General features: G+C 71.2%; 113 protein-coding genes and 1 pseudogene (2 of these 114 cut by a window edge). 74 read left to right on the top strand and 40 right to left on the bottom strand.

Translation table 11 applies throughout. From position 1 onward, the window contains the following. The 4 genes from dnaJ to QSK26_RS19820 all read right to left on the bottom strand — a co-directional run. Positions 1-826 carry the 5' portion of a molecular chaperone DnaJ gene (gene dnaJ / locus QSK26_RS19835; RefSeq protein WP_285776668.1) on the bottom strand. It extends 350 nt beyond the left edge of the window, so the window shows 826 of its 1,176 coding nt (coding positions 1-826); it begins with the start codon at positions 824-826; its stop codon lies off the left edge, out of view. A gap of 41 nt (positions 827-867) precedes the next feature. Next, a complete protein-coding gene (grpE, locus tag QSK26_RS19830; RefSeq protein WP_285776667.1) occupies positions 868-1,533 on the bottom strand; it encodes a nucleotide exchange factor GrpE in 666 nt (221 codons plus the stop codon). A gap of 27 nt (positions 1,534-1,560) precedes the next feature. Next, positions 1,561-3,429, bottom strand: coding sequence for a molecular chaperone DnaK (gene dnaK, locus QSK26_RS19825; protein ID WP_285776666.1), 1,869 nt, complete (start codon positions 3,427-3,429; stop codon positions 1,561-1,563). A gap of 126 nt (positions 3,430-3,555) precedes the next feature. Continuing rightward, positions 3,556-4,074 carry a hypothetical protein gene (locus QSK26_RS19820; protein WP_285776665.1) on the bottom strand — a complete coding sequence of 173 codons (519 nt, stop codon included), beginning with the start codon at positions 4,072-4,074 and terminating at the stop codon, positions 3,556-3,558. Between the two features lie 156 nt (positions 4,075-4,230). Between QSK26_RS19820 and QSK26_RS19815 the strand changes: the two genes are divergently transcribed. From QSK26_RS19815 to QSK26_RS19780, 8 genes are all read left to right on the top strand, one after another. Next, positions 4,231-5,211 (top strand): proline dehydrogenase family protein, encoded by a 981-nt coding sequence (locus QSK26_RS19815; RefSeq protein WP_285776664.1) that lies wholly within the window; start codon positions 4,231-4,233, stop codon positions 5,209-5,211. Between the two features lie 47 nt (positions 5,212-5,258). Next, positions 5,259-6,053, top strand: coding sequence for a pyrroline-5-carboxylate reductase (gene proC / locus QSK26_RS19810; RefSeq protein WP_285776663.1), 795 nt, complete (start codon positions 5,259-5,261; stop codon positions 6,051-6,053). A gap of 115 nt (positions 6,054-6,168) precedes the next feature. Further along, positions 6,169-7,332 (top strand): acetoin utilization protein AcuC, encoded by a 1,164-nt coding sequence (locus QSK26_RS19805; RefSeq protein ID WP_285776662.1) that lies wholly within the window; start codon positions 6,169-6,171, stop codon positions 7,330-7,332. A 16-nt stretch (positions 7,333-7,348) separates the two neighbouring features. After that, positions 7,349-8,182, top strand: coding sequence for a phosphatase (locus tag QSK26_RS19800; protein WP_285776845.1), 834 nt, complete (start codon positions 7,349-7,351; stop codon positions 8,180-8,182). Positions 8,183-8,505: 323 nt separating this feature from the next. Beyond that, positions 8,506-8,709 carry a helix-turn-helix domain-containing protein gene (locus QSK26_RS19795; RefSeq protein WP_012887307.1) on the top strand — a complete coding sequence of 68 codons (204 nt, stop codon included), beginning with the start codon at positions 8,506-8,508 and terminating at the stop codon, positions 8,707-8,709. A gap of 176 nt (positions 8,710-8,885) precedes the next feature. Further along, positions 8,886-8,984 carry a 30S ribosomal protein bS22 gene (locus QSK26_RS19790; RefSeq protein ID WP_018654693.1) on the top strand — a complete coding sequence of 33 codons (99 nt, stop codon included), beginning with the start codon at positions 8,886-8,888 and terminating at the stop codon, positions 8,982-8,984. 22 nt (positions 8,985-9,006) lie between these two features. Beyond that, on the top strand, positions 9,007-10,032 hold the full coding sequence (locus QSK26_RS19785) for an NAD-dependent epimerase/dehydratase family protein (protein ID WP_285776661.1): 1,026 nt from the start codon (positions 9,007-9,009) through the stop codon (positions 10,030-10,032). A gap of 86 nt (positions 10,033-10,118) precedes the next feature. Further along, a complete protein-coding gene (locus QSK26_RS19780) occupies positions 10,119-11,042 on the top strand; it encodes a lysophospholipid acyltransferase family protein (protein WP_285776660.1) in 924 nt (307 codons plus the stop codon). A 28-nt stretch (positions 11,043-11,070) separates the two neighbouring features. Here the strand turns inward: QSK26_RS19780 and QSK26_RS19775 are convergent, their stop codons facing one another. After that, positions 11,071-11,697, bottom strand: coding sequence for a LysE family translocator (locus tag QSK26_RS19775; protein WP_285776659.1), 627 nt, complete (start codon positions 11,695-11,697; stop codon positions 11,071-11,073). Positions 11,698-11,855: 158 nt separating this feature from the next. On the opposite strand from QSK26_RS19775, the gene QSK26_RS19770 reads away from it, so the two are divergent. Beyond that, a complete protein-coding gene (locus tag QSK26_RS19770) occupies positions 11,856-13,244 on the top strand; it encodes an aminotransferase-like domain-containing protein (protein ID WP_285776658.1) in 1,389 nt (462 codons plus the stop codon). A gap of 79 nt (positions 13,245-13,323) precedes the next feature. On the opposite strand, the gene QSK26_RS19765 is transcribed toward QSK26_RS19770, so the two are convergent. From QSK26_RS19765 to QSK26_RS19730, 8 genes are all read right to left on the bottom strand, one after another. Further along, positions 13,324-14,745, bottom strand: a complete 1,422-nt coding sequence (locus QSK26_RS19765) for a hypothetical protein (protein ID WP_285776657.1) — start codon at positions 14,743-14,745, stop codon at positions 13,324-13,326. Positions 14,746-14,837: 92 nt separating this feature from the next. Then, entirely contained in the window at positions 14,838-15,821 is a 984-nt protein-coding gene (locus QSK26_RS19760; protein WP_285776656.1) for a substrate-binding domain-containing protein, read from the bottom strand. After that, positions 15,821-16,792 carry an ABC transporter permease gene (locus QSK26_RS19755; RefSeq protein WP_285776655.1) on the bottom strand — a complete coding sequence of 324 codons (972 nt, stop codon included), beginning with the start codon at positions 16,790-16,792 and terminating at the stop codon, positions 15,821-15,823. Before QSK26_RS19755 ends, QSK26_RS19760 begins: the two co-directional genes overlap by 1 nt. Next, the gene (locus tag QSK26_RS19750; protein WP_285776654.1) at positions 16,789-18,243 is read right to left on the bottom strand and encodes a sugar ABC transporter ATP-binding protein; all 1,455 of its coding nucleotides are present in this window, start codon (positions 18,241-18,243) and stop codon (positions 16,789-16,791) included. Before QSK26_RS19750 ends, QSK26_RS19755 begins: the two co-directional genes overlap by 4 nt. Continuing rightward, the gene (locus tag QSK26_RS19745) at positions 18,240-19,631 is read right to left on the bottom strand and encodes an aldehyde dehydrogenase family protein (protein WP_285776653.1); all 1,392 of its coding nucleotides are present in this window, start codon (positions 19,629-19,631) and stop codon (positions 18,240-18,242) included. The genes QSK26_RS19750 and QSK26_RS19745 overlap by 4 nt, the downstream gene beginning before the upstream one ends. A 2-nt stretch (positions 19,632-19,633) precedes the next feature. Then, on the bottom strand, positions 19,634-20,389 hold the full coding sequence (locus tag QSK26_RS19740) for an IclR family transcriptional regulator (RefSeq protein WP_285776652.1): 756 nt from the start codon (positions 20,387-20,389) through the stop codon (positions 19,634-19,636). A gap of 246 nt (positions 20,390-20,635) precedes the next feature. Next, entirely contained in the window at positions 20,636-23,683 is a 3,048-nt protein-coding gene (locus tag QSK26_RS19735) for a glycosyl hydrolase family 95 catalytic domain-containing protein (RefSeq protein ID WP_285776651.1), read from the bottom strand. A 300-nt stretch (positions 23,684-23,983) separates the two neighbouring features. Continuing rightward, on the bottom strand, positions 23,984-24,727 hold the full coding sequence (locus tag QSK26_RS19730) for a tyrosine-protein phosphatase (protein WP_285776650.1): 744 nt from the start codon (positions 24,725-24,727) through the stop codon (positions 23,984-23,986). A gap of 128 nt (positions 24,728-24,855) precedes the next feature. Between QSK26_RS19730 and QSK26_RS19725 the strand changes: the two genes are divergently transcribed. Continuing rightward, positions 24,856-25,122 (top strand): HGxxPAAW family protein, encoded by a 267-nt coding sequence (locus QSK26_RS19725; RefSeq protein ID WP_285776649.1) that lies wholly within the window; start codon positions 24,856-24,858, stop codon positions 25,120-25,122. Positions 25,123-25,126: 4 nt separating this feature from the next. Here QSK26_RS19725 and QSK26_RS19720 read toward each other — a convergent pair whose 3' ends face one another. The 3 genes from QSK26_RS19720 to QSK26_RS19710 all read right to left on the bottom strand — a co-directional run bounded on the left by QSK26_RS19720 (position 25,127) and on the right by QSK26_RS19710 (position 27,555). Next, positions 25,127-26,002, bottom strand: a complete 876-nt coding sequence (locus QSK26_RS19720) for an HAD family hydrolase (RefSeq protein WP_285776648.1) — start codon at positions 26,000-26,002, stop codon at positions 25,127-25,129. A gap of 63 nt (positions 26,003-26,065) precedes the next feature. Beyond that, a complete protein-coding gene (locus QSK26_RS19715) occupies positions 26,066-26,743 on the bottom strand; it encodes a DUF5667 domain-containing protein (RefSeq protein WP_285776647.1) in 678 nt (225 codons plus the stop codon). 152 nt (positions 26,744-26,895) lie between these two features. Then, the gene (locus QSK26_RS19710; protein ID WP_285776646.1) at positions 26,896-27,555 is read right to left on the bottom strand and encodes a sigma-70 family RNA polymerase sigma factor; all 660 of its coding nucleotides are present in this window, start codon (positions 27,553-27,555) and stop codon (positions 26,896-26,898) included. A gap of 190 nt (positions 27,556-27,745) precedes the next feature. On the opposite strand from QSK26_RS19710, the gene QSK26_RS19705 reads away from it, so the two are divergent. Further along, entirely contained in the window at positions 27,746-29,539 is a 1,794-nt protein-coding gene (locus QSK26_RS19705) for a putative quinol monooxygenase (RefSeq protein WP_285776645.1), read from the top strand. Positions 29,540-29,565: 26 nt separating this feature from the next. Here QSK26_RS19705 and QSK26_RS19700 read toward each other — a convergent pair whose 3' ends face one another. Continuing rightward, positions 29,566-29,823, bottom strand: a complete 258-nt coding sequence (locus tag QSK26_RS19700; protein ID WP_285776644.1) for a glutaredoxin family protein — start codon at positions 29,821-29,823, stop codon at positions 29,566-29,568. Positions 29,824-29,971: 148 nt separating this feature from the next. On the opposite strand from QSK26_RS19700, the gene QSK26_RS19695 reads away from it, so the two are divergent. The 13 genes from QSK26_RS19695 (at position 29,972) to ccsB (ending at position 44,042) form a co-directional block, all read left to right on the top strand. Further along, on the top strand, positions 29,972-30,679 hold the full coding sequence (locus tag QSK26_RS19695; RefSeq protein ID WP_285776643.1) for a redox-sensing transcriptional repressor Rex: 708 nt from the start codon (positions 29,972-29,974) through the stop codon (positions 30,677-30,679). Next, entirely contained in the window at positions 30,676-32,028 is a 1,353-nt protein-coding gene (locus tag QSK26_RS19690; protein ID WP_285776642.1) for a glutamyl-tRNA reductase, read from the top strand. Before QSK26_RS19695 ends, QSK26_RS19690 begins: the two co-directional genes overlap by 4 nt. Beyond that, the gene (hemC, locus tag QSK26_RS19685) at positions 32,025-32,945 is read left to right on the top strand and encodes a hydroxymethylbilane synthase (RefSeq protein ID WP_285776641.1); all 921 of its coding nucleotides are present in this window, start codon (positions 32,025-32,027) and stop codon (positions 32,943-32,945) included. Before QSK26_RS19690 ends, hemC begins: the two co-directional genes overlap by 4 nt. Next, on the top strand, positions 32,942-34,534 hold the full coding sequence (locus QSK26_RS19680; RefSeq protein ID WP_285776640.1) for a bifunctional uroporphyrinogen-III C-methyltransferase/uroporphyrinogen-III synthase: 1,593 nt from the start codon (positions 32,942-32,944) through the stop codon (positions 34,532-34,534). The genes hemC and QSK26_RS19680 overlap by 4 nt, the downstream gene beginning before the upstream one ends. 33 nt (positions 34,535-34,567) lie before the next feature. Continuing rightward, positions 34,568-35,551: a porphobilinogen synthase gene (hemB, locus tag QSK26_RS19675; protein ID WP_285776639.1), complete on the top strand. Its 984-nt coding sequence runs from the start codon at positions 34,568-34,570 to the stop codon at positions 35,549-35,551. Positions 35,552-35,734: 183 nt separating this feature from the next. After that, positions 35,735-36,388, top strand: coding sequence for a bifunctional DNA primase/polymerase (locus tag QSK26_RS19670; RefSeq protein ID WP_285776638.1), 654 nt, complete (start codon positions 35,735-35,737; stop codon positions 36,386-36,388). A 48-nt stretch (positions 36,389-36,436) separates the two neighbouring features. After that, complete coding sequence (gene hemL, locus QSK26_RS19665) at positions 36,437-37,726, top strand: glutamate-1-semialdehyde 2,1-aminomutase (protein WP_285776637.1); 1,290 nt, start codon at positions 36,437-36,439, stop codon at positions 37,724-37,726. A 519-nt stretch (positions 37,727-38,245) separates the two neighbouring features. Then, positions 38,246-39,181, top strand: a complete 936-nt coding sequence (locus QSK26_RS19660) for a LysR family transcriptional regulator (RefSeq protein WP_285776636.1) — start codon at positions 38,246-38,248, stop codon at positions 39,179-39,181. Positions 39,182-39,247: 66 nt separating this feature from the next. Beyond that, positions 39,248-39,865 (top strand): histidine phosphatase family protein, encoded by a 618-nt coding sequence (locus tag QSK26_RS19655; RefSeq protein ID WP_285776635.1) that lies wholly within the window; start codon positions 39,248-39,250, stop codon positions 39,863-39,865. A gap of 97 nt (positions 39,866-39,962) precedes the next feature. Then, entirely contained in the window at positions 39,963-40,568 is a 606-nt protein-coding gene (locus QSK26_RS19650; protein ID WP_285776634.1) for a TlpA family protein disulfide reductase, read from the top strand. Positions 40,569-40,608: 40 nt separating this feature from the next. Beyond that, entirely contained in the window at positions 40,609-41,343 is a 735-nt protein-coding gene (locus QSK26_RS19645) for a cytochrome c biogenesis CcdA family protein (RefSeq protein ID WP_285776633.1), read from the top strand. A 235-nt stretch (positions 41,344-41,578) separates the two neighbouring features. Continuing rightward, positions 41,579-43,099, top strand: a complete 1,521-nt coding sequence (resB, locus tag QSK26_RS19640) for a cytochrome c biogenesis protein ResB (protein WP_285776632.1) — start codon at positions 41,579-41,581, stop codon at positions 43,097-43,099. Then, a complete protein-coding gene (ccsB, locus tag QSK26_RS19635) occupies positions 43,089-44,042 on the top strand; it encodes a c-type cytochrome biogenesis protein CcsB (protein WP_285776631.1) in 954 nt (317 codons plus the stop codon). The genes resB and ccsB overlap by 11 nt, the downstream gene beginning before the upstream one ends. Positions 44,043-44,058: 16 nt before the next feature. On the opposite strand, the gene QSK26_RS19630 is transcribed toward ccsB, so the two are convergent. Continuing rightward, positions 44,059-44,355, bottom strand: a complete 297-nt coding sequence (locus tag QSK26_RS19630; protein WP_285776630.1) for a PLDc N-terminal domain-containing protein — start codon at positions 44,353-44,355, stop codon at positions 44,059-44,061. Positions 44,356-44,484: 129 nt separating this feature from the next. On the opposite strand from QSK26_RS19630, the gene QSK26_RS19625 reads away from it, so the two are divergent. Continuing rightward, positions 44,485-45,345: a hypothetical protein gene (locus tag QSK26_RS19625; RefSeq protein WP_285776629.1), complete on the top strand. Its 861-nt coding sequence runs from the start codon at positions 44,485-44,487 to the stop codon at positions 45,343-45,345. Positions 45,346-45,355: 10 nt separating this feature from the next. Beyond that, on the top strand, positions 45,356-45,595 hold the full coding sequence (locus QSK26_RS19620) for a hypothetical protein (RefSeq protein ID WP_285776628.1): 240 nt from the start codon (positions 45,356-45,358) through the stop codon (positions 45,593-45,595). Positions 45,596-45,668: 73 nt separating this feature from the next. Here QSK26_RS19620 and QSK26_RS19615 read toward each other — a convergent pair whose 3' ends face one another. Then, a complete protein-coding gene (locus QSK26_RS19615; protein WP_185054627.1) occupies positions 45,669-45,908 on the bottom strand; it encodes a BldC family transcriptional regulator in 240 nt (79 codons plus the stop codon). A gap of 242 nt (positions 45,909-46,150) precedes the next feature. Between QSK26_RS19615 and QSK26_RS19610 the strand changes: the two genes are divergently transcribed. Beyond that, positions 46,151-46,432, top strand: a complete 282-nt coding sequence (locus tag QSK26_RS19610; RefSeq protein WP_352244357.1) for a DUF4229 domain-containing protein — start codon at positions 46,151-46,153, stop codon at positions 46,430-46,432. Here QSK26_RS19610 and QSK26_RS19605 read toward each other — a convergent pair. Then, positions 46,329-47,582 (bottom strand): delta-60 repeat domain-containing protein, encoded by a 1,254-nt coding sequence (locus QSK26_RS19605; RefSeq protein WP_285776627.1) that lies wholly within the window; start codon positions 47,580-47,582, stop codon positions 46,329-46,331. The two genes, QSK26_RS19610 and QSK26_RS19605, sit on opposite strands and share 104 nt — an antisense overlap. 100 nt (positions 47,583-47,682) lie before the next feature. Here QSK26_RS19605 and QSK26_RS19600 point away from each other — a divergent pair, with 100 nt between their 5' ends. The 17 genes from QSK26_RS19600 to QSK26_RS19520 all read left to right on the top strand — a co-directional run bounded on the left by QSK26_RS19600 (position 47,683) and on the right by QSK26_RS19520 (position 66,209). Next, positions 47,683-48,414: a demethylmenaquinone methyltransferase gene (locus QSK26_RS19600; RefSeq protein WP_285776626.1), complete on the top strand. Its 732-nt coding sequence runs from the start codon at positions 47,683-47,685 to the stop codon at positions 48,412-48,414. Between the two features lie 216 nt (positions 48,415-48,630). Then, positions 48,631-49,908 (top strand): geranylgeranyl reductase family protein, encoded by a 1,278-nt coding sequence (locus QSK26_RS19595; protein WP_285776625.1) that lies wholly within the window; start codon positions 48,631-48,633, stop codon positions 49,906-49,908. A gap of 119 nt (positions 49,909-50,027) precedes the next feature. Then, positions 50,028-50,387: an NADH-quinone oxidoreductase subunit A gene (locus QSK26_RS19590; RefSeq protein WP_285776624.1), complete on the top strand. Its 360-nt coding sequence runs from the start codon at positions 50,028-50,030 to the stop codon at positions 50,385-50,387. A 1-nt stretch (position 50,388) separates the two neighbouring features. Then, positions 50,389-50,937, top strand: coding sequence for a NuoB/complex I 20 kDa subunit family protein (locus QSK26_RS19585; RefSeq protein ID WP_285776623.1), 549 nt, complete (start codon positions 50,389-50,391; stop codon positions 50,935-50,937). Beyond that, complete coding sequence (locus tag QSK26_RS19580) at positions 50,937-51,611, top strand: NADH-quinone oxidoreductase subunit C (RefSeq protein WP_285776622.1); 675 nt, start codon at positions 50,937-50,939, stop codon at positions 51,609-51,611. Before QSK26_RS19585 ends, QSK26_RS19580 begins: the two co-directional genes overlap by 1 nt. Further along, complete coding sequence (locus tag QSK26_RS19575) at positions 51,608-52,936, top strand: NADH-quinone oxidoreductase subunit D (RefSeq protein WP_285776621.1); 1,329 nt, start codon at positions 51,608-51,610, stop codon at positions 52,934-52,936. Before QSK26_RS19580 ends, QSK26_RS19575 begins: the two co-directional genes overlap by 4 nt. Further along, positions 52,933-53,601 (top strand): NADH-quinone oxidoreductase subunit NuoE, encoded by a 669-nt coding sequence (nuoE, locus tag QSK26_RS19570; protein WP_285776620.1) that lies wholly within the window; start codon positions 52,933-52,935, stop codon positions 53,599-53,601. The genes QSK26_RS19575 and nuoE overlap by 4 nt, the downstream gene beginning before the upstream one ends. Then, positions 53,598-54,884 (top strand): NADH-quinone oxidoreductase subunit NuoF, encoded by a 1,287-nt coding sequence (nuoF, locus tag QSK26_RS19565; protein WP_285776619.1) that lies wholly within the window; start codon positions 53,598-53,600, stop codon positions 54,882-54,884. Before nuoE ends, nuoF begins: the two co-directional genes overlap by 4 nt. After that, a complete protein-coding gene (locus QSK26_RS19560; protein ID WP_285776618.1) occupies positions 54,881-57,289 on the top strand; it encodes an NADH-quinone oxidoreductase subunit G in 2,409 nt (802 codons plus the stop codon). Before nuoF ends, QSK26_RS19560 begins: the two co-directional genes overlap by 4 nt. Further along, on the top strand, positions 57,286-58,644 hold the full coding sequence (nuoH, locus tag QSK26_RS19555; RefSeq protein WP_285776617.1) for an NADH-quinone oxidoreductase subunit NuoH: 1,359 nt from the start codon (positions 57,286-57,288) through the stop codon (positions 58,642-58,644). Before QSK26_RS19560 ends, nuoH begins: the two co-directional genes overlap by 4 nt. Continuing rightward, complete coding sequence (gene nuoI, locus QSK26_RS19550) at positions 58,631-59,146, top strand: NADH-quinone oxidoreductase subunit NuoI (protein WP_285776616.1); 516 nt, start codon at positions 58,631-58,633, stop codon at positions 59,144-59,146. The genes nuoH and nuoI overlap by 14 nt, the downstream gene beginning before the upstream one ends. Then, positions 59,139-59,900: an NADH-quinone oxidoreductase subunit J gene (locus tag QSK26_RS19545; protein WP_285776615.1), complete on the top strand. Its 762-nt coding sequence runs from the start codon at positions 59,139-59,141 to the stop codon at positions 59,898-59,900. Before nuoI ends, QSK26_RS19545 begins: the two co-directional genes overlap by 8 nt. Further along, positions 59,897-60,193 (top strand): NADH-quinone oxidoreductase subunit NuoK, encoded by a 297-nt coding sequence (gene nuoK / locus QSK26_RS19540; RefSeq protein ID WP_285776614.1) that lies wholly within the window; start codon positions 59,897-59,899, stop codon positions 60,191-60,193. The genes QSK26_RS19545 and nuoK overlap by 4 nt, the downstream gene beginning before the upstream one ends. A 66-nt stretch (positions 60,194-60,259) precedes the next feature. Then, positions 60,260-62,098 (top strand): NADH-quinone oxidoreductase subunit L, encoded by a 1,839-nt coding sequence (nuoL, locus tag QSK26_RS19535; RefSeq protein ID WP_285776843.1) that lies wholly within the window; start codon positions 60,260-60,262, stop codon positions 62,096-62,098. After that, positions 62,098-63,654, top strand: a complete 1,557-nt coding sequence (locus QSK26_RS19530) for an NADH-quinone oxidoreductase subunit M (RefSeq protein WP_285776613.1) — start codon at positions 62,098-62,100, stop codon at positions 63,652-63,654. The genes nuoL and QSK26_RS19530 overlap by 1 nt, the downstream gene beginning before the upstream one ends. Continuing rightward, positions 63,651-65,204, top strand: coding sequence for an NADH-quinone oxidoreductase subunit NuoN (gene nuoN, locus QSK26_RS19525; RefSeq protein ID WP_285776612.1), 1,554 nt, complete (start codon positions 63,651-63,653; stop codon positions 65,202-65,204). The genes QSK26_RS19530 and nuoN overlap by 4 nt, the downstream gene beginning before the upstream one ends. 9 nt (positions 65,205-65,213) lie before the next feature. Next, on the top strand, positions 65,214-66,209 hold the full coding sequence (locus QSK26_RS19520) for a polyprenyl synthetase family protein (protein WP_285776611.1): 996 nt from the start codon (positions 65,214-65,216) through the stop codon (positions 66,207-66,209). Here the strand turns inward: QSK26_RS19520 and rarD are convergent. After that, on the bottom strand, positions 66,185-67,111 hold the full coding sequence (rarD, locus tag QSK26_RS19515; RefSeq protein ID WP_285776610.1) for an EamA family transporter RarD: 927 nt from the start codon (positions 67,109-67,111) through the stop codon (positions 66,185-66,187). The genes QSK26_RS19520 and rarD overlap by 25 nt on opposite strands. A 137-nt stretch (positions 67,112-67,248) precedes the next feature. Between rarD and msrA the strand changes: the two genes are divergently transcribed. From msrA to QSK26_RS19495, 4 genes are all read left to right on the top strand, one after another. Next, a complete protein-coding gene (gene msrA / locus QSK26_RS19510; RefSeq protein ID WP_285776609.1) occupies positions 67,249-67,935 on the top strand; it encodes a peptide-methionine (S)-S-oxide reductase MsrA in 687 nt (228 codons plus the stop codon). Between the two features lie 46 nt (positions 67,936-67,981). Further along, positions 67,982-68,293 (top strand): hypothetical protein, encoded by a 312-nt coding sequence (locus tag QSK26_RS19505; RefSeq protein WP_285776608.1) that lies wholly within the window; start codon positions 67,982-67,984, stop codon positions 68,291-68,293. Beyond that, positions 68,269-68,685, top strand: coding sequence for a type II toxin-antitoxin system VapC family toxin (locus QSK26_RS19500; protein ID WP_285776607.1), 417 nt, complete (start codon positions 68,269-68,271; stop codon positions 68,683-68,685). Before QSK26_RS19505 ends, QSK26_RS19500 begins: the two co-directional genes overlap by 25 nt. Positions 68,686-68,877: 192 nt before the next feature. Then, positions 68,878-69,348 carry a hypothetical protein gene (locus QSK26_RS19495; RefSeq protein ID WP_285776606.1) on the top strand — a complete coding sequence of 157 codons (471 nt, stop codon included), beginning with the start codon at positions 68,878-68,880 and terminating at the stop codon, positions 69,346-69,348. 459 nt (positions 69,349-69,807) lie between these two features. On the opposite strand, the gene lgt is transcribed toward QSK26_RS19495, so the two are convergent. The 5 genes and pseudogenes from lgt to QSK26_RS19470 all read right to left on the bottom strand — a co-directional run bounded on the left by lgt (position 69,808) and on the right by QSK26_RS19470 (position 73,648). Then, positions 69,808-70,704 carry a prolipoprotein diacylglyceryl transferase gene (gene lgt, locus QSK26_RS19490; protein WP_285776605.1) on the bottom strand — a complete coding sequence of 299 codons (897 nt, stop codon included), beginning with the start codon at positions 70,702-70,704 and terminating at the stop codon, positions 69,808-69,810. A gap of 192 nt (positions 70,705-70,896) precedes the next feature. Beyond that, positions 70,897-71,640, bottom strand: a complete 744-nt coding sequence (locus QSK26_RS19485; RefSeq protein WP_285776604.1) for an SAM-dependent methyltransferase — start codon at positions 71,638-71,640, stop codon at positions 70,897-70,899. An 86-nt stretch (positions 71,641-71,726) separates the two neighbouring features. Then, positions 71,727-71,825, bottom strand: a pseudogene (locus tag QSK26_RS19480) (DNA-binding response regulator); the annotation flags it as partial. 486 nt (positions 71,826-72,311) lie between these two features. After that, on the bottom strand, positions 72,312-72,731 hold the full coding sequence (locus QSK26_RS19475) for a YchJ family protein (protein WP_285776603.1): 420 nt from the start codon (positions 72,729-72,731) through the stop codon (positions 72,312-72,314). Between the two features lie 86 nt (positions 72,732-72,817). Then, complete coding sequence (locus QSK26_RS19470; RefSeq protein ID WP_285776602.1) at positions 72,818-73,648, bottom strand: SDR family NAD(P)-dependent oxidoreductase; 831 nt, start codon at positions 73,646-73,648, stop codon at positions 72,818-72,820. 73 nt (positions 73,649-73,721) lie between these two features. Between QSK26_RS19470 and QSK26_RS19465 the strand changes: the two genes are divergently transcribed. Further along, positions 73,722-74,210 (top strand): winged helix-turn-helix transcriptional regulator, encoded by a 489-nt coding sequence (locus QSK26_RS19465; RefSeq protein ID WP_285776601.1) that lies wholly within the window; start codon positions 73,722-73,724, stop codon positions 74,208-74,210. Here the strand turns inward: QSK26_RS19465 and QSK26_RS19460 are convergent. Next, the gene (locus QSK26_RS19460; RefSeq protein WP_285776600.1) at positions 74,138-75,181 is read right to left on the bottom strand and encodes an ion channel; all 1,044 of its coding nucleotides are present in this window, start codon (positions 75,179-75,181) and stop codon (positions 74,138-74,140) included. The two genes, QSK26_RS19465 and QSK26_RS19460, sit on opposite strands and share 73 nt — an antisense overlap. Positions 75,182-75,415: 234 nt before the next feature. Beyond that, positions 75,416-75,847, bottom strand: a complete 432-nt coding sequence (locus QSK26_RS19455; protein WP_285776599.1) for a VOC family protein — start codon at positions 75,845-75,847, stop codon at positions 75,416-75,418. 290 nt (positions 75,848-76,137) lie between these two features. Between QSK26_RS19455 and QSK26_RS19450 the strand changes: the two genes are divergently transcribed. Both QSK26_RS19450 and QSK26_RS19445 read left to right on the top strand, forming a co-directional pair. Further along, positions 76,138-76,881: a dienelactone hydrolase family protein gene (locus tag QSK26_RS19450; protein ID WP_285776598.1), complete on the top strand. Its 744-nt coding sequence runs from the start codon at positions 76,138-76,140 to the stop codon at positions 76,879-76,881. Between the two features lie 12 nt (positions 76,882-76,893). Then, complete coding sequence (locus QSK26_RS19445; protein WP_285776597.1) at positions 76,894-77,181, top strand: DUF6295 family protein; 288 nt, start codon at positions 76,894-76,896, stop codon at positions 77,179-77,181. Positions 77,182-77,267: 86 nt separating this feature from the next. On the opposite strand, the gene QSK26_RS19440 is transcribed toward QSK26_RS19445, so the two are convergent. Next, complete coding sequence (locus tag QSK26_RS19440; RefSeq protein ID WP_285776596.1) at positions 77,268-78,056, bottom strand: hypothetical protein; 789 nt, start codon at positions 78,054-78,056, stop codon at positions 77,268-77,270. After that, a complete protein-coding gene (locus tag QSK26_RS19435) occupies positions 78,053-78,364 on the bottom strand; it encodes a PadR family transcriptional regulator (protein ID WP_285776842.1) in 312 nt (103 codons plus the stop codon). Before QSK26_RS19435 ends, QSK26_RS19440 begins: the two co-directional genes overlap by 4 nt. 104 nt (positions 78,365-78,468) lie before the next feature. On the opposite strand from QSK26_RS19435, the gene QSK26_RS19430 reads away from it, so the two are divergent. Beyond that, a complete protein-coding gene (locus QSK26_RS19430; RefSeq protein ID WP_285776595.1) occupies positions 78,469-79,110 on the top strand; it encodes a hypothetical protein in 642 nt (213 codons plus the stop codon). A gap of 206 nt (positions 79,111-79,316) precedes the next feature. Here QSK26_RS19430 and QSK26_RS19425 read toward each other — a convergent pair whose 3' ends face one another. After that, on the bottom strand, positions 79,317-79,571 hold the full coding sequence (locus QSK26_RS19425; protein ID WP_285776594.1) for a hypothetical protein: 255 nt from the start codon (positions 79,569-79,571) through the stop codon (positions 79,317-79,319). Here QSK26_RS19425 and QSK26_RS19420 point away from each other — a divergent pair. Continuing rightward, positions 79,549-82,374, top strand: a complete 2,826-nt coding sequence (locus tag QSK26_RS19420) for a hypothetical protein (protein WP_285776593.1) — start codon at positions 79,549-79,551, stop codon at positions 82,372-82,374. The genes QSK26_RS19425 and QSK26_RS19420 overlap by 23 nt on opposite strands. A gap of 25 nt (positions 82,375-82,399) precedes the next feature. Here QSK26_RS19420 and QSK26_RS19415 read toward each other — a convergent pair whose 3' ends face one another. Both QSK26_RS19415 and QSK26_RS19410 read right to left on the bottom strand, forming a co-directional pair. After that, positions 82,400-82,759 (bottom strand): DUF742 domain-containing protein, encoded by a 360-nt coding sequence (locus QSK26_RS19415; RefSeq protein ID WP_285776592.1) that lies wholly within the window; start codon positions 82,757-82,759, stop codon positions 82,400-82,402. Continuing rightward, complete coding sequence (locus tag QSK26_RS19410; protein ID WP_285776591.1) at positions 82,756-84,876, bottom strand: sensor histidine kinase; 2,121 nt, start codon at positions 84,874-84,876, stop codon at positions 82,756-82,758. The genes QSK26_RS19415 and QSK26_RS19410 overlap by 4 nt, the downstream gene beginning before the upstream one ends. A gap of 280 nt (positions 84,877-85,156) precedes the next feature. On the opposite strand from QSK26_RS19410, the gene QSK26_RS19405 reads away from it, so the two are divergent. From QSK26_RS19405 to rfbD, 8 genes are all read left to right on the top strand, one after another. After that, the gene (locus tag QSK26_RS19405; RefSeq protein ID WP_285776590.1) at positions 85,157-85,450 is read left to right on the top strand and encodes a hypothetical protein; all 294 of its coding nucleotides are present in this window, start codon (positions 85,157-85,159) and stop codon (positions 85,448-85,450) included. Positions 85,451-85,493: 43 nt separating this feature from the next. Continuing rightward, the gene (locus tag QSK26_RS19400) at positions 85,494-86,420 is read left to right on the top strand and encodes a DMT family transporter (RefSeq protein ID WP_285776589.1); all 927 of its coding nucleotides are present in this window, start codon (positions 85,494-85,496) and stop codon (positions 86,418-86,420) included. Beyond that, the gene (locus QSK26_RS19395) at positions 86,417-87,040 is read left to right on the top strand and encodes a GntR family transcriptional regulator (protein ID WP_285776588.1); all 624 of its coding nucleotides are present in this window, start codon (positions 86,417-86,419) and stop codon (positions 87,038-87,040) included. Before QSK26_RS19400 ends, QSK26_RS19395 begins: the two co-directional genes overlap by 4 nt. Before the next feature lie 46 nt (positions 87,041-87,086). After that, positions 87,087-87,437 carry a hypothetical protein gene (locus tag QSK26_RS19390; RefSeq protein WP_285776587.1) on the top strand — a complete coding sequence of 117 codons (351 nt, stop codon included), beginning with the start codon at positions 87,087-87,089 and terminating at the stop codon, positions 87,435-87,437. 453 nt (positions 87,438-87,890) lie between these two features. Continuing rightward, positions 87,891-89,300, top strand: a complete 1,410-nt coding sequence (locus tag QSK26_RS19385) for a sugar transferase (protein ID WP_285776586.1) — start codon at positions 87,891-87,893, stop codon at positions 89,298-89,300. A gap of 2 nt (positions 89,301-89,302) precedes the next feature. Next, positions 89,303-90,370, top strand: coding sequence for a glucose-1-phosphate thymidylyltransferase (locus QSK26_RS19380; RefSeq protein ID WP_285776585.1), 1,068 nt, complete (start codon positions 89,303-89,305; stop codon positions 90,368-90,370). Next, positions 90,367-91,329, top strand: a complete 963-nt coding sequence (gene rfbB, locus QSK26_RS19375; RefSeq protein WP_285776584.1) for a dTDP-glucose 4,6-dehydratase — start codon at positions 90,367-90,369, stop codon at positions 91,327-91,329. Before QSK26_RS19380 ends, rfbB begins: the two co-directional genes overlap by 4 nt. Then, on the top strand, positions 91,326-92,183 hold the full coding sequence (rfbD, locus tag QSK26_RS19370; protein ID WP_285776583.1) for a dTDP-4-dehydrorhamnose reductase: 858 nt from the start codon (positions 91,326-91,328) through the stop codon (positions 92,181-92,183). The genes rfbB and rfbD overlap by 4 nt, the downstream gene beginning before the upstream one ends. Here rfbD and rfbC read toward each other — a convergent pair. Continuing rightward, positions 92,177-92,788 (bottom strand): dTDP-4-dehydrorhamnose 3,5-epimerase, encoded by a 612-nt coding sequence (gene rfbC / locus QSK26_RS19365; protein ID WP_285776582.1) that lies wholly within the window; start codon positions 92,786-92,788, stop codon positions 92,177-92,179. The genes rfbD and rfbC overlap by 7 nt on opposite strands. Before the next feature lie 92 nt (positions 92,789-92,880). Here rfbC and QSK26_RS19360 point away from each other — a divergent pair, with 92 nt between their 5' ends. The 10 genes from QSK26_RS19360 to QSK26_RS19315 all read left to right on the top strand — a co-directional run bounded on the left by QSK26_RS19360 (position 92,881) and on the right by QSK26_RS19315 (position 103,436). Continuing rightward, positions 92,881-94,095, top strand: a complete 1,215-nt coding sequence (locus QSK26_RS19360; RefSeq protein ID WP_285776581.1) for a class I SAM-dependent methyltransferase — start codon at positions 92,881-92,883, stop codon at positions 94,093-94,095. Further along, positions 94,092-94,877, top strand: a complete 786-nt coding sequence (locus QSK26_RS19355) for a sugar phosphate nucleotidyltransferase (protein ID WP_285776580.1) — start codon at positions 94,092-94,094, stop codon at positions 94,875-94,877. The genes QSK26_RS19360 and QSK26_RS19355 overlap by 4 nt, the downstream gene beginning before the upstream one ends. Then, the gene (locus QSK26_RS19350) at positions 94,874-95,545 is read left to right on the top strand and encodes a PIG-L deacetylase family protein (RefSeq protein ID WP_285776579.1); all 672 of its coding nucleotides are present in this window, start codon (positions 94,874-94,876) and stop codon (positions 95,543-95,545) included. Before QSK26_RS19355 ends, QSK26_RS19350 begins: the two co-directional genes overlap by 4 nt. Next, on the top strand, positions 95,530-96,567 hold the full coding sequence (locus QSK26_RS19345; protein WP_285776578.1) for an NAD-dependent epimerase/dehydratase family protein: 1,038 nt from the start codon (positions 95,530-95,532) through the stop codon (positions 96,565-96,567). The genes QSK26_RS19350 and QSK26_RS19345 overlap by 16 nt, the downstream gene beginning before the upstream one ends. Beyond that, the gene (locus QSK26_RS19340) at positions 96,564-97,841 is read left to right on the top strand and encodes a DUF4910 domain-containing protein (protein ID WP_285776577.1); all 1,278 of its coding nucleotides are present in this window, start codon (positions 96,564-96,566) and stop codon (positions 97,839-97,841) included. Before QSK26_RS19345 ends, QSK26_RS19340 begins: the two co-directional genes overlap by 4 nt. After that, positions 97,838-98,824, top strand: a complete 987-nt coding sequence (locus tag QSK26_RS19335) for a hypothetical protein (protein ID WP_285776576.1) — start codon at positions 97,838-97,840, stop codon at positions 98,822-98,824. Before QSK26_RS19340 ends, QSK26_RS19335 begins: the two co-directional genes overlap by 4 nt. Before the next feature lie 2 nt (positions 98,825-98,826). Then, on the top strand, positions 98,827-100,314 hold the full coding sequence (locus QSK26_RS19330) for a lipopolysaccharide biosynthesis protein (protein WP_285776575.1): 1,488 nt from the start codon (positions 98,827-98,829) through the stop codon (positions 100,312-100,314). Then, positions 100,314-101,222 (top strand): glycosyltransferase family 2 protein, encoded by a 909-nt coding sequence (locus QSK26_RS19325; protein ID WP_285776574.1) that lies wholly within the window; start codon positions 100,314-100,316, stop codon positions 101,220-101,222. Before QSK26_RS19330 ends, QSK26_RS19325 begins: the two co-directional genes overlap by 1 nt. Then, positions 101,219-102,448 (top strand): acyltransferase family protein, encoded by a 1,230-nt coding sequence (locus QSK26_RS19320; protein WP_285776573.1) that lies wholly within the window; start codon positions 101,219-101,221, stop codon positions 102,446-102,448. The genes QSK26_RS19325 and QSK26_RS19320 overlap by 4 nt, the downstream gene beginning before the upstream one ends. Positions 102,449-102,542: 94 nt before the next feature. Beyond that, positions 102,543-103,436, top strand: coding sequence for a hypothetical protein (locus tag QSK26_RS19315; protein ID WP_285776572.1), 894 nt, complete (start codon positions 102,543-102,545; stop codon positions 103,434-103,436). An 8-nt stretch (positions 103,437-103,444) separates the two neighbouring features. Here QSK26_RS19315 and QSK26_RS19310 read toward each other — a convergent pair whose 3' ends face one another. Further along, positions 103,445-104,314, bottom strand: a complete 870-nt coding sequence (locus QSK26_RS19310; RefSeq protein WP_285776571.1) for a DUF6492 family protein — start codon at positions 104,312-104,314, stop codon at positions 103,445-103,447. A 178-nt stretch (positions 104,315-104,492) separates the two neighbouring features. On the opposite strand from QSK26_RS19310, the gene QSK26_RS19305 reads away from it, so the two are divergent. Both QSK26_RS19305 and QSK26_RS19300 read left to right on the top strand, forming a co-directional pair. Then, complete coding sequence (locus QSK26_RS19305; RefSeq protein ID WP_285776570.1) at positions 104,493-105,230, top strand: hypothetical protein; 738 nt, start codon at positions 104,493-104,495, stop codon at positions 105,228-105,230. Then, positions 105,209-106,597, top strand: a complete 1,389-nt coding sequence (locus QSK26_RS19300) for an O-antigen ligase family protein (protein ID WP_285776569.1) — start codon at positions 105,209-105,211, stop codon at positions 106,595-106,597. Before QSK26_RS19305 ends, QSK26_RS19300 begins: the two co-directional genes overlap by 22 nt. On the opposite strand, the gene QSK26_RS19295 is transcribed toward QSK26_RS19300, so the two are convergent. Continuing rightward, positions 106,594-107,496, bottom strand: coding sequence for a hypothetical protein (locus tag QSK26_RS19295; RefSeq protein WP_285776568.1), 903 nt, complete (start codon positions 107,494-107,496; stop codon positions 106,594-106,596). The two genes, QSK26_RS19300 and QSK26_RS19295, sit on opposite strands and share 4 nt — an antisense overlap. 7 nt (positions 107,497-107,503) lie before the next feature. Then, the gene (locus QSK26_RS19290; protein WP_285776567.1) at positions 107,504-108,058 is read right to left on the bottom strand and encodes a dTDP-4-dehydrorhamnose 3,5-epimerase family protein; all 555 of its coding nucleotides are present in this window, start codon (positions 108,056-108,058) and stop codon (positions 107,504-107,506) included. A gap of 39 nt (positions 108,059-108,097) precedes the next feature. On the opposite strand from QSK26_RS19290, the gene QSK26_RS19285 reads away from it, so the two are divergent. Beyond that, a complete protein-coding gene (locus tag QSK26_RS19285) occupies positions 108,098-108,958 on the top strand; it encodes a glycosyltransferase family 2 protein (RefSeq protein WP_285776566.1) in 861 nt (286 codons plus the stop codon). 19 nt (positions 108,959-108,977) lie between these two features. Here QSK26_RS19285 and QSK26_RS19280 read toward each other — a convergent pair whose 3' ends face one another. The 3 genes in view from QSK26_RS19280 to QSK26_RS19270 are tightly spaced (each overlapping or abutting the next) and all read right to left on the bottom strand, a layout consistent with a single transcriptional unit that may run on beyond the window. Continuing rightward, the gene (locus QSK26_RS19280; RefSeq protein WP_285776565.1) at positions 108,978-109,619 is read right to left on the bottom strand and encodes a class I SAM-dependent methyltransferase; all 642 of its coding nucleotides are present in this window, start codon (positions 109,617-109,619) and stop codon (positions 108,978-108,980) included. After that, on the bottom strand, positions 109,616-110,809 hold the full coding sequence (locus QSK26_RS19275) for a glycosyltransferase family 4 protein (RefSeq protein WP_285776564.1): 1,194 nt from the start codon (positions 110,807-110,809) through the stop codon (positions 109,616-109,618). The genes QSK26_RS19280 and QSK26_RS19275 overlap by 4 nt, the downstream gene beginning before the upstream one ends. Next, positions 110,799-111,754, bottom strand: the 3' portion of a protein-coding gene (locus QSK26_RS19270) for a nucleotide sugar dehydrogenase (protein WP_285776563.1). The gene runs 364 nt beyond the window's last position; 956 of the gene's 1,320 nt are visible here — the last part of the coding sequence; its start codon lies off the right edge, out of view; its stop codon occupies positions 110,799-110,801. The genes QSK26_RS19275 and QSK26_RS19270 overlap by 11 nt, the downstream gene beginning before the upstream one ends.

Below are 111,754 nucleotides of genomic sequence, written 5' to 3'. Positions count from 1 at the left end.
GGATCTGCACGTAGAGGTCGCCCGCCGGGCCGCCGTTCTCGCCGGGCGCGCCCTTGGCCTTGAGCCGGATGCGCTGGCCGTCGCCCACGCCCGCGGGGATGCGGGCCTGGATGGTCCGGGTGCTCTTGCCCCGGCCGCTGCCGTCGCAGACGGGGCAGGGGTGGTCCACGATCAGCCCGCGCCCCTTGCAGTCCCGGCACGGCTCGGAGAAGGCGAAGTTGCCCAGGTTGCGGCTGGCCGCGCCGGTCCCCTCGCAGGTCGCGCAGACCCGCGGGGTGGTGCCGGCGGCGGCGCCGGTGCCGCTGCACGCCGAGCAGGCGGAGGAACTCGTCAGCCGGAGGGACACCGTGGTGCCCTCGGCGGCCTCGGTGAAGGACAGGGAGACCTCGGACTCGATGTCCTGGCCGCGGCGCGGACGCGTCGTGGTGGACGTGGTCCGCCCGCCGCCGCGGTTGAACAGCCCGCCGAAGATGTCGCCGATCCGCTCGCCCGCGCCGCCCGCCTGACCGCCGGCGCCCCCGAAGAGGTCGCCGAAGTCGAACGGGAAGCCGCCCCGGGCGTCACCGCCCGGGAACCCCCCGACCCCGGAGCCGAAGAGCGCGCGGGCGTCGTCGTACTCCTTGCGGCGCTTGGCGTCCGACAGCACGTCGTAAGCCTCCGAGACCTCCTTGAACTTGGCCTCGGTCGCCGTGTTGCCCTGGTTGGCATCGGGGTGGTACTGCCTGGCGAGCTTGCGGTAAGCCTTCTTGATCTCCTCGGCGGTGGCGGTCTTCGGCACACCAAGGACGGCGTAGTAGTCCTTCTCCAAGTAGTCCTTGGTGCTCATCTATGGCGTCCTTCTCAAGGCTCGATGAAGAGAGAGGTTGATCAGTTGTCGTCGCCGGACTCGTCGTCCCCCTGGACGGCGGGTGCGGACTCCGGCTCGGCCACCGCGACCCTGGCCGGGCGGATGACGCGGTCGCCGATCCGGTAACCGGGCTGCAGGATCTCGATGCAGGTCGGCTCGGTGACCTCGGACGAGTAGCTGTGCAGCAGCGCCTCGTGCACGGTCGGGTCGAACGGGTCGCCCTTGGTGCCGTAGGGGGTCAGCCCGAGCTTGGTCAGGGCCGCCTCCAGTGACTCGCTCACCTTGGCGAAGCCGCCGGTGAGCTCGCCGTGCTCGCGGGCTCTGCCGATGTCGTCGAGCACCGGCAGCAGCTCCTGGAGCGCCCCGGCGACCGCCTGCTCGCGGACCACGACCCGGTCGCGCTCCACCCGCTTGCGGTAGTTGGAGAACTCCGCCTGGAGCCGCTGCAGGTCGGCGGTGCGCTCGGCGAGCTGGCCGCCGATGTCGCCCTCGCCCGCCCGCCCGGCCGGGGCGGTGTCCTCGGTGGCACTCTCCGGAGCCTCGGCCTCGGGGGCGGCGGGCCGAGCCTGCGCCTGCGCAGGCTCGCCCGTCTTGCCGGCCCCCCGGGCCTTGCCCGTCTCCGGATCGATCTTTCGGTTGTCGCGGATCACCGGCTCCTGCTCGGACCCGTTCTCACGCGTGCTCACGGATCGCTCCCCTCGCCGAAAGGGCTGTCACTTGTCCCGCTTGGGCTGCTCGTCGTCGACGATCTCGGCCTCGACGACGTCGTCGTCGGCCTTGGCGTCGCTCTGAGCGCCCGCGTCGGCGGTCGGGCCGGCGGCGGCGTCGGAACCCTGCTGCTGAGCGTAGATCGCCGAGCCCATCTTCTGGCTCACGGTGGCGAGCTTCTCGGCGGCCGTGCGGATCACCGCGTAGTCGGTGCCCTCCAGGGCCTTCTTCAGCTCGGCGAGCGACTCGTTGACCTCGGTCTTGACGTCGGCCGGGACCTTGTCGTCGTTCTCTCTGAGGAACTTCTCGGTCTGGTAGGCCAGCGCGTCCGCGTTGTTGCGGGTCTCGGCGTCCTCGCGGCGCTTCTTGTCCTCTTCGGCGTAGGAGTCCGCCTCGCGCATCATGCGCTCGATGTCGTCCTTCGGCAGCGCGGAGCCGCCGGTGATGGTCATCGACTGCTCCTTGCCGGTGCCGAGGTCCTTGGCCGACACGTTGACGATGCCGTTGGCGTCGATGTCGAAGGTGACCTCGATCTGCGGGATGCCGCGCGGCGCCGGGGCGATGCCGGTGAGCTCGAAGGTGGCGAGCTTCTTGTTGTAGGACGCGATCTCGCGCTCGCCCTGGTAGACCTGGATCTGCACGGACGGCTGGTTGTCCTCGGCGGTGGTGAAGACCTCGGACCGCTTGGTCGGGATCGTCGTGTTCCGCTCGATGATCTTGGTGAAGATGCCGCCCTTGGTCTCGATGCCCAGGCTCAGCGGCGTCACGTCCAGCAGCAGGACGTCCTTGACCTCGCCCTTGAGCACGCCGGCCTGGAGCGCGGCGCCGATGGCCACGACCTCGTCCGGGTTGACGCCCTTGTTGGGCTCCTTGCCGCCGGTGAGCTCCTTGACCAGGTCGGCGACCGCCGGCATGCGGGTCGAGCCGCCGACGAGCACCACGTGGGCGATGTCGGAGACCTTGACCCCGGCGTCCTTGACGACCTGCTGGAACGGGCCCTTGCAGCGCTCGAGCAGGTCGGCGGTGAACCGCTGGAACTCGGCCCGGGTCAGCTTCTCCTCAAGGTGCAGCGGACCCTCGGCGGAGGCGGTGATGTAGGGCAGGTTGATCGTGGTCTCCGACTGGCTGGAGAGCTCGATCTTCGCCTTCTCGGCGGCCTCGCGCAGCCGCTGGAGGGCCATCTTGTCCTTGGACAGGTCGACGCCGTGCGCGTTCTTGAACCGGGTGACCAGCTCGTCCACGACGCGCTGGTCCCAGTCGTCGCCGCCGAGGTGGTTGTCGCCGCTGGTGGCCTTGACCTCGACGAAGCCGTGCCCGTCCTCCTGGCCGACGTCGAGCAGGGACACGTCGAAGGTGCCGCCGCCGAGGTCGAACACGAGGATGGTCTGGTCCTTCTCCTTGTCCAGGCCGTAGGCCAGGGCGGCGGAGGTGGGCTCGTTGATGATCCGGAGCACGTTGAGGCCGGCGATGGTGCCGGCCTCCTTCGTGGCCTGCCGCTGCGCGTCGTTGAAGTAGGCGGGAACGGTGATCACCGCGTCGGTGATCTTCTCGCCCAGGTAGGCTTCCGCGTCCTGCTTGAGCTTCTGCAGGACGAACGCGCTGATCTGCTGCGGGGTGAACTTCTTGCCGTCGATCTCGACGGTCCAGTTGGTGCCCATCTCGCGCTTGACCGAGCGGATCGTCCGGTCGACGTTGGTCACGGCCTGACGCTTGGCGACCTCGCCGACGAGAACCTCGCCGTTCTTGGCGAACGCGACCACGGACGGCGTGGTCCGCGAGCCCTGGGCGTTGGCGATGACGGTGGGCTCACCGCCCTCGAGAATCGAGACGACGGAGTTGGTCGTCCCCAGGTCGATACCTACCGCACGTGCCATGAGTACGTCCTTGTAGTCAAAGTTGAGTCGGTGCGACTCAATATTGGGTTGGGCCGAGCTGTTTGTCAAACAGCTTGAGTCTATGAGGCTCAACCTATGGACGCGCGGTGGGATTCCCCCTTTGTCCTACTTCTTCGCCCCGTCGATCAGGGTCCGGTCGCCGAGGGGGTGCTTCAGGGTGACGGTGGTGGTCTTCTGGATCGCGATCTCGATGCAGGCGACGTTCTGCTGGTTCTCCGGGGTGCCCTCGTAGATCGTGATCTCGACGGAGTTCTCCGTCTCGTCCACGGCCACCCGGTCCAGCGTGTGGCAGGGCTCGACGCCGGACCACCACACGATGCGCGCCCTGTCGTCCCCGGCGTCGGTGACGCTGGTCCACGGCACGGGACGGGGGTCGAGGGTGGGGCCCTTGGGGGTGACCGGCGAGGGCCGGGAGTCCGGCTGCGTACCGGTGCCGGGGCTCGCCGCCGGCGCGGTCACCGGCTGGTCGCCGCCGCCCGTCGCCGGAGGGGCCGCGGGCGTGGTCGCCGCGGCCGGCGGGTTCGCCGGTTCGGCGGTCGTGGACGGGTCGGCGCAGCTCATCGCGAGCAGCAGGCTCCCGGTCAGCAGCGCGTACTGGGTCAGTGTGGCTCGTCTCCTCCGCATATCCCTGTGACGTACGGCACGCCCCGGCGGTTCAGACCCGGCCTTGACCGGAGAGTCGTCGGCCGAGTCAGGACGTGTTCCTGCGTCGTACGGCGGGCCGGTCGTAGGCTGGTCGGACTCCCTCCGCCACGATCGAGCACGGAAGGTGGAGCAGACGTGTTGCGACAGGCGCTGCTGGCCGCTTCGCGTAACGAGCGGGCCGAGACCGTCGTCAGGGCGTCCCCGGCGGCACGGGCACTCGCGAGCCGGTACGTCGCGGGGGAGTCCCCCGGCGACGCGGTCCGGGTGGCCGCCGAGGTGGCCGCGTACGGGCTGCGGATCGCCGTGGGCCGGGTGGGCGGGGAAGCCCCAGGCCGGGTGGGCGGGGAGACCCCAGGCAGGGTGGGCGGGGAGACCCCAGGCAGGGTGGGCGGGGAAGCCACAGAACGGGTGGGCGGGGAGGCGTCGGAGTCCGCCTGCCTCGCGCTGGTCGAGGGGCTGGCGGCGGCCGGGATCGCCAAGGGCGCGGACGTCACGGTCCGGCTCTCCGCGCTCGGCCTGCGCGGCTCCGAGCGGGCCGCCCGCGACCGCGCCGCCCGGATCTGCGCCGCGGCGGACGAGGCGGGCGCCACGGTCACGCTGGCCGCGGAGGAGTACCCGCTGACCGAGCCGGCCCTGTCGGTGCTCGGCGAGTTGCGCGAGCGGCATCCGTCGGCGGGCGTCGTCGTCCCGGCCCGGCTGCGCCAGGCGGAGGAGTACTGCCGGACGCTGGCCGGCCCCGGCTCCCGGGTGGTCCTGTGCAAGGGCGGGGACGGCGCGCCCGAGGTGCTGGCCTTCACCTCGCGGACCGACGTGGACCGGTCCTTCGCGCGCTGCCTGCGGGTGCTCATGGCCGGGAGAGGCCGCCCGGCGATCGCCACGGCCGACCGGCGGCTGCTGGACGTCGCCGCCGCGCTGGCCGCCCTCAACGAGCGCGAGCCGGGCGGCTTCGAGTACCGCCTCCCGTACGGCGTGCGGCCCGGGGAGCGGCGCCGGCTGACCGGGCAGGGCGCCACCGTGCGGATCTTCGTCCCCTACGGCGTGGACTGGTATCCCTACGTCGTGCGCCGGGTGGCGGAGGACCCGGCGGGCGCGCTCCTGTCGGCACTCGGCCGCTGAGCCCGGCCTGACCGGGGGCGGGCCGGGAGGTCGGTAGGCTGCGTTATGTGATTGCGATACTCGGGACCGGCAAGATGGGCGAGGCCCTGCTGTCCGGGCTGCTGCGCGCCGGAGTCGAGCCGGGCGAGATCATGGCCACCGCCCGCCGCCCCGAGCGGGCCGACGCGATCGCCGCCAGGTACGGCGTGCGGGTCGTCTCCAACGCCGAGGCGGCCAAGACGGCCGAGACCCTCATCCTCGCCGTCAAACCGCAGGACATGGGCACGCTGCTGGAGGAGATCTCGCCGCACGTCCCGGCCGGTCGGCTGGTGATCTCGGCGGCGGCCGGCATCACGACCGCGTTCGTGGAGGCCCGGCTCGGCGACGAGGTGCCGGTGGTGCGGGTCATGTCGAACACGCCGGTGCTGGTGGACGAGGCGATGAGCGTGATCTCGGCGGGCGCGCACGCGGGCGAGGAGCAGTTGCGGCGCACCGAGGAGCTGCTGTCCCCGGTGGGCAAGGTGCTGCGGATCCCCGAGGCCCAGCAGGACGCCGCGACCGCGCTGTCCGGCAGCGGTCCCGCCTACTTCTTCTACCTGGTCGAGGCGATGGTGGACGCGGGCATCCTGCTCGGCATGCCGCGCGCCGCCGCGCTGGACATGGTCACCCAGGCGATCGTCGGCGCGGCGATCATGCTGCGCGACTCGGGCGAGCACCCGGTGATCCTGCGCGAGGCGGTCACCTCGCCGGGCGGCACGACCATCGCCGCCATCGCCGAGCTGGAGCGGCACAGCGTGCGCGCCGCCTTCCTCGCCGCGATCGAGGCGGCCCGGGACCGGGGCAGGGAGCTCGCCGGCGGCTGAGCCGTCACGGTGTCCGGCATACCGGATACCGCGATGGGAGCGACGCTCAGGGTGACCGAAGATCGGCGGAAGCCGTACTGTAACGTCGCCCGAAAGGAGCGAGCCGAGGAGGGCCATGAGCCGGTCGGTACGAGTTGTATGGGATGACAAGCTCACCTCCTACGATTTCGGGCCAGGGCATCCGCTCGCTCCCGTGCGGGTCGAGCTGACCATGGCACTCGCCCGCGAGCTGGGCGTGCTCGGCAAGGTCGAGATGATCGGATGCGTGCCGGCGAGTGACGACGAGCTGGCGCTGGTGCACTCGCGCGACTACATCGAGGCGGTGAAGCGGGTCTCCGCCGACGGCAGGCCGGACCTCTCCGCCGGTCTCGGCACCCCGGACAACCCGGCGTTCGCCGGCGTGCACGAGGCGTCTTCGCTGGTGGCCGGGGCGAGTCTGGCCGCCGCGAAGGCCGTGTGGTCCGGCGAGGTCGAGCACGCGGTGAACGTCGCGGGCGGGCTGCACCACGCGATGCCCTCGGCGGCCAGCGGCTTCTGCGTCTACAACGATCCGGGCGTGGCCATCGGCTGGATGCTCGCCCAGGGCGCCTCCCGCATCGCCTACGTGGACGTGGACGTGCACCACGGCGACGGCGTGCAGGCGATGTTCTACGACGACCCCCGGGTGCTGACCATCAGCCTGCACGAGACCGGGCGCACGCTCTTCCCCGGCACCGGGTTCCCCGAGGAGAGCGGAGCCGAGGGCACCGCGGTGAACGTCGCGCTGCCCGCGGGCTGCGGGGACGGCGGCTGGCTGCGTGCCTTCCACGCGGTGGTGCCGCCGCTGCTGCGCGAGTTCGCGCCCGAGGTGCTGGTGACCCAGCACGGCTGCGACAGCCACGCGCTGGACCCGCTGGCCCATCTCATGCTGAGCCTCGACGGCCAGCGCACCGCGTACGCCGCGCTGCACGAGCTGGCCCACGAGACGGCGGGCGGCCGGTGGGTGGTGACCGGCGGCGGAGGGTACGAGCTGGTGCAGGTGGTGCCGAGGGCGTGGACGCATCTCATCGCGGAGGCCGCGGGCCATCCGGTCGACCCGGCCACCCCGACCCCGCAGGAGTGGCGGGAGTTCGTGCAACGGCGCACCCGGGAGCTGCCGCCGTTGACGATGACCGATGGGCGTAATCCGGAATTTCGTGACTTCTCTGCTGGTTATGACCCAGGAGATCCCATCGACCGGGCCATTGTGGCGACCCGAAACGCCGTGTTCCCCTCGCACGGCCTCGACCCCCTGCTGTGAGCCTTTCGTGGACGAACTGACCGTGCCCACCACCCTGCCCACCACCACCTCCACCACCGGCCCCGTCGCCGTGCCCAGCCGGGACGAGCTCCGGGACCATCTGCTCCGCACCAGGATCGCGGGGGACGTGGCCACCAGCCGGGAGAACAACCTCGACCACTACCGGTCGCTGGCCAACCGGGATCCCTATTACCTTTTCGGTCTCACGTTGGCGGAGGGCTGGGCCTACCGCGACGTGCTCGCGCTCATGGCCAAGTCGTGCGGGGTCGTCGCCGACCCGGCGCACCGCGAGGGTCAGGACACGATCGACCCCGACCGGACGATCGACGCGCTGGAGGAGATGGGCGAGCGCATCGGCGCGGTGCTCGCCGCGCCCGGCGCGCGCCTGCTCTTCGCCACCGGCCACCCGACCGGCCTGCTGACGATCCACCTCGCTCTGGCCCGCCTCGCCGTGCAGCACGGCGCGCGGCTCCTCACGCCCGCCGAGGGCTGGAGCTACGTGGGCACCGGGTTCGGGCGCAGGCGGCGGATCAGGTATCTCGGCGACGTGGCCATGCTCGACGACCACGGCGGCTTCGTGCACACCCACGATCCGACCCCGATGGAGGCCATGATCGCCGCGCTGGAGGAGCGGCCCGACCTGGTCGTGGCCGACCACGGCTGGGCCGGCGCGGCGGGCGAGGCCGGACTGCCCACCGTCGGGTTCGCCGACAGCAACGATCCGGCGCTCTTCGTCGGCGAGGCCGAGGGCAAGATCCAGGTTACGGTCCCGCTGGATGACAATGTGTTGCCGCGTTATTACGATCCGTTGACCGCCTACCTCGTCTCAAGGGTCACGCGAGCCATGTGAGTCGCGTTCTGACCCATTACGGCCCTCCCTATACCAGTTTTTCGCGCCTGCATTCCGCCTGCCTCGGGGCCCCTTTGCCAACTTTTTCAAGATCGTGGGCGACTCTTATGGGAAGGCAGTTGGTCCGTTCCAGGCAGTACGGCGAGGGCACGACCCGGCTGCTGGCCAGCGATTTTCTTGATGTAGCTGACACAGGACTCCGAAGACTGATGAACTAGGGGGTTTGCGCGCCCGGAGTCCGGACTTACGCTGACGGCAGTACACGTGCGTGAGCGATGGCACCAGTGGGGATAACCCGGATACACGTGCGGAAGAGGCGTCCGATGGGTGCAGGCGAAAGACCTCTCAGCGAGGTGAAGTTCCTGACCGTGGCCGAGGTTGCCACGGTCATGCGGGTGTCCAAGATGACTGTGTACCGGCTCGTGCACTCGGGCGAGCTGCCGGCCATCCGGGTCGGCCGCTCATTCAGAGTGCCCGAGCAGGCGGTCCACGACTATCTGAGGGATGCCTACATCGAGGCGGGTTGAAGCGGCCAGGGCGACCGTCCACCGCTTCACTAGGGTAGTGACATGGTGACACTGTGTCACGAGTGTAGTCTCCCGGGGTCCCCCCAGGGGCGATCCACCACGGATCGCCGGTAGGCTGTTGGGCCGGTGTGCTTCTCCGCACGCCGAACCAGCATCTACCAAGACCTGGGGGTCCCGTGGGCTCTGTCATCAAGAAGCGCCGCAAGCGCATGGCGAAGAAGAAGCACCGCAAGCTTCTGAAGAAGACCCGCATCCAGCGGCGTAACAAGAAGTAGACGCGGGATCTGCGAGGCGCCGATGAGCCATACCGTGCTCGTCACCGGAGTCGCCCGCCACATCGGCGCTCGAGTGGCGAGCGTCCTCGCGGCCGACCCGGAAGTCGACCGGGTGATCGGGGTGGACACCGTGCCACCGCCTTCGCTCGGGCGAGACGGCGGCGCGCCGCTCAGCCGGATCGAGTTCGTCCGGGTCGATCTGCGCAGCCCTGACATCGCGCAGGTGATCACGGCCGCGGACGTCGACACGGTGGTGCATGTCAGCCTGGTGAGTTCCCCAGCGGGGAGCCGGGTCTACATGAAAGAGCACAATGTCATCGGCACCATGCAGTTGCTCGGTGCCTGCCAGCGCTCCGGGCTGGTGCGGCGCGTCGTCGTGCGTTCCACCGCGGCCGTCTACGGGTCCTCACCGCACGACCCGGCCGTGTTCACCGAGGACGCGGAGCCGCACGAGGTGCCGAGCCACGGCTACGCCAAGGACGCAGTGGAGGTCGAAGGTTACGTGCGGGGCTTCGCGCGCCGCCGCCCCGACGTCACCGTCACCACACTGCGCTTCGCCAACTTCATGGGCCCAGGCGTCGACTCGCCGCTGACCCGCTACTTCACCCAGCCGGTGCTGCCGACGGTGTTCGGCTACGACCCCCGGCTGCAGTTCGTCCACGAGGACGACGGGGTGGAGGTGCTCAGGCGGGTGGCCACCGAGGACCATCCGGGCACGTACAACGTGGCGGGCGAGGGCGTGCTCTACCTGTCGCAGTGTGTGCGCAGGGCGGGCAGGCTCTCGCTCCCCATCCCCTCACAGGCGTTCCGGCTCCTCGGCGACATCGCCAGGGGCACCGGCGTGGCCGACTTCTCGCCCGAGCAGCTGCGGCTGCTGTGCCACGGCCGCGTCGTGGACATCGCGAGCCTGACCGCCGAGCTGGGCTGGCAGCCGAAGTTCACCACGCAGGCCGCCTTCGACGACTTCCTGCGCACCCGCGGCCTGGCCGGGGGCGTGCCCGACACCCTGGCCGACTGGCTCTCACCGTCGTCCTGGCGGGCCGACTGAGGCACTCCCCGTCCGAGTCCGCCCCTCCGATGTGATGGACTGGAGGGTGTAAGGAGCGAGGCGGAGCGAGAAGGTGGCCGAGTGAGATGACCGATCCATCGCACGACGCCACGGTAATCCCGATCACCGCGGCCAGGAGCCGATCCGCCCGCGCGGTGCCCGACCCGGCCGTCTCCGACGAGCGGCTGTCCGAGGTCCTCGCCTTCCTGCGCCGCAGGGTCACCGGCGACTACGACGTGGACGAGTTCGGCTTCGACGCCGAGCTGACCGACAAGGTGCTGCTGGAGATCATCCGGCCGCTCTACCGGCACTGGTTCCGGGTGGACGTCAACGGGTTGGGGAACGTCCCGGCCGAGGGCGGCGCGCTCGTCGTCGCCAACCACTCGGGCACGCTCCCGCTCGACGCGCTGATGCTCCAGGTCGCCCTGCACGACGAGGCCCACCGGGCGATCCGGCTCCTCGGCGCCGACCTGGTCTACCGGCTCCCGGTGCTCAGCCAACTGTCCCGCAAGACCGGCCACACCCTGGCCTGCCCGGAGGACGCCGACCGCCTGCTGCGCAAGGGCGAGCTGGTCGGGGTGTTCCCCGAGGGGTTCAAGGGTGTCGGCAAGCCCTTCTCCGAGCGCTACAAGCTGCAACGCTTCGGCCGCGGCGGCTTCGTGGCCTCCGCGATCGAGGCCGGGGTGCCGATCGTGCCGTGCGCCATCGTGGGCGCCGAGGAGATCTATCCCAAGCTCGGCGACCTGCGCTTCCTGGCACGCACGTTCGGCCTGCCGTACCTGCCGATCACGCCGCTCTTCCCGTGGCTCGGGCCGCTCGGGCTGCTGCCGCTGCCGTCCAAGTGGGTGATCGGGTTCGGCGAGCCGATCCGCACCGACGAGTACGACCCCGCGGCGGCCGACGATCCGGTGACGGTCTTCAACCTGACCGACCACATCCGCGAGATCATCCAGCAGCAGCTCAACGAGCTCCGGCTGCGCCGCGGCCACGCCTTCCCGCCGTTCTTCTGAGCCTTCCCGCAAGCCCCCGGCGAGGGCGTCAGCGGCTCGCGGTGAGGGAGACGGCGAGGCCGGCGAGGACCGTGCCCATGGCGTAGCGCTGGGCTTTCAGCCAGGACGGGCGGCGGGACAGGAAACCGGCGACCGCTCCGGCGGTGAGGACGAAGCCGGCGTTGAAGGTGAGCGCCACGGCGATCTGGACGCAGCCGAGCAGCAGGCTCTGCGCGGCGACGTTCCCCCGGGCGGGATCGACGAACTGCGGCAGCAGCGACACATAGAGGATCGCGATCTTCGGGTTGAGCAGGTTGGTGACCAGGCCCATCGTGAACAGCCGGCGCGGGCGGTCCACCGGCAGGCCCTGGGCGGCGAACACCGACGTGCCGCCCGGCCGTACCGCCGTCCAGGCCAGCCAGAGCAGGTAGGCCGCCCCGGCGAGCCTGATGGCGTCGTAGGCGAACGGGACCAGGGTGAACACCGCGGAGACGCCGGTCGCCGCGGCCGTCATGTAGACGAGGAACCCGCAGGCGACGCCGGCCAGTGAGACGAGGCCGGCCCGCCGTCCCTGCGTGATGGACCGGGAGACGAGATAGATCATGTTCGGCCCGGGGGTGAGCACCATGGCGAGCGCCACCGTGGCCATCCCCGCCGCGGCACCGAGACTGATCACGACGGCCGCCGGCGGGTCTGGGACATGAGCACGGAGTCCTCCTGGGAGTCGGGACCGCGCCGGCCCCGAGAGCTGCTCGGCGGTCGCGGACGGGTGCAGGCTCACCGTAGGGGTGGGCTGGGCGGGGTGTCCTGGTCCACTTCGGGGATACTGGACCGATGACGGCGGCGGATGCCCGGGGCTTCACGGCGCGGCTGGGCGAGTGGCGCGGGGAGCGGCACGGCCTGGCCGGGGCGCTGGCCGAGGCGATCCGCGAGGCCGTGCTCGACGGGCGGGTGCCGGTCGGCAGCCCGCTGCCCGCCGAGCGCGCGCTCGCCGAGGCCCTGGGGGTGAGCCGGGGGACCGTGGTGGCGGGGCTGGCGCGGCTGCGCGAGGACGGCTGGGTCCGGACCCGGCACGGCGGCGGCAGCGTCGTACGGCTGCCCGCGCGGCTCACCGAGGGCACCACGCCGTGGTCCCGGGACCACGGCATCGGAGTGGACCTCACCGACGCGGTGACCGCCGCCCCGCACGACGCCTACCGGGAGGCGCTGGCCCGCGCCGCCGAGCGGCTGCCGCCGCTGCTGGTCGGGTCGGGGCTGCCCACGCCCGGCCTGCCGGTGCTGCGCGAGCTGCTCGCCGAGCGTTACACCCGTCAGGGGCTGGCCACCCGGCCCGAGCAGATCCTCATCACCTCCGGCGCGAGGGCGGCGCTCACCCTGCTGATGGACCGCTTCCACGACCGGCGCAGGGCGGTCGCCGTGGAGAACCCGACCTTCCACGGCGCGCTGGCCCTGCTGCGCGCGCGGCGGGCGAGGCACCTCACCGTGCCGGTCACCGCCCAGGGATGGGACCTCGACCGGCTGGCCGAGGTCATGGCCTCGGGCCAGGCCGCGATGGCGTACCTCGTCCCCGACTTCCACAACCCCACGGGCGCCCTCATGTCCCGCGAGGACCGCGGCAGGGTCCTCGACCTCGCCCGCCGGCACGAGGTGACCGTCGTCGCCGACGAGACCATGCGCGACCTCGACCTCCGCCCCGACGCCGAGCGCCGCGCGTGCCCGCCGCTCGGGGGAGCGGGGATCGTCGTCGTCGGGTCGGTCGGCAAGATGTTCTGGAGCGGGCTGCGGGTGGGATGGATCCGGGCGGCCACGGCCGGGCAGGTGCGGGAGTTGCAGCTCAACCCCTTGCAGACGCAGCTGTCGCCGCCGCCGCTGGAGCAGCTCGTCGCCCACGAGCTGCTCCAGGACGCCGAGCGGGTCCTCGCCGGCCGCCGCGCCCTGCTGCGGGCGCAGCGCGACCATCTGAGCGCCCTGCTCACCGGCTCGGACGAGTGGACGCACACGGTCCCCGCCGGCGGCCTCACCCTCTGGCTGCGGCTGCGCCGCCCGTCCGCCGAGCCCCTGGTACGGCAGGCCGCGCGGCTGGGCCTCACCCTCGCGCCCGGCCCGAACTTCTCGGCCGACCGCACCCACGCCCGTTACCTGCGGCTGCCCTTCACCCCGTCCGCCGACGTCCTGGACCGGGCGGTGGCCCTGCTCCGCGAGGCCGCCGCGGCCTGCCCGTAGCCCTCACCGGCCGACCGGAGAAAAGCGGACGCCGACCGGCTCCGGGGGACGGAGCCGGTCGGCGTGCGCGCGGAGGGGGTTACTTCTTCTTGGGGACGAGCAGGCGGATGTCGGTGACGCTCGCGCTGCCCTCGTACACGTTGGTGTAGAGGTCGCCGATCACGAAGTAGTCGGGGTAGGCGGAGCCGGCGGGCCACTGGTCGGGCCAGGTGGTGCTGCCGTTCTTGTCGTTCTGGACCAGGTTGTTGTTGAACCGGCCGTCGTATTCCTCCGGCTTGACGTTGTAGTGCCAGATGGGCGCGTTGTTCACGATGAACGGCCGGTGGAAGCGCAGCGTCTTCTGGCCCACCCGGGCGAAGTTGCCGCTGGCCTCCAGCGTGTAGCCGGTGTCGTCACGCTCGATGGCGAACGTGTAGAACTCGTTCGGCATCAGCTCGGGCTGGAGCTCGGCCGCCGAGGAGAGCTGCTGCTCGGCGACGCCGCCGGAGCAGCTCGTCATGAACCACTGCGAGTTGCCTGCCAGGCCGCCCTGGCCCGGCCGCCAGTTCGGCAGGCCGCTGATCCACATGTTGACGGTGTTGAAGCTGCTGTCGCGGTAGTTGTAGTAGGTGTTGGTGTTGGAGTCGCAGACCCGGCCGCCGGTGCCGGTGCCGACGCGGTCCGGGTGCTGGGAGAAGGAGTCCATCAGGACCTTGCGCCGGTAGTGCCAGAAGTGGTTGTTACGCGGCGCCGGGTTGGCGAAGTCCACGATCGACAGGAAGTGGAAGCCGTTGTACCCGTACCGGCCCTCGCGCACGTCCTGCCACTCGCAGTAGGGCGCCGACGCGTCGCCTTCCCAGCCGGGGCTGTTGGACCCCTCGCCCCACGGGTGCTGGGTCTTGCAGCCGTCGGTGCTGTAACCGTTGATCTTGCCGTCGTACTCGATGGTGCCGTTGCGCTTGCCGCCGAAGTCGATGGTCTTCAGCTTGTACTCGATGCGGTAGTTGTCGGGCAGCGCCTTGGTGGGCCGGAAGATGGCGCCACCGGTGTGGTCGGGCACCTTCAGCTCGGCCACCGGGCCACCCTTGATCACCTTCCGGTCGATGGAAGGCGGGTTCTCCAGCTTGCCGTCCTTGTTCCAGTCACGGGCGGACAGCGAAGCGGTGAGCCAGCCGTCCTTGCCGACCGTGAATTCCTTGCGATACGTGTCGAAGGACTCAAAGGCGTCGTTCCACGCCTGGCCGTAGTCGTTCTGATACCAGAGGCCGGCGTCGTCCATGATGGTGTCGAAAGGCTGCGAGTAGTCCTCGCGGACCCACTGCGCCCCCCGTTCGTTGAGCGGCTTGGCGAAATTCTCCGAATACAGGACTTTCCACTTGACCTTGTCGGGCTTGGCGGCCTGCGCCGCGGGGGCGCCGGCGGCGAACGTCGCCATCGCCACCGCGCCCGCGACAACGGCCGCCAGCGCGCCGCGCCGGGCAATCCTGCCGGTGTTTCTGGACCTTCGGGTGTTTTCGGACACGGTCGAGCCCCTTCACGACACAGGTTGAACAGGGAGATGAGGGATGGGGATGAGAAAGGTTCGAAGGGGCCCCGGTTACCGGACCAGGCCCGTCAGAAGTCGCCGTTCGGGTCGAAGTACTGCCCGGCGTTCTCCTTGGTGATGCGCGGCGAGGGGACCACGGTGTCCTTCTCGACCTGGGCGCCGCCCAGGATCTCGACCGCCCGGTCCAGGCCCTTGCTGCCGATCACGTCGGCGTCGTTGAGGCCGGTGACGACGTAGTTGGTGCCGTCCATGATCGCCTTGAGCGCCTCGTTCTGGCCGTCGACGCCGGCGACGATGATCTGCTTCTCCTTGCCCGCGTCCGCGATGGCGCGCTGGGCGCCGAGGCACATCGCGTCGTTCTCGCAGAAGACCGCGGCGAGGTCGGGGTGGCTGGCGAGCAGGCTCTCCATCACCGACAGACCGCCGTCGGAGCCCCAGTTGCCGAAGTCGGGGGCCTCGACGAGGGTGATGCCCGAGGTGGTGGACAGCACCGACTTGACGCCCTCGGTGCGGGCCAGCCCGATGCTGTTGTCGGCCGGGCCGCCCTTGATGATGGCCACCTTGCCGCCGTCGGGCAGCGCCTGGGCGAGGAACTCGCCGTTCTGCTTGCCGATCGCCTCGTTGTCCGGGCCGATCCAGCTCGTGTACTCGCCGGTCTGGAACTTCCGGTCCACCAGCACGACGGGCTTGCCCGCCTGCTTCAGGGAGTTCAGCACGGCCGGCGCGGACTCCAGCGGCCCGCCGGAGATGATGACCCCGTCCACGTTCTTGCTGAGCAGGTCCTCGACGTTGGAGGCGAGCTTGGCCGCGTCGCCGTTGGCGTCGGTGCTGATGACGGTGACGTTGCCCTTCTTCGCGGCCTGGGCGGCGATGGCCTTGTCCATGCCGCTGAAGTAGGGGCCGCTGAGGGTGAAGTTGGCCACGCCGATGGTGTAGCCGTCAGCCTTCGCCGTGTCGCCGCCGGCGCCGGTGTCCGAGCCGGAGGAGCAGGCGGCCAGGCCGACAACCAGTAAACCGGCGGTGAGGAGGCCGCGGAGCTTGGTGGCGTTCATCAGGTACTCCTAGGTGTGCGTTGGACGAGGATGACCGCGATGATGATCAATCCCTTGAGAACCTGCTGCCAGAAGCTCTGCACGCCGTACAGGTTGAGCAGGTTGTTGATCAGGACCAGGACGAGGACGCCGCCGAAGGTGGCGCGGACCGAGCCGCGGCCGCCGGCCAGGCTGGCCCCGCCGATGACGCAGGCGGCGATCGCGTCGAGTTCGAAGGCCACGCCGACGCTGGGCTGGGCGATGCCCACCCGGCTGGCCAGGATGACCCCGGCGAGCCCGGCGCACGCGCCGCTGATGGCGTAGGCGAGGATGACGTGCCTGCGCACGTTGATGCCGGCCAGCCGTACAGTCTCCGCGTTGCCGCCGATGGCGATGATCGAGCGGCCGGCCGGGGTGCGGCTGAGGAAGACCCCGCCCGCCACGAAGACGACCAGCATGATCAGCGTGCTGACCGGGATCGGGCCGAGCAGCGCCGAGCCGAGGGTGAAGAACGCCGGGTCCTCCGGGGCGATCGGCACCTCGGAGTAGACGAAGGCCAGGCCGCGGACGGTGGTCAGCGAGGCCAGCGTCACCACGAAGGGGGCGAGTGCGAAGCGGGCCACCAGGGTGCCGTTGACCAGGCCGGCGGCGAGGCCGGCGATGATCCCGACGCCCATCGCGACCGGGATCGGCAGCCCGGACACCAGCCCGGCGGTGAGGATCCCGGACAGCGCCACCACCGAGCCGACGGACAGGTCGATGCCGCCGGTGAGGATGACCACCAGCATGCCGAAGGCCAGCAGCCCCGTGGTGACCATCTGCTTGAGCACGTTGGTGATGTTGGTCTGGGTGAGGAAGGTGTCCGACGTGGTCGCCGCGACCGCCACCAGGAGCAGGATGAGCGCGGTGAAGGCCACTTCGAGCGTCAGGTCGCGGCCTCCGACCACCAGCCGGGGGAACCGGCCGGCGGCCTTGGAGAGCTGCCCGATCATGCGTGCTGTCCCATCGAGTAGGCGAGGATCTCGTCCTCGGTCGTGCGGTCCGAGCGGAGTTCCCCGGTGATCCGGCCCTCCGCCATCACGAGCACCCGGTCGGTGGCGCCCATCACCTCGGTCAGGTCGGAGGAGATGAGCAGGACGCCGATGCCGGAGCGGGCGAGGCCGTCGATCATGCGGTAGATCTCCACCCGGGTGGCCATGTCGACGCCCCGGGTCGGCTCGTCGAGCAGCAGCACCCGCGGCTCGGCCAGCAGCCACTTGGCGAGCACCGCCTTCTGCTGGTTGCCGCCGCTGAGCCGGACCACCGGCATCGAGGCGCACTGCGGCGGCTGGATGCTCAGACGGTCGACCATCCCGGCCACGTCCCTGCGCTGGCGGCCCATGTCGATCAGCGGGCCGCGCAGCGTGGTGAGCGCGATGTTGTCGCGGACCGACATGCCGAGCACCAGGCCGCTGCGTTTGCGGTCCTCGGTGACCAGCGCCAGCCCGGCGGCGATGGCCTCGGCGGGGGAGCGGTAGGCGCCGGTGCCCGAGGTCGCGGGTTCCGCGCCGAACACGCACCGGGCCATCTCGCTGCGGCCGGAGCCGACCAGCCCGAACAGCCCGACGATCTCCCCCGCGTGCAGGGTGAAGGACACGTCCTCGAACTCGCCGCGCCGGGTCAGGCCGGTCACGGTGAGCAGGGCGTCTCCGCGTTCCTGCCGCCGGTCGGGGTAGATCTGCTCCAGCTTCCTGCCCGCCATGCGGCGGATCAGATCGTCCTCGCTGGTCCTGGCCGGCTCGGTGGTCTCGATCACCTTGCCGTCCTTGATCACGACGATCGAGTCGGCGAGTTCCAGGATCTCGGCGAGGCGGTGCGAGACGTAGATGACCAGCACGCCGCGTTCCCGCAGCCGCCGGATCAGCGCGAACAGCGATTCGAGGTCGCTGCCCGCGAGCACCGCGGACGGCTCGTCCAGCACCAGCACCCGGGGTTCGGTGACCAGCGCCTTGGCGATCTCCACCATCTGCTGGCGGGCCACGGTGAGCCTGCCCGCCTTGGTGCGCGGGTCGATCGCGCCGAAGCCGATCGACTCCAGCAGCTCCCGGGCGCGGGCGTGCGCCGCGGACCAGTCGATCAGCCCGCGCTTCCTGGGGAAGTCGCCCATCAGCAGGTTCTCGGTGACCGACAGCTCCGGCACCAGGGTCAGCTCCTGGTAGACGGTTCTGACCCCCTTGTCGTGCGCGTCGTGCGGCGAGCGCAGTTCGACCCGCTCGCCGTCCATCCACATCTCGCCGGAGCTCATCGGCTGGGCGCCGGCGAGGATCTTGATGAGGGTGGACTTCCCGGCGCCGTTCGCGCCGACCACGGCGAGCACCTCGCCCTGGCGGCCCTGGAGGTCCACGCCGTGCAGCACCTCGACACCGCCGTAGTCCTTGCGGACATCGCGCAGTTCGAGGATCATCCGAACGCCTCCATGACCACGATCGTCTTCTGCCGGGTGAAGTCGAGCACGGTCTCGTGCACGCCCTCCCGGTAGCCGCCGGTGTCCTTGGTGCCGCCGAAGGGCAGGTTCTCCGCCCGCAGCGCGGTGGAGCCGTTGACGATCACGCCGCCCACGTCCAGCCGGCTCGCGATGGTGAAGGCCCGTGACACGTCCCGGGTGAAGACCGCCGCGTGCAGGCCGTACGGTGACTCGTTGGCCATCCGGACCGCCTCCATCGGGTCGGCGAACCGCGCCACCGGGGCCACCGGGCCGAAGATCTCCTCGGCGAGGGCCGGGCTGTCCGCCGGGACGTCCACCAGGACGGCGGGGTCCACGAACGCGCCGCGCCTGCCGCCTCCCGCCGCCAGCCGGGCGCCGTCCGCGACCAGGCGGCCCACCGCCGCCTCGACCCGCTCGGCCGACTCCTCGCTGATCAGCGGGCCGACGTCGGTGGACTCCAGCAACTGGTCACCCACCGAGAGCTTGCTGGTCTGGTCGAGCAGCGCGTCGACGAACGCGTCGTGCACGCCGTCCTGCACGTAGACCCGCTTGACCGCGCAGCAGATCTGCCCGTTGCCGCGGGCCAGCCGGCCGAGCACGACCGCCTGGGCGGCCTCCGCCACGTCGGCGTCGTCGCACACGATGAGCGCGTCGTTCCCGCCGAGTTCGAGGAAGACCTTCTTCAGCGTGCCGGACGCCCTGCGGGCCAGTTCCCGGCCCGCCGTGGTGCTGCCGGTGAGGCTCACCGCGGCGATCCCGGGGAGGTCGGCGAGGGCCTGGGAGACCGGCACGCCGCCGGTGACCACCTGGTGGGCCCGCTCGGGCACGCCCGCCTGGGCGACCAGCTCGGCGACCCTGAGCAGCGCCAGGGGGCAGCGCGCGGGCGGCTGGACCACCACGGCGTTCCCCGCCGCGAGCGCCGCGGCGGCCTTGTGCGCGTAGAGCTCCACCGGGTAGTTGAACGGCACCAGCGCGGCCACCACGCCGAGCGGTTCGCGGATCGTCACCGCGAGGTGGCGCTCCAGGCCGGGTACGGCGTCCAGCGGGATCTGCCGGCCGAACAGCCGGGTCGCCTCGCTGGCGTAGCCGCGGAAGATGCGGATCGCGGCCTCGACCTCGCCGCGGGTCTGCGGGAGGGGCTTGCCGTTCTCGGCCGCGAGGAGGCGGGCGAGGTCGTCGGTCTCCGCCTCGATCAGGTCGGCGATCCGGCGCAGCAGGGCCTCCCTGGCGTGCGCCGGCATCGCGGCCATCTCCCGCTGGCCGTGCTGCGCGGCGGCGACCACGGCGGCCACGCGCTCCTCGCCCGCGGACTCGACCTCGCCGAGCCGCTCGCCGGTGCCGGGGTTGCGGACGGTGATGGTGGACATCGCTATCGCTCCTTCTTCGGGGTGCCCGTGTAGCCGATCCGGCGGCCGATGTCGGCGGCCATGGTGATCGCGGTGGACGCGATCCGGTGGCAGTCCGCCACGGAGAAACGGGTGGCGGGGGCGGACACGCTGAACGCCGCCACCGGGCTGCCCTCGGTGTTCAGGATGGGCACGCCGACGCAGCGCACCCCCTCCTCGTTCTCCTCGTCGTCGATCGCGAAGCCCTGGCGCCGCACCCGGTCCAGCTCCGCGAGCAGGTCCTGCCCGGTGAGCGTGTGCGGGGTGCGGCGTTCCTGGACGGCGGCGGCCAGGATGGCCTCGGTGGTCGCCGTGTCGAGCAGGGCGAGGATGACCTTGCCCATCGACGTGCAGTGCATGGGCACCCGGCTGCCGATGTGCGAGACCAGCCGGACCGATTTGGCGCTCTCCACCTTGTCCACGTAGACGATCTGGTCGCCGACGCGGATGCCGAGGTGCACCGTCTCGCCGCTGAGTTCGACCAGCTCGGTCAGGTACGGCCGGGCCGCCGCGCGCAGTCCGTCCTCTTCGAGGTATCGGCCGGCCAGCGTGATCAGCGATACGCCCAGGTGGTAGGCGCCCGCGGCGTCACGTTCCAGGACGCCGAGTTCGAGCAGCGAGGTGATGTAGCGATGGGCGGTGCTGACGGCGACGTTGGCACGTCCCGCGAGTTCGCGAAGGGTGATTCCGTTCCTGCCCGCCGCGGAAACGGCGCCGATCAACTCGAACGCCTTATCCACGCTGGACGATTTACTGCCGCTCTTCATTCGAGTTACTCGAATCTTTTTCCGTTTCTTGGCGAGATGCCGTGATATTTACACCGGATTTCTGCCCTGTCAACACTCATTTCGGTCACGTGAACAGTGGTGAGTGAGTGCCCGCAAAACGGCTACCTGCGGAAACGGAAAAAAACTTACAGTGACTGTATGTTTCGGACCCGGGTCGCGGGCGGAGGGCAGCCGGTCACCCTCCGCCCGCGAGCGGTGTCAGAACGCGATGTCCCGCCAGGATCGGACCTCGCCGGCGGGCAGCGCCCGGGGCAGGATCGCCATCCGGTCCACCCCGCCGGTGAGCCGCTGGCCGCCGTTCTGGTCCACGGCGAAGCGCAGCGGACGCGCGGCGCAGGCGTTGATGCCGTCGGCGGCGGCGCTGCCGCCGCCCAGCCGCGTCCCGTCCACGTAGACGTCGATCGTCCCCTGCGCGGTCATGGTGACCACCAGGTCGAGGTAACGGCCGGTGGGCAGGACGGCGTTCGTCGTGACGTTGCGCCCGGCGCCGATGAAGCGCACGTTGCCCGACGGCGTCACGTCGATGATGATCCCGTCGGTGCCCGGGTTGCCGGACGGCTGGGAGTCGAACAGCCGCCGGTACCCGCTGCCGCCGATCTTGACCTCGGCCGCGAAGGTGGCCTCGCGCAGGAACCCGAGCGTCGTCGTGCCGCTGGACAGGTAGTTCGAGCCGTTCAGCACCAGGCCGCTGCCGGTGGGCGCGCCGGACTCGTAGGAGGCGCCGCCGGTGATCGTGGCCGGCCGGCCGCTGCCCGAGGCGTCCGCGACCGAGGTGCCGGAGGACGGGTCCCAGGCGACGACCGCGCGGTCGGCCGGGGGCACCGCGCACGGCGTGGTCGGACCGCCGCCCTGGCCGGTGATCGTGTAGGTCTTGCCCGCCTGGCCGGTCCAGGTGAGCGTGTCACCGCTGCGGGTCGCGCTCACCGTGGCGCCCTGCTCGTCGCGGATCTGGTAGGTACCGGAGATCAGCCCGGAGCGCACCTTGAGCTGGCCGGACTTGCCGGGCTTCACGGTGATCCGCTCCCCGGCGCGGTTGCGCCAGGCGGCGTCCACGGTCACGTCGCCCCGGGCGCGCAGCCCGGTGACCGAGCCGGTCGGCCAGGCGGCCGGCAGCGCGGGCAGCACGTGGATGGTGTCATGCTGGCTCTGCAGCAGCATCTCGGCGACCCCGGAGGTGGCGCCGAAGTTGCCGTCGATCTGGAACGGCGGGTGGGTGTCCCAGAGGTTCTCCAGGGTGGAGGACTTGAGCTGCTCGCTCAGCATCTTGTGCGCGTGGTCGCCGTCCAGCAGCCGCGCCCAGAAGTTGATCTTCCACGCCTTGCTCCAGCCGGTGCCGCCGTCGCCGCGCGCGGTCAGCGAGACCTTGGCCGCCTGGGCGGCCGGGGTGCCGGTGACGATCTGCCGTCCCGGGTGCAGGGCGTAGAGGTGGGACACGTGCCGGTGGTCGTTGCTCGGGTTGTCCCAGTCGGCCTTCCACTCCTGGAGCTGGCCCCACGAGCCGATCCGGATGCCCGGGTCCAGCCGGTTCAGGGTGTTCTGCACCTCGGACTGGAAGCCGGTGTCGACGTTCAGCCGGCGGGCCGCGTCCAGGCTGTTGGTCAGCACCTCGAAGACGATCTGCTGGGACATCGAGGCGCCGGCCGAGAAGTCGCCCTGCTCCGGCGAGTAGCTCGGCGAGACGACCAGCCTGCCGTCACGCGGGTCGGTGTGCAGGTTGTCCAGCCAGAACTCCGCGGCGCCCTTCAGCACCGGGTAGGCCACGTCGCGCAGGTAGGTCAGGTCGCCGCTGAAGCGGTAGCGGTCGTACATGTGCTGGGTCAGCCAGGCGGCCGCCTCGGGGAACCAGAAGGAGCTCGCCCAGTTGTGCACGCCGGTGAAGCCGAACGGGTTCGTCTCGTTCATCACCACCCAGCCGCGCGAGCCGAACATGTCCTGCGCGGTCTTCCGCCCGGCCGGCACCATCGACTGGACGTACCGGTCGAAGGGCACCGTCGTCTCCGCGAGGTTGGTCATCTCGGCCGGCCAGTAGTTCATCTGCAGGTTGATGTTGACGTGGTAGTCGGCCGACCACGGCGGGTTGGTGGAGTTGTTCCACACCCCCTGCAGATTGGCCGGCATGGACCCCTCCCGGGAGGAGGAGATCAGCAGATAGCGGCCGTAGGCGAAGAACATCGCCTCCAGCGCCCGGTCGTTCGCCGAGCCGCCGCCGGTGTAGGCGGCGCGCAGCCGGTCGGTGGTGATCGACGGGGTCGCCTGCCCGATGTTCAGGTTCACCCGGTCGAAGAGCCGTTTGTAGTCGGTGAGGTGGGCCTGCCGCAGCGCGTCGAAGCTCTGCCCCGCCGCCTGGTTCACCGCGTTGGTCACCTTGGACTGCGGGTCCGCGCCCCGGTAGGAGGGGTAGGTGGGCGCGTAGTCGGTGCCCGCCGACATGACGAACATCGCGCTGTTCGCGTTGCTCACCGTGATCCGGTCCCCGGCGTCCGTACGGCTGCCGCCCTGGGTGATCACCTGGATCTGGGACTCGAACCGCATGCCGTTGTCGGCCAGCGTGCCCCTGATCCGCAGCCGGCCGTTGGAGACCGTCACCTGCTTGTCGTTGCGCGGGGACGACGTGCGCAGGGTGAAGGACACCCGGCCCGTCTGGTTGGCCGAGATCCGGCCGACGATCACGTTGCCGGGGTAGCTGGCGAAGTACTCCCGGGTGTACTCGACGCCGCCGGCGGTGTAGCCGACCCGGGCGACCGCCTCGCGCAGGCTGAGATCCCTGCGGTAGTTCGTGGCGTTCGCGTGCCCGGTGTCCAGCCAGATGTCGCCGAAGGTCTGGTAGGAGCCGAAGCCGGTCTTGCCCTGGCCGAGCTTCGCCGCCACCGCCTCCGGGGTCATCCGGGTGTCGCGGTCGATCTGGGCCTGGACCTCGTTGATCGCGTTGGGCCGCGGCGAGGTCCAGTTGCCGAAGTTGTAGCCGGAGGCGCCGGGACCGCCGGTCCACAGCGACTTCTCGTTGAACTGGATCTGCTCGGTGCCGACCCCGCCGAAGACGCTCGCCCCGAGCGCCCCGTTGCCGATCGGCAGCGACTGGGTCTCCCAGTTGGTGGCCGGCTTGTCGTACCAGAGGGTGAGGTCGTCCACGGCGGGCAGGGCCGCCGCTGCCGCCTGGGCGGGGATGACCGGCTGACCGTACAGGCCGGCGGCGAGGACGAGCGCGGCGGCGGCTGAGGCTCGAAGTGTCCGGGACAGGCCGGTCACACGTAACCGGGGCCACGGTCGAGGGCGTGGTGACATGAACTTCCTTCCTGACCGGGGGGTGTCAGGCAAGGCGCGCGCCGCCGCGGCTTGCTGCTGTTACCTCCGGTACCGCGGTGAAGGCTGGAGGGCGCTGGTCCAGCCGCTTGACGATTTGTGCATGTCCTTGGAGGTGTTCCAAGCGTGTTTCAGGGAGATTGCGGGTTTTTTGCGATGTTTGCAGTGGGTTGGTGAGCTGTCAAGACTTGTTCTGGAGACGATAGGTAGGAGGACTCGGGGCTGTCATTTCAGTCACTGAACGTTTTAGAGCGTTCCATCGCGGTCTTCCAGGAGCTGTTTACGCAGCAGAGTGACCAGTTCGTCGTCAACTCCGAGCCGGTCCGCCGTGTAACCGCGCACCGAGCCGTAGGACGCGGTCAGGTCGGCCAGGAAGAGCCGCATGACCTCGCCCGGCGCCCTGCCGTACCCGGGCCACCTCGGCGCGCGGCCCTCGTTCCTGGCGCTCCAGTCGGCGACCAGCCCGGCCGTGGCCAGCTCGGTGAGCGCGAAGTCGGCGACGACGTCCTCCTCCGACACTCCGAGCAGGGACAGGATGAGCGCGGCCAGCAGGCCGGTGCGGTCCTTGCCGGACGCGCAGTGGAAGACCGCGGGGGCGTCACCTTCCGCCACGACCTCCAGCGCCCGCCGGATCTCGGCGGTCCCGTCGTGGGCCACCTCGCCGAAGCGGTCCGCGAGGTAGCGGCCGGGCTCGACGTCGGCGCCCAGCGCCTCCTGGTCGTAGGGCCGGTGCTCGATGCTCAGGTTGTGGTAGCCGAGGCCGTCGCTCTCGGGGATCCGGCCCCTGGCCGCGATCTCCCACGGGTAGCGCAGGTCGATCACCGTGCGCACGCCGAGGGCCAGGAAACGGTCCCAGTCCGCGCCCTGGAGCTTGGCCAGCGAGTCCGAACGGTACAGCCGCCCCCACCGCACCGTCAGGCCCGCATCGGCGGCGTAACCGCCGAGATCGCGGAAGTTGTGCACACGGGAGAACCGGATATGTCTCGTCACGGCCACACCCTAAGGCCGCCCCGGATCCATCGTCGGCGGGGAAACCGGCTAGCATCCCCCCGGCGCCCGGAGCGGCTCCCCGTCGCGAGACAATCGTCATCTCTCACTAGAAGGGACAGCCAGGCATCATGACCGACTCCAGGAACATCGGGAACCACGGGGGCAACCCGAAGTCATGGCTCGCCGTGATCACCATCCTGATCGGGTTCACCATCGGCGGCGTCGCCTTCACGATGGGACCGAACTGGGCCCTGATCTGGACGGGTGTCGGCCTCTGCGCCGTCGGCGGCGTGCTCGCCCTCGTCTTCGACATCTTCTCGGATGTGATCATCGAGGCACCGCGGGTGATGACCCCCCAGGCGCTCCCCGTCGCCGCCGAGAAGGTGGCCGACTAGCTTCTCAGGGGGAGCGGTAGTGCTTGCGGAGGGCGATGGCGGCGGCGATGCCGCCCGCCACCGCGCCCGCACCGGCCGCGATGGGCAGGCCGATCATCGTGGCCTTGCGGCCGGTGCGGTAGTCGTTGACATCCCAGCCGTGCAGTCTGGCGTGCTCGCGTAGCTCGTTGTCCGGGTTGATCGCGTGCGCGTGGCCGACCAGGGACAGCATGGGCAGGTCGTTGGCCGAGTCGCTGTAGGCGGAGCAGCGCATGAGGTCCAGCCCCTCGCGGCGGGCCAGGGCGCGGACCGCCTCGGCCTTGGCGGGGCCGTGCAGCAGGTCGCCGACGAGGCGCCCGGTGTAGACGCCGTTCTCTGTCTCGGCGACGGTGCCGAGCGCGCCGGTCAGGCCCAGCCGCCTGGCGATCACGCTGGCCAGCTCGATCGGCGTGGCGGTGACCAGCCAGACCCGCTGCCCGGCGTCGAGGTGGCCCTGGGCGAGCGCGCGGGTGCCGTTCCAGATGCGGTCGGCCATAACCTCGTCGTAGATCTCCTCGCCGAGCGAGATGACGTCGTTGACCTTAAGGCCGGCCACGAACGCGAGCGCGGTCTCCTTGGCCTCGGCGATGTGCGCGGGGTTCTCGTGGCCGCGCACCCGGAAATAAGCCTGCCCGACGGCGAACTTCAGCAGGTCACGGCTGGTGAACAGGCCCCGGGCGGCCAGGCCGCGGGCGAAGTGGTAGATCGAGGCGCCGCGCATCATCGTGTTGTCCACGTCGAAGAAGGCCGCCGCGACCGGGTCCGGCTCGGCCGGCGGCCGGTTCACGGCCGTGGCCGCCGCTACCGCGCCCGCCAGCTCGCCCGCCGTCACGGGCCCACGCCGTAGTAATAGCCGCCTCATAGCCACTCAGCTTAACCGCCGGAGTTAGCCGCGACCGGTATGTCGTGTTAGCGGCGCATGACGTCAATCTGGCGCGACGAAGCCGTCGATGTAGTTGAGGTAACCCTTGGCCTTGCGGCGGCTTTCCTCGTCCATCTTGGGCACCATCGGGGCCACCATGTTGTGCTGTTCCTCCGCGAATCGCCGCAGGCGTGACCTGGATTGCGGATCCTTCCGCTTCGCGCGCCGCAGCTTGGTGACGGCCGAGCGGGTGGTCTGCTCCATGTCCGCGAGGGTCTCGTCCACCAGCTCCCTGGACGGCTCGTGCGCCCGGGGACCGAGCAGCTCGGCGACCTCGACCGCCCGCTCGTGCGCCGCGGCGAGCTCCCGCCTGGCCTGGTCCTCGGCATCCGGGCTCAGCCTGACCAGGGCGGACTCCGCCCCGCGCTTGAGCGGGTAGAGCGTGTCCCCGGGCACGGAACGATAGGCGACCAGCGCGGTGACCATCATCACCAGCGCCATGGCGAACGCCAGGACCTGCGGGAAGATCCGCAGCCGGGGGTGCCGCCGGGACGCGGCCGGCCGGTCGGCGCCGGGTTGTCCGGGCTCCTCTCGCTCCTCGGCGTACACGCTGAGCAGATCGCCGCGGAGCCGGGCACGGAACTCCGGGCGCGGCCCGCCGCTCATCCGGGATCCGAGATCGCTGAGCTGCCCGGTGAGCCGGGCGTGGGCGCGACGTGCGGCGGCGTGACGCCGCAACATGGGTCGCCACCTACGCATGCCCGCTCCCTGCCGCCCCCGAGTGATGATTTTCCGGTGTTGTCACTTGCCTAACGACAGGTTGCCCCGCGAGGTTACGTGCTCCACCCGGATCGCCGGGCGGACCCGCACCGGTGGCCGGACCGGTGGCGTCGTCAATGCAGGTCCCCGCGCAGCGCGCGGGCCAGGGCGCGGGTCGCCCGGAACTGTAATGCCTTGATCGCACCGCTCTTCTTGCCCATGATGAACGCCGTCTCGGCCAGCGTCATGCCGTGCAGGAAGCGCAGCACCACGCACTCCTGCTGCTCGGGGTTGAGCTCCCGTACGGCACGCAGCACCCGGTCGTTGATCATCGCGGTGACCACGGCGTTCTCCGGGATGTGCGGGCCGTCGAGCGGGATGTCGAGCACCTGCGCGGTGGGCACCTCCAGCCGGTAGCGGCCGGACTTGAAATGGTCGGTCACGAGATTCCTGGCGATGGTCACGAGCCAGGCCCCGAAGTCACGCCCCTGCCAGGTGAAGTCCGCGATCCGGCGAAGCGCGCGGAGGAAGGTCTCGCTCGTGAGATCCTCGGCGAGCGCGTGTGAGCCCACGCGGAAGTAGACGTAGCGGTAGACCAGGTCGAGATACCGGTCATAGAGCGTTCCGAACGCGTCGGCGTCGCCGGTCTTGGCGCGCAGCACCAGCGTCCTCAGGTCGTCGTCGTCGGACGTGGCGACGTCGTGATGGACCGCGAGCTCGTTCGCCCGCGGCGACCGTGCCACTCCGGCCGACGCGGAAGGGAGAAGTCCGGCGAACGGCCAGGTATTCGGCATCCGGTGTCCCTCGGGAGGAAGGGGCTGCGTGCGAACACTCTAGAAACGATATCGAAATTTCACAATCTGCTTGGCCCACGTCATGACATGCCGTAACCGGCGGATACGGTGTGGACCGGCTTGACCGGCGGCGGGAGTCCTGACATCCGCTACCGGGTTGAGGGGAATGTCCGGCAGCATGGGAGGCACCATGGAAGTCCTCGTCGCCGTCCTCGCATTCGCCGGAGCTCTGCTCGCCGCCATCGCCACCGGTGCTCTCATCGGCCGGCTCCGCAGCGAGCCGACAGGCTGGCTGGGCGCCTGGAGCGTTTCGACCGCGGCGCTGTGCCTGTCATTGGGCGTGGCGGCCACCGGCACCCTGGTCGGGTTCGGCCCGACCACGTTCCGGCTGTACCAGCTGACCGGCGCCCTGATCGCACCCCTGTGGCTCTCGATGGGCGTGCTCCAGCTGCTGGCCAAGAAGACGCCGGTGAAATTCCTCACATGGCTGTGGGGCGGCGCTCTCACCCTGGTCGGCGCGGTCATCCTGATCGCCGACCCGGTCAACGGCCCGTTCACCACCTCCCTCCCGCTCGGGCCCGGCCACTGGGGCACCTTCCCGGGTTACCTGCTCGCCGTGACGCATATGATCACTGTGATCATCCTGGTCGCCGGGCTGGTCATCGCGGTGCTGCGGTTCCGCGAGGGTGACGAGTACGACGCCGACAACATGCACGCCGCGCTGGTGCTCGGCCCGGTCGGCCTCGCCCTGGTGGCCGCGGTCCGCTTCAGCGTGCCGGGGATCTTCGTGGTGACCCTGCTCACGGCGGGCGCCGCCGGGATCTGGTACGTCATGCTCCGCCCGCTGGCGCCGTACGAGGACGACGACGAGGAAGAGCAGGAGCAGCAGATCGACGACTACGACCGCCGCCCCTCCCGCCGCGCGGAGGCCGAGCCGCCGCGGCGCGGAGCGCGGGAGCGCGCCGGCGCCGCCGCCGACTTCGGCATGGAGCGGGGCCCCGAGCGCGGTCCGGAGCGTGGCCAGGAGCGCGGCCAGGAACGCGGGCAGGAGCGCGGTTCCGAGCGTGGTGCGCCGCCCCGGCCCGGGCAGGGGCAGCCCGGCAGGCAGGGCGGCGGGCGGCCGGGACAGCGGCGCTCCGGGCTCGGTGACCTCGTGGCCGAGTACCGCGCGGGGGAGCAGGAGGTCGACTACGCGGCGCGGATGCAGCCGCGCACCGACGACCCCTTCCCCGGCCAGCAGCAGGAGCCGCGCCGCGCGCGCGGCGAGGACCGGCGGCAGCGCGAGTCCGCCGCGTTCCGTGACGCCGACCCGTTCGGCGGCCCGGCCACCGGCTACATCATGGACGCCGACGTGGCGCAGTACGGCCTGCCCGAGGGCACCCGCGGCCGCCGCGACCCGGCCCACGACCTGTCCAGGGACCCGGCCAGGGACCTGTCCAGGGACCCGACGAGGGACCCGGGCCGTCCGGATGGCCGGCCCGACCTGGGCGGGCCGCCGCGCGGCGGCAGGCATGGCGACACCGGCGCCCACCAGCGCCCGGACGGCAGGCGCGGCAGGGCCCCCGAGCAGGAGTTCGGGATGCCCGGCGGCGGCCGGTACCCGGGCGGCGAGACGCCGGGCTACGGCGGCGGCCCGCAGGGCGGCGGCAGGCCCGCGCCCGGCATCTACGGCCTGCTGACCGTCTTCACGCTGATGGACGGCGCGGGCGACGCGTTCGACCGGCTGGCCGAGGAGACCGTCGAGGGGGTGCGCAGGGGCGAGCCGGACAGCCTGATCTACTCCTGCCATTCGGTGAAGTCGGCCCCGTTGCAGCGCATCGTCTACGAGATCTACCGGGACGAGATGGCCTACCACCACCACCAGCGGCAGCCGCATGTGGAGCGCTTCGTCGCGGAGCGGCAGCCCCTGGTGCTGGCCACCAATGTGATCGAACTCACCCTCAGCGCCGCCAAGGTGCAGCCGCTCCCGACGTACCAGATCTAGCCCGGCTCACCCGGGCCCGGCCGGGCCTAGGAGGACAGGGCGGCGCGTAGCCGGGTCTCGTCCACCCGCCAGAAATCGTGCTGCACGCCGTCGATCAGGGTGACCGGGATCATCTCCCAGTATTCCTCCTGGTCCCGCTCCGACTGGGTGATGTCCCGCTCCTCCCACGGGACGCCCAGCTCGCCGGCCACCCGGGCGATGACGGCGCGGGCGTCGTCGCAGAGGTGGCAGCCGGGCTTGCCCAGCAGCGTGATGCGGTGCGTCGGGGGCGTGGGCGTGGTCATGGCGTCACGGTATCCCAGGATGCTCTTCACTTTGTGCATGTGTTCACAAAGGGATTAACCTGGAAGGCAGAGTCCTCATCTCGATATCCGTCGCATCCGTGATCGCGGCCGTGCCGCGTCGGACGCCCGTCCCCTGGAGTTCCGGCACGTGATCCGCCGCCTACCGCAAGCCCGAGACCGCGGCATCCCCGAGGCGACCGTCGCCCGGCTGCCGCTGTATCTGCGGGCCCTCACGGGTATGACCGAGCGAGGCGTGGCCACTGTGAGCTCGGAAGACCTCGCCCTAGCGGCCGGGGTCAACTCGGCCAAGCTCCGCAAGGACCTGTCCCATCTGGGCTCCTACGGTACCCGCGGCGTCGGCTACGACGTCGAATACCTGATCTACCAGATCTCCCGGGAGCTGGGCCTCACCCAGGACTGGGCGGTCGCCATCATCGGAGTCGGTAACCTTGGCCGGGCGCTCGCCAACTACGGCGGTTTCGTCTCGCGGGGCTTCAGGATCGCCGCCCTGCTCGACGCCGACCCCGAAATCGTGGGCGACCGCATAGCCGGATTGAATGTTGAGCACATCGACGAATTGGAAGCCGTGATGGCGCGGCGGGGAGTGTCGATCGTGGTGATCGCGACGCCGGCGGCGGCGGCTCAGCAGCTGTGCGACCGGGTCACGGCGGCCGGCGTCACCAGCATCTTGAACTTTGCCCCAGTCGTGCTGACTGTGCCTGATGGCGTCGATGTCCGTAAAGTCGACCTATCCATTGAACTGCAGATCCTTGCGTTCCACGAGCAGCGCAAAGCGGATCGCGAAAGTGGGGGGCCAGTGATGGCCGAGGAGTGGCAGCAGGGGGCGAGCGCATGAGCGTCCTGGCTGTTGGAGTCAGTCACCGGACCGCGCCGGTGGCGTTGCTGGAGAAGCTGTCCGTCACGGGCGACGGCCTGGTGAAGCTGCTCCGCGACGTCCACCAGAGCTCCTGCGTGGCCGAGGCGCTGGTCGTCTCGACCTGCAACCGGGTGGAGGTCTACGCCGAGGTCGACCGTTTCCACGGAGCGGTGAACGCGGTGGCCGAGCTGCTCAGCATCCATTCCGGCGTCCCGGTCGAGCAGCTCGGGCCGCATCTCTACGTGCACTACGAGGACCGGGCGGTCCACCACCTGTTCTCCGTCGCCAGCGGCCTGGACTCGATGGTCGTCGGCGAGGGCCAGATCCTCGGCCAGATCCGCCAGGCGCTCAGGCTCGCCCAGGACCAGGGCACGGTGGGCCCGACCCTCAACGACGTCACCCAGCACGCGCTGCGCACCGGCAAGCGGGTGCACGCCGACACCGGCATCGACCGGGCGGGCGCCTCGCTGGTGGGGGTGGGCCTCACGCTCGCCGAGCGGGTACTCGGCCCGCTCGCGGGCAGGCGGGCCGTGGTCGTCGGCGCCGGTTCGATGAGCGCCCTGTCCGCGGCGACCCTCTCCCGCGCCGGGGTCACCGGCATCGTCGTCGCCAACCGCACCTTCGAGCGCGCCGTACGGCTGGCCGAGACCATCGGCGGCCGGGCCGTCGAGCTGGACGAGCTGCCGCACGAACTGGCCGAGGCCGACCTGGTGATCTCCTGCACCGGCGGCGGGCGGCTGCTGATCACCCCCGAGACGCTGGAGGCCAGGGGCGGCGCCCCGATCTTCCTGCTCGACCTCGCGCTGCCGCACGACGTCGATCCCGCGGTCCGGGCGCTGCCCGGCGTCACCCTGGTCGACCTGGAGTCGATGCAGGACGCGGGGCTCGGCGACGAGACCGGTGAGGGCGCCGGGGGCGCGGCCGGCGACGGCGGCAGGGCGGTGGCCATCGCCGAGGCCAGGCGCATCGTCGGCGAGGAGGTCACCGGCCACCTCGACGCCGCGCGGGCGGCCAGGGTCACCCCCACGGTGATCGCCCTGCGCACCAAGGCGGCCGACGTGGTGGACGCCGAGATCGGGCGGCTCATGTCCAGGGTCCCCGAGCTGGACGGCCGGACGCGCGAAGAGGTCACCCAGACCGTGCGCCGCGTGGTCGACAAGCTTCTGCACGAGCCCACCGTGCGTGTCAAGCAGCTCGCCGCCTCCTCCTCGGGCGATCATTATGCGGAGGCGCTGCGGGAGCTGTTCAATCTCGACCCGAAGGTCCCCGAGGCGGTCCGGCGCACCGAGCCGATCGACGGCCCGGCCGACAGGGAGGTGGAGCGGTGAACGACCTCCCCCCGTTGCGGCTGGGCACCCGGCGCAGCCTGATGGCGACCACGCAGTCACAGCTCGTGGCCGACCGGCTCACCGAGCTCACCGGCCGCCCCGTCGAGCTGGTCGGCGTGACCACGTTCGGCGACGTGACCAAGGCCCAGCTCACCCAGCTCGGCGGCACCGGGGTGTTCGTCAGCGCCCTGCGCGAGAAGCTGGTCACGGGCGAGATCGACTTCGCCGTGCACTCGCTCAAGGACCTGCCGACCAAACCCGACCCGCAGGTCGCGCTGGCCGCCACCCCGGCCAGGAACGACCCGAGAGACGCCCTGGTCGGCTCCGCCGCCAAGCTGCCCGACCTGCCGGGGGGCGCGCGGATCGGCACCGGTTCGCCGCGCCGCGTCGCCCAGCTGCGGATGCTCCGGCCCGACCTCGAATACGTCCCGATCCGCGGCAACGCCGACACCAGGATCGCCAAGGTGCACGCGGGCGAGTACGACGCGGTCGTGCTGGCCTGCGCGGGGATGACGCGGATCGGCAGGGAGAGCGAGGTCTCCCAGGTCTTCGAACCCGAGGAGATGCTGCCCGCCCCCGGGCAGGGTTCCCTGGCGGTGGAGTGCCACGCCGGCCGGGACGACCTGATCGAGTTGCTCGGCGTCCTCGACCACGCGGCCACCAGAGCCGCCGTGAGCGCCGAGCGCGCCGTGCTCGCCGCGCTGGAGGCCGGTTGCGCGGCCCCGGTGGGGGCATACGCGGTCACTGACGGGCACATATTGAACCTGACCGCCGCCGTCGTCTCCGTGGACGGCAGGCGTGCGGTGCGCAAGTCCACCGCCGGATCTCCTTCGGAGGCCGTGGAGCTCGGTCGCGACCTCGCGGCCGCCATGATCGACGACGGGGCCGGCACGTTGATGGGGGAGCAGACCCATTGAGCTCCGCAAGTCCAACCTCTGAGCAGCCCTTCGGGCAGCGGACCGGCTTCGTCGCCTTCGTGGGCGCCGGCCCGGGCGACGAGAACCTGCTGACGCTGCGCGGCGCCGACCTGCTGGCCAGGGCCGACGTGGTCGTCCTTGACGCGGAGGCGTTCGGGCCGATGCTGCGGCACTGCCGGGAAGGCGTCGACGTCGTCGACGTCGGCGGCGACGCCGCGGTCTCGATCAACGTCGTCCAGGAGGCCAAGAAGGGACGCCAGGTCGTACGGCTGTGCGCGGGCGACCCCATGTTCTTCTCCGCGATCACGGAGGAGGTGGCCGCCTGCGCGAAGGCGGAGGTGGACTTCGAGATAGTGCCGGGCATCCCGCCGGCGACCGCCGTGCTCACCTACGCGGGCATCCCCGCGGCGGCGTCCGTGCCGGAGTTCCGGGTGGTGGACGCCGCCCAGGTGGACGACTGGTCCGCGCACGCGGCGAGTCCGGGCACCCTGGTCGTCTACAACGGCGTCGCCGACGCCGTCGCGATCGGCAAGGCGCTGGTGGCCGGCGGGCGCGCCGACAGCACGCCGGTGGCGGTGAGCATGGCGGGCACCACCACCGAGCAGTACACCGTCGTCTCCACGCTCGGCCGGCTCGGCGCCGACCTCAAGCACGCCGGGATGGCCGAGCCCGCGCTGATCGTGGTGGGCGACGCGGTGTCCATGCGCGACCGGCTGTCGTGGTTCGAGACCAAGCCGCTGTTCGGCTGGCGGGTGCTCGTGCCGCGGACCAAGGAGCAGGCGGCCGGCCTGTCGGAGCAGCTGCGCTCCTACGGCGCCGTGCCCGAGGAGGTCCCCACGATCTCCGTCGAGCCGCCGCGCACCCCGCAGCAGATGGACCGGGCGATCAAGGGCCTGGTCACCGGCCGGTACGAGTGGGTCGCCTTCACCAGCGCCAACGCCGTCAAGGCGGTGCGGGAGAAGTTCGAGGAGTACGGCCTGGACGCCCGCGCCTTCGCCGGGCTCAAGGTCTCCGCCGTGGGCGAGGCGACCTCGCAGGCGCTGATCGACTTCGGGGTGCGGCCCGACCTGGTGCCCTCGGGGGAGCAGTCCTCCGAGGGGCTGCTCGCCGAGTGGCCGCCGTACGACTCGATGCTCGACCCGATCAACCGGGTGCTGCTGCCCAGGGCCGACATCGCCACCGACGCGCTGATCGCCGGGCTGACCGAGCTGGGCTGGGAGTGCGACGACGTCACGGCCTACCGGACGGTGCGCGCCGCGCCGCCGCCCGCGCCGACCCGGGAGGCGATCAAGGGCGGCGGGTTCGACGCCGTGCTGTTCACCTCCTCCTCCACCGTGCGCAACCTCGTCGGCATCGCCGGCAAGCCGCACAACGTCACGGTCATCGCGGTCATCGGGCCGCAGACCGCCAAGACGGCGGAGGAGTTCGGCCTGCGGGTGGACGTCATGGCGGGCAAACCGTCGGCTTCGGCCCTGGCGACCGCGCTGGCGGAGTACGGTGCGAAGCAGCGGCAGGCGGCCGTCGCGGCGGGCGAGACGCCGCGCAAGCCCTCGCAGATGCGCCGCGGGGCGCGTCGCCGGGCCAAATAGCCGCGCCGACAACCCCCTGAGGAGTGACGAGAGATGAGCGCTGAGTTCCCCGTCGCCCGGCCGCGGCGGCTCCGCCGTACGGCGTCGCTGCGGCGGATGGTGGCCGGCACCCGGCTGCACCCGGCGGAGCTGATCCTGCCGGTGTTCGTCAAGGAGGGCATCACCGAGCCGCAGCCGGTGGGCTCGATGCCCGGTGTCGTGCAGCACACCCGGGACTCGCTGCGCAAGGCGGCGCACGAGGCGGCCGAGGCGGGCGTCGGCGGGATCATCCTGTTCGGCGTGCCCGCGGTGAAGGACGCCCGCGGCTCGGGGGCCGACGATCCCGGCGGGGTGATCCAGAAGGCCCTCGGCGACGTGCTCGCCGAGGTGGGCGACGCCATGACGGTGATGACGGACACCTGCCTGGACGAGTTCACCGACCACGGCCACTGCGGCGTGCTGACCGCCGACGGCGACGTGGACAACGACGCCACCCTGGAGCGTTACGCCTCGGCGGCGGTGTCCCAGGCCAGGGCGGGCTCCCAGGTCATCGCGCCGAGCGGGATGATGGACGGCCAGGTCGGCGCCATCAGGGCCGCCCTCGACGCCGACGGCTTCGCGCACCTGCCGATCCTGGCCTACTCCGTGAAGTACGCCTCGGCGTTCTACGGGCCGTTCCGGGAGGCGGCGGAGTGCGCGCCGCAGTTCGGGAACCGCGACACCTACCAGCAGGACCCGGCGGGGCCGGTCGGCGAGGCGCTGCGCGAGGTGCGCCTGGACCTCGCCGAGGGGGCCGACGCCGTCATGGTCAAGCCCGCCCTCGCCTACCTCGACATCATCCGCCAGGTGCGCGACACGGTGGACGTGCCGGTGGCCGCCTACCAGGTCAGCGGGGAGTACGCGATGATCGAGGCGGCGGCGGCCAACGGCTGGATCGACCGGGACCGGGCGATCATGGAATCGCTGGTCGCGATCCGCCGCGCCGGAGCCGATCTGATCCTCACGTACTGGGCGACCGAGGTGGCACGAAAGCTCTAACGGGGGGTTTCCGGTCAGCGTCCGGTACGTGTGCGTTAGAGTGCGAACAGAAGGACTGGTGTGACGTGATGGCCGCTCTCTTCTTCGCGGCCTGACGACCCTCTTGAGGCGGGGCTGCCTTGAGGGCCGCAGCTTTGGTCCGACCACCAGCGGGGGCCACTCTGGCGCGGACGGAGGACACGAATGGTAGGGGTACCACTCGCTCGGCGTGCCAGGAGGCGTGGCAGGCCGGAACGCGGCGGCGTCTCCGCGCTGACCTCCGTGCTGGAGTACGCCGCCCTCGGCTGGGCAAGCTGTCCCGGCGCGCACCCGCTGCGCCACGGCGGGCGCGCGTGCTCGTGCGACCGGATCGGCTGTCCCGACCCCGGGGCCCATCCGCTCTCGCCCGCCTGGCAGATGCAGGCCACGCTGGACGCCGCGATGCTCACGCGCTGGTGGGAGCGGGAGCCCGACGCCAACGTGATCCTGCCCACCGGCCGGGTGTTCGACGTCTTCGACGCCCCGCTCGACGCAGGACTGTCCGCCCTCGCCCGGATGGACGCCTCCGGATCCGGCTCAGGCCCGGTCGCCGCCAACGGTGACCGGGTCTTGTTCTATGTGGCGACCCGCGGCAACCCCGACGACGAGGACGAGTGGTGGTCGTGCAGTCTCGACTGCGGGCCCGAGAGCCTGGAGGAGACGCCCGGCCTGCGCTGGCACTGCCGCGACAGCTACGTCCTCGCCCCGCCGTCCACCCTCGTCACCGGCCAGCCGGTCTCCTGGCTGCGCCCGCCGGACGGCCGTCCGCTGCCCGACCCGCTGCGCGTCCTCGACTGGCTCGCCGACGCCGTCGAGTAGCCCGGTTCGGTTCCGCGGCTGCGGGCGGTTCGGTCTAGCCTTGGTGGCGTGAGCCGTACTCAGAAGTCCGAGGATCTTTTCGACCGTGCCCGCCGGATCGTGCCCGGTGGCGTCAACTCGCCGGTGCGAGCCTTCGGCGCGGTCGGCGGCACCCCCCGTTTCATGGCGGCCGGCCAGGGCCCCCGCATCACGGATGTCGACGGCAACACCTACGTGGACCTGGTCTGCTCCTGGGGGCCGATGATCCTGGGCCACCGGCACCCGGCGGTCGTCGAGGCCCTCACCGAGGCCGTGGCCCACAGCACCTCCTACGGCACGGCCACGCCGGGCGAGGTTGAGCTAGCCGAGGAGATCGTCGCCAGGGTCGCGCCGGTGGAGATGGTGCGGCTGGTCAACTCGGGCACCGAGGCCACGATGTCGGCCGTACGGCTGGCGCGCGGGTTCACCGGGCGGTCCAAGGTGATCAAGTTCGCCGGGTGCTACCACGGGCACGTGGACGCGCTGCTCGCCTCGGCGGGGTCGGGCGTGGTGACGTTCGGGCTGCCCGACACGCCAGGGGTGACCGGGGCCGCGGCGGCCGACACGATCGTGCTGCCCTACAACGACGTCGAGGCCGTGCGGGAGGCGTTCCGCACGGCCGAGATCGCCTGCGTGATCACCGAGGCGTGCCCGGCCAACATGGGCGTGGTGCCGCCGCTGCCCGGCTTCAACGCGGCGCTGCGCGAGCTGTGCACCGAGCACGGCGCGCTGCTCATCCTGGACGAGGTGCTCACCGGCTTCCGGGTCACCCGCGCCGGCTGGTACGGCCACGAGCCGGTGGACGCCGACCTGATGACCTTCGGCAAGGTCATGGGCGGCGGCCTGCCCGCCGCGGCGTTCGGCGGGCGGGCGGAGATCATGGGCAGGCTCGCCCCGCAGGGGCCGGTCTACCAGGCGGGCACCCTGTCGGGTAATCCGCTGGCCTGCGCGGCCGGCCTGGCCACGCTGCGCGCCTGCGACGACGACGTCTACGCCAGGCTGGACGCGGCGGCCCTGGCGGTCGGCCGGGCCGCGTCCGAGGCGCTCTCGGCGGCGGGGGTGCCGCATCGCCTCCAGCGGGCGGGCAACCTGTTCTCGGTGTTCTTCACCGACGAGCCGGTCACCGACTTCGCGGGCGCGCAGCGGCAGGACACCGCCGCCTTCCGGGCCTTCTTCCAGGCGATGCTCGACCAGGGCGTCTACCTGCCCCCGTCGGCCTTCGAGGCGTGGTTCCTGTCCGCCGCGCACGACGACGACGCCCTCTCCCGGATCACCGACGCCCTCCCGCTCGCGGCGAAGGCCGCCGCCCAGGCGTCCTGAGCGCCCGGGCGGCGGGCCGCCGACCCGCGATCACCGCGCCGGCGGCCGGGGCCGCCCGCCGTCGCTCCCGCGTGGCCCGCGCGGGACTTCGCGTCGTCCCTGCGGGCTGTGCGGGTGGGTTCGGCGTCGTAGGCGCGGTCTGCGCGGGTGGGTTCGGCGTCGGCCGTGCGTGCCTCGCGCGGGCGGGCTCAGCGTGGCCCGCGCGGGCGGGGCCGGCGTCGCGTCTGCGTGGCCGCGCGGGCGGGCTTGGCCCTCACCGCCCGCGTGCCGGTCCTCGGCCCCTCTTCGGCTCCGCGCGATCCCCCGCGCCGGATGCCGGTCCCCGTCGGCCGGTTCAGCGCTCGGCGGGCTTGGGCTTGGCGTTGCGGATGCGGCGCTCGCGGTCCTGGCGGGCGAGCTGCTCAAGGTAGGAGACGGTCTTCCTGGGGGCTAGTTGTGTTCTCATGCATCTATTTTCGGTTCCGGGAACCGTTCAGCACAAGCGAGACTTTCTTACGTAAGCCGTTTAGACTTGCTTACATGTTGGATCTCAACCGCCTGAAGGCGCTGCACGCGGTGTCCGTCTACGGTTCGGTGGGCGCCGCCGCCGAGGCGCTGATGGTGACCCCTTCGGCGATCTCGCAACAGCTCGCCAAACTGGAGCGGGAGACCGGCACCACCCTGCTGGAGCGCAACGGGCGCGGCGTCCGGCTGACCGACGCGGCCGGGCTGCTCGCCGAGCACGCCGAGCGCATCCTCGCCCTGGTCGAGACCGCGGAGGCCGACTTCGAGGCGCTGCGCGGCGCCGTGCTGGGCCGGCTGTCCATCGCCGCCTTCCCGACCGCGGCCCGCGGCCTGCTCCCCGCCGCCCTGGCCACGCTCGGCCACCGCCACCCCGACCTCCAGCTCCAGGTCTACGAGCGCGAGCCGGACCGGCAGATCCGCGAGGTGGCCAGGGGCGAGCTCGACCTCGGCATCGCCCAGGACTGGCTCAACCGGCCGATGGCCATGCCCGAGGGCCTGTCCCGGGCGACCCTGCTCGACGACATCGCCGACGTCGCCGTGCCCGCCACCCACCGCCTCGCGGGCGAGACCGAGATCGAGCTCTCCGCGCTCTGCGGCGAGCGGTGGATCAGCTCCGCGCCCGGCACCGTCTGCCACGACTGGCTGGCGTTCACGCTGCGCTCGGCGGATGTCGAGCCGGTCTTCAGCTGCGTCGCCGACGAGTACGCCACGCAGCTCGCCCTCGTCGGCGCAGGCCAGGGCTGTGCGATCATCCCCAGGCTCGGCCTCGACCACGTGCCGTCCACCGTGCGGATCCTCCGGCTCACCGCCGGCCTGACCCGCAGGGTCTACGCCGTCTGGCGCACCGACGCGGCCCGCCGCCCGGCCATCCGCGCCGCCGTCGAGGCTCTCCGCACCGCCGCCCGCCCGAGCGGGCAGCCCGTCCCCGTCCTTGAGCCCGCACTCTCATAATCCCTGGCGAGAGACCCGGGAGGCGATCGAGCAACTCCTGGTACCAGTGAGTAGGCTGAGCCCACCATGGCTGAGACCACCGTCGTTCATCTGCTGCGCCACGGTGAGGTGCACAACCCGCAGGGCATCCTGTACGGCAGGCTGCCCGGCTACCACCTGTCCGAGACCGGGCGGCTCATGGCCGAGACGGTCGCCAAGGCCATCGCCGACCGCGATGTCACCGTCCTGGCCAGCTCCCCGCTCGAACGCGCGCGGGAGACCGCCGCCCCCCTGGCCGAGGCGCTGGGCGTGGAGGCGGCCGTCGACGAGCGCCTGCTGGAGGCGCTCAACATCTTCCAGGGCCATCCCGTGGCCCAGGGGGACGGCCTGTTCCGCCGGCCGGGAAGCTACCGGCACCTGTGGAACCCGTTCCGCCCGTCCTGGGGCGAGCCGTACACCGCCATCGTGCGGCGGATGCGGGACGCGATCGACGGGGCCCGGCGGTCGGCGCGCGGCCACGAGGCCGTGCTGGTCAGCCACCAGCTCCCCATCTGGACCATCCGGATGGCCGCGGAGGGCCGCCGGCTGTGGCACGACCCGCGCCGCCGCCAGTGCGGCCTGGCCAGCCTGACCACGTTCACCTTCGACGGTGACCGGCTGACCAGTGTGGGCTACAGCGAGCCCGCCGGAGCGCTTTACCACTAGCGGGCCCGCCACGGGTGGGTTGGTGTGCCGGGCGACCGGTCCCGCCGGTAGAGTGGCTGCTGCTCTACCGGTTGTAGTACAAGGAGATCCTCCTCCCGTGTCCGCGACGAAAACCGCCCTCGTCCTCCGCCGCACGCTCGCGTTCGCGCTGGCCGTCGCGGCGGTCCTGGGCGCCTCCGCGTGTGCCGGCGGCCAGTCCGCCCAGCCCGGCGCCGGGGACACCCGGTTCATCGCCGGCGACGGCAAGATGGTGGTGTTCGGCGCGGCGGAGCGCAGGCCCGCGCCCGTCGTCGAAGGCCAGTCCCTCGACGGCGCCGCCGTCTCGCTCGCCGCGCACAAGGGCAAGGTCGTGGTGCTGAACTTCTGGGCCTCCTGGTGCTCGCCGTGCGTCGCCGAGGCCCCCGTGCTGAAGGACGTCGCGGCCAAGACCAAGGCCAAGGGGGTCGACTTCCTCGGCGTCGCGTTCAAGGACGACAAGGCGTCCGCACTGGCCTTCGAGCGCAACCACGAGCCGGGCTACCCGAGCCTGCACGACCAGCCGGGCAGGGTGGCCCTGGCCTTCCAGGGCACCGTGCCGCCCGCCGCGATCCCCTCGACCCTGATCATCGACCGGCAGGGCCGGATCGCGGCCAGGGCGCTCGGCGCGGTCAAGTACACCGACCTGATGGACGCCGTGACCAAGGTGAGCGACGAGAAGCCGTGACCACGACGAGCACGCCCCTCCGCGAGCGGATCGCGGCCCGATGAACGCCGACCTCGCCGGCACCGTCGCCTCCGGCTCACTCGGCCTGGCCCTGCCGATCGCGGTGGCGGCCGGCGTGGTCTCCTTCCTGTCGCCGTGCGTGCTGCCGCTGGTGCCCGGCTACCTGTCGTACGTGACCGGCATGAGCGCCGACCCGCGCCGGGGGCGGCTGCTGCTCGGCACCGGGCTGTTCGTGCTGGGCTTCGCCGCCGTCTTCGTCTTCGGCGGCGCCGTCGTCGGCGGGCTCGGGGCCGCGATGCTCGGCAACGCCGAGATCATCACCCGGATCCTCGGCGGGGTCACGATCGTGCTCGGGCTGGCCTTCATCGGGCTCATCCCGGGCCTCCAGCGGGACGTGCGGATCCACCGGCTGCCCGCCGCGGGGCTCGCCGGGGCGCCGCTGCTCGGCATCGTGTTCGGCCTGGGCTGGACCCCGTGCATCGGCCCGACGCTCGCCGTGGTGCTCACCCTCGGCCTCACCGAGGGCAGCGCCGGGCGCGGCGCGCTGCTCGCCTTCGGCTACGCCCTCGGGCTCGGCCTGCCGTTCGTGGCGGCCGGGCTCGCCTACAGCAAGGCGCTGCGCGCCTTCAAGGCCCTGCGCCGGCACACGCCGCTGATCACCCGGATCGGCGGCGGCATGCTGGTGGCCGTGGGCCTGCTCCTGGTCACCGGCCTGTGGGGTGAGCTGATCGCCACCATGCAGGGCTGGATCGGCGGATTCCAGCCGGTGATCTGATGACGCCCCCCGGCACGGCCCGCACGACGACCCTGACGACAGCCCCGAGGACGGCCGAGAGGACCCGGGGCCCGATGACAGGTAACCCATGACCCGAACGCACGACCCCCGCGCCACCGCCGAGCCCGCGCCCGAAGCCGCATCCGAAGCCGGATCCGAAGCCGCATCCGAAGCCGGATCCGAAGCTGGATCCGGGCCCGGGGGCGGGCGGGACCGGCCGGCCGGGCTCGGCCCGGTGGGCTGGCTGCGCTGGTTCTGGCGCACGCTCACCTCGATGCGGACCGCGCTGATCCTGCTGTTCCTCTTCGCGCTGGCCTCGGTCCCCGGCTCGATCTACCCCCAGCGCGGCGTCGACCCCGGCGCGGTGGCGCAGTACTTCAAGGACAACCCGGGCTACGCCGAGTGGCTCGACCGGTTCTGGCTCTTCGACGTCTTCCAGGCGCCCTGGTTCGCGGCGATCTACCTGCTGCTCTTCGTCTCGCTGATCGGCTGCGTCGTCCCCCGGCTGGGCGTCTACGCCCGCGAACTGCGCCGCCGCCCGCCCGCCGCCCCGCGCAACCTCGCCCGCCTGCCGCAGCACGCCGCCTTCACCGCCGAGGGCGGCGCCACCGTCGAGGACCTCGCCGCCGCCCTGCGCCGCCGCCGGTTCCGGGTGGCCACGGGCCCCGGCTGGGTGTCGGCCGAGAAGGGCTACCTGCGCGAGTCCGGCAACCTGATCTTCCACATCGCCCTGCTCGGCATGCTGGTCGCCGTCGGCCTCGGCTCCCTGTACGGCTACCGCGGCAACGTGCTCATCGTCGAGGGCAACGGCTTCGCCAACACGGTCGCCGCCTACGACCGCTACATGCCCGGCACCCGGGTCTCCGCCGAGTCGCTGGCCCCCTTCTCCTTCCAGGTGGAGGACTTCCAGGCGAACTACGTGCTCGCCGGGCAGCAGCGCGGCCAGGTGCTCGACTTCCTGGCCAGGCTGAAGGTGACCGACCGCCCGGGCGCGAAGCCCTACGAGTACACGCTGAAGGTCAACGAGCCGCTGGAGGTCGACGGCACGCAGACCTACCTGATCGGCCACGGTTACGCGCCCTCCTTCACCGTCCTGGACGGCCAGGGACAGGTCGCCTACCAGGGACCGGTGCCGTGCCTGGCCGAGAACATCAACACCTTCGCGTCCGAGTGCACGATCAAGGTGCCGGACGCGAAGCCGGAGCAGCTCGGGCTGTCGGTGCGGTTCCTGCCGACCACGGTGCCGCTCCAGGACGGGACGCTGGTGTCGGCCTTCCCCGCCGCGCTCCAGCCCACCGCGCAGGTCCGCGCCTTCGCCGGCGACCTCGGCCTGAGCTCGGGCATCCCGCAGTCGGTGTACCTGTTCGACACCGAGAAGCTGAAGAAGATGAAGCCGCTGGTGATGAAGGCCGACCCGCTGGAGGTCGGGCAGTCGATCGACCTGCCCGGCGGCGCGGGCAAGGTCACCTTCACCGGCGTCAAGGAGTGGATCTCGCTCCAGATCGCCTACGACCCGGGCCGGGTGCCCGCCCTGATCGCCGCCGTCCTCGCCATCGCCGGCCTGCTGCTCTCGCTCACGATCCGCAGGCGGCGGATCTGGGTGCGGGTGCAGGAACCGGACAAGGACGGGAGTACGGTCGTTCAGGTCGGCGGCCTGACCCGGACCGAGGGCGGGGCGGCGGGTTTCGCCGAGGAGTTCGCCGACATCGTGAAGGCACTGGGTGCCACATCTGCAGGAGTGAAGGATGCCCGTTGAGGTCAACGCCGGTCTGGCCGGTCTGAGCGACACGCTCATACTGGCGACGGTGCTGCTCTATGTGTTCGCCATGATCGGATACGCGCTGGAGCTGGGCTTCGGCCGGGTGACGGCGCGGGCGGCGGCCGAGCCGGCACGCGAGCTGGTCACGGTCGGCGGCGGCGCGCCGGTCGCCGCGGAGACGGGTGGGGGGGACGGCGCCCGCCCGGTGCCCGCCTGGGCGTCGAAGGCCGGTCTCGTCGCCGTGGTCCTGAGCTGGCTGGGCTGGGCGGCCAACCTCGGCTCGATCCTGACCCGCGGCCTCGCGGTGGACCGGTGGCCGTGGGGCAACATGTACGAGTTCGTGGTGGCGATCTGCTTCGCCGCGATGACCGTCTTCCTGTTCATGCAGCTGCGCTACACGGTGCGCTTCCTCGGCGCCTTCGTGTCCCTCACCGCGACGCTCGGCCTCGGCTTCGCCGTCCGCTACCTGCACATCCAGGCGGGGCCCGTGGTGCCCGCGCTGAACTCCTACTGGATCGCGATCCACGTCAGCGCGGCCATCATCGCCAGCGGGCTGTTCATCATGTCCGGCGTCTCCGGCGTGCTCTACCTGATCCGCGGGGAGGGCCCCTCCCGGCTGCCGTCGCGCGCCGACCTGGAGGCGGTGGCCCACCGGGCGATCGTGATCTCCTTCCCCATCTGGACCTTCGCCGTCATCGCCGGCGCCCTGTGGGCCGACAAGGCGTGGGGCCGCTACTGGGGCTGGGACCCCAAGGAGGTCTGGGCGTTCATCACCTGGATCGCCTACGCGGCTTACCTGCACGCCCGGGCGACCGCGGGCTGGCGCGGCAAGAAGGCCATGATCGTGCAGCTCGTGGCCTTCGGCTGCCTGCTGTTCAACCTGGTGGGGGTCAACATGTTCCTCGGCGGCCTGCACTCCTACGCCGGCCTGCCCGGCTGAGCCCCTCCGGGGACGTCTAGTCCTCTTCGCGCATCCGGCGCTCCAGGTCCCTCAGGAAGTCCGGATCATCGTCCGGGCCTCTGGGACCCTCGGGGCGTGCCGCCGGTCGCTCTGGGGGCGCCTGGGTGGCTCCTGTGCCCCGCGGACGGCCGAGGAGCAGCCACAGCAGTCCGCCGAAGCCGACGACCACGACCACGATGAGCACCCACAGCACCTTGGGCAGGTTTCTGGTCTCGTTGTCGGGCGTGGTGATGACGTCGAAGAGGCAGTAGAGCCAGAAAGCCAGGAAGGCCAAGCCGAGAACCACGGACATGCCCGAACTGTAAGCCATGCCGGGGACCACTGCGCGCCCGTGTCATACCAGCCGTCGGACATATCGGGTGACGGGAGGAGATGCCCGTCGTACCGTGGTGTCGGACAGACGGCCGGACGAAGGGGCGTGATGGCGCAGTCGGGCGACAAGGGCCGGCACCGGCGGGGAAGCCGCTGGTGGCAGCGCGGGCCGTACGCCTCGCCGTACCGGGGGGAGACCGGCCGGGGCGAGAGTGCGCGGGAGACGCCGCGCGAGGGGGAGCGGCGGGTGGAGCGCGTCACGGCGGTCGCGGCCTCCGTCGCCCACCGGCCGGAGTACACCTGGCGGGACTTCGAGCTCGACCACGAGCGGCCGCGGGCCCAGCCGAACTCACCGGACACCCCCGATCTCGGGGACGGCCTGCTCTACTGCGGCAGGCTGGAGCGGATCCTGCACCGCCAGTGGGACGTGCGGGACGGGCCGCCCTCCGCGGAGGCCGTGCGGGCCGTGGAGAGCCTGGCGCGGCTGCCCGACCGGCTGAAGGCCGTGCTGGCCGCGGGCCTCGAAGGGATCTACGTCGGCCCCGGGGGCGTGCCCGACCTCGACGACATGGGCTACCTGCGCGGCGCGCCGCTGCCCTCGGGGCGGGCCACCTGGGACATCTGCGCGGGCGCGTACGGCGACCGCAAGATCGTCGTGGGGGACCGGCCCTCGCCCACCCCGGACGTGATGATGCACGAGGTCGGGCACGCGCTGGACGACGTGGACTCCAGGCCGGGCGACTGGGTGTCGGACTCGCCGGAGTTCGTGGCACTCTACGAACGCTGCGAGCCGCTCTTCGCCTCGGCGTTCCACCGGCAGCCGGGGGGGCTCGGGCGCAAGGAGTTCTTCGCCGACGCCTTCGCCGCGATCGCCTCGCGCCAGCGCCCCGCGCTGGTGGACATGCTGGGCGGCGACACGCGGATGGCGCTCAATGTCATGTTGTTCTTCAACCGGCGTTACGGGATCTAGGTGATCAGCGATGTACGTGATCCGGCTCGCGGACGGGACACTGCGCGTGCCGCAGAGTCTCACCAGCGATGACGGGCGACTGATCGGCAACGCGTACGTCGAACTCGCGCCGGGCGACCCCGACTACGACCGGTGGCTGGCACAGGCGGTCACGGAAGAGGAGATGGCGGAACGGCAGCGGCGCTGGCGGCGTGACAACGACGACCTCGAACGGGAGTTCCTCGCGTTCAAGGCGGAGCAGGAGAGCTGACGCGCTGATCCGAACGGTGACCCTGGCGCTCCGGGTAAGGCGCTCAGGATCACCGTCGTGACGGCCGGGGCCGTCAGACGCGCGGGGACTCGCCGGTCGGCCGGTCGGCCGTGAGGACATCCTCGCCACGAAGGAGGGCGTGTACTTCCGACTCGCGGAAGCGCCGGTGCCCTCCGGGGGTCCGAATGCTGCTGATGCGGCCGGCCGCCGCCCAGCGCGTTACGGTCTTCGGATCGACCCGGAAGAGGGCGGCGACCTCTCCGGGTGTCAGCAGACGCTCGCTGCTACTCTCCACAATCTCTCCCCCTCGCATCCCGCTTCCTGCCAGCGGGCGGACAGGTAACCAGTGTGCCGAGCGAAGCCTGTTTTATCCGTGGTTTTCAGCAAAGATCACGGGTTGTTATAGGCCAAGTGCCCGATTGTTATATGATAGAGCCTCTTTGGGGCTCTCATGGGTGTTTCTTTGCAAAAGGTGGTGTTGGGGAAGACTAGCAGCGGTCGCGCCAGATGCGAAGACTTCCAACCTGATGGGAAGAGTGTCGTAACCTCGACGCTGTGCGTCCCCTTGTCGTTTACACCGCTTCCCGGATCGGCCTGTTCGCCATCGCGCTCGGCGTGCTCTACGTGCTGGGCTTGCGCAGTTGGCTGTGGCTGCTGATCGCTGCGTTCCTGCTCAGCGGTCTGGCGAGCTACGTCTTGCTGTCCAAGCAGCGCGATGCCATGAGCCTGCGCATCACGGAAGCGGGAACATCCCGATCCGGGCATGATACTCCCGACCCAGACGAGTCGTATCGCTCCCAACCAGAAGACCCCCGCGATGGGGAAGGAAAGCCTTGACACCGACGCCGCGGTCGCGGGTCGGATTCCAGCTCAGGGCCTTGCCCCTGCGCGGGTGGATCGCGCCGATGCCCGGCCGGGACACCGCGCCGGGTCCGGCGGAGTCGTTACCCCGGGGGTTGTTCAGCCAGCGCTGGTGCCCGCCGACGTAGACCGCGGCCCCGGTGACCGCCACCGAGTAGAGCGAGTCGCCGCCGGTGTGGTTGACCCACGTCGGTTTGACGCTGTCACCCCGTGAGAAAGTTTCGAATCTTGCCGCCGTGTCGCACAGCTTGGCCGCGCCGCCGTAGCCACCTGTCGTGACCACTACGAAGTAGTCGCCTTCGGGTGAGAAATCCATACCGCGTACGTAAACGGGGAACTCCGGCTTGCACTTCGGCGCGTAGGCCGCGGTTCGCCAGTCGGCCACCTTGGCGATCCGCGACTTGATGTCGATGAGCCCGATCTGCGGCCGGTCCAGCCCGTTCAGCGTGCCGAAGGCGCCGTTGACCGCGAGACGGCCGCCGCTCACGGCCAGGGTGTGAATTCTGATCCGGCCGGCGGGCGGGCGTCCCGGGGTGATCGCGAAGTCCGGGTCCACCGCGCCGGTCGCCGCGTCCAGCCGGGCGAGCCCGGTGCGGGCCGCGTTGCCCACCCGGACGAAGTCGCCCCCGGCGTACAGCTTCGAGCCCTGCACGGCGAGGGCGTGCACCGCGCCGCCGACGACGCGCGGGGCGAAGCCGGGGACCGGCGCGCCGTCGGAGACGCGCAGCCTGGCCAGGGCGCGGGAGCCGCCGCCGGAGACGGACACGAAGTCGCCGCCGACGAAGACCGTGCCGTCGGGGCCCGCCGCCAGCGCGGTGACCGGGCCGTGCACCTCGGGGGCGAAGCCGGGCAGGACGCGGCCGGTGACCACGTCGAAGGCGAACAGGTTGTCCCGCGGCGTGACGGGACCCGAGGGCGCCTCGCTGACCTCGCCGAAGGAGCCGCCCACCACGACCGTGCGGCCGACCAGCGCGATGGCGTTGACGACGCCGTCGAGCACGTGCGGGGTGTGGTCCACCGGGTCGGCCGACACGACCCCGGCGTGCGGGGTGACCCCGGCGGGGACCGCCCCGGCCGCCTGCGCCAGTGAGAAGGCGAGAGTTATGGCTGCTGTTGGGACGAACATTGCACCATTGGTAGCAGACGGAAAGTGATCGCATGGCTACTTTGGGTATGCCGTGCCCGCCCTGGAAGGTCACCCGCGGCCACGCCCTAGGCTGTCCCGTATGACCCGCGCATCCTTGGACAAGCAGCCGCACGAGGTCGCCGCGATGTTCGATCGCACCGCGCTTCGCTACGACCTCGTCAACGACGTGCTCTCCCTCGGGCAGGACCGGCTGTGGCGCAGGGCGACCGCGGCGGCCGTGGACGCGGGTCCCGGCGAGCTGGTGCTCGACCTCGGCGCCGGCACCGGCACCTCCACCGACGCGTTCACCACCCTCGGCGCCCGCGGCATCGCGTGCGACTTCTCGCTCGGCATGCTGCGCACCGGGGTGCGCCGCCGCGGCGGCTCCGGGCTCTCCGGCGGCGGCGTGCGCGGCGTCACCTTCGTCGCCGGCGACGCGCTGCGGCTGCCCTTCGCCGACGACGTCTTCGACGCGGTGACGATCTCCTTCGCGCTGCGCAACGTGCACGACACGCCTGCCGCGCTGCGCGAGATGCTGCGGGTGGCCAAGCCCGGCGGGCGGCTGGTCATCTGCGAGTTCTCCCGGCCGCCGGTGAAGTCCTTCGACCTGGTCTACTCCAACTACCTGATGAAGCTGCTGCCCCAGGTGGCCAAGGTCGTCGGGTCCAACGACGACTCCTACCACTACCTGGCCGAGTCCATCCGCGACTGGCACGGCCAGGCGGCCCTCGCGGCCCTGATCCGGCAGGCCGGATGGCAGCGGGTCGCGTGGCGCAACCTCACCTTCGGCATCGTCGCGCTGCACCGGGCGTGGAAGCCGCTCAGGGGTTGATCAAAGTCGGTGAATCCGACAATATGGTGCGATCCGTCACGGTGACCTGGCCCTCTGTCACCGGTGGGAGAGGTTACGCTTCGTTACCGGTGCCCGGCTGACACCTCGCGGTGGAAAAGCGTTAGACTTCGGCCCGATAAGTTTGTGAAGAGGTTCACAAAGGAACGAAGGCCCCACATCCCGAGGCCGTCGAGCGTGTAGGACAGGACAGGTCCCGTGACCGAGCCAGCCGCCGCACAGCGGACAGCCGCTGAGACCGACGCCGACGTGATCGTCGTCGGCGCCGGGCCCGCCGGCTCCACCGCCGCTTTCTATCTCGCCCAGTCAGGGCTGGACGTTCTTCTCCTGGAGAAGACCACGTTCCCCCGGGAGAAGGTCTGTGGCGACGGCCTGACCCCCCGAGCGGTGAAACAGCTGATCTCGATGGGCGTCGACATCGACGCCCCAGGCTGGATCAGGAACAGAGGACTGAGAGTCGTCGGGGGCGGCCAGCGGTTCGAGCTGCCCTGGCCGCAGTTGTCCAGCTTCCCGGACTACGGCCTGGTGCGCGTGCGCAAGGACTTCGACGAGATCCTCGCCGCCAACGCCGTCAGGGGCGGCGCGAAGCTGCTCCAGGGCGTCAACGTCACCGGCCCCGTGCTGGACGACCGCAGCGGGCACATCGTCGGAGTCACCGCCAAGAAGGACGGCGAGACCGTCACCTACCGCTCCCGGCTGGTGGTGGCCGCCGACGGCAACTCCACCCGGCTGGCGCTGGGCATGGGCCTGCACAAGCGCGAGGACCGGCCGATCGGCGTCGCGGTGCGCACCTACTACGAGAGCCCGCGCCACGACGACGACTTCCTGGAGATCTGGCTGGAGCTGTGGGACGAGCAGACCCTGCTCCCCGGCTACGGATGGATCTTCGGGGTCGGCGACGGCACGGCCAACGTCGGGCTCGGGCTGCTGAACACCAGCGACGCGTTCAAGAACATCGACTACCGCGCGCTGCTGCGCCGCTGGACGAAGAACATGCCCGCCGACTGGGGCTTCACCGAGGAGAACATGCGCGGCCCGGTGCGCGGGGCGGCGCTGCCGATGGCCTTCAACCGGCAGCCGCACTACACCCGCGGGCTGGTGCTGGTGGGCGACGCCGGCGGCATGATCAACCCGTTCAACGGCGAGGGCATCGCCTACGCGATGGAGAGCGGCCACATCGCGGCGGAGACGATCGTCCAGGCGCTCGCGCGGAGCACTCCGGCGCAACGGGAGCGGCTGCTCCGGGCATATCCTGGAGTCCTGAAGGACGCTTACGGCGGCTACTTCACGCTCGGCAGGATGTTCGTCGACGCCATCGGCCGGCCAGGGGTCATGAGCTTCGCCACGCGGCACGCGCTGCCCCATCCCGGCCTGATGCGGTTCGCCATCAAGGTCCTTGGTAACCTCACCGACCGGCGGGGCGATGCCTCGGATCGGATCATCAACGCCCTGTCGAAGGTCGCGCCGCCGGCATGACCGTCCACAGACATCGCGCTCCGGGGGGCGGACATGCTGGTCCACCTGCATAAACTTGCACATCACACCAACACAGACTGCGCGCCGTCGCGCGTGGAGATGGGAGAGGACGCGTAGCGATGGAACTTTATGTGCCCATCCTGGTGCTCGCCGTTCTCGCGGCGGGGTTTGCGGTCTTCTCGGTGACGATCGCGCCCTTCACCGGTCCCAAGCGGTGGAACCGCGCCAAGCTGGACGCGTACGAGTGCGGCATCGACCCGACGCCTCAGCCGGTGGGCGGCGGCCGCTTCCCGCTGAAGTACATGATCACCGCGATGCTCTTCATCGTGTTCGACATCGAGATCATCTTCTTGTACCCGTGGGCCGTCGCGTTCGACCAGCTCGGCGTCTTCGGGCTGGTTGAGATGGTGCTGTTCATCGTCACGGTCCTGGTCGCCTACGCGTACGTGTGGCGTCGCAAGGGCCTGGATTGGGACTGAAATGGGTCTTGAAGAGAAACTCCCCAGCGGATTCCTCCTCAGCACGGTCGAGCAAGTGGCCGGCTGGGCGCGGAAGAACTCGGTGTGGCCGGCCACGTTCGGCCTCGCCTGCTGCGCGATCGAGCTGATGTCCACCGGCAGTCCCACGCACGACCTCGCGCGCTTCGGCATGGAGCGCGCTTCGGCGTCTCCGCGACAGGCCGACCTGATGATCGTGGCCGGCCGGCTGTCGCAGAAGATGGCGCCGGTGCTGCGCCAGGTCTACGACCAGATGCCCGAGCCCAAGTGGGTCATCGCGATGGGCGTGTGCGCCTCCAGCGGCGGCATGTTCAACAACTACGCCATCGTGCAGGGCGTCGACCACGTGGTGCCGGTCGACATCTACCTGCCGGGCTGCCCGCCGCGGCCGGAGATGCTGATCGACGCGATCGTGAAGCTGCACGACAAGATCCAGAACACGAAGTTCGGCGCTCACCGCGCGAAGCAGATCGACGAGCTCGAACTGCGCGCGCTGCGCTCCCTCCCGCTCATCGACCAGGGAGCCAAGTGATGTCCGAGAACCTTCCCGGTGTGCCCGAGGAGCCGGTCGTCCGCAAGGGCATGTTCGGCGCGGCCGACAGCGGCGACACCTCCGGTTACGGCGGCCTGGTCGTCAGGCGGGCGCCGCAGATCTCCTCGCCGCGCCCCTACGGCGGCTACTTCGACGACGTGACCGACCGGCTGGAGCTGGTGCTCGGCACCGACCTCGCCGACGCGATCGAGCGCGTCGTGGTCGACCGGGGCGAGCTGACGCTGCACATCAGGCGCGAGCGGCTGCCCGACGTCATGAGCCACCTGCGCGATGACCCGGGCCTGCGCTTCGAGCTGTCGCTCGGCGTGTCGGGCGTGCACTACCCGCACGAGGCGGGCGCCGAGCTGCGCGCGGTCTACCACCTGTGCTCGATCACCCACAACCGGCGCCTGCGCGTCGAGGTGAGCTGCCCGGACGCCGACCCGCACATCCCCTCCACGGTGTCGGTCTACCCCACGCACGACTGGCACGAGCGGGAGACCTACGACTTCTTCGGCATCGTCTTCGACGGCCATCCGGCGCTGACCCGGATCGAGATGCCCGACGACTGGGACGGCCACCCGCAGCGCAAGGACTACCCGCTCGGCGGCATCCCGGTCGAGTACCGCGGCGCCGAGATCCCCGCGCCTGACCAGAGGAGGTCGTACGCATGAGCACCTCGTACGAAGAGGCCACCGAGGGCCGCGTCTACACGGTCACCGGCCAGGACTGGGACGAGCTGGTCAGCGAGGTCAAGGGCAACGAGGACGAGCACCTCGTCATCAACATGGGCCCGCAGCACCCCTCGACCCACGGCGTGCTCCGCATCGTCCTCACGCTGAACGGTGAGACGGTGACCGAGGCCCGCTCGGTGATCGGTTACCTGCACACCGGCATCGAGAAGAACATGGAATACCGGACGTGGACCCAGGGGACCACGTTCGTCACCCGGATGGACTACCTGGCGCCGATCTTCAACGAGACGGCCTACTGCATGGCCGTGGAGAAGCTGCTCGGCATCACCGACCGGGTGCCCGAGCGCGCCCAGGCCATCCGGGTCATGCTCATGGAGCTCAACCGGATCTCCTCGCACCTGGTGGCCATCGGCACCTTCGGCATGGAGCTGGGCGCGACCACGCCGTTCCTGTTCGGCCTGCGCGAGCGGGAGATGGTGCTCGACCTGTTCGAGTACATCACCGGCCTGCGGATGAACATGGCCTACGTGCGGCCCGGCGGCGTCTCCGTCGACCTGCCCGCGGGCGCGGTCGACAAGGTCGGCGAGTTCCTCAAGATCATGCCGACCCGGCTCAAGGAGATGCGCAAGCTCCTTGACGAGAACCCCGCCTACACCCGCCGCACCAAGGACGTCGCCTACCTCGACCTCACCGGCTGCATGGCGCTCGGCGTGACCGGCCCGGTCCTGCGGGCGGCCGGGCTGCCCTGGGACCTGCGCAAGTCGCAGCCCTACTGCGGTTACGAGACCTACGACTTCGGTGTCCCGGTCGAGCGCACGTGCGACGTCTACGGCCGCTACCTCGTGCGCGTGGCCGAGATGGAAGAGTCACTCAAGATCATATCCCAGGCGCTCGACCGTCTCGCCGGTGCGGAGCTCAAGGGCAAGCCGGTCATGATCGAGGACAAGAAGATCGGCTGGCCCGCGCAGCTCGCGCTCGGCCCCGACGGCCTCGGCAACTCGCCGGACCACATCGCGCACATCATGGGCAGCTCGATGGAGGCCCTGATCCACCACTTCAAGCTGGTGACCGAGGGCTTCCGGGTGCCGGCCGGCCAGGCGTACGCCTCGGTCGAGTCGCCGCGCGGCGAGCTCGGCGCGCACGTGGTGAGCGACGGCGGCACGCGTCCCTTCCGGGTGCACTTCCGCGACCCGTCCTTCACCAACCTTCAGGCCGTGCCCGCGACATGCGAGGGCGGCATGGTCGCCGACGTGATCTCGGCGATCGCCTCGCTCGACCCGGTCATGGGAGGTGTCGACCGGTGACATATTCGCCGGAAGTTCGCGAGCGTCTCGAACGAGACGCTAAAGAGATCATCGGTCGTTACCCGAAGACTCGGTCGGCCCTGCTGCCGCTGCTGCACCTCGTGCAGTCCGAGGACGGGTACGTCACCGACGACGGCCAGGAGTTCTGTGCCGAGATGCTCGGGCTGACCAAGGCCGAGGTCGTCGGCGTGTCCACCTTCTACACCATGTACAAGCGCAGGCCGGTCGGCGAATACCACGTCGGGGTCTGCATCAACACGCTGTGCGCGGTGATGGGCGGCGACCAGATCTGGGAGGAGCTCAGCGAGCACCTCGGGGTCGGCAACGACGAGGCGACCACCGACGGCAGGGTCTCGCTGGAGCGGCTGGAGTGCAACGCCGCCTGCGACTTCGCCCCGGTGATGATGGTCAACTGGGAGTTCTTCGACAACCAGACCCCCGCCTCGGCCAAGCAGCTCGTGGACGACCTGCGCGACGGCAAGGAGATCTCGCCGACCCGCGGGCCGAAGAAGCTGTGCTCGTTCAAGGAGGCGTCGCGGGTCCTCGCGGGCCTGCCCGACGGCCTGGCCGGTGACGGCCCCTCGGCGGCCGGCCCCTCGCTGGAGGGCCTGAAGATCGCCCGCGCGAACGGCTGGAAGGCGCCGTCCAAGGAGGAGACGGAATGACCACCCTGACCCCGGTCCTCACCGAGAACTGGGACCGCCCCGACTCCTTCACCCTCGACGGGTACGGAGACTACGGCGCGGCGCGCAAGGCGCTCCGGATGGACCCCGACGCCATCATCCAGTCGGTCAAGGACTCCGGGCTGCGCGGGCGCGGCGGCGCGGGCTTCCCCACCGGCCTGAAGTGGGGCTTCATCCCGCAGGGCGACGGCAAGCCGCACTATCTCGTGGTCAACGCCGACGAGTCGGAGCCGGGAACCTGCAAGGACATCCCGCTGATGATGGCCAACCCGCACTCGCTGGTCGAGGGCGTCATCATCACGTCGTACGCGATCCGGGCCAGCCACGCCTTCATCTACGTGCGCGGCGAGGTGCTCCACGTCATCCGCCGGCTGCGCGCCGCCGTACAGGAGGCCTACGACAGGGGCTTCCTGGGCACCGACATCCTCGGGTCGGGCTACGACCTGGAGCTCGTCGTGCACAGCGGCGCCGGCGCCTACATCTGCGGCGAGGAGACGGCACTGCTCGACTCGCTTGAGGGATATCGCGGACAACCTCGTCTCAAGCCCCCCTTCCCCGCCGTCGCGGGGCTCTACGCGTGCCCCACTGTCATCAACAACGTCGAATCGATCGCCAGCGTTCCCAGCATCGTGGAGAACGGCGCGGGCTGGTTCGCGTCGATGGGCACCGAGAAGTCCAAGGGCTTCGGCATCTTCTCGCTGAGCGGCCACGTCACCCGGCCGGGACAGTACGAGGCGCCGCTCGGCATCACGCTGCGCGAGCTGCTCGACATGGCGGGCGGCATCAGGGCCGGGCACGAGCTCAAGTTCTGGACCCCGGGCGGCTCGTCCACGCCGATCTTCACCGCCGAGCACCTCGACGTGCCGCTCGACTTCGAGTCGGTCGGCGCCAAGGGCTCGATGCTCGGCACCCGGGCGCTGCAGATCTTCGACGAGACCACCTGCGTGGTCCGCTCGGTGCTGCGCTGGACGGAGTTCTACGCGCACGAGTCCTGCGGCAAGTGCACGCCCTGCCGGGAGGGGACCTACTGGCTCAAGCAGGTGCTCAAGCGGCTGGAGAAGGGCCAGGGCACCGAAGAGGACCTCGGCACCATCACCGACATCGCGGACAACATCCTCGGCCGCTCCTTCTGCGCCCTGGGCGACGGCGCGACGAGCCCGATCCACTCGTCGGTGAAGCACTTCCGCGACGAATACCTCAAGCACTTCGAGATCGGCGGCTGCCCGTTCGATCCCGCTGCGTCCACTGTGTGGGGGAACGCATGACAGTACAAACGCCCGCGCCGGGACCCGTGGAGCAGCCGGTCGACCTGGTCAGCCTGACGATCGACGGCTTCCAGGTCAGCGTCCCCAAGGGCACCCTCCTGATCCGGGCCGCCGAGCTGCTGGGAATCCAGATCCCGCGGTTCTGCGACCACCCCCTGCTCGACCCGGTCGGCGCCTGCCGCCAGTGCCTGGTCACCATCGAGGGCATGCCCAAGCCGGCCGCCTCCTGCACGATCGTGTGCACCGAGGGCATGGTCGTGCAGACGCAGCTCACCAACCCGGTCGCCGAGAAGGCCCAGCGCGGGGTCATGGAGCTGCTGCTCATGAACCACCCGCTGGACTGCCCGGTCTGCGACAAGGGCGGCGAGTGCCCGCTGCAGAACCAGGCGATGTCCAACGGCCAGGGCGAGTCCCGGTTCCAGGAGGACAAGCGCACCTTCGAGAAGCCGATCCCGCTGTCCACCGAGGTGCTGCTCGACCGCGAGCGCTGCATCCAGTGCGCGCGGTGCATCCGCTTCTCCGACGAGATCGCCGGCGACCCGCTCATCGAGTTCTTCGAGCGCGGCGCCAAGGAGCAGGTCAGGACCGCCGACGGCGAGCCGTTCCAGTCCTACTTCTCCGGCAACACGATCCAGATCTGCCCGGTCGGCGCGCTCACCGGCGCGGCCTACCGGTTCCGCGCCCGCCCGTTCGACCTGGTCTCCACCCCGAGCGCCTGCGAGCACTGCGCGAGCGGCTGCTCGATGCGCACCGACCACCGCAGGGGCAAGGTCACCCGGCGCCTGGCCGGCAACGACCGGCAGGTCAACGAGGAGTGGAACTGCGACAAGGGCCGCTGGGCGTTCACCTACACGACCCAGCCGGACCGGCTGCGCTCGCCGCTGATCCGTGACGAGGAGGGCCGGCTCGTCCCTGCCTCCTGGCCGGAGGCCCTCGCGGCCGCCGCGGCCGGCCTCGCCGCCGCCAAGGGCCGCGCCGGCGTGCTGGTCGGCGGCCGGGTCACGGTCGAGGACGCCTACGCCTACGCGAAGTTCGCCCGGATCGCGCTCGACACCAACGACATCGACTTCCGGGCCCGCCCGCACTCCGCCGAGGAGGCCCGCTTCCTCGCCCACCACGTGGCGGGCACCGGCATCGAAGTCTCCTACGCCGATCTGGAGAAGGCCCCGGCCGTGCTCCTCGCGGGCTTCGAGCCCGAGGAGGAGTCGCCGATCGTCTTCCTGCGCCTGCGCAAGGCGGCCGAGAAGCGGGGCCTGCGGGTCTTCGGTCTCGCCCCGTTCGCCACCCACGGCCTGGCCAAGATGGGCGGCACCCTGCTGCGCGTGCAGCCGGGCGGCGAGGCCGACGCCATCGGCGACCTGATCGACGGCGGCGACACCGCCCAGGCGCTCAGGCAGCCGGGCGCGGTCATCCTCGCCGGCGAGCGGCTCGCCACGGTCCCCGGCGCGTTCTCCGCCCTGGTACGGCTGGCCGACGCCACCGGCGCCAGGATCGCCTGGATCCCGCGCCGGGCCGGTGAGCGCGGCGCGCTGGAGGCGGGCGCGCTGCCCGGCCTGCTGCCGATCGGCCGCCCGGTGGACGACGACGCCGCACGCGCCGAGGTCGCCCGCGCCTGGGACGTCACGAGCCTGCCGCAGACCCCGGGCCGCGACACCTCCGGCATCCTCGCCGCCGCCCTGAACGAGGAGATCGACGCCCTCGTCGTCGCCGGCGTCGACCCCTACGACCTGCCCGACCCCGACGCCGTGCTCGCCGCGCTGGAGAACACGCCGTTCGTGGTCAGCCTGGAGCAGCGGGCCAGCGCGGTCACCGACCGCGCCGACGTCGTGCTCCCGGTGGCCACCACGTCCGAGAAGGGCGGCACCTTCGTCGACTGGGAGGGCCGCGGGCGCACCTTCGAGGCGGCGCTGTCCGCCCCCGGCGTGATGAGCGACCTGCGCGCGATCGGCGCCATCGCCGACCACATGGACGTCCACCTGGGCCTGCCCGACCCGGCCGCCGCCCGCCGCGAGCTCGGTGAGCTCGGCTCCTGGCGCGGCGCCAGGACGGCCGCCCCGGACGCCGCGAGCCGTCCGCAGGACGCGCCCGCCGCCGGCGAGGCGCTGCTGGCCACCTGGCACCTGCTGCTCGACGAGGGCCGCATGCAGGACGGCGAGCCGTACCTCGCGGGCACCGCGCGGGCGGTCGAGGCGCTGCTGTCGGCGGCCACCGCGGCCGAGGCCGGCGTCGCCGACGGTGACAAGCTCAGCGTGACGACGGAGCAGGGCACCGTGCACCTGCCCGTCCGGATCGCGGACCTCCCCGACCGCGTCGTCTGGCTGCCGGCCAACTCGGCCGGCTGCTCGGTGACCCGCGACCTGCGCGCGACGGCCGGTGACATCGTCAAGATCGGGAGCGCCTCATGAGCCCTACGCTGCTCGCCGCCGCCGCGCCGGACGGTCCGAGCCTGGCCGACTTCGGCAAGGATCCCCTGTGGATCTCCATCATCAAGGCCCTGTTCATCTTCGTGTTCCTGATGCTCGGCGTGCTCTTCGGAGTCTGGACCGAGCGCAAGGTCATCTCGCGGATGCAGCACCGCTACGGCCCCAACCGGGCGGGCAAGTTCGGCCTGCTCCAGTCGGTGGCCGACGGCCTGAAGTTCGGCCTGAAGGAGGACCTCACCCCGAACACGGTGGACCGGGTCCTCTACACGCTGGCCCCGATCATCCTGGTGGTGCCGGCCTTCCTGGCCTTCTCCATCGTGCCGTTCGGGCCGTCGGTGTGGTTGTTCGGCCACCAGACGCCGCTCCAGCTCACCGACCTCCCCGTCGCCGTGCTCTTCGTGCTGGCGATGGCCTCGATCGGCGTCTACGGCATCGTCCTCGCCGGCTGGTCCTCCCGCTCGCCGTACGCGATCCTCGGTGGGCTGCGGTCCAGCGCGCAGGTGGTCTCCTACGAGATCGCGATGGGTCTGTCGTTCGTCGGCGTCTTCCTCTTCTCGGGCACGCTGTCCACCTCGGAGATCGTCGCCTCGCAGGCGCACGGCGGCACCGTCGGGCTGTTCGGCCTGGACATCCCGCTGCCCTCGTGGCACGTCGTCCTGCTGCTCCCGTCCTTCCTGATCTACACGATCACGATGCTCGGCGAGACCAACCGGGTGCCCTTCGACCTGCCCGAGGGTGAGGGCGAGCTGGTCGGCGGCTTCATGACGGAGTACTCCTCCTCGCTGAAGTTCGCCCTGATCATGCTGGCCGAGTACGTCAACGTGTTCACGGTCTCGGCGCTGTCCATCACGCTGTTCCTCGGCGGCTGGCGGGCACCGTGGCCGATCTCCCTGTGGGACGGCGCCAACGTCGGCTGGTGGCCGATGCTCTGGTTCTTCATCAAGATGGTGCTGGTCTTCATGTTCTTCATCTGGGTCCGCGCCTCGCTGCCGCGCATCCGGTACGACCAGCTCATGGCCTTCGGGTGGAAGGTGCTGATCCCGCTCAACCTCGGCTGGATCCTGCTGGTCGCGACCATGCGGGTGCTCCAGGTCGAGAGCAACAGGGTGGCGCTGGTCTACACGCTGGCGGCGATCGTGCTGGTGGGATGCATCGCGGTCTGGTTCCGCTTCGATACGGTGCTGCAGCGTCGCAGGGAGGACCGGGAGGCCCAGGTGGAGGCCGAGTTCGCCCAGCTGCGCGACGCGCCCGACGCGGGGGGCTTCCCGGTGCCGCCGCTGGACTTGCCGCACTATCACGGTGCGGAGCGCAAGGAGGTTCCCAGTGGGAGCAACTGATTGGCTCAACCCCGTCAAGGGCTTCGGTGTGACCTTCCATCACATGTTCAAGAAGCCCATCACGGTTCAATATCCCGAGGAGAAGCGGCCCACGGCGCCTCGGTTCCACGGCCGTCACCAGCTCAACCGCTGGCCCGACGGGCTGGAGAAGTGCGTCGGCTGCGAGCTGTGCGCATGGGCCTGCCCGGCGGACGCGATCTACGTCGAGGGCGCGGACAACACCGACGAGGAGCGCTTCTCTCCCGGTGAGCGCTACGGGCGCACCTACCAGATCAACTATCTGCGGTGCATCCTGTGCGGTCTGTGCATCGAGGCGTGCCCGACCCGGGCGCTCACCATGACGAACGAGTACGAGCTCGCCGACTCCAGCAGAGAGAGCCTCATCTACACCAAGGAGATGCTGCTCGCCCCGCTGACCTCGGGCATGGAGACTCCGCCGCACCCGATGCGCCTCGGTGAGACCGAAGAGGACTACTACCGGCTGGGACGCAACAATGGGTGAGACCATCACGTTCTGGGTGCTCGCGGTCGTGTCCGTGTCCGCCGCGCTCGGGCTCGTATTCAGCCGCAAGGCCGTCTACTGCGCGCTCATGCTCGGCGTGGTCATGTTCTCGCTGGCCGTGCTCTACGCCGTCCAGGACGCGCCCTTCCTCGCCGCCGTGCAGATCATCGTCTACACCGGCGCCGTCATGATGCTGTTCCTGTTCGTCCTCATGCTGGTCGGTGTCGACTCCTCCGACTCGCTGGTGGAGACCATCAGGGGACAGCGCTTCTGGGCGCTGGTGGCGGGTCTCGCCTTCGCCGCGCTGGTGGGTCTCGCGATCGGCAACACGATCGTCGGACCGGCCGCCGGTCTCGCGGGGGCGACGCAGGCCGCGGGCGGCAACGTGCCCGCGCTGGCCCAGCTGATCTTCTCGCGCTACGTGTTCGCCTTCGAGGTGGCCTCGGCGCTGCTGATCACCGCGGCGCTCGGCGCGATGGTGCTCGCGCACCGCGAGCGGGTCCGGCCCAAGCCGACCCAGAAGGAGCTGGCCCGTGCCCGCTTCTTCAGCGGCTACGCCCCGTCGCTCCCGGGCCCCGGCACCTACGCCAGGAACAACGCCATCGACATGCCGGCGCTGCTCCCCGACGGTTCGGTCTCCAGGCTGTCCGTCAACCGGGTCATCGCCAGGCACGACGTCGACGACGACCACTTCCCCGAGGACGCCAAGCTCGCCGACGCCATCAGGCAAGCGGTCGAGGAGGAGGGCAAGTGACCACGCATTACCTTGTGCTGTCCGCGCTGCTGTTCTCCATCGGCGCCGTGGGCGTCCTGGTGCGGCGCAACGCGATCGTGGTGTTCATGTGCGTGGAGCTCATGCTCAACGCGTGCAACCTGGCGTTCGTCACGTTCGCGCGCCAGCACGGCAACCTGGACGGTCAGATCATCGCGTTCTTCGTGATGGTGGTGGCCGCGGCCGAGGTCGTGGTGGGCCTGGCCATCATCGTGACGATCTTCCGAACCCGCAGGTCCGCGTCCGTCGACGACGCCAACCTGCTGAAGTACTAAGAGGTGCCAGTGGAACCCGCTGAGATTTTCCCGCATTCGGGAGGTGTGATCGGCGTCTCCTGGCTGATGATCGCGCTCCCGTTGCTGGGCGCCGCGATCCTCCTGCTGGGCGGACGCCGCACCGACCGCTGGGGCCACTTCCTCGGCGTGGCGATGTCCCTCGCGTCCTTCGTCGTGGGTGTGCTCACCTTCGTCGAACTGCTCGGCCTGGGGGAGGAGCAGCGCCGGCGGGTCGTGGAGCTGTTCGAGTTCATCCCCGGCATGGTCAACATGGGACTCCTGGTCGACCCGCTGTCGATCTCGTTCGTCCTGCTGATCACCGGTGTGGGCTCGCTGATCCACATCTACTCGATCGGCTACATGTCGCACGACCCGGGCAGGCGCAGGTTCTTCGCCTACCTGAACCTCTTCGTCGCGGCCATGCTGCTGCTGGTGCTCGCCGACAACTACGTCGGGATGTTCATCGGCTGGGAGGGCGTGGGTCTCGCCTCCTACCTGCTGATCGGCTTCTGGCAGCACAAGCCCTCCGCGGCCACCGCGGCGCAGAAGGCGTTCATCGTCAACCGGGTCGGTGACTTCGGGCTCCTGGTGGCGATGTTCCTGATCTGGACCACCTTCGGGTCCTTCGCCTACGGCCCCGTGCTCGGCGCCGCCGGCGACGCGAACGTCCCGGCCACCGCGATCGGCCTGCTGCTCCTCCTCGGCGCCTGCGGCAAGTCGGCCCAGCTCCCGCTGCAGTCCTGGCTCCTGGACGCGATGGAGGGCCCGACCCCGGTCTCCGCCCTCATCCACGCGGCCACGATGGTCACCGCGGGCGTCTACCTGATCGTCCGGTCCGGCGCCTTCTTCCAGGCCGCCCCGACCGCCCAGCTCGTCGTCACGATCGTCGGCGTGGCCACGCTGCTCGCCGGTGCGATCATCGGCACCGCCAAGGACGACATCAAGAAGGCGCTCGCCGGTTCGACGATGTCGCAGATCGGCTACATGGTGCTGGCCGCGGGCCTCGGCCCGATCGGGTACGCCTTCGCCATCGCGCACCTGATCACGCACGGCTTCTTCAAGGCCTCGATGTTCCTCGGCGCCGGCTCGGTCATGCACGCCATGAACGACGAGGTCGACATGCGCAAGTACGGCGGCCTCGCCTCGGTCATGAAGGTCACCTGGGCCACCTTCGGCCTCGGTTACCTCGCCATCATCGGCTTCCCGCTGCTGTCCGGTTACTGGACCAAGGACGGCATCATCGAGGCCGCGATGGAGCACAGCCCGATCCTGGGCTGGCTCGCCGTCATCGGCGCCGGCCTCACCGGCTTCTACATGTCGCGGGTCTTCTTCATGACCTTCCACGGCAAGCGCCGGTGGGCCGAGGACGCCCACCCGCACGAGTCGCCCGCCGTGATGACCTGGCCGCTGATCCTGCTGTCGATCGGCTCCGTCTTCGGCGGCGCCTTCCTGATCGTGGGCAACCGGTTCATGACCTTCCTCAGCCCGGCGGTCGGCGCCCCCGAGGAGCCCCTCGGCTTCCACCCGTTCAGCGTCCCCGGCATCACCACGCTCGTCCTGGTGGCGATCGGCGCGGGTTACGCGTGGACGAAGTACGGCAGGTCCGAGGTGCCCGCGGTCGCCCCGCGCGGCTCCTTCCTCACCACGTTCGCCCGTCGTGACCTGTACGGCGACGCGCTCAACGAGTCGCTGTTCATGCGTCCCGGCCAGTGGCTGACCCGCCTCGCGGTGTTCTTCGACAACCGGGGTGTGGACGGCCTGGTCAACGGCCTGGCGGCGGGGATCGGGGGCAGCTCTGGACGGCTCCGCCGGATCCAGACCGGCTTCGCAAGAAGCTACGCGTTGTCCATGCTCTTCGGCGCTGCCGTGGTGGCGGGCGCTCTGCTCCTTGTAGGGAACCTGTGATGCCCTGGCTCTCCATACTGATCGCCGTGCCCGTCCTGGGCGCGGTGGCCGTGGCCCTGCTGCCGAAGGGCAGTGACAAGGCCGCGAAGCAGCTCGCGCTGGGCGTCTCCCTGGTCGTCCTGGTGCTGACCCTCGTCATGGCGGTGCAGTTCGCGCCGGGCAACGGGCGGTGGGCGTTCCAGGAGACCTACGACTGGATCCCCAGTTTCGGGGTGCACTACGCCGTCGCGGTCGACGGCATCGCGCTGGTGCTGATCGCGCTCTCCGCCGTCCTGGTGCCGATCGTGATCCTGGCCTCCTGGCACGACGCCGACGGCACCGGCGCGGACAACCCGCCCAAGCGCTCGGTGAAGACGTACTTCTCGCTGCTGCTGGTCCTCGAAGCCATGATGATCGGCGTCTTCGCGGCGACCGACATCTTCCTGTTCTACGTGTTCTTCGAGGCCATGCTGATCCCGATGTACTTCATGATCGGGTCGTACGGCGGCGCGCAGCGGTCCTACGCCGCGGTGAAGTTCCTGCTCTACTCGCTGTTCGGCGGCCTCCTCATGCTGGTCGCCGTGATCGCGCTCTACTCGATCGCGGGTAAGAGCACCTTCCTGTTCCCCGAGCTCATCGGGGCCATCCAGGACCCGACCACGCAGAAGTGGCTGTTCGCCGGATTCTTCATCGCCTTCGCGATCAAGGCTCCGCTGTGGCCGTTCCACACCTGGCTGCCCGACGCCGCCGCGCAGGCGCCCGCCGGCGCCGCGGTGCTGCTGGTCGGCGTGCTGGACAAGGTCGGCACGTACGGCATGCTGCGCTTCTGCCTGGAGCTCTTCCCCGACGCGTCGAAGTTCTTCATCCCGCTGGTCGTGGTGCTCTCCGTGATCGGCATCGTCTACGGCGCGATCGTGGCCATCGGGCAGACCGACATGAAGCGGCTCATCGCCTACACGTCGATCTCGCACTTCGGCTTCATCGCCCTGGGCGTCTTCGCGATGACCGCCAACTCCGCGGCCGGCGCGACGCTCTACATGGTCAACCACGGGTTCTCCACCGGAGCGCTGTTCCTGATCGCCGGGTTCCTGATCTACCGCAGGGGCTCCAGCTACATCGCCGACTACGGAGGCGTGCGGAACGTCGCCCCGCTGCTCGCGGGCACCTTCCTCATCGCCGGCCTGTCCGGCCTCTCGCTGCCCGGTCTGTCGTCCTTCGTCAGCGAGTTCATGGTGCTGGTCGGCACGTTCTCCAGCCCGGTGGAGAACTTCGGCTTCGAGATTCCCGCGATCATCGGCGCCACCGGCGTGGTGCTCGCCGCCATCTACATCCTGTGGATGTACAAGCGGGTCGCGACCGGGCCCACGGCCGAGTCGGTGTCCGGCATGAAGGACCTGAACGGCCGGGAGAAGCTGGTGATCGTCCCGCTGATCGCGCTGATCATCGGCCTCGGTTTCTATCCAAAGCCACTGCTTGACGTGATCAACCCGGCAGTGGGAACCACCCTGGCGAACGTCTCGGTGCCCGCGTTCGCGCCGGCCCATCCCGTCGCCGACCAGAAGGGGGCCGGCCAGTGAACAACACCTTCCAAGCGCCGACGATCGAGTACGGGCAGCTCGCGCCGCTGCTGCTCGTGTTCGGCGCGGCGGTCGTGGGTGTGCTGATCGAGGCGTTCGCGCCGCGTTACCTGCGCAAGTCGTTCCAGGTTCCGCTGACGTTCGTGTCGCTGCTCGGGGCGTTCGCGCTGATCCTGGTGCAGGTGTTCGTGAGCGGCGTGCCGACCGCGCCCGCCGCGATGGGCGCCGTCGCGGTGGACGGCCCGTCGCTGTTCATCTGGGGCGTCATCCTGATCCTCGCCGCCGTGAGCGTGCTGCTGATCACCGATGACGACCACTTCGTCCCGCAGGCGGCAGCCGTACCGGGCTCCGCCGAGGAGGACGACGCGCTCGCCGAGGGCGCGGCGCACACCGAGGTCTACCCGCTCGTGCTGTTCGCGGTCGGCGGCATGCTGCTCTTCGCGGCGTCCAACGACCTGCTCATGATGTTCGTGGCCCTTGAGGTCATGTCGCTGCCGCTGTACCTGCTGTGCGGCCTGGCCCGCCGTCGCCGCCTCCTCTCCCAGGAGGCGTCGGTGAAGTACTTCCTGCTCGGCGCGTTCTCCTCCGGCTTCTTCCTGTACGGCATGGCGCTGATCTACGGCTTCGCCGGCACGGTGGACCTCGCCGGGATCAGCCGGGCGCTCGGCACGGTCAGCGGGCAGGACCCGCTGCTGCTGATCGGCACGGCCCTGCTCGGCGTCGGCCTGCTCTTCAAGATCGGCGCCGCGCCGTTCCAGGCGTGGAAGCCGGATGTCTACCAGGGCGCGCCGACCCCGATCACCGCGTTGATGGCCTCGGGCACCCTGGTCGCCGCGTTCGGCGCGTTGCTGCGGGTCTTCTGGGTGGCGCTGGGCAACCTCGACTGGGACTGGCGCCCGGTCATGTGGGGTGTGGCGATTCTCACCATGGTGCTGGGCGCGATCCTGGCGATCACCCAGACCGACATCAAGCGGATGCTCGCCTACTCCTCGATCGCGCACGCGGGCTTCCTGCTCGTCGGCGTCATCGCGACCGGCGACGCCAGGCAGAACGCCGACGCGCTCTCCGGCATCCTGTTCTACCTGCTGGTCTACGGCATCACGACGGTGGGCGCCTTCGCGGTGGTCACGGTGGTGCGCGACGCCGGCGGTGAGGCGGGGCACCTGTCGCGGTGGGCCGGTCTCGGCAAGCGGGCGCCGGCGCTGGCCGGGGTGTTCGCCTTCTTCCTGCTTGCGTTCGCCGGGATCCCCCTCACGTCCGGATTTTTCGGGAAATATGCTGTCTTTGCGGCGGCGGCCACCGGCGGGGCACTCCCGCTGGTCATCGTCGGCGTGGTGAGCTCTGCGGTCGCGGCGTTCTTCTATGTGCGCGTGATCGTGCTGATGTTCTTCAGCGAGCCCGCCGCCGACGGCCCGACGATCGCGGTTCCCAGTATGGGTACCGCGGCCGTGGTCACCGTCGCGGCAGCGGCTACGGTGGTGCTGGGGGTGTTTCCGGAGCCCGTGCTCCGCCTGGCCGACCAGGCCGCTTCTACGTTGTTCATTCGTTAAGGGGTTCGTATGGCTGCGCCGCCCGTTGTTGATCTGCCCTTCGTCGACGAGCGGCTGACCGAAGACGTGACCGCGGGACTGGCCTCTGTCGAGAAGCTCCTCCGCTCTTCCGTGGAGAGTGAGGACTCCTTCATCACGGAGGCCTCACGTCATCTGATCGAGGCCGGCGGCAAGCGGTTCCGCGCGATGCTGGTGCTGCTGGCGGCGCAGTTCGGGGACGCGGACGCGCCGGGCGTGGTGCCCGGCGCGGTCGTGATCGAGTTGACCCACCTGGCGACCCTCTACCACGACGACGTCATGGACGACGCCCGGGTCCGCCGCGGCTCGCCGTCGGCCAACGCCCGGTGGGACAACACCGTCGCGATCCTCACCGGCGACTACCTCTTCGCCCAGGCGTCCGAGATCCTCGCCGACCTCGGCGCCGAGGTCATCCGGATCCAGGCGCAGACCTTCTCCAGCCTGGTCCGCGGGCAGATCAGGGAGACGATCGGCCCCCGCCAGGGCGAGGACGCGATCACGCACTATCTCCAGGTGCTCGCGGACAAGACCGGCTCGCTCATCGCCACCTCCGGCCGCTTCGGCTCCCTGCTGGCGGGTGCGCCCACCGACGTGGTGGACCGGGTGTCCCGGGCGTGCGAGGCCATCGGCATCGCCTGGCAGCTCGGTGACGACCTGCTGGACGTCGCGTCGTCGTCGGGGGAGAGCGGCAAGACGCCGGGCACCGACCTGCGCGAGGGCGTGCGCACCCTGCCGGTCCTGCACGTGCTGGCGTCCTCCGCGCCGCAGGACGAGCGGCTGCGGGAACTGCTCGCGGGCCCGGTGGCGGAGGAGGACCTGGCGGAGGCGCTCCACCTGCTGCGGGCCCACCCTGCCATGAAGCAGGCCAGGGAAGAGCTCATGCGCTGGACCGACCGGGCGCGGCACGACCTGGCGGGTCTCCCCGACATCCCCGCCCGATCGGCCTTCCTGGCGCTCTGCGACTACGTGGTCGCCCGCTCCGGCTGACGCACGGGGGGCACCGGGGACCGCCGGGTCGCGCGGGCGTTGCGCAGACTGTCCCAGGTGAAGATGGCGAGGGCTATCCACACGATGGCGAAACCCGCCCACCTGCTGGGCGGCATCGTCTCGCGAATGATCAGCACGCCGACGAGGAACTGCAGCACCGGCGCGATGTACTGGAGCAGCCCGATCACCGTGAGCGGCACCCGGATCGCCGCCGCGGTGAAGAAGAGCAGCGGCACCGCGGTGATCACCCCGGAGAGGGCGAGCAGCGCCGCGTGCCCCACCCCGTGCCCGCCGAAGGTCCCCTGACCGCTGCCCTGCAGGACGAACAGGTACGCCAGGGCGGGCACCAGAAACGCCAGCGTCTCGACGGTGAGGCTCTCCGCCGCCCCCACGTTCGCGATCTTCTTGATCAGGCCGTAGGTGCCGAAGCTCGCGGCGAGGACCAGCGCGATCCACGGCGGCCTGCCGTAGTCGACGGCCAGCACGACCATCGCGATCGTGCCGAGCCCGACCGCCACCCACTGCGTACGGCGCAGCCGCTCGCGCAGCAGCACCACCCCGAACAGCACGCTGACCAGCGGGCTGATGAAGTAGCCGAGGGCGCTCTCGACGACGTGCCCGGTGTTCACCGCGTAGATGTAGACGCCCCAGTTGACCGAGATGATCAGGGCGGCCAGCGCCAGCAGGGCGACCTTCTTCGGCTGCCGGACAAGAGGTGCGAACCAGGACCAGTGCCGCCGGACCGCGAGGATGCCGAGCACGGCCACCAGGGACCAGACCATGCGATGGGCGAGGATCTCCACCGGTCCCGCCGGTTCGAGGAGCGGCCAGTAGAGGGGGAAGAGGCCCCACATGGCATAGGCGGCGACACCGTACAGGAGGCCGCGGCGTTCATCAGGCATGTCCCCCATTTTCGGTGCTTACTGGGTTCAGCACAAATAAGCAGTTCTTTGTCGCACTATGTAGTGATGCTTATTCGGGAACAATCCCCGCCGCCAGGCGGTTGCCGAAGGCAAAACCCCCCCGATGGAGGTGCCTCATGGGCTGGCTGTTCGGCAGGAACAAGACAACCCTGGTCACGGCTGAGGACGCGCTCCCCGGCCGCTCAACCCCCATACCGGTGCCCCCGCGTCACGCGGTCCTGGACGCCCCGCTCGCCCCGCCGCACCCCGCGGGCGCCGAGATCGCCGACTTCGGCCTGGGCTGCTTCTGGGGCGCCGAGCGCAAGTTCTGGCAGACCGAGGGCGTGCTCACCACCGCCGTCGGCTACCAGGGCGGCCACACCCCCAACCCCACCTACGAAGAGGTCTGCACCGGCCGCACCGCCCACACCGAGGTCGTCCGGGTCGTCTTCGACCCCGCCAAGGTCTCCTACGAGGAGCTCCTGCGCGTCTTCTGGGAGGCCCACGACCCCACCCAGGGCATGCGCCAGGGCAACGACATCGGCACGCAGTACCGCTCGGCCATCTACCACCACAGCCCCGCCCAGGAAAAGTCCGCCCTGACCTCCCGCGACACCTACCAACAGGCCCTCACCCAGGCCGGCCACCACGCCATCACCACCGAGATAGCCCCGGCCCCCGCGTTCTACTACGCCGAGGAGTATCACCAGCAGTACCTTTGGCGCAATAAGAACGGCTACTGCGGGTTGGGCGGCACCAGCGTCAAGCTAGGTGACCCGTCCGAGTGGTCCTGTCCGACCGGGCTAACGACCGCAAGGGAGTAGGCTCAACCTCACGACGGATTGCTACTTCAAGTAGTAAACTAGTTGTATGAGCATGCCTGAGCGGGACTTCGGACCGGGGGATGGCCCGGCGGCCAAGGTGAGCGTCTCCCTGCGCTCGGGGAACATCCGGGCGGTCAGGGAACGTGTTGGAGCGCGCGGATTCTCCGCGTACGTGGATGCGGCGGTGGAACGTCAGATCGAGCGTGATCTGCTGGAGGAGGCGCTGCAGGCGAACGAGGCGGCCTCGGGGCCGATCCCGCAGGCGTTTCGCGATGAGGCGGCTGAGCTGTTCCGCAGTGTGAAGTCCGCGCCCGAGCTCGTGGAGGAGGACGGGTGGCGCGCGCACGAAGCAAGCTGAGCGCGGGCACCGTCGTCTTGGACTGCGACGGGCTCGTCAAGTGGTGTGAGGCCGACCAGCGGGTGACCGCGATCGTACGGGAGGCGCAGGACAACGACTTCCGGGTCGTCGTCAGCGCGATGACGCCGATCGAGGCTCAAGACGTGCGAGTGAAAAGTGATCGCCTCAAGTGGTACCTGTCGCGGCTGAGGATCGAGCCGGTGACCGAGGAGATCTGTTCGCGTGCGATCGAGTTGCTGCGTGGCAGCCGGCTTCACGGCCATAAGTACGCCATCGATGCTGTCGTGGCCGCTACGGCGCTCCGTGCGGTGAAGCCGGTTCTCATCCTCACCTCCGACGAAGACGACATGAGCAAGCTCTGTGGGAAAACCGTCAAGATCGTCGGGCTTTGAGGGCCAGGGCCACCTGGTAATGCACGATGGGCGGTACCGGGGTCTCCTGCCCGGCGGGCATTGCGCCTGTGGGTGGCTGAGTTCCTAAGGCGATCTTACTGTCGCAGGAACAAGATCCGGGAGGTGTGGACACGCTCTACCGTCATGGATCGACCACCCACATCAGAACGTGTTCTGACGTACACTGATGCGATGAGCGCTAGCCATGCCGACGCAGTGACCTTTTCTGATTTGTCGAGAAACCCGCGAGCGGTCGCCGAGCGCGCGGCGCGCCTTGGACGGGTGCGTGTCACACATCGAGATGCTCCAGATTTCTACTTGACCGCGGCTGACCGCGAAGAGGAGCGCGAACGGACGCTGGCCACCGCGTCCCGATTGTTCCTTGCGTTGATCAAGCACGACCCCACCGCGCGTGCGCTGGTCATCGCCATGCCGGAGGTCTTCCCCTGGGTTCGCCATCTGTCTTCGGCCGAGTTGCGTGCGTTCACACTGGAACTGGTCGAGGCGCTCTCCGACGCGGCCGAGCTCGACGTCGATGCCACCAGTCAAGAGGTCATCGCGGGCTGGCGGGCCACTGCCAGAATCAAGGCAGACCCTGCGCACTACGCCGAGGCTCGCAAGCCCACGAGCGGTGACTTCGGGCCGGTGCAGGTTTCGGCATGAGCCCAAAGCGCGGAGATCGGGTTACAGTGCCGCCTCCGGACGACGAGTGGGACGTCCGGTTCGGTACCAGCGACGCGGTCCGGGGCTGGGAAGAGCTGTGCCGACATGCCCTGGCCAATACGCGTCGATGCTTCGAGATGCTGCGGGTCGACCCCCGTACGGGCTCCAGCCACGATCGGCAGCATCGTCTACGTGGCGACCTTGCGACTCATCGTCACAACGGCAAGGACTTGGAGCAGTGGGAGTTCGAGGTCACCAGCGGTGGGCGCGTGCGTTATGTCATCGATGACACCACTCATACCGTCTGGGTGATCTACGCATCGCCTCGACACCCCAAGGACACGGAGTAGGCGACTATCGCTGCGTGAAACAGAGCACTACCACCCAGCAGTATTCGTTCAAGAACCCGAACGGAGCGCCTGCCCCTGCCCTGACAGCACCTGGTCGGGGTTGGTCGCGTCAGGTGCGTTCGACGGGGTCGGGGGGCTGGGCGTCGTTCTTCTCGTGTGGGGTCTTGGGGGGTGAGGGCGGGGCCGCGAGGTGTTCGGTGTCCTTGTTGCGTGTCAGCCAGAGGTAGGCCAGTGCGCCGGCGAACAGCACGATCGAGGTCCACTGGTTGATCCGCAGTCCCAGGAGCGTCACCGCGTAGTCCACTCCGCCCACCGGGTCGATCCGCAGGCCCTCGATCCAGAACCGCCCGAACGTGTAGCCGGCGACGTAGAGGGCGAACAGGCGGCCGTGGCGCAGGGTGAACCGCCTGCCGGCCAGGATCAGTGCGAAACCGAGTGCCGTGTTCCACAGTGACTCGTACAGGAACGTCGGGTGGTAGAGCACGCCTGGCTCGCCGCCGTGCGCCTGGTCGATCTCCAGGCCCCACGGCAACGTGGTCGGACTGCCGTACAGCTCCTGGTTGAACCAGTTGCCCCAGCGGGCGATCGCCTGCCCGAACGCGATGCCGGGCGCGATCGCGTCGGCCACGGCGCCCAGAGGCAGCCCGCGGCGGCGGCAGGCCAGCCACACGCCCACGCCGCCCAGGGCGACCGCGCCCCAGATGCTCAGCCCGCCTTCCCAGATGAACAGCGCCTGGTAGGGCTCCTTGATCGCGCGCGGGCCGAAGTAGGTCTGCCAGTCGGTGATGACGTGGTAGAGGCGGGCGCCGATCAGACCGAAGACCACTCCGGGGATCGCGATGTCGCTGATCGTGCCCTTCTCGCCGCCGCGGGCACGCCAGCGGCGCTCGCCGAGCCAGATGCCGAAGGCGATCGCGACGAGGAAGCACAATGCGTAGGCCCGGATCGGGATGAATCCGAGAAACCACACCCCTTCGGGAGGGCTCGGAATCGAGGCAAGGGGCATGCCGGTGAGGCTAGTCAACGTGAGGCCACTTGGCCGCTTTCGTGACCTGATCGCAAACCTTCTTCGGCGACAGGTGTCACCACAAGCCAACCCGCCTACGCGCTCATGACGGCCAGGCTGAGCCACGCCCGCTGGCGCGGACACCACGCTTCCCGAGATCCCGACAGGCGCGGCATGTTGGGATCGCGGCGGTCAGCCCGTTCGCTGGAGCAGGAGGGTGACGAAGCCGAGGGTCCGGCGGTAGCCGTGCAGCCACATGTCGCGGTGTTCGAGGGCGGCTGCGCGGGCCTTGTCGGCGTCCGGGCCGGGGTTCTCGTTGGCCCAGCGGAGGAGTGTCCCCGTCCAGGACCACTCGTAGTCATCCCATTCGGACAGGTCGCTGGTGTAGGCGTAGACCGTGTGGAAACCGGTGGACTCGGCGGCGGCGACCGTACCGGGTAGGTCGAGGAGGTCAGACGGCTTGGCGTCCAGCCGGGTGAGCGCCTCCGGTGTCGGCTCGCGCTCCCAGAATCCCTCGCCGACGAGCGCCAGCCCGTTCGGCCGCAGGTAGCGCCGTACGTGGTCGAGGGTGGGGCCGAGTCCGCCGAACGCGTGCGTCGCCCCGACGCAGATCACCAGGTCGTACCGCTCGACCGCGGGGAAGTCGGCGGCCGGCTTCTCGTGCAGCCGGATGCGCTCCCAGACGCCCTGGATGTCCGCGTTCTCCTCGGCGGCCTTGAGCGCGACGGGGGAGATGTCGACGCCGTCGGCGGTCGCGTCCTCGTAGAGCGCCAGGGCGCGCAGTGTCCAGGCCGCCTCACCGCAGCCGAGATCCAGGATCCTCGCCCCTTCGGGCAGCCGGGCCCGGCGCAGCAGCCGGGTCACGTGGGCGCCGGAGACCGGCGCGGCGATGGGATGGTCCCGGTGGGCGAGGTGGCTGATGAACTGGCGTTCCATGGTTACCAATCTGTCCTATCTCCCCCGGGCGGCACCAGCCGTTCGGCGGTACTGCGGGCGCCTGTCCGCTCGCGGGGGTATGGGCGTCACTGCGGGATGAGGCCCGTTTCGTGGGCGAGGATGGCCGCCTGGACGCGGTTGCGCAGGTCGAGGCGGATGAAGATGGCGCTGACGTAGCCCTTGACGGGCGGCCAGCACGCCGGCGTTCATCGTGGCCGCGACCGCCGCCCAGATGACCAGTGGCGCCGAGTAGTGGCACAGCTGGAAGAAGGTCAGGTCCCGCCCGCCGCCGACGAGCCGGCCGATCAGGCCGGGCAGGCCGATCAGCAGGACGAGGGGGACGAGCCGGGGCGCCAGGCGCGGGACGAGCCGCCACGACGGCCGGGTGGCGGCCCGCGCCGCCCAGTCCCGGGTGCGGCGCAGGTTACGGATGCCGAGGAGCACGCTCAGCAAGGTGAGCCCGGCCGGCACCAGGTCGACGATGAGCCGGACCGGCGCACTCCCGTCGTCTCGTCGGCGGCGGCCACGCCAGGGATCACGTTCTGGTGGCACAGGGCCCGAAGGGCACGGTCCACCCCTGACTTTCGTCAGGTTCCGCTCCTGCGCTCCTGATCCGGGGCACACCGGAAGCGTGCCGGGGCCGGTCCGGGTCGTGGCATCCGGCCGCCGGTTCAGCCGGAGGTGTCGCCGTCGAGGTAGGTCCAGGCGCCCTCGTGGCGGGCGAAGCGGCTCTGCTCGCGGAGTTGGCCGGGGCGGCCGCGGTGGGTGTAGTGGGCGCGGAAGGTGACGGTGCCGGCGGTGTGGAAGGGGGTGCCGTCCGTGACGTTCTCGATCTCCAGGGTGCTCCAGCGCATGTCCCGGTCGAAGTCGACGCGGGGCGGCCGGGTGCTGGGATGCCAGGTGCGCAGCAGGTAAGCCTCGTCCTCGACGGCGAACGCGGAGAAGCGCGAGCGCATGAGCGCCTCCGCCGTCGGCGCGGCCTGCCCGGCGTGGAACCGGCCGCAGCACTGACCGTAGGAGGCGGACAGACCGCACGGACAGGGGCCGTCGCCACGCGGCGGGGTACGGCGAGAGCGCGAGGTGCCTTTCACCCTGCGAGGCTAACCGCTACCACCCCCGTCCGGCACGGCCCGCCCACCGAAGAGCACGATGAGGCCGGTTCGTCGCCGGTGGTCATTCACTTCTGTGTGGTGAGGAGTTTTTCGGTGAGGGTGGTCAGGCGGTGGGCGGTGGCGGGGGTGAAGGTTCTCAGGGTGAGGGGGACGGGGGTGCCTCGGTCTATGGCGGTGAGGGGGGCCGGTGGGGGGTGGTCGAGGAGGTCGCTCATCGGGGGGATCACCTGGTCGAGGGAGCGGGCGGCGAACCTCGCGTAGACGGTGAGCAGGGTTCTCAGGGGCTGGGGGAGAGCCGCGAGGCTGCCGCTGTCGGTGAAGCCGGGGTGGTACAGCACGTATCTGATCCTGTCGCCGGCCTGGGCGGCGAAGGAGACGCCGAGCAGGTCGTTGGCGCGGCCGGCCTGGAGTTGGGCGCGCAGCATGCTGTACCGGCGTTCCAGTTGCGGATCGTCCCAGCTGATCGAACCCGCGGTGTTCCCGGCTCCGGCGACGTTGAGGATGACAGGGGCTGGGCTCGCCTCCAGCGCCTCGCGCAGGCCGTGGCCGAGGAGGTAGCGGCTCAGGTAGTAGAGGGCGAAGGTGTACTCCAGGCCGTCCGGCGTCTCCCGGCGGCGGAGGTGCGGGCGGTTGGCGGTCAGGACGAGGGCGTCGATCACGGGGTGGTGGACGGTCACGTGCTCGATCACCCGCCGGTTCTCCGCGATCGAGCTGAGGTCGGCGCGCAGGAAGCGCAGCCGTTCTTCCCCATGCGGTATCCCGAGCGCCGCCGTGCGCAGGTGGTCGCCGGGGCCGCTGCCGACGGCCAGGACGGTGTCCCCTCTGCGCAGGCGGTCCAGGGCCAGGGATCTGCCCATGCCCCCGGTGGCGCCCGCTATGACGATGGTCTTGGTCACGCGTCCTCCCGTTGCCGAATCGCGTGACGCCATCATCGATACATTGCGGAGAGTCGCGTAAGGAGGCAGTTCGATGTCCGGTACGCACACCGATGTGCCCAGCATGCTGGCGCACGACCTGCCGTGGCCGGTGCCGGCCGAGGAGCACGCGGCCTGCGTGGTCACCGACGTGCTGCGGCGGGTGGGGGACAAGTGGAGTGTGCTGATCGTGGTGCTGCTCGGCCGGGGGCCGCGCCGGTTCAACGAGTTGCGGCGCATGGTCGAGGGGATCAGCCAGCGGATGCTCACCCGTACGCTGCGCGGCCTGGAGCGTGACGGCCTGGTGGCGCGCACGGTCCACCCGACGGTGCCGCCGTCGGTCGAGTACGCCCTGACGGAGCTGGGGGCGACGCTGCTCGTCCCGTTGTCGGCGGTCGCCGACTGGGCGGTCGGCCATGAGGCCGCCATCACCGCGGCCCGTGCCGGCTACGACGCCGCCGCCGGCGCGGGTCACGACCCGGGACCGGCCTCGCGCAGTGCACTGGCGATCTCGTCGGGGGCGAGGCGGCGCGGGCCGACGTAATACAGTACGGCTCCCGCCGGGAGCCGGGTCTGCCAGCCCGGGTTGACCAGGAGGGTGTCGTCGGCGCGGGCGGCGAGCATCGTGGCGCCGTACCGGCGGCCCAGCGAGGTCTGGCAGCGGTCCACCAGCACCGGGCCCAGGGACTCCGGCAACCGCACCGAGTACGTGTCCGCGCCGCCGCCGTGGGTCATCAGCTGGGTGTAGATCTCGGTGATCCCGGGGTCCTTCAGCTCCTCGGTGATCATGTGTGGGTTGTGCCACTGGACGCAGCGCACGCGCTCGTCGACGTACCGCAGGTGCCGTACCCTGCCGAGGTCGCGCAGGGCGACGACGAGGTGGGCGCCGTCGGCGACGTGCACGGCGGTGACCGCGACCGCCAGCGCCTCGTTGTCGTCGCGGGCGTCGACCAGCACGCTGTGCGCGCGCTGCACGCCGGCCCGGCGCAGCACGCCGTCGTCGGTCAGGTCGCCGCGCACGTAGGCGACGTCGCGGTCGGGCAGCGGATGCGTGCCGGCGTCGTCCCAGGCGCAGAGCACGACCCGGCTCCCGTCGGCGCCCAGCTCGTCCACCATCTGCTCGGTACGCCCCGGCGTGTAGCCGAGCAGCACGATGTGGCCGGAGTAGTCCACGGTGACGGAACCCTGCATCCTTCGCCCCTTCGCCCGTTCCAACGCCGTGGACAGTCTGGTGAACACCGTCGTCAGGGTGGCGATGCCGCCGACGATGACGTAGACGCCGACGAGGTGGCCGCCGAACGACTCGGGATACACGTCCCCGTAGCCCACGGTCGAGGCGGTGACCACGAAGTACCACCAGTAGGTGGCCGGCTCCGCGATCGCGCTTCCCGGGGGTTCGGCGATCGCCATCAGCGGCCAGCTCGTGAAGAACACCAGGCTGAAGACGAGCACCGGCGTCCACCACGCCCCCAGCCGCGCGAACCGGGCCAGCAGGCGAGCGAGAAAGACCGGCACGCTTCCTCCCATATTGCCCATTGCGCTGTGGTCACCTTAGTGGGGGATATATCAGCACAAAAGGGGGTGGCTCGGCGGGTGCCTGCGGGCGCCTCGTCCGGACTCGGGGGAAGTGTCGGGTGGGAGATCAGGTCATGGCGTCATCGCTGTGGCGTGGTTCGGCCGGGCCGTTCGCGCACTCCGCGAAGCCCGCGCCTGCCCCCCGCCGCCTGCAGCCCTGGGGCGAGGGGCCGATCAGACGGCGAAGATCTGGGAGTCGTCGGCGAACGCCTTGAACTCCAGGGCGTTGCCGGCCGGGTCGAGGAGGAACATCGTCCACTGTTCGCCGGGCTGGCCTTCGAAGCGCAGGTAGGGCTCGATGACGAAGGCGGTGTTCGCGGCGCGGAGGCGGTCGGCCAGTTCGTGGAACTGGGGGACGGTGAGGATCAGGCCGAAGTGCGGGACGGGGACGTCGTGGCCGTCGACCGCGTTGCGGGCCGCCTGGCCGCGGCCGGGGGCGAGATGGGTGACGAACTGGTGGCCGCGCAGGTTCCAGTCGGTCCAGGTGTCCGCGCTACGACCCTGCTCGCAGCCCAGGACCTCGCCGTAGAAACGGCCGGCCGCCGCCAGGTCGTCGACCGGCACGGCCAGGTGGAACCGGGGGATCGGCGAGTCGAGCGCGCTCACGTGACACTCCTGTCGAAGAGGGCGCCAGGCACCACACCCGGCACTACGCCGTATGTTAGGCAGTTCGTTCCGCTTGGCACCAGGATGGTGGAGTGCCCCAAGCCGGCGATCCGGCCGGTGGAGCGGGTGCCTCACGAAGTGGTCAGGCTGAGCTGTTAAGTTCGCGTGTGTAGTGGTTTGGGGTGCGTGATCCTGTCGAGACGCCCAGGGGTCGTCCGAAGCCTGTGCCGGACCTCTGGCGCACCCGTGGTCGCGACCCCGTGTGAACGCGAGCACCAGGAGGCATTCCTATGAACGACGCGATATGGGCCGGCACCGTCACCATCACCGGGCACGAGCAGGCGGAGCTTGAGGCGTACCTCGCCCGGCCCCTCGGCGACCGGTCGCGCGGCGGCGTCGTGGTGATCCACCACATGCCCGGCTACGACGAGGCCACCAAGGAGATCGTCCTCAAGTTCGCGGCGCACGGTTACGCGGCGATCTGCCCGAACCTCTACTCCCGCGAGGGCGCCGGCGTCGCGCCGGACGACCAGGCCGCGGCGGCGCGGGCCAAGGGCGGCATCCCGGACGGGCAGCTCGTCGGCGACGTCGCCGAGGCGGCGGCCTATCTCAACTCGCTGGACCACGCCAACGGCAGGATCGGCGTGATCGGCTACTGCTCGGGCGGCCGGCAGGCCTTCCTCGCCGCCACCTCGCTGCGGATCGACGCGGCGGTGGACTGCTACGGCGCGTTCGTGGTGAACGACCCGCCGGCGGAGTTCCCGATGAAGGTGAAGTCGCTGCTGGGCAGGGCTCCCGACCTGTCCTGCCCGCTGCTCGGGCTCTTCGGCGAGGAAGACTCCTTCCCGGGGCCGGAGGAGGTGGCCACGCTCGCCGCCGAGTTGGAGAAGCTGGGCAAGGAGCACGAGTTCCACAGCTACCCGGGCGCCGGGCACGGGTTCTTCTCCGTGGACCGGCCCGCCTACCGCCCGGCCGCCGCGGTGGACGGCTGGCAGAAGGTCTTCGCGTTCTTCGGCCGCAACCTCAGCGCCTGACAGGAGGCCGCCATGTGCACCTATCTCACCGAGAAGATCGAACTGGACGGCGCGGGCAAGGGCGGCTCCGGCTGGTTCACCGTCAGCGAGGGCGCCGTCTACGTGGACCACCCCTTCCACGCCTGCCACGAGCACACGGTGAACATCGACTTCACCAACCCGGCCGAGGGCCCTTCGGCACGGGTGGCGGTCGAGCTCACCGAGGAGTCCGCGCTGGCCCTGATCGAGGCGATCCAGAAGGCGCTGGCCGCGGCCCCTCCCGGGCTCGCCTCCGGCCGCCCGCGCGCCGCCGCGCCCTGAGGCGTACGGTCCCTCGCCCCCGCGTGAGTCCGGCCCGCCCCCGGCAGCACGCGCACGAGTCCACACCGGCCACCGGCACCCGGCCGTCAGATCACCTTCTCCGTACGGCGGGCCGCGACGGCGGAGGCGGCGGCCAGCAGGGTCACCAGCCCCCAGTAGAGGAAGTCACGGGTGCTGTGCCAGGGCAGATAGCCCCACCTGTCCTCTAACTGGAAGGTCGCCAGGCCGGTGCCGACGTAGATCGCGCTCGCCAGCGCCCACCGCGCGTCCCTGGCCGCCACCGTCGCCCACAGCGCCGCGCCGGCGAGCAGAGCGTCGATCCCCACGCTGACCAGGGCCCACGGCTGGAAGGCGTAGAGCCCGAACGCACCGGCCGAGGGCAGCCAGAAGAACGCCGGGATGGCCGACCACCCCCAGGATCGCCTGGTCAGCCCGGTGCCGGGCCATAGCGCCAGGACGGCCAGGCAGGCGAGGACGACGCCGATCAGGATCGACGAGGTCCCGGCCGCGGTGAAGACGAACAGCGCCAGGGGCAGGGCCGGCCACACCCATCCGCGCAGGAGCAGCAGTACCAGCACGATCGCCCCCTCGGTGCCGAACTGAGACCTCGGCGGGCCCTGCGCGGCGAGTTCCGTCACCGTGAGCGCGAGCACGGCCAGATGGAGGCCGTCGGCCCACCAGGGCGTCCGGGTCCTTCGCGCCTCGGTCGCGTGCGCGGCGAACGCGCCGGTCAGCAGGGCGGCCGTCTCCCGGATCGGGAAGCGGTGCGTGGCCAGCATCAGCGTGCCGACGAGTTCCTCCCCCTGCCGGTCCCGGAACCCCCGGGGGTAGAGCAGGAGCAGCCGCCGGTACCAGGTTTCCCGCCGGCGGGTCACGCGCCCGTCACCGCGATCCGGCGGGTGACGAGCTCGACGGCCTGCTGGAGGCGGGCAGCCTCCGCGCGGAGCGCGCCGATGCCGTCGTCGGTGATCCGGTAGTACCGCCGGGTGCGCCCTTCGACGATCTCCTCGCGGTCCGCCACGACCAGGCCGCCCTCCTCCAGGCGGTCGAGCGTGCGGTACAGGGTGGCGACGGCGATGCGCACCCGCCCGGCCGACTGCTCACCGGTGCGCAGGATGATCCCGTAGCCGTGCAGGGGACCGTCCAGCAGCGCGGTGAGGATGAAATAGGTCGCTTCCGACATTCGCGTCACGGCACGACTATATCTCCACAGTGGATATATGCGTCATAGGGATCGGCGGGCGAGTTTTCGCCGCGGGGGCGGGTGCGGGCAATAGGCTCGCCAGCATGACGCGTCGGATTGTGGCGTTCGCGGTCCTGGTGGGACTGCTCGGCACGAGTGGGCTCGCCGTGGTGGTGTCCTGGGTGCGCGGAGACGGGACGGGGCCGGCCGGGTCGCTGGGGTGCCCCTCCGACCTGGAGCGGCTGATCCCGGGGCTCGCGTCGCTGGACATCCTGGACGCGCGTCCGGACGGCGCGTCGGCGGACGGCGGGCGGCTCGCCGGTTGCGACACCGAGAGCGTCTACGTCTACGTGCGCCAGGATTACCGCTTCTCCGGGGACCAGGCCGACGTCCGGAGCTTCTACGAGGAGGCGGCACGGGATCGCGGCTGGCGGGCCGTCGAGGGCCTGACGCTGCCGCCGGACCAGCTCTGCTTCGTCAAGCCGGCCGGCGACCTGGACCTGCGCCTGTCCATCGCGCCGACCGCCGGGCTGGGACTGGGCGGCGGCTACAGCCTCAGCCTGGCCGCCCGCGACCTCCGGAACGTCACCGCGTCGGACGTCGTGGCCCTTGCGGGCATCGCTTACTCCGGGGGAGGCGGAAGCGCATCCGAAAGCGGGCCGGAGGGTCCTGCCCCGGTTCCGGCATTTGGGGCCGCCTATATGGATGGTGGCGGAAACGGCGTCGCCGGTGCTCTGCCGTGCTGACCGGGGGCGCAAGATCTTCGCAGGTGGTGGTGGCGAAGGGCTGTCGCCTTGATCGGCGCGAGCCGTACCGTGGCCTGTAGTGATATATGAGCCTAAATGGGCCTAAAGGTGGTGCCAATGGCTGGCGGGAACCTTACGGTGGTCTATTGACTGGATCACAGCGACCGTCTCCAGTGAGGCCGGTTCATGGAGTGGCGAGAGTGCCCCTATTGCGGCGTCAGCATGCGGACCTCCCGCGCCGGTTGTGCCCGGTGCGGGACGCCGTTCCCGCAGTGGCTCGGCGAGGCGAACGAGTGGCCCGCCGCGGCCGTGGCCGTGAACTCGCCGTGCGACCCGGCGTGCGACTCGACATGGGACTCGGCGTGCGACTCGACAAGGGACTCGGCATGGGACTCGACGGGGGATCCGGCGATGGCGGACGCGACGGGTAGGCCGTCCGTGACCGTCGAAGAGACCGTCAAAGGGACCATCAAACTGGTCGAGCCGGGCGGCGCGCCCGACCCGGTGCCCGCGGGGGACTCCCCGGACGGCGGGCCGCGCCGCGACGCGCCCCGGGACGGGGTCAGGCCCTTGCCGCTCCTCGGCTGCGGGGTGCCGCTGCTCGCGGCGGCCGTGCTGCTCGCCGTACTCGCCTGGGATGTGCCGCTCGTGCGCGCGGGCGTCCTCGCCGTCTTCACCGTGACCGCGCTCGGCGTGGTCGGCCCCCTGCTGCGGCGCGGGCACGCGCTCGCCGGGGAGTCGGTCTCCCTCGCCGGCCTCGCGCTCCTCGTGCTCACCGGCCTGTCCGTCGGCGAGGCGGTGCAGGGCCGGCCGGTGCTGCCCGCCACCGGCGGCGTCACGCCCGGCCTCGCGCTCGCCGCGATCCTGGTGACGATCATCTGGATGGGGTACGCGGGGCTGTCGTCGCTGCGGCTGTCACGCTCGCTGGCGATCCTGCTGGCGCAGGCGCCGCTGCCGCTGGCGGTGCTCGCCATCCTGCCCACCTGGGCGGGGCCGGCCCTGGCGTTCTTCGTCACCGCCGGGCTCGACCTCTTCCTGTGGCGGGCGACGCGGCGGCACCGGGCGAGGCTCGAACAGCTCACCGTGGGGCTCGGCGGCCTGCTCAGCGGCTCGGCCGGGCTGGCCGCCGCGGTCGTCGCGGCCCTGCACGCCGTGACCTTCTGGCACGCCCTGCGGGTGTCGGCCGTGCTCGTCGCGGGACTGCTCGTCGCCGCGCTGTGGGCGATCGCCCTGTCGGGCGGGCGGGCCAGGCACGTCATGGGCGCGGGCTTCATGGCGGGCGTCGCGGGCGCCGCCGCCGTCGTCGCGCTCGCCGCGCCGTTCGCGGTCCTCGTGCCTGCGCAGTGGCGGGTCCTCGGATACGCCGGGGCGAGTTGCCTCGTCCTCGCGGCGTGCCCGCGGCTGCTCGGCGCGCTGCGGCCCGGCTGCGCCGCGGCCGGCGCCGCGATCCTGGCGCTCGCCGGCCTGTGGGTGCTGCCCGACGTGATCGCCGCCGTGAACCTGCCCCTGCACTGGGCGACCGAGCCCTGGCGCGGCGTCGCCGGGAGCGTGCGCGCCGACCTCGGGCCGGGCGGGGAGGTCTGGCAGGGCTCCCCGGCCGCGCCGCTGGTGATGGCGTTGCTCGCGGTCGTCTGCCTGCGCGGCTGCCCCCTCGCCGGCGCCGTGCTGGACGACATCGCCCCCCTCAGGCGCGCCGTCGCCAACCTCGGCGCCCGGTCGGACGCCCCGGGGACGCCCGGACTCCCGCCGGTGGGACGCCGGTACGCGGAGATCCCGGCCGCCTGGTTCACGGCACTGGCCAACGTGTTCCGCAGGGGCGCCACCAAGGTCTGGCAGGGCGTCCCGCGACGCCACGAGGACGGAACGGGCAGCCAGGCGGCCTCCTCGTCCTCGGTCATCGTGCTGCCCTTCGCCGTCAAGCGGTCGTCGCTGCCCGGCGGGGAGCGGATCAGGGCGCGCCACGCCGAGCAGCGGACGGCCTCCGCCGCGCGGCGGGCGGTGCTGATCCTGATGCGGGTGGGCGTGCCGGTCTTCATCGCCCTGGCCGTGGTCACGACGCCGGTCGCGGCGCGGCTGCCGTACAACGTGACGCTCGCCGTGCTCTTCGGGCTCGCCGTGGCGCTGCTGCTGCCCGCCGGGGTGGTCCAGGTGCGCAGCCTGGCCGTGCACCGCGCCGTGGTGGCCACCGGCGCCGGCGCGGCGGTGCTGGTCTGCGCCTGGTCGCTCGCCGAGCGCGTCGCCACGCTGCCCATGCTCGCCGCCGTCTTCACGCTCTTCGTGGTCTGCGCCCTGCTCGCCAGGACCGCCGCCGCCCAGGTGGTCACCGGCGCGGGCGGCATGCTCACCGCCGGCGGGCTGACGGCCTGCGCCGCGGTGCTGCTGGGCTGGCCGGCCCTCGCCGGCGCCCTGGCCGTCCTCACCGTGCGCGCCCTGTCGCTGGCGCCGATCAGGCTGCCGCGCCGGCTGCGGGTCGCCACCGCCCGGATCCACGCGCCGCTGCCCGCGGTGCCGGTGGCGCGGACCTGGCAGTGGGTCGCGCTGGAGGTCGCGGCGGTGGTCGTCTCGTACGCGGCGCTCGCCCTGCCCGGCCTGTCCCGGCCGGATGTCGCCCTGGTCACGGCGCTGATCGCGGTGCTGGCCGCGCTCGGCGTGCGCAACCGTACGGGCGGCTGGCGGGCGGTGGCGGTCGTGGAGGCGTGCGTGCTCGCCGCGCTCGCGCCCCTGTTGCTCGGCACGTCGTTCGCGGCGGCGGTGCACGGGCCTTTCGACTGGCTCGCCCGTCCCTGGTCGGGCGTGCCCGCCTCGGCGCGGGCCGCGCTCTCCCCGGAGGGACCGTGGCCGGTGGAACCGGCGCTGCTGCCGGTGCTGGCGCTGGCGGCGGTGGCGGTGACGGTGGTGGCGGGGGCCGTTCTCGGCCGCCGGGCCGCGATCTCCGCGGGGCTGGTCGTCTTCTCCCTGCCCGCGGCGGTGCTGCCGCTCGCGCTGGGTCTCTCGTACTGGGCCGCGCTGGCCTGCCTGCTCGCCCTCACCGCCGGGCTGGCCGCCTGCGCCGCCGTCGGGCCGGTGGGCGATCCGGTGGGCGGTCGCGGGGTGCTGGCGGCGCTGGAGCGGGCCGCGCCGCTGCCGGCCGCGCTGTGGACGGCCTCGCTCGCCGCCGCCTGGTCGCTCGCCTCCGCGCCGGCCACCGCCACCGTCCTCGCGGTGCTGGCCGTGATCGCCGCCGGTTACGCGCTGGAGGTGCGCACCAGCCGTACCCGGGGGTGACGGCGGGCGCCGCGCGGCCCGGGGCTCAGAGGGCCTTGAGGCCGGCGAGGACCTCGCGCAGGATCCCCTCCTGAGGGAGCTTGGCGATGGTCGCCGGCGGGCGTACGGTGACCAGGCCACGGGCGCGCAGGTCGCCGAGCAGGACCCGGACCACCGCCACCGGCAGCCCCGTGTCCGCGGCGACCTCGGCGACGGATGTCGGCGCCTGGCAGGTGGCCAGCACGTGGCGCTGCTCGGGCGTCAGCTTGCCGGTGTCTCCGCCGGACACGGCGGTCACCACCGCGATGAGGTCGAACTGCTCACCCGCCGGGCGGGTCCGGCCCCTGGTCATCGTGTAGGGGCGGATGATCGGCCCGGCGTCCTCGTCGAACCAGCGCTCGCTCACGGCCGGTCCTCCTGCTCCGCGCGGTGCCACCCCGCCTGGAAGGACGTCAGCAGGGAGCCGGGCGTGACCTCGCCGGGCGCCCCGAAGGGCTCGGGCGGCGGCGTCTCCCTCGGCAGCCCGGCCTGCCGTACCCGCTTGGGGAGGTCGGCGGACTCGGTGGCGGCGATGCGTTCGACCGAGAAGTCCGAGTCGGACTCCGGGGTGAACAGCGGGCTGGCCGATTCGGGGGTCTTCACCACGAGCTGGTCCGGGATGAGCACGATCGCGGTGGTCCCGCCGTACGGCGAGGGGCGCATCGAGACGGAGATGCCGTGCCGGGCGGCCAGCCGGCCGACGACGAAGAGCCCGAGGCGGTCGCTGTCGGCGAGGTCGAACTCCGGCGGGCTGGCGAGCCGCTCGTTGACGTGGGCCAGCTCGGCCGGCGTCATGCCGAGGCCGCGGTCCTCCACCTCGATGGCGTAGCCGCGGGCGACCTGCTCGCCGTTGATGTGCACCTGCGTGTTCGGCGGCGAGAACATCGTCGCGTTCTCCACCAGTTCGGCGAGGAGGTGGATGACGTCGGTGACGACGTTGCCGAGGATGGCGGGGCTGGACTGGATGTCGATCGACACCCGCAGGTAGTCCTCCACCTCCTCGACGGCGGCCCGGATCACGTCGAAGACGTTCACCGGGTTGCGCCAGCCGCGCCCGGGGACCGCCCCGGACAGGATGATCAGGCCCTCGGAGTGGCGGCGCATGCGGGTGGTGAGGTGGTCCAGGGCGAAGAGGCCGTCCAGGGTCTCCGGATCGGTGACCCGGCGTTCCATGCCTTCCAGCATGGACAGCTGGCGGTGCAGGAGCGACTGGCTGCGCCTGGCGAGGTTCAGGAAGACCTGGTTCACGCCCTTGCGGATCTCCGCCTGGCCGACGGCCGCCTCGATCGCGGTGTGCTGCACCGACGCGAAGGCCGAGCTTACGCCGGCGATCTCGGTGGTCGTGCCGGCCGTGATGTCGGGCGCCTCCTCGGCCACGTTGACGGTCTCGCCGCGGCGCAGCCGTTCGACGACGTGCGGCAGCCGCTCGTCGGCCAGGGTGAGGGCGGCCGTCTGGAGGCCGCCGATCTCGGCGCTGATCCGCCGGGCGAACCGCACCGAGACGAAGATCGACAGGGCGACCGCGATCAGGCCGAGACCGCCGGCGATGGAGATCTGGGTGAACACCCCCGCGGCGATCGGCGTCGCCCGCTCGGTGATCTTCTGGCTCTCCTCGACGCCCAGCCGGTCCAGGGTGCCGGACACGGCGGAGGTGGCGTCGGCCCACGTCGCGGCCTCGCGCGGCAGCGGCCGGTTCGGCGGCACGGTCCGGCCCAGGGAGTCCTCGACGTCCTCGAACCTGCGGTAGGCGGGCGAGGTCTGGAGCGTGACATACGGGGTCCGCAGCTCGGCGTCGAGCTGGTTGAACGCCAGCGTGTAGACCAGCCGCCGGTTCTCGGTCAGCCGGCGGAACGTGGTGAGCTCCTCGCCGGTGATCCGTCCCGAGGCGAGTGCCCCGCTGATCAGCGCCGACTGCTGGCTGAGCAGTTCGCGGCTGCGGCTCATGAGGGTGATGGCCCTGGTCTGGTCGATCAGGTCGATGTCACCGGACAGGCGCATCTTGTCGTAGACCCGGAAGGCGGCCTCGACGATGCCGCTGTACGCCTCCACGGTCTGCAGCCGGGTGAAGCCGTGGGTGTCCACCCTGCCGCGGATGTCGGCGATGCGCTCCATCCGCTCGTGCAACTCGGTCAGCCGCTGCATCATGGCCGGTGGGATCTGCGACCGGATGCCCTCGTAGAAGGCGTCCTTCTCGAACTCCTCCAGGGCGGCGTCGGTCGCGGCCCGGCGCTTGTCGAGCTCGGCGCGGGCCATGACGTTGGAGCCGAGGTAGGCGGAGGAGGCGAGCCGCTCCTGTTGCAGCGCGGTCGACAGGGCCGTGGTCGGCACGATGGCGTAGGAGGCGACCGTGTTGATCCGCAGCAGGTCCTTGCCCTGGTTGACCGTGACCGTCGCGGCGAACCCCCAGATCGCCACCAGCGACACGAGCGGTACGAGCAGCAACGCTACGATCTGCACCTTGATCGTACGTCTGCGACTGCCCATGTGTTGACCTCGCATTTCGAGCATGCGCGGCTGATAGTGGCGAAACACTAGCAACGGATGTCACGTGCCACTAGTACTGCGATCTAACGAAATCAACATGTATTGGTGAGACCTGCGTCGCTATCCGCCCGTATCCCGGCAAAGAGGTGCCTTCTTCTCACCCGACATCGTGATGAAAACCATTCCCGGCGGTCAACGGACCGTAGCCATCTGGTCACCATGGAACCTGTCCGGATTCGGGCACGTCTGTTGTGGAAGGAGCAGCGGCAGGGGAGGCCGGATGACGTCGGTCGCGGAGCTGATCGAGTCGCAGGTGGTCCGCACGGTGGAGGCTGTCCGCCTCCGCGGGACCGAGTTGGAGAAGGCGGGGGCCGTGCAACTCGTGCGTTTCGCCCCGCTCGTGGTGACCGCCGAGGTGGACGACGCGGCGGCGCACGTCGAGCTGACCGTCGTGGAGGGCTCGCTGCGGTGGTTCTGCACCTGCAGGGAGGGCAGGGCGGGCGCCTTCTGCGTGCACTGTGTGGCGACCGCCCTGGCGACACGGCGCCGTGCGCCCGCGCGGCCGCATCGCTGAATATCTGTGGACACCTATTGTCTAGTTGTCAGACAATGGGTGGGTGAAACAGAACGGACCGCTCGCCGTCGTGGCCGCCGCCATGCTGTGGGGCACCGCGGGGGCGGCGGGCACGCTGGGCATGGCAGGAGCCGGGACCGAGGTGAGCACGGTCTCGCTGGCCGCCGCCCGGCTGGTGATCGGCGGCCTGGTGCTGGCCCTGGCCGCCGCCCCCTCCGTCGGGCGTCTCGTCGCCTCCTCGGGGCGCGCGCAGGCCGGCTGGCTGGTGCTCGCCGCGATCGCCGTGGCGGCCTACCAGCTCGCGTTCTTCGCCGCGGTCAGCCGTACGGGGGTGGCCATCGGCACGGTGGTGGCCATCGGCAGCGGGCCGGTCTTCACCGGGCTGCTGGCCTGGCTCTTCGACGGGGTGCGGCCGACCGCGCGCTGGTCGGCGGCCACGGCGGCGGCCGTCGCCGGCTCCGCCGTGCTGATCGCCGGCGGCGGCGGGCAGGCGGGCAGGCAGGTGGTCCCGGGCATCCTCTTCGCACTGGCCGGGGGCCTCCTCTACGCGTTCTACGCGGTCGTGGCGGCCAGGGTGATCGGCGCGGGGGCGCCGTCCGGGGCGGTCATGGGGGTGCTGTTCGGCGGCGGCGGCCTGATCATGGTCCCGGTGCTGCTGTGGAGCGACACCGGCTGGCTGCACACCTCCGCCGGTCTCGGCACCGCGGTCTACCTCGGCTGCGCCACCACCGCCCTGGCCTGCTTCCTGTACGGCCGGGGCCTGCGCGCCACCCCGGTGGCCACCGCGGCCACGCTCACCCTGGCCGAGCCCGCGGTCGCGTCCCTGCTGGGCGTGATCGTGCTGGGCGAGCGGCTGGGCCTCGTCTCGATCGGCGGGCTCGTCCTGCTCGGCGTGAGCCTCGTGGTGGTGGCCCTGCCCGCGCGGGCAGCCGGTCCGCGGCCGGCCGTCCGGGCAGAATCGACGGTGTGACCATCCCTCTGCGCCCCGTCTCCGCGGTGCACGCGCTCGCCGACGCGCTCCGGGCGCGGGTGCTCTCCGGCGAGATCGCCCCCGGCACCCCGCTGCCCGAGCAGGAGCTGTCCGCCGCGTACGGCGTCGCCCGCCCGACCGTCAGGGAGGCGCTCGCCGTCCTGGTGCACGAGGGCCTGCTGCGTCGCGAGCGCAACCGCAGCGCCCACGTGCCAGAGGTGAGCGCCGCCGACCTCGCCGACCTGATGTACGTGCGCCGGCCGCTGGAGGACCTCATGGCCGCCGCGCTGGCCGGGCGGCGGGTCGGCGAGGCCGACGCCGCGCTCGCCCGGATGGCCGCGCTGCCGCCCGAGTCGCCGTGGTCGCAGGTGGTGGCCGAGCACATGGCGCTGCACGAGGCGCTGATCGTGGCGGTCGGCAGCCCGCGGCTGACCCGGCTCTACACCAGCCTCGCCGCCGAGACCCGCCTCGGCCTGGTACGGCTGCGCCGGCTGTACGAGGACCGGGACGTGCTCGTGGCCGAACACGGCGAACTTCTGGACGCGATAGCGGAAGGCGGCACAGAAGACGCGCGAGCCGCCGTTCTGGCACATCTCGACCACACCTGGGGCGAGGATTAGCCAGTTCTCTTGCATGCGACACCCTCAAGTCGTCACAATCGCGCCCATGCACGGCAACCCTGCGCCGGACTCATACGTGTACGTCACCGAAGAGGGCGTTACCCGTCACTACGCGGACGGCAGCGTCGACGCGCTCGCGTGGGAGGACGTCGTCGAGGTCCGCATCGAGGGCGACGAGCACGCCGAGATCCACTACATCCTGCTGGACCGCCAGGGTCAGGGCTGCGTGGTGCCGAGATCCGCCACCGACGCGTCCTTCCTCACCCGGCTGCGCTATCTGCCCGACTTCGACCTCGACCGCCTCGCCACGGCGGTGGCCAGCCCGTCCGACGGCTATGTGGTGGTATGGCGGAGTCCGGACCCGCCGGCGCCGTTGCCCGACCTCGAATACGACTAGCGATCCCGGGCGGCGGGCCCGTCGGGGCGGTCCGCCGGCTGTCGGCGGTTATGGCCGCACATCTCCTATAAGCGATTTGTGCAGGTCATCGGCCGTGTTTCGGGTTTCCAGGTCCATCGGGCAAGCCCCCATACCAGAAATACCAGCATAAAAGTCGAAATGTCAGGTATGGGGTTGTATGCGGTATTATCCCCATCACCTTTGGACCGTTCCGTCAAGTATCCCCAAGCCGTTATATCGGCCGGTTGTGGACAGGTCTCCTTATTCCCCTGCTCAGGGCCGATCTTTAAGATTTCCATGGGTGCCCGCCGCTCCTGATAATCCAGGGAAATGTGTCAACCAATGGGACGTGGCGTACGTCTCGTTTCTTGCCAACACATGCAGGCAGGGTGGGGTGGAATGAGGGTGGGGCTTGAGGAGCCCGCTGCCGCGCTCCTCGAAGGTGTTTCACGCATGACGCCGAGCATTTGGACGCGTTCCTATGTCCGGCTCCTTGTGGCGGGCGATCTGGCGTGCGCGATGGTCGCGTGCGAGATCGTCCTCGGCACGCGCCTCGCGCTCGGCGCCTTCATCCCGGGTTCCGAGGCGCTGCTCGGACTGGGTCTGGCCATGGCCTGGCCGGTGGCGATGGCGCTGGGCGGCGCCTACCGGAAACGATTGCACGGAGAAGGCAGTGAGGAATTCCGGATCGTCTTCAACAGCGGTCTGGCCCTGACCGCGGCGGTGGCCATAGGCGCTTATGCGACACAGACGACAATCGCGCGAAGTTTCGTCATGGCGATGTTCCCCCTCGGGCTCGGCCTGACGCTTTTCTTCCGGTACCGGATGCGAAAACGTCTGCACCGGCGGCGCCGCGAGGGGGAATACGTCCGGCAACTGGTCGCGGTCGGCCACCGGGACGCCGTGATCGATTTGATGATGCAGTTCCGGCTCCAGCCGCACCACGGCATGCGGATCGTCGCGGCGTGCCTGCCCGAGGGCGGCCCGCTCGACACGGAGATGGACGTCGAGGGCGTTTCGGTGGTCGGCGACTTCACCAACGTCGCGGAGACCGTGGCCGCCGCGCAGGCGGACTCGGTGGCCGTGCTCGCCTGCCCGGAGCTCGACGGCGCGGCGCTGCGGCGGCTCGCCTGGAGCCTGGAGGCCGGCCGTACCGACCTGTTCGTGGCGCCGGCGCTGATGGACGTGGCGGGGCCGCGGATCAGCATCAGGCCGATCGCCGGGATGCCGCTGCTGCACGTGGAGCACCCCGAGTTCGAGGGCGCCAAGCGGCTGGTGAAGGCGCTGTTCGACCGGGTCGTGGCGGGGACCGCGCTCGCCGTGCTGGCGGTGCCGATGCTGACGGTGGCCGCCGTGATCCGGCTGAACAGCCCGGGAGCCGCGCTGTTCCGGCAGCTCCGGGTGGGCAAGGGCGGCAGGGAGTTCCAGGTCTTCAAGTTCCGCACCATGGTCAGGGACGCCGAGAAGCTCAAGGCCGAGCTGCTGGCGGCCAACGAGTTCGACGGCGTGCTGTTCAAGATGCGGCGCGACCCCCGGATCACCTCGGTGGGCGCCTTCCTGCGCCGGTACTCCATCGACGAGCTGCCGCAGCTCATCAACGTCGTGCGCGGGGAGATGTCGCTGGTGGGGCCGCGCCCGCCGCTGCCGGAGGAGGTCCGTCAGTATGGCGGTGACGTGCGCCGCCGCCTGGTCGTGCACCCGGGAATGACCGGCCTGTGGCAGGTGAGCGGCCGATCCGACCTCACCTGGGAGGAGTCCGTCCGGCTCGACCTGCGATACGTGGAGAACTGGTCGCTCATCCTCGACCTCCAGATCCTGTGGAAGACCTGGGGGGTCGTGGTGAGCGGAGAAGGAGCCTACTAGCAGTGAAAGCGCTCGTGCTCGCGGGTGGTTCGGGCACCCGGCTCCGGCCGATCACCCACACCTCCGCCAAACAACTCGTCCCGGTGGCCAACAAACCCGTGCTGTTCTACGGGCTGGAGGCGACCGCGGCGGCCGGCGTCCGCGAGGTCGGGATCGTCGTGGGCGACACGCACGCGGAGATCGAGGCGGCGGTCGGCGACGGCTCCGCGTTCGGCCTGCGGGTCACCTACCTGCGCCAGGAGGCGCCGCTCGGCCTGGCGCACGCCGTGCGGATCGCCGGGGACTACCTCGGCCGCGACGACTTCGTCATGTACCTCGGCGACAACTTCATCGTGGACGGCATCAACGACCTCGTGGCCCGCTTCGCCCGGGACCGCCCGGCCGCCCAGATCATGCTCACCAAGGTCTCCGATCCGGGGCAGTTCGGCGTGGCCGAGCTGGACCTGGAGGGGCGGGTCGTCGGCCTGGAGGAGAAGCCCGCCCGGCCGAGGAGCGATCTGGCGCTCGTCGGGGTCTACCTGTTCACCGCCGCGATCCACGACGCCGTGGCGGAGATCAGGCCGTCCCGGCGCGGCGAGCTGGAGATCACCGACGCGATCCAGTGGCTGATCGACCACGGCCACCGGGTCGAGTCCACCCTCATCTCCGGATACTGGAAGGACACCGGGAACGTCGCGGACATGCTGGAGGTCAACCGGCTCGTCCTGGAGTCGCAGGACGCCAGGGTCGAGGGCCGGGTGGACGACGCGAGCGAGCTCATCGGCCGGGTCGTCGTCGAGCGCGGCGCCGTGGTCGAGCGGTCCCGGATCGTCGGCCCGGTCGTCGTCGGGACCGGCGCGGTGATCAGCGACAGCTATGTCGGCCCGTTCACCTCGATCGCGGCCGACTGCGTGATCAGCGACAGCGAGATCGAGTACTCGATCGTGCTGCCGAGGGCCTCCATCGCCGGGGTCCGCCGGATCGAGGCGTCGCTCATCGGGCACGACGTCGAGGTGACGCCGGCTCCCGCCACGCCCAGGGCACACCGCCTGGTGCTGGGCGATCACAGCAAGGTGCAGATCAGTTCATGAAATATCGTCACGTGCTGGTGACCGGTGGCGCCGGTTTCATCGGCTCCCACTATGTCCGCACCCTGGCCGCCGCCGGCGTCCGGGTCACCGTCCTCGACAAGCTCACCTACGCGGGCAACCGGGCCAACCTCGCCCCCGCGCGGGGCCGGTTCACGTTCGTGCGGGGCGACGTCTGCGACGCCGGGCTGCTCGCCGACGTGGTCCCCGGGCACGACCTGGTCGTCAACTTCGCGGCCGAGTCGCACGTCGACCGGTCGATCGCGGCGTCCGGCGACTTCGTGCGGACCAACGTGCTCGGCGTCCAGACCCTCATGCAGGCGTGCCTGGAGGCGGGCACGCCCCGGGTCGTGCAGGTCTCCACCGACGAGGTCTACGGCTCGATCGACGTGGGCTCGTGGACCGAGACCGCGCCGCTGCTGCCCCGCTCGCCGTACGCGGCGGCCAAGGCGTCCGGCGACCTGATCGCCCGGGCGTACGCGATCACGCACGGCCTGCCCGTGGTGATCACCCGCTGCGGCAACAACTATGGCCCCTACCAGTACCCCGAGAAGCTGATCCCGTTCTTCGTCACCAACCTGCTCCAGGGGCTCAAGGTGCCGCTGTACGGCGACGGCGGCAACGTCCGGGACTGGGTCTTCGTGTCGGACCACTGCGCGGGCATCCAGCTCGCCGCCGAGCGGGGCGAACCGGGCGAGGTCTACCACATCGCGGGTACGGCGGAGCTGACCAACGCCGAGCTCACCGGGCGGCTGCTCGCCGCGCTCGGCCGGGGCTGGGACGTGGTCGAGCACGTCGAGGACCGCAAGGGCCACGACCGCCGCTACTCGCTGGACGACTCCCGGCTCCGCGCCCTCGGCTACGTGCCGAGGGTCTCCTTCGAGGAAGGGCTCGACACCACCGTGCGCTGGTACACCGACCATCCCTCCTGGTGGAAGCCGCTCACCGGGCGGCCGAGATGAGATGGCTGATCACCGGCGCGGGCGGGATGCTCGGCGCCGAGCTGACGGCGACGCTGGCGGCGGAGCGGTCCGAGGAGGTGACCCCGCTGTCCCGGTCCGGGCTCGACGTGTGCGACCCGGGCGCGGTGCGGGCGGCCGTCCGGCGGTACCGGCCGGACGTGGTGGTCAACTGCGCCGCGTGGACGGCGGTGGACGCGGCGGAGACGCACGAGGCTGAGGCCCTCGCGGTCAACGGCCGGGCGGTGGGCGGCCTCGCCGAGGCGTGTGCCGACCACGGCGCCCGGCTCGTCCAGATCTCCACCGACTACGTCTTCGACGGCGCCTCCCCCGAGCCCTATCCGGAGGACGCGCCGGTGTGCCCGGTCAACGTCTACGGGCGGAGCAAGGCGCTGGGGGAGCGGGCGGCGCTCGGCTTCGGGCACCACGTGGTGCGCACCGCCTGGCTCTACGGCGCCGGCGGCGGCAACTTCGCCAGCACCATGATCAGGCTCGCCCGCACGGGGAACGTCGTGCCGGTGGTGGACGACCAGGCCGGGCAGCCGACCTGGACCGGCGACCTGGCCGCGCAGATCCTCCGCCTGGTGCGCGCGGACGCGCCGCCCGGCGTCTACCACGGGACCAACGCCGGCCGCACGACGTGGTACGGCTTCGCCCGGGAGATCTTCGCGGCACTGGGCGCGGATCCGGACCGGGTCAAGCCGGTGGGCAGCGAGGAGTTCCCGCGGCCCGCGCGGCGGCCGGCGTCCGGCGTGCTCGGGCACGCGGGCTGGGACAGGGCGGGGCTGGCCCCGATGCGCGACTGGCGCGAGGCGCTGCGCGCGGCGTGGCCGGCCCTGCCGGGGAGCTCTCAGTGAACGGGCGGGCCGACTCCGCCGAGTTTCTCGTAGTAGGCGAGGCAGGTGGCGTGGTCGGGCAGCAGCCCGGCGGCCAGCGCCTCCTGGAGCGTGGGGGCCTTCGCGTCCTTCGCCGACAGGATGGGCGTCACCTCCGCCGGCCACTCGATGCCGAGGGACGCGTCCAGCGGGTGCACGCCGTGCTCGCGGCCCGGCGAGAACGGCTCGGAGATCGCGTAGACCACGGTGGCCCGCTCGCTGAGCGTGAGGAACCCGTGGCCGAGTCCTTCGGCGAGGTAGAGCCCCTGCCGGGAGACGTCGTCGAGCCGCACGGCCTCCCAGCGGCCGAAGTCCGGCGAGCCGGTCCGCAGATCGACCACCACGTCGTGGATCTCACCGGACAGGCACATCACGTACTTCGCCTGACCGGGCGGGACGTCGGCGAAGTGGATCCCGCGCAACGCCCCTTTCATCGAGATCGAGCAGTTGAGCTGGGCGAGATCCATACCGTGACCGGCGACCTCGCGAAGGTCGGCGGCGCGGTACGCCTCCAGGAACGTTCCACGGCTGTCGGTGTGGATGCGCGGCGTGTGCAGCCAGGCTCCGCTGATGGAAAGGGGATCCATAGTGCGCAGCATGTCACAGCGAATGGTGTAACGCCCGTGCTGTTTATCAGGAAATCAACCGGAATAGCCGTTGGCCGCAAGGGAGCACTCCTATGACGAACTGCCGCCTTTGCGGGTCCGCGCGCCTCGCCGACGTGGTGGATCTGGGGGCGACCCCGCCGTGCGAGCGGTTTCTGACCGCGGAGCAGCTCGGCGACCCCGAGGTCACCTACCCGCTTCACCTGCGGGTGTGCACGGATTGCCGGCTCGCCCAACTGCCCCCGTTGATCACCCCTGAAGACACTTTCACGGAATACGCCTATTTTTCGTCATATAGCACTTCATGGGTGGAACATGCCGGTGCATTCGTGGCCGGGCTGGACCTCGCGCCGGACGCGTTCGTCGTCGAAGTGGCCAGCAATGACGGTTACCTGCTCCAGCACGTCGTCGCCCGGGGCATTCGCTGCCTCGGCATAGAACCGTCGGAGAACGTCGGCCGCGCGGCCCGCGAGCGGGGCGTCCCCACGCTCACCGCCTTCCTGTCCGCCGAGACCGGCGCCGCCGTACGGAAGGAGCACGGCCCCGCGGACCTCGTGGTGGCGAACAACGTCTATGCCCACATCCCGGACATCATCGGCTTCACCCGGGGGCTGCGGGCGCTGGTGGCCGACGACGGCCTGGTCAGCGTCGAGGTGCAGCACCTGCTCAGCCTGATGGAGCTCAACCAGTACGACACCATCTACCACGAGCACTTCCAGTACTACACGGTCGCCTCGGCCAGGCGGGCGCTGGCCGCCGGCGGGCTGACCCTGGTGGACGCCGAGCTGCTGGACACCCACGGCGGCTCGATCCGGCTGTGGGCCAGGCCCGAGGTCAGCGGCGCCGAGGCCGGCCCCAGGGTGATGGACCTGCTGGACCGGGAGAAGGCGGCCGGGCTGCTCGGCCCCACCGGGTACGCGGACTTCGCCGGCCGGGTCGCCCGGGTGCGCAGGGAACTGCTGGCCTTCCTGGTCGAGGCGGCCGGGCAGGGCAGGACGGTGGTCGGGTACGGCGCGCCGGGCAAGGGCAACACCCTGCTCAACCACTGCGGCATCCGGCCCGACCTGCTGGCCTACACCGTCGACCGCAACCCCTACAAGCACGGCAGGTTCACCCCCGGCACCCGGATCCCGGTGCTGCCGCCGGAGCGGATCGCCGAGGACCGGCCCGACTACGTGCTCGTCCTGCCGTGGAACCTGCGCGAAGAGCTCACCCGGCAGCTGTCCTACGTCCACGACTGGGGAGGCCGGCTGGTCTTCCCCATCCCCAGGTTGGAGATCGTCTCGTGAAGGTCGTCCTCTTCTGCGGGGGGTACGGCACGCGGATGCGCACCGGCACCCCCGGCGATGTCCCGAAGCCGATGCAACTCGTGGGTCCCCGGCCGCTGATCTGGCATGTGATGCGGTATTACGCGCACTTCGGGCACACCGAGTTCGTCTTATGCCTGGGCTACGGGGCCCACCACATCAAGGACTTCTTCCTCAAATACGAGGAGACCGCCTCCAACGACTTCGTGCTCCGCGGGGGACGGGTCGAACTGCTGTCCACCGACATCTCCGACTGGTCGATCTCCTTCGTGCAGACCGGGATCGAGTCGCCGATCGGGGAGCGGCTGCGCCGGGTGCGCGACCACCTCGACGGCGAGGAGATGTTCCTCGCCAACTACGCCGACGTGCTCACCGACGCGCCGCTGCCGCAGATCATCGACCGGTTCACCGTCTCGGCGGCGGGCGCGTCGATGATGGTGGTCCCGCCGGCCGAGACCTTCCACTGCATCGAGCTGTCGGAGGACGGCCTGGTGGGCGGGATCACGCCGGTGAGCGAGATGCCCTTATGGGTCAATGGCGGATATTTCGTACTCCGTCAGGAAATTTTCGATCACATCCCGAAAAACGGGGACCTGGTGGCCGACGGGTGTGCGGAACTGGCCAAACGCGGACGCCTGCTGTCGTATCCCTACCGGGGTTACTGGCGGCCCACCGACACCGTGAAGGAACGCGTCGCGCTGGACGAGGCATACTCCCGCGGCGAGCGGCCGTGGGCGCTGTGGGAGAGGGCGCTGATCGCGTGATCCGGCTGCTCCCCGGCGAGACGCGGCGGATCGTCGCCCTCGCCGCCCACTGCGACGACATCGCGATCGGCGCCGGCGGCACCCTGCTCACCCTCTGCGCCGGGCGGCCCGCCGTACAGGTGGACGCCCTGGTGCTCTCCGGCGGCGGGACCGGGCGGGAGGACGAGGAGCGGGCCGCGCTGGCGGCCTTCTGCCCCGGCGCCGAACTGCGGGTGAGCGTGCTCAAACTGCCCGACGGGCGGTTCCCCGCCCACTGGGAGGAGGCCAAGACCGCCCTGGAGGACCTGCGCGCCCGGACCGAGCCCGACCTGATCCTCGCCCCCAGGGCCGGCGACGCCCACCAGGACCACCGGGGACTCGCCGAACTGGTCCCCACCGTCTTCCGCGACCACCTGACGCTCGGCTACGAGATCGTCAAGTGGGACGGCGACCTCGGCAGGCCCGCCGCCTACCAGCCGCTCTCCCCGCAGGTGGCGCGGGCCAAGGCCGCACTGCTGCACGAGCACTACCCCTCACAGCGGACCCGGACGTGGTTCGACGACGAGGCGTTCCTCGGCCTCGCCAGGATCCGCGGCATCGAGTGCCACTCGCGATACGCCGAAGCCTTCTACGTCAACAAGCTCACCCTAGATCTGGCTGGAGGTCGACCCGGATGCGCGTGCTGCTGACCGGGCACCAGGGATACCTGGGCACCGTGATGGCCCCCGTCCTCACCGACGCGGGCCACGACGTCGTCGGCCTGGACAACGGCCTGTACGCCGACTGCGTCCTCGGCCCCGAACCGCCCGGGTACAAGGCGCACGCGGTGGACCTGCGCGACGTCGGCCCCGAGCACGTCGCCGGGTTCGACGCCGTGGTGCACCTCGCCGCCCTCTCCAACGACCCGCTCGGCTCGCTGGCCCCCGAACTCACCTACGACATCAACCACCGCGCCTCCGTACGGCTGGCCAGGCTGGCCAGGGACGCGGGCGTGGAGAGGTTCGTCTACGCGTCCACCTGCTCGGTCTACGGCGCCTCCGGCGGCGACGACCTGGTGAACGAGGACGCGCCGCTGCGCCCCGTCACCCCCTACGCGGAGTCCAAGGTCCGGGTCGAGGAGGACCTGCTGGACCTCGCCGACAGCGGCTTCAGCCCGGTGTTCATGCGCAACGCCACCGCGTTCGGGTTCTCCCCTCGGCTGCGCGCCGACGTGGTGCTGAACAACCTCGTCGGGCACGCCCACCTGTCCGGCGAGGTACGGGTGCTCTCCGACGGCACGCCGTGGCGGCCCCTCGTGCACGCCAGGGACATCGCGGACGCGTTCGCCGAGGTGCTGATCGCCCCGCGCGACGTGGTGCACGGCGTCGCGTTCAACGTGGGCACCGAGCGGAACAACCTGACCGTCGCCGAGATCGCCGCCAAGGTGGTGGACTCGGTGCCCGGCTCCCGGCTGGTGATCACCGGTGAGGCGGGCGCCGACCCCCGGTCCTACCGGGTGGACTTCGCGCGGATCCGCAGGGCGCTGCCCGACTACCACGCGCGGTGGACGGTCAAGGTGGGCGCCCTGGAGCTGATCGAGGCATACCGGCGGTTCGACCTGACCCGGCTGGACTTCGAACGCCGCTTCACCAGGCTCATCCGGCTGTCCGACCGGCGCCGGGCGGGCACCGTGGACGACCGGCTGCGCGCCGCCGAGGTGGCCGAACGGTGACCGGACCCGAGATGCACGACCTGGTGCGCCGGCTCTACCCGCTGTGCCGCAGCATCACCGGCGACGGGGTCCGGCGCACGCTGGAGATCCTCGCCGAGAGCGTCCCGCTCGACGTGCACGAGGTGCCCACCGGCACCGAGGTCCTGGACTGGACGGTGCCGAAGGAGTGGAACATCCGCGACGCCTACGTCAAGGACGCGGCCGGCCGGCGGGTGATCGACTTCGCGGAGTCCAACCTGCACGTGGTCGGCTACAGCACGCCCGTCTCGGCCGTGATGAGCCTGGCCGAGCTGCGCCCGCACCTGCACACGCTGCCCGACCAGCCCGCCCTGACCCCCTACCGGACCGCCTACTACGCCGAGACGTGGGGGTTCTGCCTGGCCGCCGACACCCTGGCCGCCCTGCCGGAGGGCGACTACGAGGTCAGGATCGACTCCACGCTGGCCGAGGGACACCTGACCTACGCCGAGCACGTGGTGCCCGGCCGGGTCGCCGACGAGGTGCTGATCTCCTGCCACGTCTGCCACCCCTCGCTGGCCAACGACAACCTGGCCGGCGTCGCCGTCGCGGTGGCGCTGGCCCGCAGGCTCGCACGGGCCGAGCCGTGGCACACCTACCGGTTCCTGTTCGCCCCCGGCACCATCGGCGCGATCACCTGGCTCGCCCGCAACCGGGAACGCGTGGACCGGATCAGGCACGGCCTCGTGCTGGCCTGCGCCGGGGACGCCGGACCGCTCACCTACAAGCGCAGCAGGCGCGGCGACGCCGCCGTGGACCGCGCCGCGGCGCACGTGCTGCGCGCGTCCGGCCGGCCGCACACGGTCAACGACTTCTCGCCCTACGGCTACGACGAGCGGCAGTTCTGCTCCCCGGGCTTCGACCTCCCGGTCGGCTCCCTGACCAGGACCCCGTACGCGGGCTACCCCGAGTACCACACCTCGGCCGACGACCCCGGTCTCGTCCGGCCCGAGGCGCTGGCCGACACCCTGGAAGCCTGCTGGGAGATCGTCCAGGTGCTGGAAGGCGACCGGCGCTACCTCAACCTCAGCCCGTACGGCGAGCCGCAGCTCGGCCGGCGCGGGCTGTACGGGTCGCTGGGCGGGCGGAGCGACACGGAACAGGCGCAGATGGCGATGTTGTGGGTGCTCAACCTCTCGGACGGCGAGCACGGGCTGCTGGACGTGGCGGAACGCGCCGGTCTCCCGTTCCCGGTGGTGGCCGAGGCGGCGCGAGCACTGCAAGGGGCGGGACTGCTGAAGGAGCGAGCGCGATGAGCCTGCGGGTGGGAGACCTGGTCGAGGTGCTCGGCGAGGCCGAGATCCTGGCCACGCTGGACGAGAAGGGCGAGCTGGAGAACCTGCCCTTCATGCCGGAGATGTTGCGGTTCTGCGGGCAGCGGATGACCGTGCATAAGGTCGCGCACAAGCTGTGCGACACCATCGAGCGCACCGGCATGCGCCGGATGGAGTCCGCCGTGCACCTGACCGGCGCCCGGTGCGACGGGCAGCAGCACGGCGGCTGCCAGACCGCGTGCTCGCTCTACTGGAAGGAGGCGTGGCTCAAACGCGTCGACCCGGCCGACCCCGTCCCCGCGCCGCGGCCCGCCACCGCGCCCGTCCCGGTGCTGCTGCAGATCTCCACCAGGAAGGACCCCGGCCCCGACGGCGAGGAGCGCTACTCCTGCCAGGCCACCGAACTGCTCCGCGCCGCGCCGGTCTGCCTGCCGTTCAAGGACGTCCGGCAGTACGTCACGGATGTGCGCACGGGCAACGCGGGCGTGCTCGCGGTGCTGCGGTCCTTCCTCGTCGGCCTGTTCAACCGCTACCAGGACGCCGCCAAGCGGGTGTTGCCCCGGTGGTTGCAGATCAGGGGCGGGGCCCGCTGGGGGTTCGTCCGGGGCCGCGCGGGCGCCACCACCCCCACCGGCACGCTCGACCTCAAACCCGGCGAGCTGGTCAGGGTCAAGTCCAAGGAGGAGATCCTCGACACGCTGAACGATCGGCTGCTCAACCGCGGCATGGGCTTCGAGGAGGAGATGGCCCGGTACTGCGGCCGCACCGCCCGGGTCAGCTCGCGGGTCGAACGCTGCCTGGACGAGCGCACCGGCCGCATGCTGGAGATGAAGAACCCGTGCATCGTCCTGGAGGACATCTACTGCGCCGGCGTCTACAGCGCCAACTGCCCGCGCGCCTTCGTCCCGTTCTGGCGTGAGATCTGGCTGGAACGGGTCGGCGAGCAGGCCGGGGAGACGCGCTGACGATGGACGGGGAGGCGGACACTGGTTCACCGGTCGCCACGATCGGGCGTAAAGCGGGCCGCGGGCTGCGCTGGAGCCTGGTGGGCACGCTGGTGACGAAGGCGGGCTCCTTCGTCATGGGCCTGGTGCTCGCCCGCCTGCTCGCCCCGGAGGACTTCGGCCTCTACGCCATCGCGCTGGCCGCCACGGCGTTCGTCATGCACGTCAACGACGTCGGCATCATCGCGGCCACCGTGCAGTGGCGGGGCCGGCTGGAGGAGATGGCGCCCACCGCGACCGTCATGGCCGTCGGGTTCAGCGTCGCCGTCTACGGGATCTTCTGGTTCGCCGCGCCCGGCTTCGCCGCCCTCGCCGGCGGCGAGGACGCCACGCCGGTGGTCCGGCTGCTCACCGTCGTGATCCTCATCGACGGCCTGACCGCCGTGCGCAGCGCGGCCCTGATGCGCGAGTTCAGGCACGACCTGCTCACCATGGCCAACATGGCGGGCTTCTGCGTGAACGCCGGCGTCGCCATCACCCTCGCCGCGAACGGCGCCGGTCCCTACAGCTTCGCGTGGGGACAGCTCGCCGCCGCCGCGGTCACCGGGGTGCTCGTCCTCGCCGGGGCGAGGGTGCCGGTGCGGGTGGGGCTGGACCGGGCGGTCGCCGGGCGGCTGCTGCGCTTCGGCGTGCCGCTCGCCGCCAGCCTGGGCATCGAGTCGGTGCTGCTCAACGCCGACTACATCATCGTCGGCGGCGCCCTCGGCACGGTCGCGCTCGGCTACTACCTGCTCGCCTTCAACGTGTCGAGCTGGGTGCCCGGCCTCGTCGGCACCGCCGTACGGTACGTGTCCATCCCGAGTTTCTCCCGGCTGGCCGAGGAGGAGTCGGATTCGGTGGCCGAAGGGGTGCGGCGGTCGGTGCCGCCGCTGGTCGCCCTGGTGCTGCCGATCGCGGTGGCGATGGCCGCGCTGGCCGGGCCGTTCGTCGCGCTCTACGGGGCCAAGTGGGCGCCCGCGGCGGCGGTGCTGCCCTGGCTGGCCGTGCTCATGGTGGTGCGCATGCTGACCGCGCTCGCCTGCGACATCCTCATCTCGCTCGGCGCGACCCGGGCCACGGTCTGGCTCAACCTGGGCTGGGCGCTGGCCCTGGTGCCCGCCCTGCTCGTCGGCACCCGGGTGGACGGCATCCGCGGCGCGGCCGTCGGGCACGCCCTGGTCGCCGTGCTGGTCGCGCTGCCGCTCGCCGCCGCCGCCCTGCACCGGGCCGGCGTGCCGCTGGGGCCCGTGCTGCCCGGCCTGGTCCGCCCGCTGCTCGGCGGCGTCGTCGCCGCGGCGGTGATGCTGCCACTCGGCGTGCTGGTGGCCGGGCCCGCCCTGGTCACGCTGTGCGTGGCGGGCGGCGCGGGCGTGCTCGCCTACGCCGTGGTGGTGGTACCCCGGCAGACCCTCGCCCGGCTCGCAGGAGAGTCCGCTCGGCTCGTGCGGCCCGCAGGAAGGAAGGACACCTGATGCCCGGCTCCGACTCGCTGGTCTCCGTCGCGCTCCCGGTGCGCAACGGCGCGGCCCGGCTGGAGAAGGCGGTCCGCTCGGTCCTGGCCCAGGACCACGAACGCCTGGAACTCGTGATCTCCGACAACGCCTCCACGGACGGCACCGAGGAGCTCTGCCGCGAGCTGGCCGCGGGCGACGACCGGATCGTCTACCACCGGCACCCGGCGAACGTCGGCCTGCTCGGCAACTTCGTCTTCTCCGCCCGGCTGGCCACCGGCGCCTTCCTGCGCTGGATGGGCGACGACGACCGGCTCGCGCCCACCTGCGTCTCCCGCTCCCTGGCGGCGTTCGCCGACGACGCCCGGCTCATCCTGGTGACCACCCAGGTCGCCTACACCGATCCGCGCGGCACCACCAGGACCGGCGCCTACACCGGCACCCGGCTGCGCTCGGACGACCCGGTCGCACGCTTCGCCGAGATGCTCCGCATGCTCAACGAGAGCCACCTCCACATCGACCCCCTCTACGGGATGATGCGGCGCGCCCCCGTCGTCGCCATCTCCCGGCGCAACATGCTGCGCGAGGACGAGGTGTTCGCGGCCAAGCTGGCGCTCGCCGGGCCGTGGGGTCACGTGCCCGAGGTGCTCGCCCATCGCAACGTGAAGGAGGAGCGCATCCGGCTCGTGGCCCGCCGCCTGGGCGTGCCGGCCTGGCAGGCGCACGCGTCCAACACCCTCCAGTGCCTGGAGATGCTGCGCTGGCTGCGCGAGGCCGGCCTCACCGAGGACCAGGTACGGCGGGCCCGCGCCGAGGTGCTCCGCATGTACGCCCGCCGCCAGCGGCGCACCCTCACCCACCGGGGCCGCAAGCTCGCCCGCCTCGCCGCCGACCGCGTCCTGCGCGCCGACCTCTCGCGGCGTCCATGACCACCCCGCCCCCGGCCCCCGGAGAGACCGAGGACACCGATGGCGCCCGTCCGGCGGCGGGCGAGCCCGCCGGGCGGGAGGCGGTCGCCCGGGTGTCCGCGGCCGGTGCGGCGGGCGGCAGGCTGGCCGGGCTCGACGGGGTGCGGGGGATCGCGGCGTTGTTCGTGGTGCTGCACCACTGCTGGCTGATGTCGTTCCCGGGGTTCCCCTCCGGGGCGGGGCCGGCCTGGCTTGCCTGGCTCGGCTACGGGCACTTCGCGGTGGCCGTCTTCATCGTGCTGTCCGGCTTCTCGCTGGCCGCCGGGCCGGCGCGGCGCGGCATGCGGCTGGGCGGGCTGCGCGCGTTCGCCCGGCGCCGGGCGTGGCGCATCCTGCCGCCCTACTGGGCCGCCCTGGCGTTCAGCCTGGTCATCGCGTGGACGCTGGTCCCGCAGCCGGGCGAGGGGGTGCCGACCGCCCGGTCGGTCGTGGTCTTCGGGCTGCTGCTCCAGGACGTCTTCGGCTCGCCGAGCCCGAACGGCGCCCTGTGGTCCATCGCCGTCGAGGCGCAGCTCTACCTCGTCTTCCCGGTGCTGCTGCTGGTCGTGCGCCGGGCGGGCGCGGTGGTGATGCTGGCCGCGGTCACCGCCGTGGTGACGGTCGTGGGCGTGCTCGCGCCGGTGGTGCCGGCGGCCGGGCTGCTCCTGCGGTTCACCCCGCAGTTCGCCGCGCTGTTCGCGCTCGGCGTGGTCGCGGCCGGGGTACTCGCCGCGGGCGCCCGGTGGCGGCGGGTGCCCTGGCACCTGCTCGCGCCGGTCGCCGCGCTGCCGCCGCTCGCCTTGATCGCCGTGCGCGGGACGGAATGGGCGGTGGAGCGGTTCTTCTGGCTGGACCTCGCGATCGGCCCGGCTGTCGGGCTGCTGCTCGCCGGCCTCGCGACCGGGCGGCCGGCCGTACTCGTGCGGTTGCTGGACAGCCGGCCGGTCCGCGCGCTGGGGTCCTTCTCCTACAGCCTCTACCTGACCCACGCGCCGGTCGTCGTGGTGCTGAGCGTGCTCGTGCTCGCGCCGCGGATCGCACCCGGCCTGCCGCTCTTCCTCGCCACCCTGGCGCTGGCCGTGCCGGTCACGCTGCTGGTGGCCCGAGTCTTCGCGGGCCTCTTCGAGATCCCCTTCCAGCGGCACCGGTCCTGGTCCGCCCTGCGCGCGGCGCTGCGGGTACGGCTGTCGCGGGGCGGCCGGGCGTGATCTTCGTCTGTAACGGGAGGCCGTCGTGGCCCGATTCACCACACGGAACGTTCCGGGGCGCGGGCTCGCTCCGGCACGGACAGGGGGCGAGCACATGGACTTCTGGAAGACCGTCCTGGGGCTCGTCCGGCACCGGCGGGTCGGCCCCCTCGTGTTCGTGCTGGCGCTCGCCGCGGCGGCGGCGGCCTACTTCGTCGTGCCGACGCGGTACACGGCGGGCACCTCCTCCGTGCTGACCACCCCGGCGACCGGCGGGACGCTCTCCCAGGACCCCGACCAGCCACCGGGGCTGACCAACCCGCTGCTCCAGTTCAGCGACGGGCTGCGCACCACGGCGGGTATCCTCATCCTGTCGATGAACACCCCCGAGGTGGCGGCGAAGCTGGGCGTCGTCGACGGCGGTCCCACCACGCTCACCATCGACGACGGCCGGTCCAACCCCAACCTGCTCGGCCTGGAGGGCCCCTTCGTCTACATCGAGGCCGGCGGCACCTCGCCCGCCGTGGTCCGGGACACGGTGGCCGGCGCCCAGGCCCTGGTGAAGCAGGAACTGGCCGACCGTCAGCGGCAGCTCAAGGCACCCCCGTCCACCTATATCGCGATCACCCAGATGGTGCCCGTGTCCACCCCCAAGGCCGACATGGGGGACAAGGTGACCGCGACCGGCGTCGCCTTCGCCGGTGTCCTCACCGGGGGCATCGCCGTCGGGTACGCACTCGTCATGCGGGCCGCCGCGCGGCGGGCGCGGGCGGCGGCGGACGCGCCGGACGACCCCGGGACCCCGCCCGCCCAGGACCCGGAGGAGCACCCCGACGCCGATGACCGGGCATCCGAATCCACCGCCCCGGATCCCGCCGCCTCGGATGCCGTCACCCTCGAACCCGCCACCCTCGAACCCGCCACCCTCGAACCCGTCACTCCAGGACCCGTCACCGTGGACAGGATGAACGGGCGGGCGCCGGTGGACGGCGAGGTCGGCGCCGGATGAGCGGGCCGTCAGGCGATCTCGGCACACCGCCGGATCGCGGCCTGCCGCGCCTCCGGTCCGGTCCGCGACTTGGCCGAGATCATCATCGCGATCGCGCCGGGGCCGAGCCGCTCGGCGAAGGCGACCGCCTCCTCCGTGCTGAGCGGGGACCGCTGCCAGTTGTTGTGGCTCAGCGTGTTGTCCGACGCCGGTCGCTCGGCGGCGGGCAGCACCTCGTCCGCGAAGACGCCGTAGAGCATGAACTCCGAGATGTGCAGCCGGGCGTTGAACGCGTCGAGCCAGGGCCGCCCGGCGATCTCGGCGACCTTGTCCTGCAGCGCGCGGGCGACGGCGGGGTCCCAGAAGTTCAGCGGGGTGACGTAGTCGGTCAGCGGGGGCGGCGGCGCCGGGGGCAGACCGAGCATGTCCCGGGAGACCCGGTGCCACAGCACGTGCCGGTCCATGTCCGGGGTGACCCCCTTCGGCTCCCGGAACAGCCGCGGCCGGCCGCCGGACATGAAACGTTCCATCCGGACCGGGCGGACCAGCACGACGTCGGAGTCGGCGATCAGCACGGCGTCCGCGTCCATCCGCGCGGTGAGCGCCAGTTTGAGCGTCTGCTGCATCACCCAGCCGCGCACCGGCGGCCACGGCCTGCGCGCGTCCACCCACGGCCCGCGGGGCCCCAGCCGCAGGTAGCTGCCGGGCAGCAGCTCGGGATACGTCCAGACGCGGCAGCGCGGCCCGGCGTACCGCTGGAAGACCTTCCGCCACACCGGCGAGATGATCACGTGGTGCACGGTGTCGTCCGAGGTGTGCTCCAGCACCGATCGGTGCAGCTCGGCGAAGAGCTCCGCGTCCGGCCCATGGGTCGGCGTGATGACGGCCAGCTCGGTCATGGACGGAGCGCTCCCATCTGTGGGGCGTCGAGGATCCCCGTAGTCACTATCGGCACCGGGCGGGCCACGCGTTACACGCCGCCGCCGCTCCCGTGCCTCCCGGGTAACGGCCCATCCGGCGGCCCGATGGATCTGATGAGGACGCCGGTGTCTCGCCATCGGTCCGGAGAGGAGACGCATGGACTTCTGGGGGACGGTCCTCGTCGTGCTGCGCCGGTGGTACGTCACGATTCCGGCGTTCGCGCTGGCCCTCGCCGCGGCGGCGGCCGTGTACCGGTCCATTCCGACGACCTACGTCTCCCACGCCGTCCTGGTGCTGACCGCGCCGCCCAGCGGCGGCGTCGAGTCGGGCAACGGTGAGGTGCCCGGCACGCTGGTCAACCCGCTGCTCAACTTCGACGAGGGGCTCAGCACGACCGCGTCGATCCTCATCCAGTCGCTCAGCGCGCCGGACGTGGCGGTGGAGCTGGGCGCGGTACCGGGCGGGCCGACGACCTACGAGGTCACCAACGGCAGCAGCAACCTGGAGTCGCTGACCAGCGGGCCGTTCGTGTTCGTCAGCAGCGAGAGCCGGTCGCCCGAGGGCGCCAGGGAGATCGTCCTGCGGGTGATGGAACGCGCCAGGACCGAGCTGACCGAGCGCCAGAAGGAGCTGGACGCCCCGGCTTCCACCTACATCGTCGTCAAGGAGACGGTTGCGCCGACCGCACCCCAGGCGCAGCGCGGCAGTCAGATGCGCGCCGCCGCCGCGGCGGTGGCCGTCGGCGGCGTGGCGAGCCTGTGCGCGGCCTTCGCCGCCGACAGCTTCGCCGACGCCCGCCGCGCCCGCCGCCGCACCCGCACGCCCACCCCCGCCCCGCCTCCGGACGCCGCGGGCGACGAGCGGCCGGCGGCGTGGCCGGCGTCGAGGCGGTGAGCGTGGTCACGCGGCGGGTAGAGCTGGCCGACCTGGCCGGGCCGGGTACGGCGGCGCGGCAGCGGGCGGACACGGCCACCATCGCCTCCCTGTGGACGCTGACCCTGCTCCTGCTGCCCGCCAGGCTCGTCTACCAGGGCGTGCCGCTGTCCATCACCCCGGCCTCCTCGATCGCCCTGGCCCTCGGCCTGATGTGGGCGTGCGCGCACTTCAGCAACCGGCTCGGCCTGGCCAAGGGACGCACCCCGGTGCGCACCGCGCTGTTCGTGCACGCCGTCGCCATGATCGCCACCTACGGCTACGGCACGTACGCCTACCTGCCCGCCGACGAACTCGGCCTGGCCGACCACGCGTTCATCCTGATCATGGCCAACATCGTCTTCGCGCTGGCGGTGTGCGACGGGGTGCGCGGCATGGACCGGCTGGACCGGTTGCTCAGGACCGTCGTCGTGGGCGGGGCGGTCATCGCGCTGGTCGGGGCGTTCCAGTTCCTGCTGGACCTCGACCTGACCCGGTACCTCGACCTGCCGGGACTGCGGTCGATCTCCGACGACGCGGCGGTGATCGAACGGTCCGGGCTGCGCCGGGTGTCCTCGACGGCGGCGCATCCGATCGAGTTCGGCGTGCTGTGCGCGATGATCCTGCCGATCGCCGCGTACTACGGGTTCCGGGCCCGGGAGCGCGGGGAGCCTGCGCTGCGCTGGTGGCTGTGCGCCGGGCTCGTCGCGGCCGGGCTGATGTTCTCCGTCTCCCGTTCGGCGGTGCTCGGCCTGGCCGGGGTCGCCGTGGTGCTGCTGTGCGGGTGGCCGGCGCGGCGGCGGATCCAGACGCTGGTGGTGGCGGTCGTCTTCCTCGCCGGGATCAGGGTGGTGGCGCCCGGCCTGCTCGGCGCGTTCTACGGCCTGTTCGCCAACGCCGGCAACGACGACAGCATCCGCTACCGCACGCACGACTACGCCGTGGCCGCCGAGGAGATCGCCAGGCACCCGTGGCTGGGCCGGGGCGCCGGCACCTGGTACGCGCCCAAGCACCAGGTGTTCGACAACCAGTACATCCTGTCCACCGTGGAGACCGGGTACATCGGCGTCACGACGCTCGTCCTGGCGTTCCTGGTGGCGATCTACGCGGCGCTGCGGGCCCGCCGTATCGGCGCCGACGCGGGGACCCGCGACCTCGGCCTCACCCTCGCCGCCTGCCTGGTCGTGCCGCTCATCGGCGCGGCGACCTTCGACCTGATGTCGTTCAAGATGGTGGCGGGCCTGTCCTTCCTGCTGATCGGCGTCGCGGGCGCGCTGCTGCGCACAGCGTCGGCCACTGCGTCGGCCTCAGGGGCGGCCTCAGGGGCGGCCACGGCCGGGACGCGTTAGGACGCGCCCTGACACTCCAGCGGGCCCACCGTGGCGGTGATCCGGTAGTCCTCGTCGATGGTGACCAGCGTGTTGCCCGCCCAGTCGAGGGTGCCGCAGTCGGAGTCCACCGGGCCGTAGACCCAGGACCGGTCGACCAGCTTGTTGTCCCGCACGATCTGCCGTCCGCGCACGTTGCGCACCTGGATGCTGTAGGTGCCGCCCATCACCAGGTTGTCGGTGACCGTCACGTCCTCCAACTGCTCGTCCACCAGGAAGATCGGCGCGGTGATGTCCTTCGCGTCGCGCTGGTCGATCGTGTTGTGGTGGAACACCAGGCCCTTCCCGGTCAGGTACGCCTGGATGCCGTCGGAGTGGTCGCCGGGGTTGGAGCACAGGCGGGCGTAGGAGTCCCGGATGTCGATGTCGTCACCGGAGGCGCGGAAGCCGTCGCCGTGCCCCTGGACGAGCACCCGCCTCGCGGTGTACTTGTCGTGCCCGATCCCGGGCAGCGTCAGGCACGCGCCGGGGGTGCCCACGGTGGAGTCGGTGATGGTGAACCGGAACGATTTGTCGCCGTCGGCGTTCGTCACGTCGCCGTCGATCTGGCTGTTCCTGATCGTCACGTCGTCGGCGTGCACGAGCAGCGTGCCGGGGACGTGCACGCCGTCGAGCACGGTGCCCGGGGTGGTGACCCGGTAGGCGGCGCCCTCCTCGTTGAGCCGGAGGGTGGTGAGCTTCGTCCCGGGCGGCACGCCGGTGCAGGCGGGGGACGGGTGGCCGGGGCAGCCCGTCGCGGTGGGCGTCGGGACGGGGGTGGGCGTGGCCACCGGCGGCGGCGCGCTCTGGCACGCCGTCAGCGCCGCCAGGAACGCCACCGTGATCGCCGACAGGACAGCGGGCGGGGGAACCCGTCGCATGCTCGCCTCACTCCGTCGCTCGGAGACGCTCGCCGAGTCGCGCCCACGAACCCGCGGCGAGATCACGCTCGCTGACCGCCGAGACCGGCAACGGCCAGTCGACGGCGAGGTCGGGGTCGTCGTAGCGCACGGTCAGATCTTCGGCCGGATCGTGCTCCCTGTCGATGCGGTAGCAGACATCCGCCTCCCCGGTCAGCGCCTGGAAGCCGTGCAGGAACCCCGGAGGCACGTAGAGGACGGCGAACCTGTCGTCGTCCAGCACGACGGAGAACCGCGACCCGAAGGTGGGGGAGGCCGGGCGGGCGTCCACCACCACGTCGTACACGGCGCCGCGGGCGCACCGGACGAGCTTCGCCTCGCCCCGCCCGGCCCGCCCGTGCAGGCCGCGGACCGTGCCGGACCGGGAGCGCGACTGGCTGTCCTGCACGAAGGCGGCCGGGTCCAGCCCGGCAGCCGCCGCCACGCCGGCGTCGAAGACCCGGGTGAACAGCCCGCGCGCGTCACGGTGCGGCGTCGGAACGAACAACAGCACCCCGTCGAGCGCGGTCTTTTCTATTCTCAAGGTGTCATCCCTTTCCCACGGCGGTCGGAAGGCGGCCCGGTGAGCGATGTGGTCGGCGGCGGTCCGGTGGCCAGTGTGGTGATCCCGGCGCACAACGAGGAAGCGGTGCTGGGCGACCACCTCGCCGCGCTGCTCGCGGGGACGGCGCCCGGTGAGTTCGACGTCGTCGTGGTGGCCAACGCCTGCTCCGACGGCACGGCGCGGGTCGCGGGACGGGTGCCGGGGGTGCGGGTGGTGGAGACGGCCGTGCCGGGCAAGGCCAACGCGCTGCGGCTCGGCGACGCCGCCTGCCGCGCGTTCCCCCGGGTGTACCTCGACGCCGACGTGCGGTTGCCGGCGGAGTCGGTGCGCGCGCTGGTGGCCGCGGCGGCCCGGCCGGGGGTGCTGGCCTGCGCCCCGGTGCCGGTGCTCGACCTGACCGGGGTGGGCCGCGTCGCCCGGCGGATGCATCGCGTGCACGAACGGCTGGTCGCGCCCGGCCGTACGCTCGCCGGGGTGGGCGTCTACGTGCTCACCGAGGAGGGGCACGCGCGGGCGTTCCCGCTGCCGGACGTGATCTCCGACGACGGCTGGATGCAGGGCGGCTTCGCCCCCGGCGAGAGCGTCGTGGTGCGCGCGGCCACGTCGGTGGTCCGCCCGGCCCGCACGGTCTCCGCGCACCTCGCCAGGCGGGTCAGGGTACGGCAGGGCAACCGGCAGCTCCGCGAGCTGGGCCGGCCGCCGGCCGCGGCCCGGCTGGGCCCGGGGGCGCTCGCCGCGCTGGTGCGGCGCCGGGAGGTGAGCCCGCTCGACGCCGCCTGTTACCTGGGCGTCCTCCTGGCGGACCGGGCGCTGACCGCGCTGCGGAGGCGGCGCGGCGGCCAGGTGCGGTGGGGGACGGACGCGAGCAGCCGCGGCTGAGCGGGCCGGCCGGCGGCGCTCACGCACCTGGGCGGGCGCCGATCGTGTAGACCCGGGTGGAACCGAACACGCCCCCGCCCCTGCCCGCGACCGTCCTGGTGTGCCGGAACCTGCCCGTGGCCAGCAGGAACGGCTCCTCGACCGGGTTGTAGTAGACCACGGTCACCGGGCGCGGGCTGCGGTCCACCGAGCGGAGCAGATTCCCGATCGCGGCGGAGAAGATCTCACCGCGGAACGGGTTGTTCAGGAACACCACGCTCACGTCGTCCGGGATCGGGTAGTCCAGCACGTCGGAGCGGACAAGTTCGACGTCGGGGCAGCGCAGCCGCCGGCGGAACCCGGCCACGTTGGACCGGGCGATCTCGTCGAGCTCGGCCGACAGCTCGACCCCGATCACCCTCTTGAACGGGTAGTGCGCGGCGGCCTCCAGCACCATGCGTCCCATGCCGGAGCCCAGGTCGACGAACACGTCGTGCCCGCCGATCTCCCTCGGCGGCAGCGCGCGGCGCAGCGTCCGCCAGCTCGCCGGGGAGTAGTAGACCCGCTCCCGGTGGTCCAGCCCGAACTCGGTGAGGCTCACCACGTCCGAGGTGCGCACGCCGTACCGCCGCTCGTACAGCGCCCGGCCGAGCGCCCTGCGCAGCCGTCTGTACGCGTTCACCGCTTGCCCACGGCGGCGTCGTAGGCGGCCAGCAGGGCGGTCCTGGACCGGTCCCAGGACAGCGGGCCGGTGACCCGTTCCCTGCCGATCTCGCCCATCCTGCGGCGTTCGCCGGGGTCGTCGAGCAGCCGGGCGACCAGCTTGGCGAACGCCGCCTCGTCGTTGGCCGGGGCGTAGAGCGCGGCCTCGCCGGCCGACACCCTGGCCTCGCGCAGGTCGAAAGAGACGACCGGGCGGGCCATCGCCATGTACTCCATGATCTTGTTCATGGTGGACACGTCGTTGAGCGGGTTGAGCGGGTCGGGGGACAGGCAGACATCCGCCGTGGACAGGTAGCGCAGCAGGTCGGCGTCCGGGATGCGGCCGGTGAACTCCACCACGTCGGACAGGCCGAGCCGGCGGCTGAGCGCGACCATGTCGTGGAAGGTGTCCCCGGCGCCGACGAACACCGCGTGCCAGTCGTTCCGGCCGAGCTCTCCGCGCAGCCTGGCCAGTGCCCGCAGCGCGTAGTCCACGCCGTCCTGCGGGCCCATCACGCCCAGGTAGCACAGCAGGTACGGCTTGCCCTTCTTGAGTGGTTCCTCCGGCGGTACCTGGTGGAACCGTTCGACGGCGGGCGCGCTGCGCACCACGAAGACGTCCTGCGGCCGTTTCCCGCCCCGGGTCAGGGCGACCTCGCGGTAGCTCTCGTTGGTGGCGATCACCACGTCGGCCGCCCGGTAGGTGAGCAGTTCCAGCTTGCACACCACGCGGTAGAGCAGGTCCCGGCCGCGGCCGAACCTGGACAGGTACAGCTCGGGGACCAGGTCGTGCTGGTCGAACACGAACCGCGCGCCACGCCGCCGCAGCCGCCTGGCGGTCAGGAAGAACAGGTCGGGCGGGTTGCAGGCGTGCACCACGTCCACCGGGCCGATCCGGCGGGCGATCCGGGCCGTGTGCAGCAGCGCGCTGCCGTACTCCCGCAGGTAGCCGAGCGGGCCGCCGGCCGCGGGGCGCAGCGGGTAGCGGTGGATGCGCACGCCGTCGATGACCGTTTCCCGTTCGGTGTCGCGCCTGACCCCCTGCGGGCAGACGACGTGCACCTCCCAGCCGGCGTCGCGCAACGCGGTGCTCTCCTGCCAGACCCGCCGGTCGAAGGGCACGGACAGGTTCTCGACCAGGATCAGGGCCCGGCCCGCGTCACCAGCCAAGGCCCGCGTACTCCGGTGCGGCCCGGCGCGCCTCGGCGTCGGGGAGGCGGACCAGGTCGACGACCAGGCGTGAACCCGTGTCGCGGTCGAGCGCGTTCAGCACGGCGGGATCCTGGCAGCCGATCACGCACACTTCGGCGTGCCCGAGCACCTCGTCCGCGGAGTTGCTCAGCAGGTCGCCGAGGTGCGGCAGCCTGCTCTCGATGTACTCCCTGTTGGCGCCCATCAGCCGGGACATCGACACGTTCGCGTCGTAGATGCGCAGGTCGTAGCCCTTGCCCAGGAGGCGTTCCGCGAGTTCGACGAGAGGGCTCTCGCGCAGGTCGTCGGTGCCCGGCTTGAACGACAGGCCGAACAGCCCGATCCGCCGCTTCCCGCTCGCGGTCACCAGGTCGAAGGCGCGGCGCAGGTGCTCCTCGTTGGAGGGCAGCACGTGCGACAGCAGCGGCACCGAGACGTCGGCGCGGTGCGCCGCGTAGACCAGTCCGCGCAGGTCCTTGGGCAGGCAGGAGCCGCCGAAGGCGAAGCCGGGCCGCAGGTAGGCGGGGCTGATGTTGAGTTTGCGGTCGGCGAGGAAGACGTCCATGACCCGGTGTGAGTCGAGCCCGAGCGCCTGGCAGATCGCGCCCAGTTCATTGGCGAAACCGATCTTCACCGCATGAAACGCATTATCCGCATATTTCGTCATTTCGGCTACTTGAAGGGGGACGCGGAACACTTCGCCCGGCAAACCCTCGTATAACGCGGCCACCATGTCGCCGCTCGCCGGGTCCAGCTCGCCGATGACCGTCTTCGGCGGTTCGAAGAAGTCCCGCACGCTCGTCCCCTCGCGCAGGAACTCCGGATTCACCGCCACCCCGAAGTCGGCCCCGGCCCGCAGACCGGAGGACCGTTCCAGAATCGGGACGAGCGACTCCGCGCAGGTGCCGGGCAGCATAGTGCTCC

It is taken from the genome of Microtetraspora sp. NBRC 13810 (assembly GCF_030268685.1).
Lineage (GTDB): Bacteria > Actinomycetota > Actinomycetes > Streptosporangiales > Streptosporangiaceae > BSRQ01.
The sequence above is the reverse complement of the archived record's forward strand: the minus strand, read 5'-3'. Positions and strand labels throughout refer to the sequence as shown.

Bases quoted from the DNA above. Each gene is read 5' to 3' on its own strand.
- dnaK (WP_285776666.1), bottom strand. From the start codon at position 3,429: ATGGCACGTGCGGTAGGTATCGACCTGGGGACGACCAACTCCGTCGTC.
- QSK26_RS19820 (WP_285776665.1), bottom strand. From the start codon at position 4,074: ATGCGGAGGAGACGAGCCACACTGACCCAGTACGCGCTGCTGACCGGG.
- QSK26_RS19805 (WP_285776662.1), top strand. From the start codon at position 6,169: ATGAGCCGGTCGGTACGAGTTGTATGGGATGACAAGCTCACCTCCTAC.
- QSK26_RS19795 (WP_012887307.1), top strand. From the start codon at position 8,506: ATGGGTGCAGGCGAAAGACCTCTCAGCGAGGTGAAGTTCCTGACCGTG.
- QSK26_RS19785 (WP_285776661.1), top strand. From the start codon at position 9,007: ATGAGCCATACCGTGCTCGTCACCGGAGTCGCCCGCCACATCGGCGCT.
- QSK26_RS19780 (WP_285776660.1), top strand. From the start codon at position 10,119: ATGACCGATCCATCGCACGACGCCACGGTAATCCCGATCACCGCGGCC.
- QSK26_RS19770 (WP_285776658.1), top strand. From the start codon at position 11,856: ATGACGGCGGCGGATGCCCGGGGCTTCACGGCGCGGCTGGGCGAGTGG.
- QSK26_RS19760 (WP_285776656.1), bottom strand. From the start codon at position 15,821: ATGAACGCCACCAAGCTCCGCGGCCTCCTCACCGCCGGTTTACTGGTT.
- QSK26_RS19755 (WP_285776655.1), bottom strand. From the start codon at position 16,792: ATGATCGGGCAGCTCTCCAAGGCCGCCGGCCGGTTCCCCCGGCTGGTG.
- QSK26_RS19750 (WP_285776654.1), bottom strand. From the start codon at position 18,243: ATGATCCTCGAACTGCGCGATGTCCGCAAGGACTACGGCGGTGTCGAG.
- QSK26_RS19745 (WP_285776653.1), bottom strand. From the start codon at position 19,631: ATGTCCACCATCACCGTCCGCAACCCCGGCACCGGCGAGCGGCTCGGC.
- QSK26_RS19725 (WP_285776649.1), top strand. From the start codon at position 24,856: ATGACCGACTCCAGGAACATCGGGAACCACGGGGGCAACCCGAAGTCA.
- QSK26_RS19720 (WP_285776648.1), bottom strand. From the start codon at position 26,002: ATGAGGCGGCTATTACTACGGCGTGGGCCCGTGACGGCGGGCGAGCTG.
- QSK26_RS19715 (WP_285776647.1), bottom strand. From the start codon at position 26,743: ATGTTGCGGCGTCACGCCGCCGCACGTCGCGCCCACGCCCGGCTCACC.
- QSK26_RS19710 (WP_285776646.1), bottom strand. From the start codon at position 27,555: ATGCCGAATACCTGGCCGTTCGCCGGACTTCTCCCTTCCGCGTCGGCC.
- QSK26_RS19705 (WP_285776645.1), top strand. From the start codon at position 27,746: ATGGAAGTCCTCGTCGCCGTCCTCGCATTCGCCGGAGCTCTGCTCGCC.
- QSK26_RS19700 (WP_285776644.1), bottom strand. From the start codon at position 29,823: ATGACCACGCCCACGCCCCCGACGCACCGCATCACGCTGCTGGGCAAG.
- QSK26_RS19690 (WP_285776642.1), top strand. From the start codon at position 30,676: ATGAGCGTCCTGGCTGTTGGAGTCAGTCACCGGACCGCGCCGGTGGCG.
- hemB (WP_285776639.1), top strand. From the start codon at position 34,568: ATGAGCGCTGAGTTCCCCGTCGCCCGGCCGCGGCGGCTCCGCCGTACG.
- QSK26_RS19670 (WP_285776638.1), top strand. From the start codon at position 35,735: ATGGTAGGGGTACCACTCGCTCGGCGTGCCAGGAGGCGTGGCAGGCCG.
- QSK26_RS19660 (WP_285776636.1), top strand. From the start codon at position 38,246: ATGTTGGATCTCAACCGCCTGAAGGCGCTGCACGCGGTGTCCGTCTAC.
- QSK26_RS19655 (WP_285776635.1), top strand. From the start codon at position 39,248: ATGGCTGAGACCACCGTCGTTCATCTGCTGCGCCACGGTGAGGTGCAC.
- QSK26_RS19645 (WP_285776633.1), top strand. From the start codon at position 40,609: ATGAACGCCGACCTCGCCGGCACCGTCGCCTCCGGCTCACTCGGCCTG.
- ccsB (WP_285776631.1), top strand. From the start codon at position 43,089: ATGCCCGTTGAGGTCAACGCCGGTCTGGCCGGTCTGAGCGACACGCTC.
- QSK26_RS19630 (WP_285776630.1), bottom strand. From the start codon at position 44,355: ATGTCCGTGGTTCTCGGCTTGGCCTTCCTGGCTTTCTGGCTCTACTGC.
- QSK26_RS19625 (WP_285776629.1), top strand. From the start codon at position 44,485: ATGGCGCAGTCGGGCGACAAGGGCCGGCACCGGCGGGGAAGCCGCTGG.
- QSK26_RS19620 (WP_285776628.1), top strand. From the start codon at position 45,356: ATGTACGTGATCCGGCTCGCGGACGGGACACTGCGCGTGCCGCAGAGT.
- QSK26_RS19615 (WP_185054627.1), bottom strand. From the start codon at position 45,908: ATGCGAGGGGGAGAGATTGTGGAGAGTAGCAGCGAGCGTCTGCTGACA.
- QSK26_RS19605 (WP_285776627.1), bottom strand. From the start codon at position 47,582: ATGTTCGTCCCAACAGCAGCCATAACTCTCGCCTTCTCACTGGCGCAG.
- QSK26_RS19600 (WP_285776626.1), top strand. From the start codon at position 47,683: ATGACCCGCGCATCCTTGGACAAGCAGCCGCACGAGGTCGCCGCGATG.
- QSK26_RS19590 (WP_285776624.1), top strand. From the start codon at position 50,028: ATGGAACTTTATGTGCCCATCCTGGTGCTCGCCGTTCTCGCGGCGGGG.
- QSK26_RS19585 (WP_285776623.1), top strand. From the start codon at position 50,389: ATGGGTCTTGAAGAGAAACTCCCCAGCGGATTCCTCCTCAGCACGGTC.
- QSK26_RS19580 (WP_285776622.1), top strand. From the start codon at position 50,937: ATGTCCGAGAACCTTCCCGGTGTGCCCGAGGAGCCGGTCGTCCGCAAG.
- QSK26_RS19575 (WP_285776621.1), top strand. From the start codon at position 51,608: ATGAGCACCTCGTACGAAGAGGCCACCGAGGGCCGCGTCTACACGGTC.
- nuoF (WP_285776619.1), top strand. From the start codon at position 53,598: ATGACCACCCTGACCCCGGTCCTCACCGAGAACTGGGACCGCCCCGAC.
- QSK26_RS19560 (WP_285776618.1), top strand. From the start codon at position 54,881: ATGACAGTACAAACGCCCGCGCCGGGACCCGTGGAGCAGCCGGTCGAC.
- nuoH (WP_285776617.1), top strand. From the start codon at position 57,286: ATGAGCCCTACGCTGCTCGCCGCCGCCGCGCCGGACGGTCCGAGCCTG.
- QSK26_RS19545 (WP_285776615.1), top strand. From the start codon at position 59,139: ATGGGTGAGACCATCACGTTCTGGGTGCTCGCGGTCGTGTCCGTGTCC.
- nuoL (WP_285776843.1), top strand. From the start codon at position 60,260: ATGATCGCGCTCCCGTTGCTGGGCGCCGCGATCCTCCTGCTGGGCGGA.
- QSK26_RS19530 (WP_285776613.1), top strand. From the start codon at position 62,098: ATGCCCTGGCTCTCCATACTGATCGCCGTGCCCGTCCTGGGCGCGGTG.
- QSK26_RS19520 (WP_285776611.1), top strand. From the start codon at position 65,214: ATGGCTGCGCCGCCCGTTGTTGATCTGCCCTTCGTCGACGAGCGGCTG.
- rarD (WP_285776610.1), bottom strand. From the start codon at position 67,111: ATGCCTGATGAACGCCGCGGCCTCCTGTACGGTGTCGCCGCCTATGCC.
- msrA (WP_285776609.1), top strand. From the start codon at position 67,249: ATGGGCTGGCTGTTCGGCAGGAACAAGACAACCCTGGTCACGGCTGAG.
- QSK26_RS19505 (WP_285776608.1), top strand. From the start codon at position 67,982: ATGAGCATGCCTGAGCGGGACTTCGGACCGGGGGATGGCCCGGCGGCC.
- QSK26_RS19495 (WP_285776606.1), top strand. From the start codon at position 68,878: ATGAGCGCTAGCCATGCCGACGCAGTGACCTTTTCTGATTTGTCGAGA.
- lgt (WP_285776605.1), bottom strand. From the start codon at position 70,704: ATGCCCCTTGCCTCGATTCCGAGCCCTCCCGAAGGGGTGTGGTTTCTC.
- QSK26_RS19485 (WP_285776604.1), bottom strand. From the start codon at position 71,640: ATGGAACGCCAGTTCATCAGCCACCTCGCCCACCGGGACCATCCCATC.
- QSK26_RS19465 (WP_285776601.1), top strand. From the start codon at position 73,722: ATGTCCGGTACGCACACCGATGTGCCCAGCATGCTGGCGCACGACCTG.
- QSK26_RS19450 (WP_285776598.1), top strand. From the start codon at position 76,138: ATGAACGACGCGATATGGGCCGGCACCGTCACCATCACCGGGCACGAG.
- QSK26_RS19445 (WP_285776597.1), top strand. From the start codon at position 76,894: ATGTGCACCTATCTCACCGAGAAGATCGAACTGGACGGCGCGGGCAAG.
- QSK26_RS19435 (WP_285776842.1), bottom strand. From the start codon at position 78,364: ATGTCGGAAGCGACCTATTTCATCCTCACCGCGCTGCTGGACGGTCCC.
- QSK26_RS19430 (WP_285776595.1), top strand. From the start codon at position 78,469: ATGACGCGTCGGATTGTGGCGTTCGCGGTCCTGGTGGGACTGCTCGGC.
- QSK26_RS19410 (WP_285776591.1), bottom strand. From the start codon at position 84,876: ATGGGCAGTCGCAGACGTACGATCAAGGTGCAGATCGTAGCGTTGCTG.
- QSK26_RS19405 (WP_285776590.1), top strand. From the start codon at position 85,157: ATGACGTCGGTCGCGGAGCTGATCGAGTCGCAGGTGGTCCGCACGGTG.
- QSK26_RS19390 (WP_285776587.1), top strand. From the start codon at position 87,087: ATGCACGGCAACCCTGCGCCGGACTCATACGTGTACGTCACCGAAGAG.
- QSK26_RS19385 (WP_285776586.1), top strand. From the start codon at position 87,891: ATGACGCCGAGCATTTGGACGCGTTCCTATGTCCGGCTCCTTGTGGCG.
- rfbB (WP_285776584.1), top strand. From the start codon at position 90,367: ATGAAATATCGTCACGTGCTGGTGACCGGTGGCGCCGGTTTCATCGGC.
- rfbD (WP_285776583.1), top strand. From the start codon at position 91,326: ATGAGATGGCTGATCACCGGCGCGGGCGGGATGCTCGGCGCCGAGCTG.
- rfbC (WP_285776582.1), bottom strand. From the start codon at position 92,788: ATGGATCCCCTTTCCATCAGCGGAGCCTGGCTGCACACGCCGCGCATC.
- QSK26_RS19360 (WP_285776581.1), top strand. From the start codon at position 92,881: ATGACGAACTGCCGCCTTTGCGGGTCCGCGCGCCTCGCCGACGTGGTG.
- QSK26_RS19345 (WP_285776578.1), top strand. From the start codon at position 95,530: ATGCGCGTGCTGCTGACCGGGCACCAGGGATACCTGGGCACCGTGATG.
- QSK26_RS19335 (WP_285776576.1), top strand. From the start codon at position 97,838: ATGAGCCTGCGGGTGGGAGACCTGGTCGAGGTGCTCGGCGAGGCCGAG.
- QSK26_RS19330 (WP_285776575.1), top strand. From the start codon at position 98,827: ATGGACGGGGAGGCGGACACTGGTTCACCGGTCGCCACGATCGGGCGT.
- QSK26_RS19325 (WP_285776574.1), top strand. From the start codon at position 100,314: ATGCCCGGCTCCGACTCGCTGGTCTCCGTCGCGCTCCCGGTGCGCAAC.
- QSK26_RS19320 (WP_285776573.1), top strand. From the start codon at position 101,219: ATGACCACCCCGCCCCCGGCCCCCGGAGAGACCGAGGACACCGATGGC.
- QSK26_RS19315 (WP_285776572.1), top strand. From the start codon at position 102,543: ATGGACTTCTGGAAGACCGTCCTGGGGCTCGTCCGGCACCGGCGGGTC.
- QSK26_RS19310 (WP_285776571.1), bottom strand. From the start codon at position 104,314: ATGACCGAGCTGGCCGTCATCACGCCGACCCATGGGCCGGACGCGGAG.
- QSK26_RS19305 (WP_285776570.1), top strand. From the start codon at position 104,493: ATGGACTTCTGGGGGACGGTCCTCGTCGTGCTGCGCCGGTGGTACGTC.
- QSK26_RS19295 (WP_285776568.1), bottom strand. From the start codon at position 107,496: ATGCGACGGGTTCCCCCGCCCGCTGTCCTGTCGGCGATCACGGTGGCG.